We start from the raw sequence: 115343 nt of genomic DNA, 5'->3' as shown, positions 1-115343 counted from the left end.
GGTTGCCGTGCTTGGCCACCTTGCAGCCGTGACCCGCGGCGATCAGCGCCGCGGTCGTGGAGACGTTGAACGTCGGGCGCCCGCCGCCGGTGCCCGCGGTGTCGATCAGCTCGGACGTGTTCTGCGCCTTCACCGGCGTGGCGAACGCGCGCATCGTCGTCGCCAGGCCGACCAGCTCGTCGACCGTCTCGCCCTTGGTCCGCAGCGCGACGAGCACGCCGGCCGTCTCGACCTCGGAGGCGTTGCCGCCCATGATCTCGGCCAGCACCGCGGCGGTCTGCTCGGACCCGAGATCCTGGCCCGACATCAGGGCGTCGAGCGCCTTGGTCAAGACCGGATTAGGCAAGGAAGTTCCGCAGCAGTTGCTTGCCGTCGGGCGTGAGCACGGACTCGGGATGGAACTGGACGCCGATCGCGGGCAGCGTCTTGTGGCGCATCGCCATCAGCACGCCGCCGCCGTGGGCGGTCGCCTCGAGTGAGTCCGGGAGGTCCTCGTGCACCACCAGCGAGTGATAGCGCGCCACGGGCAGCGGGTCGGGCAGTCCGGCGAAGATGTCCTTCCCGTCATGCGTGATCTCCGTGGTCTTTCCGTGGACCGGCTTGTGCCGGATGACCTTGCCGCCGAACGCCTGGCCCATCGACTGGTGACCGAGGCAGACGCCGAGCGTCTTGACCCCCGCCTCGGGGAACCGGCGCATGATCTCGACGGAGATCCCCGCCTCGTTGGGCGTGCACGGCCCGGGCGAGACGACCACGCGGTCGTAGTCGCGGGTGAGCAACTCGTCGACCGTCGTGACGTCGTTGCGGACGACTTCCAGCTCCGCCCCCAGCTCGCCCAGGTACTGGACGAGGTTGTAGGTGAACGAGTCGTAGTTGTCGATCATCAGGACTCTCATGGCCACGCCGCCTGCTTGACCGCCAGCTCGATCGCCTTCACGACGCCCGCCGCCTTGGCGCGCGACTCCTCGTACTCGTAGTCGGGCTTGGCGTCGGCCACCGTGCCGCCGCCGGCCTGGATGTGGGCCATGCCCTCCTTGACCACGACGGTGCGGATGCAGATGCAGGTGTCCAGCTCGCCCCCGTAGGACAGCCAGCCGACCGCCCCGCCGTAGGCGCCGCGCTTGACCGACTCGAGCTCGTCGATGATCTCCATCGCGCGGATCTTCGGGGCGCCGCTCAGAGTGCCCGCGGGGAGCACGCTGCGCAGCGCGTCGATCGCCTTGACCTCCGGCCGCAGCGTGCCCGCGACCTGGGAGACGATGTGGATCACGTGCGAGTAGGTCTCGACCTCCATCAGGCGCTCGACGTGCACGCTGCCGTTCTCGCACACCCGCCCGAGGTCGTTGCGGCCGAGGTCGACGAGCATCACGTGCTCGGAGCGCTCCTTCTCGTCGGCCAGCAGCTCGGCGGCGATCGCGGCGTCGTCCTCGCCGCGCGGGCGCGTGCCGGCGATCGGGCGCGTGGACACGTGCCGGCCGTTGACCGTCAGCAGCGGCTCCGGGGAGGCGCCGACTATCTGGAAGTCCTCGAAGTCGAGGAAGTACATGTACGGCGACGGGTTCACCGCGCGCAAGCCGCGATAGATGCTGAACGGCTCGACCGGGGTGGGCGCGCTCCAGCGCTGCGACGGAACCACCTGATAGGCGTCGCCGGCGTAGATGTACTCGATGATCCGGGCCACGTTGGCCTCGAAGGTCTCCCGGCTCATGTTGGACTCGAAGGACGGGGCCTCGCGGGCCGGATGCGTCTCCAGGGCGGGGAGCGGGCCGGCGAGGCGGGTGCGGACCTGGCGGATCGCCTCGACCGCGCGGGCGTGGGCGGTGTCGACGTCGGTCTCGTCGTCGAGGTAGGCGTTGGCGAGGATCGTCACCGTGTGGCGCAGGTGGTCGAAGGCGACGATCACGTCGGAGAGCATCAGCGCCATGTCCGGCAGCCCGAGGACGTCCGGGTTGGGCTCGGGCAGGCGCTCGACGGCGCGCACGCAGTCGAAGCCGAAGAAGCCGACGGCACCGCCCGCGAACGGCGGGAGCCCGGCGATCTCGGCCTGGCGGACCTCGGAGACGGCCTCGTGCGCGAGCGTGTACGGATCTCCCCCGTCGGCCAGGCTCCAGCGCACGACGCGCTTCGGGCGCCAGCCGATGAAGCTGTAGCGACCGACCTGCTGCCCCTGCTCGGCGGACTCCAGCAGGAACGCGGGTCCGTCGCCGCGCAGCTTCAGGAAGGCCGAGACGGGCGTCTCGCAGTCCTCGATGAAGCTGTGGGTGACCGGGATCAGGTTGTGATCGCCCTTCAGCGCGCGCGCCTCCTCGAGGCTCGGCGTGACCTCGAGGTGCTCAGCGACGGCGGCCAAGGAGCACCTCCTCGGCGTCCGCGAGGCTCAGGCCGCGGCTCTTGAGCAGCACCGTGAGGTGGTAGAGGACGTCGGCGGCCTCGTTGGCGACGCGCTCGTCGGACTCCTCGCGCGCGGCGCGAGCCACCTCCTCGGCCTCCTCCTGGACCTTCTCGCCGATGAACGGCGGGTCGGCGAGGAGCTTGGCCGTGTAGGAGCCCTCGGTGGGGTGCTCGGCGCGGTCTTTGAGCGTGCGCTCCAGCCCGGGCAGGGCCTCGTACGGGAGTGGCTGCATGTCGCCGGAGAAGAAGCACGTGCGCTCGCCGGTGTGGCAGGCCGGGCCTGCGGGCTCGACGAGGGCGAGGACGGCGTCGCTGTCGCAGTCGAAGCGCAATGCCTTGACCGCCTGCGTGTTGCCGGAGGTCGCGCCCTTGTGCCAGAGCTCGTTGCGCGAGCGGCTGAACAGGTGCAGCTCGCCGGTCTCCCGGCTCAGGCGCAAGGCCTCTTCATTCATGTAGGCGAGGGTCAACACCTCGCCCGAGCGCCAATCCTGGATAACGCACGGCACGAGGCCGCTTTGATCAAACTTCGGACTGGGGGGCTCCATCAGGAGCGGGGAGTTTAGGAGTTCGCTTCTGCCCAGGGAGAGCGACGACCCAGCGGGGAGGCGCGACCGACCAGCGGCCGGCGGTTCCAATCCCGCTCGGAATCGCGGTGCAGGCGGTAAACCGCCCACATGAAGTAGATCGACGCGGGCACGCCGACGTTGTCGAAGATCACGCCGGCCGGGTTCGAACCGGTCACCACTCCCGCGACCAGGTGCGAGATCGAGCACGTGAAGAACACGCCGCTCATCGCGACGCCCGAGAGCGACCAGCCGTCGAGCAGCGGACGGCGGGCGAGTTGCGTGCGGGCCGTGAAGTAGCCGACCAGCGCGTAGTTGACGAACAGCACGATGTTCGGGACGAGCGAGCGCAGGTCGACGTCCATCCTCGCGGCGTGGCTGAACGCCTCCCACAGGGTCGCCCCCGCGACCGCGAGCTCAGCGGCGGCACCGTGGCGAAGACCGGGTTGTTGCGGATCAGGCGATCGCCGCGGCCGCCGAACGTCGCCTCCAGGCGCAGCGCGATGAAGACCACCGCCGGCGCCGCTCCGAGCGCCATCGCCGCCAGCATCGGTCCGTGCCCCGGCTCATGCAGGACCAGGTGGCGGTACGCGTGGACCAGGTGGTGCGGGCCGCAGGTGAACGCCATCACGGCGAAGGAGAGGCCGAAGTGCGAGAAGCCGCGGTCGCGGCGGTAGCGGATCAGCTCGTAGACGGTGATCACGCCGAGCGCGGTGTACGCGAGCCCGGTCGCGAGCGCGAGGAGCCCGATCACGAGCGCGCCTCTTTGACGATCCCGATCTGGTGCATCATCTCCAGCACCAGGCTGCGCTCGCCTCGGTGGCGGTTCATCCGCGGGCGCGCGCCGGTGCCGATCTCCGCCTGCGCGGGAATCTGGTCGGCGGGCACGGCGGGGGACCACAGGAAGCCCTGCGCGACGCCGCAGCCGAGCGCGGCGAGCTGGTGCGCCTGCAGCGGGGTCTCGACGCCTTCGGCGATCACGTGCAGGCCGAGGGCGTGCGCGAGCGAGAGGATCGCGTGGACGATCGCCGAGTCCTCGGGCTCGGTGCCGAGGCCGTCGATGAACGAGCGGTCGACCTTCAGGACCTCCACCGGCAGCGACTTCAGGCGGGCGAGCGAGGAGTGGCCCGTGCCGAAGTCGTCGATCCCGACGTAGATCCCGAGGTCCTTGAGCATTCGCAGGCAGTGCAGCGACGCGTCGCCCGCGCCCATCAGCGCCGACTCGGTCAGCTCGAGGCACAGGCACTCGGGCGCGAGGTCGGCGGTCGCGAGCGCGGTGGCGACGACGATCGGGAAGTCGGGATCCTCGAGCTGGCGGGTCGAGACGTTGACGGTGACCGTGAGCGGCGTCAGGCCCCGGGCGTGCCAGCCGGCCAGGTCGCGGGTGGCGGTGGCGAGCACCCACGCGCCGAGCGGGCCGATCAGTCCGGTCTCCTCCGCCACCGGGATGAACTCGGCGGGCGAGGCCTCGCTCCAGCGCGCGAGCGCCTCGACGCCCACGAGGCGACCGGTCGAGACGTCGACCTGCGGCTGGTAATGGACCTCGAGCAGCCCTTCCTCGAGCGCGGCCCTGAGCAGCTGCTCGACCTCGATCCGGCGCAGCAGGCGGGCGCGGGTGGCGTCGCTGAAGAGCTCGACGCGGTCCTTCCCGCTCTCCTTGGCCTGGTACATGGCGGAGTCGGCGTCGCGCAGCAGCGCTTCGGCGTCGGCCTCCCCGGGCGCCGCGAGACGGCAGCCGATACTCACCCGCACGTGGCGGCGCTGGCCGGCGACGTCGAACGGCGCCGAGAGGGCGGCGCGGATGCGGCCGGCGGTGATCGTGGCCTGCGACTGGTCCTCGAGGCCGACGCACAGCACGGTGAACTCGTCGCCGCCGAGGCGGGCGACGAGGTCGGTCTCGCGGACCGCGGTCTGGAGCCGCTGGGCGACCTGGATCAGCAGCCGGTCGCCTGCCTCATGCCCGAACCCGTCGTTGACGACCTTGAAGTCGTCCAGGTCCAGGAAGAGGACCGCGATCGCCTCGCCGGAGTCGGCGGCGGCCCGCAGCGAAGCCAGAAACGCGGCGCGATCCGGGAGCCCGGTGAGGGCGTCGTACCCCGGTGCGGCGTTGAATACGAGCGTGGGCAAGACTTCTCCATTGATCGGCCGATTCTCCACCGACTGAAAGGTGGACCGTCAGCCGGCCGACGCTGCCGGGAGGAAGTACGGGGACTCAGCGAGGCGCGTCCGCGAAGGCGGGTGAGGCCACGCGCAGGTACCAGTCAAACGCCCGCCGGCACGGGCGTTCGCGGCCCATCAGGGCCAGCAGCGCGGTGAGCGCGCGGGGCGGGAGGCGGGGAATCGCTCGTTGCAGCGCGAGCGCGTAGGTGAAGGCGGGTTTGTGGGCGTGCGAGAAGGCGCCGTAGTCGTGCAGCGCCTCTTCCCTGGTCTTGGTCTCGTCGATGACCGCCCTGAGCTCGCGGCCCGCCGCGATGCCGAAGTAGAACGCGGTGCGGATGCCCTCGCCCGACAGCGGCAGGCAGTGGCCGGCGCTGTCGCCGGCGAAGAACACGCCGTCCTGCGCGGCGGGGCGCAGCTTGTGCGGGAACCAGTTGCCCTGGTAGCGGACGGCGTCGCGGGCCAGGCGGCGGGTGATGTCCTTCGTCGGCTCCTTGACGTGGTCGCGCGGCTGGTAGGAGCCGACGCCGATCCGCTGCTCCCCGTCGGCGGGCACCGACCAGGCGTACCCGTGGCGGATCAGGCTGCGATCGATCCAGATGTCGAGGTCGGTCGAGGCGCCATGCGGGTGGACCTCGAGGCCGCGGCTGATCGCGGCAGCGGGCGGCTGCACGTTGGCGCCGGGGCCGAGGACGCGCCTCCAGCCGAGGGCGTCGACAATCAGCGGGCTGCTCAGGTTCCCACGGTCCGTGATGACCGTGTCGCCGTCTCTCGCTTCGACCTTCGCGATCTCGAAGCGGGCGTCGGTCTGCTCGTAGAGGGCGTGACAGAGTTGCTTGTAGTCGAAGCTCGACCAACTCCACGGCAGACGGAAGCGGGCGGAGCCGTGGGGCGTGTGGAAGGCCATGCAGGGGATCTCCTGCCGGATCGCGCTCTGCACGCCCATCGCGTGCAGCCACGGCGTGGGCGCCGCGCAGGCCGAGGTGGCGCGCTCGCCGATCTCGTAGCGGTCGACGACGAGCACGTCGGCGCCGGAGCCCTTGAGCTCCCGCGCGACCGCGAGGCCGGCGAAGCTCGCGCCGCAGATCAGGACGTCGGCGCGCTGGGAGATGTCGGTGCGCGCGGCGCCGCGGAGAGTCGCGCGCTGGGTCACGTGAGCGTCGACTTTCGCGAGTACAGCGCGAGAAACTCGACGCTCGCGGTCATCGGAGCGCCTCGAGCGCCGCGCCCGGGATGTGCCACACGCGCACGCCGGTCTCGCGGCCGAGGACGTCGAAGCCTGTCGCCTCGACGCGGTCGAGCATGCGGCTGTAGAGCCCCGTCGCCAGCTTCATGCCCGGACGCACCGAGGCGGGAGCCGACGCGATCGCCGGTCGCGCTCCCGCGAACAGCCCGCGCGCCCGCTCGACCTCGTGCGCCACCAGCGCGCGCACGGCCGGCGTCGCGTGCTCGGCGCGCAAGTCCTGCTCGGTGACGCCGAAGCGGTCGCGATCCTCGGCGGGCAGGTAGACGCGGTCCAGCGTCGCGTCCTCGCGCACGTCGCGGATGAAGTTGGCCAGCTGGAAGGCGAGCCCGAGCCGGCCGAGGTCGGAGTGATGACGCGCGGGCACGCCGAGCAGCGAGGCCATGATCCGCCCGACCGAGCCCGCGGAGCCGTCCATGTAGGCGACGAGGTCGTCCCAGCTGGCGATCCGCACCGGCGCGCAGTCGATCCGCATCGAGCGCATGTAGGTGCGCAGCTCGCCCAGCGGGAGGCGGTGGCGGGCGGCGGCGTCGGTGAGGGCGCGCACGATCGGCTGGCAGGACGTCTCGCCCGCCTCCAGCTCGGCCTCCCAGGCGTCAAGCGCCGCACGACGGCCGTCCGGCGTGGCCGGGCGGCGCGGGCCGTCGACGATCTGATCGGCCGTGCGCACGTAGCCGTAGAGCGCGTGTGTGGCAGGACGGATCTCGGCGGGGAGGCGGCGCGTCGCGAAGTAGTACGTGGGATCGTGGCGGCGTTGCATCCGCCGCGACGTCTCGTACCCCTCTCTCAGCGCCGCGTCCATGATCCGCATTGTGTCCTAGGGTGACTGCAATGGACGCACTGCTCCGCGATCGCGCGGTGCTCTACGTGACGGGCAAGGGCGGAGTCGGCAAGACGACGGTCGCCGCGGCGCTGGGGCTGGCGGCCGCGCGGACCGGACGCCGGACGATCGTCTGCGAGGTCTCCGAGCAGGACCGGATGTCGCGCGCGTTCGCGCGCCAAGGGGTGCGCCCGGAGCAGGAGGTCGAGCTCGCCAAGGACCTGTGGGCGATCACCATCGACCCGCAGCGCGCGCTCGAGGAGTGGCTGGGCAAACAGCTCGGCGGCGGCCCTGCAGGGCGGATCCTGGGTCATTCGCACGCGTTTCAGTACTTCGTCGCGGCCGCGCCGGGCGCCAAGGAGCTGATCACGATCGCCAAGGTCTGGGAGCTCGCGCAGCCGCAGCGCTGGGACAAGCACAACCGCCGCTACGACCTCGTGGTGGTCGACGCGCCCGCCTCCGGCCACGGCATCGGGATGCTCACCACGCCGCGCACGTTCGGGGAAATTGCGCGCGTCGGCCCGATCCGCCGGCAGGCGACCAAGGTGTCCGAGATGCTCGCGGACCCGGCGCGTACGGGCTATGTCGCCGTCGCGCTTCCGGAGGAGATGCCGGTCAACGAGACGATCGACCTCGAGCGCCGGCTTCGCGACGCGGTCGGGCTCGGCCTGGACGCGATCGTCATGAACGCGATGTGGCCCGAGCGCTTCTCCTCCTCCGACGTGACCAAGTTGCGCGCTGCGACCCGCGACGGGCACTCGGTCGGCGACCTCGGCGCGGTGCGAGCGGCGCTGGCAGCGCACGAGCGCGTCAAGGCCCAGCGCGCCCACGTCCGGCGCCTGGAGGCGGCGACCGACGCCCCGATCACGCCGCTGCCGTTCGTCTTCGAGTCCGAGCTCGAGCTCACCCACTACGAGCACCTCGCCGCCGAGCTGGCATGAGCGCCCCATCACGCCGCCTCTCCCCCGTCGCCCGCCGGGTCTGGCTCCTGCAGCAGGTGCTGTTCTGGGGCGCGCTGACGATCGCCGGCATCGTCGTGACGATCACCGCCGGCGTCGGTCCCTGGTTCCTGATCCCGCTGGTGGTCGGGATCGCGGCGGGGATCGGCGTGCCGCGGCTGCGCTGGGCGCGCTGGCGCTGGGACATCGGGGACGAGGGCATCGACATCCAGCACGGGACGGTCGCGATCCGGCGCACGCTGGTGCCGTGGATCCGCGTCCAGCACGTCGACACGCGGCGCGGGATCTTCGAGCAGGTCTTCTCGCTCTCGACGGTCGTCGTCCACACCGCCGCGGGGAGCCACACGATCCCGCTGCTGCCCGCCCAGCAGGCCGACGAGCTGCGCACGCGGATCGCCGGCCTCGCCCGCACCGAGGACGCCGAGCCGGCGGTCGAAGATGAGCAAGTCGACGTCGAGACCTGACGAGCGGCGGCTGCACCCGTCGGCGCTGGTCATCTACGCCGCCGACGCGCTGAAGAACGCCTTCTTCCCGGTGCTCATCATCGTCGCCGTGACGGTCTTCGGCCGCTCGCTCGACACCCGCGCGCTGCTTCAGGCGGCGATCTACGGCGCCATCGGCCTGGCGATCGCGGTCACGGTCGGCGCGATCAAGTACCAGACGACGAGCTACTACATCGGGCCGGAGGCGATCCACCACCTGACCGGCGCGCTGTCGAAGAAGGTCACCGACATCCGGCTGGACCGGATCGAGGCGATCGACATCCACCAGGGCCCGCTGCAGCGGCTGTTCAACGTCTACGCGGTCGACGTCCAGACGGGCGCGGGTACGAAGGGCGGCGAGATCTCGCTGCCGGCGCTCACGCCCGCGGCGGTCGAGGAGCTGCGGGCCGCGCGGCCTCAGGCCGCGCACACGGATGCGCCGGCCGAGGACGAGCCGGAGCGGCCGACGCGCCGGCTCGCCGGGCGCGAGCTCGCGATCGCGGCGTTGACGGCGGGACAGCTGGGGATCGTCGTGCCGGTGCTGGCGGGGGCGAGCCAGGTCGTCCAGCAGCTGTTCAGCAACGAGCGCCAGGGCGAAGAGGCGGTGCGCGCGCTCCCGCACTCGACGATGGTCATCGTCCTCGCCGTGATCGGCATCGTGCTGCTCGCGTGGCTGCTGTCGACGCTCGGCGCGGTCGTCGCGTTCGGCGGCTTCACCGTGATGCGAGACGGCGATCGACTGCGGATCCGGCGGGGTGTGGTCGAGCGCACCGAGGCGACCGTGCCGGTGGGGCGGGTGCGGGCGGTGCGGGTGGTCGAGGGCGTCTTTCGCCGGCCGTTCGGGCTGGCGACCTTGACCGTCGAGATCACCGGCTACGCCGACGAGGCGGCCGCCGCCCGCACGCTCTTCCCGCTCGTCCGGCTGCGCGACGTCGACGCGTTCCTGCAGGAGTTCCTGCCGGAACTGGCCGACGATCCGCGCGGGTTGAGCTCCCCGCCACGCCGTGCGGCGCGACGCTACATCCTCCTCCCCACCCTGCTCGGTGCGTTCATCACCTTCGCGGCCTGGTTCGAGGTCGGCCCGCCGGCGCTGGCGGGCGTGCTCTTCGGCTTCCTCTACGGCCACGAGCGCTGGCGCGCCGCGGCCTGGCGCCTGGCGGACGGCCGCCTCGCGATCCGCTCGATGCGCCTCGCCCGCACCACCGTCCTCGCCCCCGCCCACAACCGCGAGTCCCACACCCTCGTGCAGAACCTCCTCCAGCGCCGCGCCGACCTCGCCGACCTCGAGGTCGCCTTCGGCAAGCAGACCACGGCCCGCATCCGCCACCTCGACGCATCCGACGCCCACGCCGCCTGGTCTTCCCTCTAGTTAAACCCCACCTAAGGGGTCTGGCCCCTTATCTCGCGTTTAGGTTCCGAACGCCCGGCGCAGAGCCGTTTCAACCTAAAGGCAACCTAAGGGGTCTGGCCCCTTAGGTGGGGTTTAGGTGTCCTTGCGGGCGGGGGCGCGGTTGGGGCGGACCGTGTAGCGGGTGATGACGGTCGTGTTGCCGGGGTGCTGGATGCGGACCTCGAAGCGGGTGCCGACGCGGAGCTTGGCCTTGCCGAGCGGGCGCTTGAGCGTGAGCTTGGCCGCGTCGCGGGCGATGGTGATCGGCTTGATGGACTTCGGGCAGCCCTTGCCGGTGCAGCGCAGGAGGATGGTCGAGCCGGCGCGGGCGTTGCGGATCGTGATGTCGTTGAAGAGCGTGTACCTGCGGGCGAAGCTGAAGGTCGCGGTGACGATCGAGTCGAGCGGGGTGGGCGCGGCGGTGGTGGTGGGCGCAGGGGTCGGCGTCGCGTCCGCAAACGCGGTGTGGGGCGTGGGGACGGGTGTGGCGGTCGCCGCGGGCGACGCGGTGGCGACGGGCGTCGCGGTCGCGGTGGGCGTCGGCGTGGCGGTGGCCTCGGGCTTGGGGGTGTCCGCGCCCGAGCAGTCCTCGTCGACGCCGTTGCCCGGGAGGTCGATCGCGCCCGGGTGGATCGCCGGGTTCGCGTCGTCGCAGTCGACGTTGGCCGCGAACGTGTCGCCGTCGGCGTCCGCGTAGGCCACCGTCTCGCAGCCGCTCAGAACGTCCTGGACGTCGGCGACAACACTGTCGGCACCGTCGCCGCAGTCGATCGTGTCCGCGATCCCGTCACGGGCGTTGATGGTGTCGTTCCCGCCGTCGCCGAAGAGCTGGTCGGCGCCGCCCTTGCCGTCGAGTGTGTCGTTGCCGCCTCCGCCCCTGAGCACGTTCGCCGCGGCGCTGCCGGTGAGCGTGTCGCCGAACTGGTCGCCGGTGATGTTCTCGACGTCGGAGTGGACGTTGGCGACCGGCGAGACGCCGTCGTTGGCGACGTCGTCGAGCGACACGGTCCACGTCCCGCCCGCGACGAGGAAGGTGTCGTTCCCCGGCCCGCCGTTGATCACGTCGGCGCCCGCGCCACCCCTGAGCTGATCGTCGCCGGCGTCGCCGTTGAGGGTGTCCACGAGCGGCCCGACCGCCTCGAGATAGTCATTGTCGGGCCCGCCGTTGAGCGTGGCGGCGGCGGTGTCGCGCACGACCAGCGTGTCGGCCCCGCTCTCGCCGTTGATGATCGCGCCGTGACCGTTCGCGGTCTTGGTCACCCGGTCGTCGCCGTCACCGAGCGAGAGGCTCGCGATGCCGGTGATCTCGCAGCGAACCTGCGCGTTCGTGGTCACCTGCGTACACGAGGAGCCCGCGTTGACCGGAGCGGCGCCGGTGTTCTCCCGCGTGACGACCCAGAAGGTGTCGGCACCGGACGTCGTCAGCCCCAGGATCAACTGGTTGGACTCGCCGGCGAACGGCGTCATCGTCAGGTTGAGGCCGGAAGCGAAGGTGGCCGCGCCGGCGGGAGCCGCCGCGGCGAGAAGGGTCAGGGCGCTGAGCGCGAGCGTGCGGCGGAGCATGTCGCGCCATGGTCGCCGCCGTGCCCGCGCGCCACATCGGGGAAACCCCTAGCGCGGCGAGCTGTGGCTGGGCGTGGCCGCGAGGCGGCGTGGGCGTGGCTGCGCGCCGGTGTCGCGTGGGGTGCCCCGTCTAAGTGTCGCTGGGCGAGAGTTAGATGGGGCACCCCCACCCGCGGGCGGGGAGAAAAACGCGCCGACGGATGGACGCGGACGTGGCGAGACGCGGGCGGGCGCCGGCTGGACGCGGCGGGAGGCGGCGCCGCCGAGGCCGGCGCCGCCCGAGCGCGAGGCGCTTAGGTGATGCCGAGCCGGTCCAGCAGTGCGTCGTCGGCGCGCCACGAGCGGCGCACCCGCACCGAGAGGTCCAGGTGGACGTGATCGGCCAGCTCGCGCTCGATCTCCTTGCGGGCGGCCGTGCCGATCGCCTTGATCATGCGGCCGTGGTGGCCGATCAGGATGCCCTTCTGGGATTCGGTCTCCACCCACATGATCGCGCGCACGACCACCGCGGACTCGGCCTGCTCGATCTCCTCGATCTGGACCTCGACCGCGTGCGGGACCTCCTGGCGGGTGCGCAGCAGCACCTGCTCGCGCACGAGCTCGGCGAGCATCACGTCCTCGGACTGGTCGGAGAAGTCCTCAGGCGGGAAGTAGAACGGGCCCTCCGGCAGCAGCCCGGCCAGGTAGTCGACCAGCGCCGGGACACCCTTGCCGGTGCGGGCGGAGATCGGGAAGACCTCCGCGTCGGGCAGCCCGAGGTCGCTGGCGGTCACCAGGCCCTGCACCGTGCGGGCATGGTTGAGCCGGTCGATCTTGTTGAGGGCGATCACGATCGGGATCCGCGCGGAGGCGAGCGCCTCGGCGATGAAGCGATCGCCCGCGCCGCCCACGCCCTGGTCGCCGTTGACCACGAACAGCGCGGCGTCGGCCTCGCCCAGCTCCTGCTCGACGCGCTGCTGCATCCGCGACGTCAGGGCGTCGCGCGGGCGCTGCACGCCCGGAAGGTCGGTGAGCACGAGCTGGTAGCGGTCCGGGACGGTGAGGACGCCGCGGATCGCGCGGCGGGTGGTCTGCGGCTTGTCGGAGACGATCGCGACCTTGTGGCCGACCATGTAGTTGACGAGCGTCGACTTGCCGACGTTGGGGCGCCCGGCGAGCGCGACGAAGCCGGAGCGGGGGCTCATCGCAGCCACCCCATGATCTCGGCCTGTACCGCGAGCATCTCGCCCTCGTCCTCTTCGTGGTCCATCCCAGTCAGGTGCAGGACCCCATGCACGACCGCTTCGACCAGATCTGACGTGTACTCGGGGCATATGAAGACGTCCCCCAATTCGCGCTCGCCAAGAGGATCCTCGTCGTCCTCGTCGACCGGGAACGAGAGCACGTCGGTCGGACCGACCTTTCCGCGCCACGTCTCGTTGAGCTCCGCGATCCGTTCCGCATTGACGAACTCGATCGCCACGTGGCCCTCCTCGATTCCCGCCGAGGCGGCCGCATAGGCGACCGCCTCCTCCACGCGGCCTGGCGGCAGCGCGTTGCCGATCACGTCTATTTCCAACAACTCAGGCCGAACGTCTGCGGTGATCCGCCTGGGCGGCCGGGCGCAGGTTGCTGGCCTGACCGGTGTCATGCGCGTCGTACGCCTCCACGATCCGTTGCACGAGCTTGTGCCGGACCACGTCGTCGCCGCCGAAGCGGACGAATTCGACGCCTTCGATCTCCTTCAAAATGTCTCCGACCACGAGCAGGCCGGACTTCTGTTCGCGCGGGAGGTCGACCTGCGTGACGTCGCCGGTGACGACCATCCGCGAGCCGAACCCGAGCCGCGTCAGGAACATCTTCATCTGCTCGGGCGTCGTGTTCTGCGCCTCGTCGAGGATCACGAACGAGTCGTTCAACGTGCGGCCGCGCATGAACGCGAGCGGCGCGACCTCGATCACGCCCTTCTCCAGGTGCGCGGCGACCCGCTCGGGATCCATCATGTCGTTCAAGGCGTCAAACAGGGGGCGCAGGTAGGGATCGACCTTCGCCATCAGGTCGCCCGGGAGGAAGCCCAGCCGCTCACCCGCCTCGACCGCCGGCCGCGTCAGGATGATCCGATTGACCTCGCGCCGCGACAGCGCGGCGGTCGCCATCGCCATCGCCAGGAACGTCTTGCCGGTACCGGCCGGGCCGATGCCGAACGTCACCGTCTGGCGGCGGATCGCGTCCACGTAGCGCTTCTGATTGACGGACTTCGGCGCGACGCGCAGGTTGCGGTGGCGCCACACGACGTCCTCGAGCACCTGCGATGGTGACTCCGAGGACTCGAGCACGCGCGCGACCGACTCGATCGTCGCCGGCCCGATGTCGTGCCCGCGCTCGACCAGGGCCGACAGCTCGCGCACAACCGTCGCGCCCGCCTGCACCGCCTCCGCCTCGCCGTCGAGGGTGACGATGTTGCCTCTCAAGAAGACCTCGCAGTCCAGATGCTCCTCGAGCGTGCGCAACGCTGCGTCGCGCGACCCGGCGAGCTCCGCCGCCACCTCGTTGGATACCTCCAGCTGCCTTCTTGCCATCTAGTTGAGCGCTTCCTTCACCTTGGTCGAGACCCGCTTCCCGTCGGCGCGACCGCCGGCGGCCTCCATCACGTGCTTGATCACCCGGCCCATGTCACGCGGAGATGACGCCCCGGTCTCCGCGACCGCGGCCGACACCAACACGTCGAGCTCTGAATCACCGAGCTCACTGGGCAGATAGGCGTCGATCGTCGCCGCCTCGTACGCCTCCGCATCAGCCTGCTCGACGCGCCCGCCCGCCCGGTAGGCCTCCTCGGCCTCCCGGCGCTTCTTGCGCTCGCGCCGCAGGACGGCCAGCTCGTCGCCGGCGCCCTCCTTCGCATCCTTCTGGAGCTCGGACAGCACCAGCCGCAACGCCGAGACACGATCACGTTCCCCCGCCTTCATGGCGGCGGTGACGTCGGCCTTGATGCGCTCGGTGATCTGCAACTCATTCCATTGTACGGCGCGCCCCGGCGGCCTCGCTGCACTTTTGGAGGAGTTCGAACCCGGTCAGCGACGGCGCCGCCTGCGGGCGATCCCGGCGACCACGCCGATCAGGATCCCGCCGACCCCGAACACGGCCGCGACCGAGGGCGGCGGACCGTCCGCGTCAGCGGCGCTCTCACGCGCCACCGGTGTCGCGGTCGCCGAAGGCGTCGCGGTGGGCGTCGGCGTGTCGGTCGTGCTCGGCTCGGCCTGCCCGTCGATCGTGGCGGTGAACGTGAACGGGATCTCCGAGCGCGGCGGCGGGAAGCGATCGCCCGTGTAGGTCGTGTGCACGGCCAGGTAGTACACGCCCGCTCCCGGCCAGGTCCCTCTCGCGGCGTTGTCCTGATCCGGGCGGACGACCTCGCTCGAGATCGCGAGCTGGCCGTTGTCGCCGCCCGTCTGCAGGACGGACGTGTTGTCGCCCGGCTGGTGGGCGTTGGGGTCGCTCACCCGCGTCGGCGTGTGGATGTTCAGTGAGACGTACAGCACCCCCATCGCGTTGATCGCGGCGTGGTCGATGTCCGTCTGGGCCTTGATGTGCAACTGCTGCCCGGCTTCGAGCTTGAAGCCGTAGTAGAGGTACTCGGCGGGCAGGATCGTGTCCCGGAAGGTCCCGGGTCCGAGGATCGGCGCGTTGTTGAACGAGCCGCCGCCGACGACCGGCGTCCCGACGGTGCTCTGCGCCTGCGCCGGGCCGGCGATCGCCAGCGCGAGCCCCACCGCGGCCAGGGCGAGGCGCCTCACGCGGCGGCCTTGCGCGCCAGCACGGCGGCGGCCAGCATCCCGACGGCGACGCCCGCCACGCCGAGGCCGATGACGAGCAGCCACGCGCTCAGCGTGCCCGACCCACCGTCCTCCGACGCGGCGACGGTCGCCGTGGCGCCCGGCTTCGCGGCCATGGCCGTGGCGGTCGGGGTCGGGGTCGGCGTCGCGAGCTTGCCCGGCGCGACCACCCCCAGCGGGTCGCCGCGCATGATCGTCGACACGGCGAGCTCGACGGGGATGTCGGCGCTGAACGTGTCCCGGCCCGCGGGTTCCATCTGCGTCATGAACACGTAGCGACCGGCGGGATCGCCGGGCCGCATGCGGATGCTCTCGGTCAGCGTCGACCCGAAGATCCCCGGGGTGTTGTCCATGTGGTTGGACTCGAAGGCGGTGAAGTCGCCGGTCTCGCCGGGGGCCCACATCCAGAGCTGGAACCCGCCGGCGCCGCCGGCGTCCAGCGGCGGGATCGCGGTCCCGGAGATCACGAGCCGCCGCCCTTCGGGCACGTCGACCGAGAACCAGCGCTTGGTCCCATCGTTGGGCAGCACGTCCTGGAAGAGGCCGGTGCCGATCGGGACCGCCTGCTCGCGGGTCGCCCCGCCGGTGACCTTGGTCCCCGCGGGCTCATAGGACCGGAACGCGCGCGAGAGCAGCGCCAGCAGCTCGTCACCGAGCTTGTCGGCGTCGTCGACGCCCACGTAGGACCCGCCGCCGGCCGCGGCGATGCAGCGCAGCTGCTTCTGGACGCGGTCGTTGACCTGGAAGCCGACGACCGAGATCGAGAGGTCGACGCCGCGCTTGGCGACCTGCTCGGCCGCCTTGCAGGGGTCGGGCGGCGCGCAGTTGTCCCCGCCGTCGGTGATCAGGACCACGCTGCGCCGGCCTTCCGCCGCGCCGAGATCGTCCGGGACGGCCAGCAGTGAGCGGCCGATCGGCGTCCTGCCCTTGCCCTGCAGCGCGTTGACGGTGCTCGTCAGCGCGCTCTTGTCCAGCGGGCCGACCGGGACGGTCAGCTCGGTGTCCCGGCAGCCCTCGGCGCGCGAGACCTCGCTGACCTTCGAGCCGTAGACCCGCAGCCCGAGCGGCACGCCCTCCGGCAGCCGGTCGACCAGCGTCCCGACGGCCTGCTTGGCGGCGTCCAGGCGGGTCCCGCCGTTGCCGGCGTCCTCGTTCATCGACTTCGAGGCGTCGAGCACGATGACCGCCCGGTTGCGCTGATCCGTCGTCTGGGCTCTCGCCGCCGGCGCGAACACGCACAGCAACGCGAGCACCAGCAAGAGCCGCCCCGTCATCGCGCTCACGCTAGCGATCCCCGGCGATGTCCCGCACGATCTCCGACAACTTGTCGCTGATCGCCTGGCCCGGGTCGGTCCAGGCGATCGCGGTGACGATCGCGGCGACGACCAGCAGCACGCCGAGGTATTCGGCGGCCGTCTGGGCGCTCGTGTCGCGCGCGAAGAACCGTGCCTTGACGAAGAGTTCCAGGACGCGCTCGCGCACGAATCCAAGCTACGGGCGGGCCGTCACGCCCGCCAGGGTCGCGAGACCCAATGCGGTGTGGGCCAAAGGTCCCAGACACGCGTAGGACCCGCCGGTGTTCCGGCGGGTCCCGATGCCGCGATCTCGGAGCGCCTTCCGGCGCGATGAACTCAGCCGCCGCTGGTCGGAGCGGCCGGCGCCGACTTGCCGTTGCTGATGATGTCGTCGATCGCGCCCTTGACCGCCAGCTTGATCTGGTTGTCGAGCTTCAGCGTGAAGATCGCGACGAGGATCGCCGAGATGAGCAGCAGGATGCCCATGTACTCAGCGGCGGTCTGGCCGGTCGGATCATTGACGCGCTTGGCGACGGCGTGACCCGCGCGCTGGACGGCGCCGAGCGTCTGGATGCAGGCCTCGCGGAAGGTGTCCTGCACGGTGCTGGTGGTGAGATCGGACATTGTGTGCCCCCTGGCAAATCGGTTGACGAACGCTGGGGTCAATCTACGTTCGCTCCCGAGGTCCGGCGAGAGGCCCAGGACTCAATCTCAAGGGGGGCCAAGGTCCCAAATTCGCTTGGGACCTTTGGGCCTCTACAGGGTCAGCGTTCCCTTACGCCGAGCCAGAGTGCGATGGCCTCGGCCCGCGAGTGGACGCCGATCTTCTCGTAGATCCGCGACAGGTGGTTCTTCACTGTCTTGTTGGTGATGAAGAGCTCCTCGGCGATGGCGGCGTTGGACATCCCGCGCGCCAGCAGGTTGAGCACCTCGCGCTCGCGCGAGGTGAGCGAGCCCATGCCGAGCTCCTCGCTCTCGTTCTCGGTCCCGGGAGCACGGCGCAGCGCCTCGAAGACCGCGGGCGTGATCGCGGGCGAGAGCACCATCTCCCCCGCCGCGACGGCCTTGATCCGGGCCTCCAGGTCATCCGGCTCGAAACGGCCATGCACGAGGTACCCGGCCGCGCCGTTGCGGATCGCACCGGTGACGAGCTGCTCGTCCTCGGAGTAGGAGAGCATCAGGACCTTGGCCTTCTCCGACAGCGGGCCCGCCGCCGCGACGCCGTCCATGACGGGCATCCGCACGTCCAGGCACACGACGTCGGGCAGGACCTCGCGAGCGAGCTCGATCGCCTGCTTGCCGTCACCCGCCTCGCCGACGACCTCGATGCCCTGGGCATCGGACAGCAGCGAGGCGATACCCCGCCGCACGATTGCGTTGTCGTCCACGAGCAGTACGCGGATCACTGCCAAGTAAATCCCTCCACGGCGCCTTCGGGCACCGTACCGGACCCTGCGGTCGCAGGCGGCGGTGGCTCCGGCCCTTCGACCTGGCGTGGCGGCGCGCCGGCGGGGACCCAGACGGAGATCACGGTCCCGTCGCCGGGCTCGGACTCGACGCTGAGGTCGCCGCCCGCCAGCCGCGCGCGCTCGCGCATGCCGCGCAGGCCGAAGGAGCCGCCGGCGAGCTGGTCGAGGTCGTCGGGCACCTCGAAGCCGGCGCCGTCGTCGGCGACGGTCAGCACCACGCGGGCGCCCAGGCGGCGCAGGTGGATGTCGACGCGGGTGGCGTGGGCATAGCGCTCGACGTTGGCCAGCGCCTCCTTGAGGATCCAGCGCAGCTCGCGCAGGGCGAGCGAGGGAAGCGGCCCGACGTCGTCGAGCGAGCCACCCACCCGCGTCCCGGTCCGCTCGCCCCAGCGCGCCGCCTCGGAGCGGATCGCGGTCGGCAGCGGCAGTTCGGCGTCGTCGCGCCCGCGCAGGCCGGAGAGCAGCTCGCGCGCCTCCTGCGCGGCGGTGCGCGCGTCCTCGGCCAGCTTGCGGGCGTCCTCGACGGCGCCCGGCGGGTCGACCTGGATCCGGCGCGAGAGCGCCAGCGCGGCGAACCCGATCCCGTGCACGGTCTTGGCCAGCGAGTCGTGCATGTCGCGGGCGAGGCGCTCGCGCTCGGCCTGCACGGCCATCGTGCGCTCCTGCGTGGCGAGCGTCTCCTCGGCCGCGGCCTGGCGGTCCAGCAGCCGCCGCGCGCCCGCGCCGGCCACGGCGACGATCGGGTACAGCGACGGCAGCACGACCACCGTGCGGAAGTCGTTGACCGCGGCGTCGAACGGTGCCCGCAGGTGGATCGCGTACGCGTAGACGAGCACGAGCATGATCGAGAACAGGGCCGCGCCCGGGTACCCGTAGACCAGCCCGCCGAGCAGCGCCGTGCCGAGGGTGAAGAAGAAGAACGGGCTGTCGACGCCGGTCAGGATCAGGATCAGCGCCGCGAGCACGAGCTCGCCCGCGAGGTACGACGGGTGCCGGACGATGATCGGCCCGATCTGCTCCCAGCGCAGCACCGGCACCAGCGACGCGACGCCCGCCACGAGGATCGCCGCGACCACCAGCCCGCGGTGCTCCTCCTCGCGCAGCGAGACGAGCGTGACGAGCAGGATGCCCGCGCGGACGTTGAGGATCAGGCGGCACGCGCTCGCCAGCCAGCCGCCGGCACCACCGGCGCCGCGCCCTTCGAGGCGCAGTGGCTTATCCGCCAAAGAGGCCGGCCCCTCCACTGGACCCGCGCATGGCGAAGTACATCGACAAGACGATAAGGATCATCGAGCCGGGGACGATCAAGGTCGTCACCAGCAGGCTCACGCGCGGGCTCGCCCGCTGCGCTTCGCGGCGCGCGTTCTGACCCGCCATCCGGCGCATGTCGGCCGCGATGTCGTTGAGCGCCTCCGAGAGCGGCACGCCGAGCTCCTCGGCCTGAAGCTGCGCCGCGACGAACGACTTCAGGCTGTCGGACGCGTTGCGCTCGCGCAGGGCGAGGAACGCGTCGCGCCGGTCCTGGCCGAGGTCGATCTGGCGCAGCACGGTCAGCATCTCCTCCCCCACCGGCCCGCCCAGCGATTCGGCCACCCGGCGCAGCGCGTAGCGGTAGCCGAGCCCCGCACGGACGCTCACGGCGAGGATGTCGAGGAAGTCCGGAAGCGTGCGCTCGATCGCGCTCTGGCGCACGCGAGCGGCGCGGGAGAGGTAGATATCGGGCGCGAACCAGCCGCCGACGGCGAGGATCGGGATGAGGATCGGGCTCGCCCCCAGCAGCAGGAAGAACCCGCCGACGCCCACGCCGAGCAGCAGCGTCAGCGCCGCCTTGCGGCCGACGAAGCGCTGGACGGTCATCCCCGCCGGTCGACCCGCGTAGTCGAGCTTGTGCTCCAGGGAAGCGCGGCGGCTCGCCCGCAGGCTCGGCGCGAGCACCGGGCCGAGCCGCGCGGCGAGCGTCTCGACGAGCTTGGCGGTGACCGACGAGCGCTCGGTCGCCTCGCTCGCGCCGCCGGCGCGCCCGCCGAGGCGCTCGACCGGCCCGACGTCTCGCAGCATCGGGATGGCCAGGAGCCCGACGGCGAGGCAGAGCACCGTCAGGGCGCCGAACACGATCGGCATCGGCACGCGCTAGACCTCCACCTTCGTCGTCTTGCGGATCAGCACGAACGCGACGGTCCACAGCCCGGCGGCGACGAGCACGCCGACGATGCCGAGCGCCGAACCGGTCATCTCGCGCGTGACCCCCGGCTGCATGAAGTTCAAGAGCAGGATCGTCCCCGCGCCGATCCCCGCGACGACGTAGGAGGTGAAGATCACACCGGAGAGCAGCGTGGTGATCTCGCGGCGGAGGTCCTTGCGCGCTTCGAGCGTCTGGGCGAGTTCGCCGAGCGCCCGCACCGTGTCGCCGCCGGCGCGCTGCTGGATGACGATCGTCGTCATCAGGACCGCGACCTCGCGCGAGGGGAGCCGGTCCTGAAGGTGGCCGAGCGCGGCGTCGAGCGACTGGCCGAGCTTGAGCTCTTCGACCACCCGGCGCAGCTCCGCGCCGCCCGGGTCGGCCAGCTCGCGGCTGGCCATCGCCAGCGCCTGCGGGATCGAGAGGCCGGCCGAGGCGCCGTTGGCCAGCATCCGCCCGATCTCCGGCAGCTGCTCGATGAAGGCCTCGCTGCGCTGGCCGCGCCGGCGTTCGATCAGCGCCCGCGCGATCAGCACCGACGCCGCCACCGCGCCGACGAGCGCCAGGCCGCGGGCGACGATCAGGCTCAGGATCAGCCAGCCGACGAAGGATGAGAGGACGACGAGCCCGACCAGCTCGATCGGCGTCAGCGTCGCACCCGCGCCGGCCAGCGAGGCGCCGAGCTTCCGTCCCGGCCCGGTGCGGCGGAAGCGCGCGTCCAGCCTCAGGATCAGGTTGCGGCCGGTCGAGTCACGCACCCCGGCGCGCCCGCGCTCCTCCAGCTCGGCCTTCCGGCTCGTGCCCGCGATCAGCTGCAGCAGCCCGAGCACGCCGATCGTGCCGGACACCACGAGCAAGACCAGGGCCCACGACGCCGAGGTCATTCGCCGGCCTCGCGCACGACCGCGGCCGCGTCGCTTTCGACGGTGAACTCCGGCGGCACCTGCACGCCCGCCAGCATCAGGCGGCGCAGCACGGCCTCGGGGAGCTGGCGATGCTCGTGCGCGCCGACCACGCGCCGGTCCACCCCGATCGGCTCGCTCACGAACTCCATCACCGACGCCAGCCGGAACGTCTCGCGCCGGTGCGAGGACACGACCGCCAGCTCGCTCACCCGCCGCTTGCCGTCCGCGAAGCGGTCCACCTGGACGATCACGTCGATCGCCGAGTTGATCTGATCGCGCAGCGCCTCGAACGGGATCTGCAGCTCGCTCATCGAGGCGAGCGTCGCGAGCCGGTGGATCGCGTCGTCGCAGGAGTTGGAGTGCAGCGTCACCAGCGAGCCCTCGTGGCCGGTGTTGAGCGCCTGCAGCATGTCGACGGTCTCGGCGCCGCGGACCTCGCCGACGATGATCCGGTCCGGCCGCATGCGCAGCGAGTTGCGCACGAGATCGCGGATCGTGACCTCGCCCTTGCCCTCGACGTTGGCGGGGCGCGCCTCGAGCGTGACCACGTGGGGCTGCTGCAGGCGCAGCTCGGCGTTGTCCTCGACCGTGATGATGCGGTCGCCGTCGGGCACGGCGGCGGAGAGCGCGTTCAGCAGCGTCGTCTTGCCGGCGCCGGTGCCGCCGGAGATGACGATGTTCAGCTTCGCGCGCACGAGCGCCCGCATCAGGTCCGCGGTCGGCGCGTCGAGCGAGCCGATCGCGACCAGCTCGTCGAGCGTGAACAGCCGCGGGAAGCGCCGGATCGTCATCGTCGGCCCGCGCAGGGCGAGCGGCGGGATGATCACGTTGACGCGCTCGCCGGTGGGCAGGCGGGCGTCGACCATCGGGCTGGACTCGTCGACGCGGCGGTTGACCTGCGAGACGATGCGGTCGATCGTCTGAAACAGCTGCGCCTCGTCGGAGAAGGAGATGTCGGCGCGCTCGATCCGGCCGGCCCGCTCGACGTAGATCTCGTCGGTGCCGTTGACCATGATCTCGGTCACGGTGTCGTCGGCCAGCAGCGGCTCCAGGACGCCGAGACCGACCGCCTCGTCGACGACGCGGCGGATGAGCCGCGAGCGCTCGGCGGTGGTGAGCACCGGCCCCTCGCGCGACACCATGCGGCCGACGACCCGCTCCAGCCGCGCGCGCCGCTGCTCCTCGGAGAGGACCGCGATCTCGTTGAGGTCGATCTCCTCCAGCAGCCGCCGCCGGTAGTAGCCGACGCCGTCGGAGTTGTCGTCCCCGCGGACGCGGTCGGCGACGATGCGATCGCGGAGGCCCATCAGCTCGGAAGGGTCGCGCTGCGGCCGATGCGCAGCTTGTCGTCGCCCAGGCCCGGGAAGATGATCGGGATCCGGACGCTCACGGTCGCCTTGTCGCCGCTGACGTCGACCTTCATGCCGTCGCGCAGACCGCTTGAGACCGCCCAGTGCGCGGCCTTCTCGGCGTTGCCGCTGCGCGCCTGGACGCGCGTCGCGACCCGCGCCGCATTGGCCGCCTGATCGGCCGACCAGGCGATCAGCATGATCTGCCAGACGGCGACGGCCGCGAGCAGCAACAGCCAGAGCATGCCCATGAACTCCGTGGCGACCTGTCCACGTTCCTCGCTGAGCAAGCGCCGGAACATCTAATTCCAGTTCCCGTCCACGCCGTAGTCGCCCTTGTGGGGCGTGTCGTCCTGGCGATCGGAGAGCGAGCCGTCCTCGAGCACGGCGTCCGCGGTCGAGCCGACGGTCAGCGGCGAGCGCAGGCCCGGGACGATGATCGGCACCCGCAGGCGGACCGAGACCGTGACGTCACCGCGCAGTTCGACCTCCGCGTGCTCGCGCCAGGCGCCCGTGAGGTCCTGGCGCGCGGCCTTGTTGTAGGGCTCCTTCAGCCGGTCCTTGTCGGACAGCTTCGCGTCCTTGCCGCCGTCGGTCGGGTCGACCGCGAGCTCGCGGGCGCCTTCCCGCGCCGCGTGGCCGGCGGCGACGTACGTGTACCCCGTCAGGGCGATCTGCCAGAGCAGGATCACGGTCACGAGCACGAGCGGGAAGATGCCCATGAACTCGACCGTGGTCTGGCCGCGCTCGCCGCCGAGGCGGGCGAGCAGCCCGCGCGGCTCGTCGTCGCGCGGCGCCACCTCGTCCGCCCGCGGGACGATCTCGAGCTCGTTGGCGAGCGCCTCGAACGCGCCGCGCAGCTTGTTGTCCTCCAGGCGGCTGGGCGAGCCGGTGTTGACCGCGGCCTCGAGCGCGTTGAAGTCGGCCGGGATCGTGGTCGAGACCATGCCCTCGCCGACGACCTTGCGCGCCAGGTCGGGCTGGATCTCGCGCCGGCGCGAGGTCTGGTTGAGCACGATCCGGATGTCGTCGTCCTCGCGCACGCTCAGCCGCTTCCAGAGGTCGCGCATGCGCCGCACGCCGCGCAGGGCGAGCACGTCGGGCGTCGTCACCACGAGCACCTGGGTCGCCATCTCGGCGGCGATCGCGGTCGCCTCCGTGGCGACGGCGCCGATGTCGACGACGGTCAGCGCGTGGCGCGCCTTGACGGCGCTGAGGACGTTGCGGGCCACGGTGGCGTCGACGTCCTCGGCCTTCTCGCCCTCCTCGGGCGCGAGCAGCAGCCGGAAGCCGTCCTTGTGCGTGTACAGCGTCTCCTGCAGGTGACGCACGGAGATCTCGTTGGAGACGACGATCAGGTCGGCGACGCTGCGGCGGTGCGGCGTGTCCAGCAGCGCGCGGAAATCGCCCTTCTGCAGGTCGAAGTCGACGAGGCAGACGGGCCGCCCGGGGGCCATCCGAGCCGCGGCGAGCCCGAGATGCAGCGCGATGGTGGTCGTGCCGACGCCGCCCTTGGCGCCCGCGATCGCGATCAGCTGCCCGCCGAGCGAGGCCTGGGCGGACTCCTCGCCGGTGACGCGGTCGCGCATCGTCCGCGACCACTGCGAGGCCGCGCGGACCGAGGCCTCGAAGGACTCCAGCGCCAGCGGGAGCGCGAGGACGTCGCGGAAGCCGGCCTGCATCGCCGCGCGCATCAGCCCGGGCGAGTCCTCCGCGGCGAGCAGGATCAGCCCGATCTCGGGGAACGTCGCCGACAGATCGCGCGCGAGGTCGAGCACCGGAGTGCCGCCGAGCGCGTCGTAGAGCAGGACGACGTCGACGTCGAGCCGGCGCAGTCCGCGCTGCAGCTCGTCCGGGTCGGTGACCATGTCGGCGACCGCGAACTCGGCCTCGCGGGCCTGGGCGGCCGCGCGGCGGGCGGTCTCGTCGTCGGCGACGGCGATCAGCAGGCGGGCGCTCATGGGGTGATGACGCCCTCGTCGCCCTTCTTCGGGTCCTGGCCCTTGAAGATCGTCTCCTTCAGCGTGCGCCCCGCCGGGTCGCCGCGGCGCAGCAGCGCGAGGCGGACGTCGGCGGCGAAGACCTGCGCGTGCGCGACCCGCAGCTCCTGCTCCTTGCTGAGCGCGAACGTGACCGGCACCACCTGGCCCGGGTCCTGCTGGGCGTCCTGGGCGTTGTTGGCCGCCTTCGGGCGCGGCGAGCCGACCGCGATCACCCGCGCGCCCGGCACGATCACGATCGAGCGGTTGGGCTTGGCCTTCTTCTTGGTCGCCGCGTCGCCGTCCTCGGCGCCGTAGGAGGCGATCACGTCGACCTGGCGGCCGGGCTCGATCTTGCCGGCCACGCCCGTCGCGGCGTCGACCAGGATCGCGACCTCGCGCTCGCCCTGGTTGATCTCCGGCGGCGTGGTCAGCATGCCCTCCTGCAGGATCGAGTTGCGTTGGAGATCGGCGGCCGCGACGACCCCCACGAGCTGCGTCCGGTCCTGCAGTGCGGCGCCGGGAGCCCAGCGCTTCGGCACCTGCTTGAGCGTGACCATGTCGTCGGAGATCGCCTCGTTGGCGGTCGCCGGCTTGGTGAGCTCGAGCACGAAGACCTTGTCTCCGACCTCGGTCTCGACATCGGAGACGTAATTGGCCACGAGCGCGAAGACGCCGACGAGCCCCGCCACCGCAAGGGCAAGCAACAACACCGCACGCCGCTGTCGAGGATTCATCCGCCTCCCTGCTGATCAGTCGTAGGCACTTCCCGGGTTCCGTCCCGAAAGATAGGCGTTGCGCACCCGTTCAGAGAAGGTCCCAGAGGCAAGATGAGCCCGGGTCCCGCCTACAAGATGGGTCTTCGGACCCACGAGTACCCCGGACTCCGGAGTTACATTCTGCGCCGTGCTTCTGCGGCGCCAGGACGGCCAGATGATCCCCGCGTTGATGGTGCTGATGCTCGCATTGCTGGCCGTGGGGCTGGCCTTCTTCCAGGTCGGGCGGGCCGCGATCTTCTCCACCGAGGCACAGACCGGTGCCGACGCGGCGGCGCTCGGCGCCGTCCAGGAGATCAAGGCCCAGTTGGAGGCGCAGGTCGCCGCCACCGGGACCTCCAACGTCGAGGCGATCGACCCGATCCGCGTGCGGCTCCAGGCCGAGTTGTGGGCGCAGAAGAACAAGGGGCACGTGATCAAGCTCGAGCGGCGCGGCGTGGACGTGAAGGTGTGGGTCTCGACCAACGCGGACCTCGGGCGCGAGGCCGATCGCGTGGAGTCGGGCGACGAGAAGGGCATCGGCCGCGCCCGGGCGCGGATCGACGTGCTCGCCCTGCCGAGCGTGGGCGCGATCGGGAACATCGGCTCAAGCGGCGGCAACGCGATCTCCACGATCAAGGACAAGGACTGGGACAAGGTCAAGGACGAGATCTCGGATCCGCCGACCTGCGGCAACAGCGCCAAGTCCAACGACCTGGTGACGCTCGGCAAGATGCTCCAGGCGCACGGCTTCAACGTCGCCGAGAACGCCGAGATCGGCTCGCCTCCTGGGCCGAAGGCGCATTCGGCCGGGGGCTTTCACTACAAGTGCCGCGACTCGGGCGCGCTGGACGTCAACGCCGACAATGGCCCGGGGAGCGAGAAGTCGATCATCGACGGGATCGTCGGCGACGTGCAGAAGCTGGGCTTTCGCACGATCTGGCAGGCCGCGGGGCACTTCGACCACATCCACATCGACGTCGCCAACTCGGGCCCGATCGGGGTGGGCGGCGGTGACGGCGGGGCCGTGGGCGCGCTCGAGGAGACCGGGCTCGACGTCAAGCTGATCGACTGGGACGCGGCGTACACGCCCTTCAGCGGCTTCGGCGGCCTCGGCTCCGGCGGCTTCTACGGCGGGCCGCCCGACCCCGACGTGGCGAACACGCTCTGCCGCGTGCTGGACGACACCAACGCGTCCCCGAAGATCCGGCTGGCGACGTTCGAGACCGCGATCGTCGAGTCCGGCGTGCACAACCTCAACTACGGGGACCGGGACTCGGTGGGCGTGTTCCAGCAGCGGGTCCTGATGGGCTGGGGCGTCGGCTACTCGGTCATGGACCCCTACGGTGCGGCGAACGAGTTCATCCGCCGCGCGAAGGCGTCGCACATGTCCGGGCCTGGCTATACGGCGGGCCAGCTCTCGCAGGACGTCCAGCGCTCGGGCTTCCCGCTGCGCTACGACCAGGTCCAGGGCCAGGCGCTGGCGATGCTGTCGAAGTTCTGCGGGGACAAGACGTGATGGCGCGCTGGCTGATCCTGTGCGCGATCGCGCTGAGCGGGTGTGGCGTGCTCGACGAAGCGGGTCCCGCGGCGCCCAAGCCGCCCGATCCGGCCGTCTACGGCCCGTCGAAGGCGGTCAAGCCGGCCGATCCGACGCTCACTGCGACGCGCATGGTCGAGCCGCCGCCCGCGGTCGGCCGCGCTCTGGACGACGGGGCGATCGGCGTCGTCGATCTCTCGGGGACGGTCGGCATCGAGCCGCCCTCGCTCGACACCGCCGAGGATCTCACGCTCTCAGGCGTGCACTGGACGTCGTGGGGCGCCGGCGGTGCCGCCGGCGCGGGGACGCTGCGGATCCTGACGTGCCAGCCGACGTGCGCGTCGAGCGGCACGAAGGACGTGCCGGCGCGGATCGAGCTCTCCGGCGTGAAGTCCTGCTCGGGGCGGCGCTACTTCTCGCGCGGGCGGGTCCTGATCGATCCCGCGGACGCCGCTTCTGAGCCCGTGACCTACTTGCGAGCGCCCTGTTGAGGCGGCGCGGGACGTCTCCGGGGACGCGCGCGGTGGCCGCAGAGCGGGCACGGCGAGCGGGCGATCAGCTCGCCGCACCAGCGGCAGGCCCACGCCTCGACGGACTGCAGCAACTCGCGGGCGAGGCCATCGGGATCGGCCGGGACGACGATCGCCTCGACGAGCTTGCTCGTCCCCCAGTACTCCGGGCCGCCGGGCGTCGGCTCGACGCGGACGACCGGGAGGTTGCCGAGCGCCGCGTTCACCGGGCCGGTGATCCACTGCTCGTCGCCGTTGCGGGCGCTCACCGCGAGCCGGCTGGGGCGGACGAGCGCCGGCAGCGGGACGGACGGCTGCCCGGACTGGATCTTGTGGACCGCCGGCTTGGGGAAGGACGAGACGCCGAACGCGCTGCCGGGGGTCAGGCTCGTGACGTGCTGGCCGAGACTTGGCGCGGGATGCTTCAGGCCCGTCACGCTGCCGAGCCAGGTGATCTGATGCAGCTGCTCGGAGAGGCCGGGCAGCGCGCTGGCGAGCATGCCGGCGCTCGGGAGCCTCGGCCCGAGACTGCTCGCGACGCTGGCGAGCGCGGTCGCGGCCAGCGGCGGCAGGCTGGTCACGTGGATCGCCACGCGGGCGGTGTCCAGGAGCGCGCGCGCCATCTCCAGGCGCCGCAGCCCCTCGGGCGCGAACCAGTCCGGGACGATCGCGATCACGGCCCCGCCGGCCTTGATCCCCGACGCCAGCGCCTCGATGAGCAGCCCCGCCTGCTCAGCGGTCGGGGGTTCCGGAACGGCGTCGATGCGCCCTTCCGCGCCGACCAGGCGCTCCGGCTTCAGGCCGAAGGCCACCACGACCGGCGCCGGCCGCGGAGGCGGAGGTGCGTGCAGCCCGTCCGTTTCCGGGCTGGACACAAAATCAGCGGAATGCTCTTCCTCCCGAGCGGGCACGAGGCCACAATAGACAGAGGGAATCCTGTAGGAGCAAGACGGACGCCAGTTGAACTGGCACTATGTGGGAAGACGAAATGGAAGTCGTAGTTCTGCTTTTTGCCATTGCCGGGGCCGCTTTGATCGTCGTCCCGCGCCTGCAGCGCCGTAAGGCGGCGGCGCATCGCCCCGCGTCGAAGCGCTTCAAGGCGGGCAAGCCTTCGCAGGCCCGGAAGGCCAGTGTGGCCGCCGCGTCCGGGACTGCCGTTGCCTCGTGGACGCCGCCCGCCGCGGACGCCGACGTCTGGGAGGACGACCTGGGCTGGGAGGGCGAAGACGCCGTCGAGCCGTCCGTGGACGCGCGCGAGGCATGGGAGCAGTGGCGCGCGACGCAATCCCCGCTCGCCGCCGCCGCTTCTGAGGCGCCGGACGTTGAGCCGGTCGAGCCTGCGGCTCCCGAGCTGCCCAGCGTCGAGCGCTGGCGTGCCCAGGCCGCCGAGCAGGACGAGTGGGTCGAGGACGACGACGACGGCCTCGGCTGGGAAGGCGACGACGAGCCGCCGGCGCCGCGCGCGCTGTGGAACGCCGAGACGCCCGCGCCGGTCGCGCCCGAGTGGTCGCCCACGCCGATTTCGCCGTCCTCGTCCGAGGGCTGGAACAGCGGCCGTGACTGGTCGCGCACCGAGGAGTCCGCCCCGGCGGCGCCCGTGTTCGCCACCGCGTCGGCGACGGACGTGGCCGCGCCGGCTCCCGCTGCCGACGCCGCGTCGGAGCCCGAGCGTGGGCGCACGATCGCACTCGACGAGGACGACGAGTGGGCCGCGCCGGTCGGGCGCTCGTGGGGCGCCCCGTCTGGCGCGCCGGAGTCTTCCCCGCGCCGCGCGAACGCTTCGAGCTCGTCTCGCCGCTCGCGGGTGCATCCCGTCCTGCTGGTGGCGATCTATGCCGCGATCGGGATCGGGGCCGTCGTCCTGGCGAGCACGTTCCTCCTGGGCGGGTCGGAGCCGTCGCCCGCGTCCTTGAAGCAGCCTGTGGCCTCCGCTACGCCGTCGTCGGCGCCCACGCCTGTGGCGACGCCGGTGGCGAGCGCGACGCCGGACCCCGCGGCGCAGGCCGCCGCGGCAAGTGACTTCAGGCTCGAGCGCACCGCGGCCGTGCGGGCGCATGACGCCGCGGTGGCGCGGGTGCAGCGCGCGGCCAAGAGGGAGCGTGCGCGTGCGCATGCGAGGGCCGTCGCGCGTCAGAAGGCAGCGAAGAAGGCGAAGGCCAACAAGAACGCCCGAACGCCGGTCGCCACCCCGACGCCGACGCAGTCCTACACGCCGCCCACGAACAACTACACGCCGCCCAGCACGACCGCGCCGACCCGTAAGTCGTCGCCGAAGAGCAGTGGCTGCGAATTCTGCATCGGCTGAGCCGATGAGCGCCGCGGGCGCCTGCCCGCGGCTGGACGGTCTGCCCGGACGCGAGTTGGCGGGCGGGCTGCGGATCGCCGAGGCCCACACGCGCGCTTCGCGGATGAAGGGCCTCGCGAAGCTCGACGACATGCCGGAGACGACCGGCCTCCACATCCCGCGCTGCCGCTCCGTGCACACGTTCACGATGCGCTTCCCGCTCGACCTGATCTGGCTCGACAAGGCGGGTCAGGTGGTGCGGGTGGACCCGAACGTCCCCCCGCGGCGGGTGAAGAACTGCCTCCGCGCACGCTCGGTCATCGAAACCCGCGGCGGAACCGCCGACCGGTTTCTGGCCGCGGGCCTCACCGACCCGCACTAACCGCGCCGTCCCGGGGGGTGCCCCGGATAACTCCCGCCGGCCGATACCTAGCCGGGGCACCCCCCACGCCCGGCCGCGCGCCCTCCTCCCCGCGGCGCGCCCCACCCGCCGTGCGCCCTCGCCCCGCGGCGCGCCCCACCCGCCGTGCGCCCTCGCCCCACGGGGCGCCCTCGCCCCACGGGGCGCCCTCGCCCCACGGGGCGCCCTCGCCCCACCGGGCGCCCTCGCCCCACCGCGCGCCCCGCCCGCCGCGCGCCCTCCTCCCCGCCGCGCGCTTTCCCCGCGCCTTCGCAGGGCCCACGCGCGATTTGGGCCTTTCGCCTCATGCCGCCGGACGCGTGCGGGGCTACGGTCACGCCATGGTTCGGGTCGCCCTGGTGATCGGCGTGCTCGCGGTCGCGATCGTGCTTCTCAAGCAGCGATCCGATGATGCCGGGGCGGGTGCGGCGCCCGCGGTGCCGACGGTCAATACGGCCGGGATGCCGAAGGAGATCCGCGCGCTCGTCGCCGATCGTCCGGACCCGGTGGAAATGCTGCGCCGGCGCGGAGCGCTCCCAGGCATGGGCGCCATCCGCAAGCTCGCCGACAAGCTCGCCGGCGACGGCTCCGCCGCGCAGACGCAGATGGCCCCGTTCGCCGACGTCGGGTCGCGCCGCGAGCTCCGCGAGGTCCGCGCCGACATCCGCCGCGACTTCGCCGCGCTGAACCGCCTCTCGGCCGTCGAGGGCGGAGCGTCGATCGCCGACATCACCAAGACCCTCGCCGAGGTCTACTCGGCACCGGTCCTCAACGCGCTCGGCACCGACGGCGTCCGCGACTTCGCCTCCCGCTACGCCGGCCGCACCGAGGTCGCCCAGAAGGTCAAGATCCTCGACTTCGAAGGCGTCTTCGTCTCCGGCGCCCGGGCCCTCGCCCAGGTCGTCTACCGCCTCTCCCTCCGAGCGCCCTCGGGCCGCTACGTCGCCCGCGCACCCGCCACCTGGACCGTCACCCTCGCCCGCGAGGACGGCCGCTGGCGCTTCGTCCAGGGCCTAGAAACTTAAAGGGACAGTCCCTTTATCTTCGGCGGACCCGTCGGGCCGCGTTCCTCAGCCGCGCACCACAGCGGCGACGCGGCGGGGCGAACCTAAAGGGACAGTCCCTTTAGGTTCAGCCGAGGGCGACGGCCGCGACGCCGAACATGACGAGAACGGCGCCGATGAGGCGGGCGGCCGGGACTTTCTCCCGCCCCGCGATCGCCGCGCCGGCCGCGGCCATCACGACGCTGGTTTCCCTCAGGGCCGCGACCGGGGCGGCTTCGGCGCGTTCGAGCGCGGCGAGCACGAGCAGGTAGGCGGTGACCATCCCGACGCCGGCCGCGGCGGAGCGGAGATTGGCCGCCTCGCGGATGGCGTCGGTCCCTCTCGTCGCGGCGATCGTGACGGCGTAGGGGATCGCGCAGGCGACGAGGATGACCTCGAAGTACGGGACGGTGCCCGCGTGGCGGATGCCGTGATCGTCGACGAGCGTGTAGCCGGCGATGCAGGCGCCGACGCCGAGGGCGAGGGCGAGGGAGCCGAGATCCGCGGCCGCCCGTCCCACGCCGCGCACCAGCAGGACGCCCGCCGTCACCGCCAGCACTCCCGCGGCGGCGATCAGGCTGACCTTCGCGCCGAGCGCGACCACGCTGATCAGCAGGACGAGGACGGGCGCGGAGCCACGCGCGATCGGGTAGGCGAACGACAGGTCCGCCCGCGAGTAGACCGCGGCCAGCAGGGCGAAATACGCGAGCTCGAGCGCCGCCGACGCGGCGATGTACGGCCACGCGTCGGCGTCGACGCGCCAGGTGAGCGCCGCCGGGAGCGCGAAGACCGCGGCCCCGACGAGGAGCGCGACCGCGGACGTGGCGTGCGTGTCCGCGGCGTTGGCGACGAGCGCGTTCCACCCCGCGTGCAGCGCCGCGGCGGCGAGAACGAGCGCGAGCGCCGCGAGGGTCAGGGGCCGACCAGTTCCGCGAAGCGGGCCGCGGTGATGTTGCCGCCCGAGAGCGTCACGCCGACGCGCAGGCCTGTCGGATCGATGCGACCTGCGAGCAGCGCGGCGAACGCGCACGCACCACTCGGCTCCGTCACGGTCTTGGCGCGTTCGAAGAGCAGGCGCATCGCGTCGACGATCTCCGCGTCCGACACCGTCACGACCTCGTCGACCAGCTCGCGGATCACCGGGAACGTGAGCTCGCCGGGGATCGGCAGCTGCTGGCCGTCGGCGATCGTGCGCGGGACGTCGATCCGGACGCGCTCGCCCGCCGCGAGCGAGCGGACGAAGTCGTCGCCTTCCTCCGGCTCGACGCCGATCACGCGGGTCTCGGGCGAGAGCGCCTTGATCGCGGTCGCGCAGCCCGACAGCAGCCCGCCCCCGCCGAGGCAGACGAGCAGGACGTCGAGCGGGCCCGCGTCCTCGAGCAGCTCGAGCGCCGCGGTGCCCTGGCCGGCCATCACGCGGAGGTTGTCGTAGGGGTGGATCGGCACGAGCCCGCGCTCCTCGACGAGCGCCGCCAGGAGCTCCTCACGATCCTGCGCGTAGCGGTCGAAGGGGACGATCTCGGCGCCATAGCCGGCCGTCGCGGCGAGCTTGCCGGCCGGTGCGTCGTCGGGCATCAGGATCACGGCGGGGATCTCGTGCAGCCTCGCGGCCAGCGCGAGCGCTCCCGCGTGATTGCCGGAGGAGACGGTCGCGACGCCTCGCGCCCGCTCCGCAGGCGTCAACGCGGCGACCGCGTTGTAGGCGCCGCGGAACTTGAACGCGCCGGCGCGCTGGAGGTTCTCGGCCTTGAGCAGGACCCGCGCGGCGCCGGTGGCCTCGTCGAGCAGCCGGCCGGTGAGGACGGGGGTGCGATGGGCGACCCCCGCGAGGCGCCCCGCGGCCGCTTGGACGTCGTCGAGCGTGATCACAAGCGCGAGTTTATGAGCTCGATCGCCGACCAGTTGCTGCCCTGGCGGCGGCGGGTCTCCCGCAGGCCGAGGCGCTCGAACGCGGGGACGACCTCGTCCGGCTCGTCGCCTTCGAGCCCGGAGATGATCAGGCGATCCGGCAGCTCCGTCAGGTTCGCGGCGACCTCCAGCAGAAGCGGGCGGACCAGGTTCGCGAGCACGGTGGGCGCGTACGGGCCGCCTCGCCGGACGTCGCAGCGGGTGACCTCGACTGCGACGCCATTGACGGCCGCGCCCTCGCGGGTGGCCTCGACCGACTCGGGCTCGACGTCACAGGCGAGCACCGGCGCCCAGCCGAGCTTCGCGGCCGCAATGGCCAGCACCCCGCTTCCGCAGCCCCAGTCGGCCAGCGCGCCGCGCGGCGTGAGATCGGCGAGCAGCTCGAGCGTGAGGCGGGTCGTGGCGTGCGAGCCGGTGCCGAACGCCTGGCCGGGGTCGATGACGACGTCGAGGGCGCCCGGCAGCGGGTCCTCCCACGGTGGCCGCACCCGCAGCCCGGGCACGTCCACCGGCTTGTGGAAGCTGCGCCAGTCCTGGCCCCAGTCATCGGGCAGGACGGTGGTCGAGACGTCGATCAGCCGCCCACCGACCGCGGCGCGGACGTCGCCGACGTCGGGCAGTTCGCCCGCCGCTCCGTAGAGCACGTACTCGATCGCATCCCCGGCCTCGCGCTCCTCCAGGCCGCCGGGCGCGAACGGCATCAGGTCGGCGAGGACGAGGTCGGCTTGCTCGCGATCGACGCGAATCGTGAGCTGGATCACGCGTCGCGCTCCAGCACGAGCGCCGCCCAGCCGTCGAGCACGCGCCGCTCGCGCTCGGAGAAACCCAGTGGCGCCCAGGCGGCCACGGCCTCGTGGGCGGCGGACGCGAGGACGCCGGAGGCGATGAGGCGGGTGGCGCCGGCGGGACTCGACGCGGCGGCGTCCGACGGTGCAGCGGGGCGAGTCGGCGCGGTGGCGTCCGACGGTGCAGCGGGGCGAGTCGGCGCGGCGGCGTCCGCCGAAGACGCGGCTCGCGCGGCCAAACCGCCGGCCGCGGCGACGAGCAGCGGCAGCGTCAGGTTCGCGACGATCGTCGGCGCCCACGGCGCGGCCGCCGTCACGTCGCCCTCGATCACCTCGACCGTCACCCCGTTGCGCCCGGCGTTGCGGCGCGCGACGTGCGCGGCCAGGAGGTCCAGCTCGATCGCGACGACCGGGGCGAAGCCCAGCCGCGCACCCGCGATCGCGAGCACGCCGCTTCCCGCCCCCCAGTCGGCCAAAGCGGTCGGCGGCGTCTCCTGGAGCAGTTCCAGGCAGAGGCGGGTCGTCGGGTGCGAGGCCGCCCCGAACGACGGCCCCGGATCGATCACGAGGTCGTCCACCCCACCCTCGATCCACGGCGGCCGGATCGTCAGCGCGCCGACCGTCACCGGCGTCAAGTGGTCCTGCCAGGCCAAGGCCCAGCCGGAGTCCATCCGCGAGCGGACCACGTCGACGACCGCGTCACCCGCGAGCGCCCGCACCTCGTCGTCCGTAGGCAGCGCATCTCCGTAGACGGCGAACTCGACCAGACCGTCGAGCTCGACCTCCTCCGCACCCGCCGCGAGCACCGGCTCCAGGCGGGCGAAGGCGATCTCTGCGTCCTCCGCCCGGACCCGGATGCCGAGCCTCGTCGTCACCCCACCAGCGCCCGTTTGAGCTTCGCGATCATGCCCTCGTCCTCGCGCAGGTTGTCCTCGGTCAGCGACTCCGAGAACTGGTTGAGCAGGTCCTTCTGCTTGCGCGAGAGCCGCCGCGGGATCACGACGTTGATCACCACGCGCAGATCGCCGGTGCGCCCGCGCCCCAACGGCGGCATGCCGCGCCCGTTCATCACGATGGTCTCGCCCGGCTGGGTGCCCGCCGGCACGTCCAGCGGCACGTCGCCATCCAAGGTCGGCACCGCGATCTTCGTGCCCAGAGCCGCCAGCGGCGCCGGAACGTCGACCACGGTCACCAGATCCTCACGATCGCGGATGAAGCGCTCGTCCTCCGCCACCCGCACGACCACGTACAGGTCGCCGGCGGGCCCGCCGCGCTCACCCGCGTGCCCGCGGCCGGTGACCCGCATCCGCTGGCCGTCCTCGATCCCGGCCGGGATGTCGACCTTCACGTGGCGCTGCGCGACCGTCATGCCGCGCCCGTCGCAGGTGTGGCACGGCTGCTCGGCGATCCGGCCGTCGCCGCCGCACTTGTCGCACAGCGCGGTGCGGACCATCTGGCCGAAGCGGGTGCGCTGCACGGCCTGGATCTGCCCTGCGCCGCGGCACTTGTCGCAGGTGACGATCGGCGTGCCCGGCTCCGCTCCGTTGCCGTGGCAGGTCTCGCACAGCGCGGTCGCGTCGTAGGTCACCTCGACCGAGGTGCCGCGCGCGGCGTCGCCCAGAGAGATCGAGACCGCCAGCGCGACGTCCCCACCCTGCACGGCCCCACCCCGCGCGCGGGTGCCGCCGAATGCGGCGTCGAATCCGCCGCCCTGGCCGAAGAACGCGCTGAACAGATCCGAGATCGACCCGAAGCCTTCGAAGTTGGGCGAGAACCCGCCGGATTTGAGCCCGTCGTGGCCGTAGGCGTCGTAGGTCTGACGTCGCGTCGCGTCCGACAGGACCTCGTAGGCCTCGGCGGCCTCCTTGAACTTGTCCTCGGCGTCGGGGTCGTGGGCGTTCACGTCCGGGTGCAGCTCGCGCGCCAGACGACGGAAGGACTTCTTGATCGTCGCCTCGTCCGCGTCGCGCGGAACCCCCAGCACCTCGTAGTAATCCCGCGGCATAACGCTTTAGTACAGCTCCTCGATGAAGCGCGACAGCTCATAGGCCGCCTCGCGCACGGACCGGATCGCCCGCGCATAGTCCATTCGCGTCGGTCCGATCACCGACACGGTGCCAAGATTGCGCTGGGGCAAGCCGTAGTTGGCGGCCACCAGCGACAAGGATTGCAGCGCGGGCTCGGGGTTCTCGACCCCGATCCGCACGTACGAGGTGCGGGAGTCCAGGGCGGCGGTCAGCACGCCCAGCATCGACACCCGCCGCTCGAGCATCTCCATCAGCGCGTTGAGCTGGGAGACGTCCTGAAAGCGGTACTCCGAGACCAGCCGGTGCGCGCCGTCGACGTACAGCGTGTCCTCGGCGGTCTCCGCCAGCTCGCTGAACACCGGCGCCAGCTCGACGATGAACGCCCGCTCGCCCGCGTTCAAGGACGGGTCCGCGAGCTTGGACTGCAACATCCGCGCGCCCAGGCCCATGCCCACCAGGCGCTCGTTCAGGTACGACCCCGCCCAATCGGTCAAACCGCTATCCAGCGGGGAATCGAACGTAAAAACCTTCTTGGAGACGCCGCCCGTGGACGTGATCACGACCACCATCAACACCTGCGGCTGCAGCAGCAGGACCTCGATGTGGCGGATCGTCGTCGTGCCGATCGGGGGCGCCGAGACGATCGCGAGGAGGTTCGTCACCTGCGAGAGCGTCTCGGTCGTGACCCGCATCGCCTCGTCGACCTGTCGCCGGACGAGCGACAGCCGCAGCTCAGCGGCGGGCGCCTCCGGCAGCAGCCAATCGACGTAGTAGCGATAGCCGGCATCGGTCGGAATCCGGCCCGCCGAGGTGTGCGGGTGCGCGAGCAACCCGTTCTCCTCGAGCACGGCGAGCTCGTTGCGGACCGTCGACGGACCCGCGGGAACGTCGGGATCGGCGGCGAGCGTCTTGGAGCCGACCGGAAGCCCGGTCTGCGCGAAGCCGTCCACCACCTTGCCGAGCAACAGGGCCTGGCGGGGAGTCAGCACTCCTTAGATTCTAAGAACCGCTCGGCCGCGGCGAACGAGCTTGTTGCCGTCCTGCACCGCTTCGCAGTCGAAGACGGCCTCCCCGTCCCCCGAGGATTTCAACTTCGAGGTGACGGCGATCTCCTTCTCCGGCACGCCCAGGCCGCGGAACTGGACCGACAGGGATTTCAGCGCGACCGGGTCCTCGCCGGAGGCCGCGCGCGCAACCTGCGCCATCGTCCACAGCCCGTGCAGGATGTGGCCGGGAAGGTCGACGGAGCGCGCGAACTCGTCGTCGAGGTGGATCGGGTTGAAGTCCCCCGACGCGCCCGCGTACCGGTACGTCACGTACCGATCGGGCGTGACCTTCATCTCACGAAGTTCGTCCATGTCCCCTCGCAGACGAGCTCACCGCGCTGATTGACCGAGCGCGAGGTGAACGTGTAGACCATGATGTCGGCGCGTTTGGCGACGTCGCCGAACGCCGCCTCGGTGGTGATCTCGTCGCCGGCGACCACCGGGGCGTGCCAGGTGAAGTCCTGCGCGCCGTGGACCAGGCGGGAGAAGTCGATGCCGACCTCGGGGTCCAGCACGGCGGGACCCATCGCGCGCCACGAGTAGACCGCGGCGAACATCGGCGGCGCCACGACGTCGGCGTAGCCCGCGGCGCGCGCGGCCTCCACGTCGTGGCAGATGGCGGCCGTCTCACCGATCGACGAGGCGTACTCGCGGATCTTCTCGCGGCCGACGACGTACGTGTCGGTCGTGGACGCGGCCATCAGTCGTCCGCTAGCTCCAAAACCGCGAGGAACGCCTCTTGAGGCACCTCGATCCGACCCACCTGCTTCATCCGCTTCTTGCCCTCCTTCTGGCGCTCGAGGAGCTTGCGCTTACGGGAGATGTCCCCGCCGTAGCACTTCGCGGTGACGTCCTTGCGATAGGCCTTGACCGTCTCGCGGGCGATGATCTTCGCGCCGACGGCGGCCTGGATCGGCACGTCGTACTGCTGGCGCGGGATCCGCTTGCGCAGCCGCTCGGTCATCTGCTTGCCCTGCTCGTAGGCCTTGTCGCGGTGCACGACCATGCTCAGCGCGTCCACGGTGTCGCCGCCGAGCAGCACGTCGAGCTTGACGAGGTTCGACGGGCGCAGGCCCACCGGCTCGTAGTCCAGCGACGCGTAGCCCTTCGTGCGCGTCTTGAGCTGGTCGAAGAAGTCGAGCACGATCTCCGCCAGCGGCAGGTCGTAGGTCAGCTGAACGCGCTCGGAGGACAGGTAGTGCATGCCCGAGTGGTTGCCGCGCTTCTCCTGGCAGAGCTCCATGATCTGCCCGATGTACTCCTTGGGCGTCAGGATGCTGGCCCGGATGTAAGGCTCGCGGACCTCGGCGATGCGCGCCGGGTCGGGCATGTCGGTCGGGTTGTGGACCGGGATCACCGACCCGTCGGTGAGCGTGATCTCGAACTCGACGCTCGGCATCGTCGCCATCAGCTCGAGGTCGTACTCGCGCTCCAGGCGCTCGCGCACGATGTCCATGTGCAGCAGGCCGAGGAAGCCGCAGCGGAAGCCGAAGCCGAGCGCGTCCGACGTCTCGGGCTCCCAGCTCAGCGCCGCGTCGTTCAAGGTCAGCTTCTCGAGCGCGTCGCGCAGTTCCGGATAGTCGTCGTTGTTCATCGGGAACAGTCCGCAGAACACCATCGGCTTGACTTCGCGGTAGCCCGGCAGCGGCTCGGTCGCCTGATGGTTCTTGGTCGTCAGCGTGTCGCCGACGGCGAGCTGCGTGACGTCCTTGATCCCGGTGATCAGGTAGCCCACCTCGCCCGCTGAGAGCGTCTCGGACGGCAGCTGGGCGGGAGTGAAGAAGCCGATGTCGTCGATCTCGGCCTGCGTGCCCGTCTGCATGCCGATGATCGTCTCGCCCTTGCGGAACGTCCCGTCGACTACGCGGATGTAGGCGATCACGCCGCGGTACTGGTCGTACTCGGAGTCGAAGATCAGCGCCCGCGGGGAGGCCATCGGATCACCCGACGGCGGCGGCACGCGCTGGACCAGCTGCTCGAGCAGGTCGTTGACGCCCTCGCCGGTCTTGGCCGAGATCCGGCGCACCTCTTCCGGGTCCTCGCCGATCAGCTCGGCGATCTCCTCCCCCACGCGGTCGGGCTCGGCGCCGGGCAGGTCGACCTTGTTCATGGTCGGGATCAGCTCGAGGCCGGCGTCGATCGCCAGGTAGGTGTTGGCGACCGTCTGCGCCTCGACGCCCTGGCTCGCGTCCACGACCAGCAGCGCGCCCTCGCACGCGGCGAGCGAACGCGAGACCTCGTACGTGAAGTCCACGTGGCCGGGCGTGTCGATCAGATGCAGCTGGTAGACCTCGCCGTTCTGGGCGGTGTAGAACACGCGCACGGCCTGGGCCTTGATCGTGATCCCCCGCTCGCGCTCGAGGTCCATGGAATCGAGCAGCTGGGCCCGCATCGCCCGGGGGTCGACGGTGTGCGTCAACTCCAGGATGCGGTCGGCCAGCGTCGACTTTCCATGGTCGATGTGGGCGATGATGGAGAAGTTGCGGATGTGCGCCTGGTCGGCCAAAGCACACTTAGGTTACGAGCCGCGCCGGAGCCTTCCGGCGAAAAGTTCGACGATCTGCCGTGCCTCCGGGATTTTCAGCCCCAGAACGACCGCCGCGTACGCCGCTGAGCCCGCTATGAGAGCCAAACCGACGCTGAGGACCTGCCCGATCAGCGAGCGCCCGAGAACATCGTCGACCGCCCACCAGACGCCGTAGGCGACGAGCGCGAGGAGGGCCGCCCCGACGAGGACTTGCGCGATCGTAGTGAGCGTCTCCCCCGTCTGGAACCCGCCGAGCGCCCGGCGCAGCATCACCGCCTCGGCCAGCACGAGCGCGACGTTGGAGATCGTCGTGCCGAGCACGATGCCCCCGATCCCCATCGGCCCGGACAGCAGATACGAGCCGATCGCGTTGATCGCCAGCGAGCCGACCGCCAGCGTCGTCGGCACCCACGGGCGCTGGAGCGCGAAGAATCCGCGGGTGAGCATCAGGACGAACCCGCTGAACGGGAGGCTGAAGCTGAACCAGAACAGCGCCTCGGCGGTCAGCCTCGTCGACTCGGCGTCGAACTCCCCGCGCTGGTAGACGAGGCGCACCATCGGATCGCTGAGCACGAGCATCGCCGCGCCGGCCGGAATCAGCAGCAGCGCGATCTGCCGCAGGCCGACCCCGATCGTCGCCTGCATCCCGACGTAGTCCTTGCGCGTGGCGAGGCGGGAGAGCTGCGGGAAGAGCACGGTCGCCACCGCGACGCTGAACATCCCCTGCGGGAGCATGTAGATGCGGAAGGCGGCGTCGACCGCGCGCGGCACCTGCGGGGACACGAGCAGGCCGATCGTCGAATTCAGCAGCAGGTTGATGTTGATCAGCCCGAGCCCGACCGAGACCGGCAGCATCAGCAGCAGCACGCGCTTGACCCGCACGTCGTCGCGTCTGGGCAGCCGGATCGTGCCGATCGGGAACCCGATCCGGCGCAGCGCCGGAAGCATCATCAGCAGCTGGACGAGCGTGCCCGCGACCACCCCGAGCGCGTAGGCGTAGAGCTGATTGTCACCCTCGAAGAGCGGCGCCAGCCCGACCAGCCCGGCGATGATCACGATGTTCCAGACCAGTGGCGCGATCGCGGGGATCGTGAAGTGGTCGTGCACGTTGAGGATGCCGACCGCGAGCCCCGTGAGCCCGAGCAGGATCACGATCGGGAAGAGCACCTGGCTGAGGCCGACGCACAGGTCTTCGAGCGCCGGGGTGAACTCGTCGCCCGTGAAGGGCGGGATGATCACCGGCGCGAGAAGGATGAACGCGATCGTGATCAGGGTCAGCCCGACCAGCAGCAGGCCCGCGAGGGCCGCCGCCAGCTGATAGGCCTCGCGTTTCTTCTTCTCTTCCAGCAGCTCGCTGAAGACCGGGACGAAGGCGCTTGAGAGCGCCGCGTCGGCGACCAGCGCGCGGATCAGGTTCGGGATCTGGAACGCGAGCGTGAACGCGGAGGCCGCGCCACTGGTGCCGAAGTAGCTGGCGGCCACGATCTCCCGGATCAGGCCCGCGACACGCGAGAGGCCCGTCCCGACTGAGAAGATCAGGGTGTTGACCGCGGTGCGGCGGCGAGGTGCGACGTCTGGTTTGGCCAAGCAGCGCGCTATAGTACGCCGCCGTTGCGGACCTTCCGTGACCTTCTCACTATGGCCAACATCAAGTCACAAATTAAGCGGAACAGTCGCTCGCAGCGTGAGCGCTTCGAGAACCGCCACTACACGTCGCAGATCAAGACGTACTTCCGGCGCCTCGAAACCGCCGTGACCGCCGGCGATGTCGATGTCATCGACGCCGAGCACAAGAAGCTCGTGTCGCTGATCGACAAGGCCGTGAAGCGCGGCGCGCTGCACGCCAACACCGGCGCCCGCAAGAAGTCCCGCGCCGAGCGCATTCGCCGCGCCGTCCCGGTCGCCTAGCTCGACCCGGGCATTCGCCTTCACAACGCCGGCGTCCTGTGACGCCGGCGTTGTTCGTTAAGGGGTCCTAGATGGCAGGCGGGACGACGTCCGTCGTCGGGTCCTGCGCCGAGAGCGGCTGGATGCCCTTGGCGAGCTTCTCGTCGGCGCGGATGACGTGCATGACGGCGTTGATCAGCGCCAGGTGGGTGAACGCCTGCGGGAAGTTGCCGAGGTGGCGGCCGCTGCGCGGATCGATCTCCTCCGCGTACAGATGCAGCGGTGACGCGTAGCCCAACAGCTTCTGGCACAGGTCGCGGGCCAGCGAATGCTCGCCGATCTCGCTGAGGGCGCTCACGAGCCAGAACGAGCAGATCGTGAACGTGCCCTCCTCGCCCTGCAGGCCGTCGTCGGTCTCCTCGACCTTGTAGCGCAGCACGAGGCCGTCGACCGTCAGGTTGTCGGCGATCGCGAGCACGGTCTTGCGCACCCGGACGTCGTCGGCCGGCAGGAACCGCGTGAGCGGGATCAGCAGCGCGCTCGCGTCCAAGCTGTCGGTCTCGTAGTGCTGCGTGAAGACGCCGTTCTTGCAGCCGTGCTCGATGATGTCAGCCTTGATCTCGTCCGCGTGCGCCTGCCAGCGCGTGGCGTGCTCATGCGCCTCGCGCAGCCGCGCCAGGCGGGCGCCGCGATCGCACGCGACCCAGCACATGACCTTGGAGGACACGAAGTGCTTGTCCTCACCCCGCACCTCCCAGATGCCGCGGTCGGGGAGCTTCCAGTTCTCGATCGCGGCCTCGACGAGCCGCTCGATCAGCGGCCAGCGGCGCTCCGGCAGGTGGTCGCGGGACTTCGCGTGCAGGAAGATCGAGTCCAGCATCGTGCCCCACACGTCGTGCTGGCGCTGGTTGTAGGCGCCGTTGCCGATGCGGACCGGGCGGGCGTTGTCGTAGCCGGAGAGGTGGTCGAGCGTGTCCTCGATCAGCTCCCGCTCGCCCTGGATGCCGTACATCACCTGCAGGTCGTCGGACTGCGCGACCTCCTGCATGAAATAGAAGTAGTCGTTGGCCTCCCACTCGAAGCCGAGCGAGTGCAGGCCCCAGAGCATGAACGTGCTGTCGCGGACCCACGAGTAGCGGTAGTCCCAGTTGCGCTCGCCGCCCGGCGTCTCGGGCAGCGAGGTGGTCGCGGCGGCGATCATCGCGCCCGTGGGCGAGTAGGTCAGGCCCTTCAGCGTGAGCGCCGAGCGCTGCAGGTACTGGCGCCATGGATGGTCCGGGAACGTGCCGTGGGCGAGCCACTGATGCCAGTAGTCGGCGGTGTTGACCAGGCGGCTGTAGGCGTCGCTGTAGGTCTTCGGGCCGGGGTGATCGGAGAACGCGAGCGCGACGAACGCCGTGTCACCGTCGTGCAGCGTCGTGAGCGCGCGGACGCGCGAGCCTTCGAAGCCGACCCGCAGGTCGGTCGTGAGCGTGAGCTTCGTCGGCCAGCCGTCGGACGTCGCGACCGCCTCGTTATAGCCCTCGCCGACGTACTCCCAGTGCGCGTAGCGGCGGCCGTAGTCGAAGATCGGGTCGCACTCGAGCTGGACCTCGACGCTGCCGTTGACGCAGCGCACCGTGCGCAGCAGGACGTGGTCGGCGTCGTAGTCCGTGGGCGCGCGGCGGTGCGTCGTCGAGCGCTCCTCGGTGTCGTGCCACGGACCGACCAGCAGGACGTCGCGCACGATCACCCAGCCCCGGCTCGTCCCCCACGAGGTCTCGAGGATCATCGTGCCGGGCAGGTACCGCCGCGCCGCGGGAACCATCGTGTCGGCGGGGCCGAGCCGGAACGTCCCGGCGTCGCGGTCCAGGATCGCGCCGAACACGCTCGGCCCGTCGTAGCGTGGCAGGCACATCCACTCGATCGCCCCACTGGGAGCGACGAGCGCGCAGGTCTCGCAGTCCGACAGAAAGCCGTAGTCGGCGATCGGCGGGAAGGGCGAGACGAGCGGTGGATCCGGGTTCTCGAGCGACATTGGAGCGGGATCCTCTCAAACTGCGCTCCGGCGCGGGTCACGCGCAATCCGCGTCCCGCCCTTTCGTGGCAAGCGGACGCACGGGCCTGGCGCCGCGCCGTTCTCATCGCGCCCGCCGGCTGGCACCGCGCCGCTCTCGCGCGGTCTCGCCGCACACGCGCTCGCGCCCGCCGGCCGGCACCTCGCCGCGCTCGCTCGGTCTCCCCACCCGCGAGTACACCCGCCCGCCGGCTGTCGGCCCTACCGGGTCGCGATCAGCACGGCGCGGATCGCCTCGGTGTCCTCGCTGAGCTCGCCGCCGCGGGTCTCGACCTCGAGGTCGGCGATCGCCGCCACCGCGCGGCGCAGCGACTCGGCGTCGCGCTTCTCGATCGCCGCGAGCGTCTTGTCCGCGGCCCAGGGCGCGCCGCGCAGCAGCTTCTTGGCCTGCGCGCGCGATTGCCCGGCGGCGAGCGCGTCGGCGACCATCGCCGCCTCCCGCAGCTTGCCGGCCATCCGGTAGGTGAGGCCGGTGATGCGCTCGCCCTGCTGGCGCAGCTCGAGCAGCGTCGCGACCGCGGTCTTGCGGTCGCCGTCGACGAGCGCGTCGGCCAGCGTCCAGACCTTGCGCTCCGCCGACGTGGCGCAGGACTCCTCGACCTCTTCCGCGCCGATCGTCGCGCCCTTGCCGTGCTCGAGCGCGAGCTTCTCCAGCTCGCGCACGAGGCGCTGCTGGCGGTCGCCGACCTGGGCGATCAGCGCGCGGGCCGCGTTGCGGTCGAGTTTGACGCCGGCCTCCTTGGCCTGCTCGATCACCCAGCTCGGCAGGTCCTTGGGCTTGACGTTCATCTCGGCCGCGATCTTGCCGCCCGCCTTCTTGACCGCGTCGTGGAGCTTCGGCGGCGCCTTGTAGCGCCCCTCCTCGCGGGCGAAGAAGGCGACCGTGAGCGTCTCGGGATCGGCGCTTGCGAGCGCTGACGCGACCGGCGCGACGTCCGAGTCCTTCCAGCGCTCGACGCCGTCGGCGATCACGAACCGCCGCCCCATCGCGAAGGTCATCGCGCTCAGCGCGCCGGCGACCGCCTCCGGCGTGCACTGGTCGGCCTCGTAGACCTCGACCCCCGCCGTTCCCGCCGCCGATTCGGCCAGCTGGCGCAGGCTGGCGCGCCGCTCGGCGATCCGGCCGTGGTCGTCTCCGTGGATCAGATAGGCGGGATGGAAAGGCACCCGATTGACCCTAGCGGGACGACCAGCGGTACCGGTGCTCCGGACGGCCGCTGCCGCCGTAGCGCAGCTCCAGCTCGGCCTGATCGGCCGAGACCAGGTGCTCGAGATAGCGGCGGGCGGTGACGCGACTGAGACCCGCGATCTCGGCCGTCTCGACCGCGCCGAGCGGCGTGTCGGCCGCTTTGAGCGTGCGGGCCACGAGCTCCAGCGTCTCCTTGCTCAGGCCCTTGGGGAGCGGCAGCGCGCCGGGGGTGCGCAGCTCGCCGAGTATCGCGTCGATCTCCTCCTGCTCGGCCTCGCCGCCCTTGTCCGTGCGCAGCTTATAGGCGGCGTAGCGCTCGAGCTTGTCGCGGAAGGTCGCGAACGCGAAGGGCTTGACGAGGTACTGCGCTACGCCCAGCCCGACCGCACCCTTGACCGTGTCGACGTCGCGCGCCGCGGTGACCGCGATCACGTCCACGAGGTTCCCCGCGGCCCGCAGCCGGCGACAGACCTCGAGACCCCCGAGGTCGGGCAGGTAGATGTCGAGCAGTACGAGGTCGGGCTGGTCCTCGAGCACCCGCCTGAGCGCCTCGGTCCCGCGGTTGGCGACGCCCGCGACCGTGAAGCCCTCGATGCGCTCCACGTAGCTCCTGTGGATCTCGGCGACGCGAACGTCGTCGTCGACGATGAGCGTGCGGACGGTCATCGCGTGAGCGCCGGCAGCTGCGCGTGCGGGAGCCGGACGGTGAACACCGCGCCGTCCTCCGTTCGAGCCTCCACCGTGCCGCCGAGCTTCGTCGCCGCCCGTTTGACGAGCGCGAGGCCGAGGCCGCGCCCGACCGGGCCGGCGGGCTTGGTCGTCACGCCCGGCTCGAAGATGTCGGTGTCCGGCGGGAGGCCGGGGCCGTCGTCGCGCACCTCGATCGTCGCGTGGTCGCCGTCGTCGGCGAGCGTGACGGTCACCGTTCCCTCGCGGTCAGGTCCGAGCGCTTCGAGCGCGTTGTCGACGAGGTTGCCGACGATCGTCGCGAGCTCGGTGGGTGGGAAGCCGGAACAGAGGCGGGCGCCGGGTCGCACGCGCAGCGTGACGCCGCGCTCCCGCGCCGTGGCCGTCTTGCCGAGCAGCAGGGCCACGAGCACGGGTTCCTCGATGCCTTCGCCGAGATGCCCGAGCAGGTCCTGGGCGGACGCGGCCTCCGAACCGGCGAGCTCGATCGCCTCCTCGGTGCGGCCGAGCTCGACGAGGCCAGCGATCACGTGCAGGCGATTCGCGGCCTCGTGGGTCTGGGCGCGCAGCGCGTCGGCGAGCGCCGTCACCGCGCCCAGTTCGCGCGCGAGCGTCTCCACCTCGGTCCGGTCGCGCAGGGTGACGACGGTGCCGACGCGGCGGCCGTCGCGCTCGACGGCACGGCTGGACGCCAGCAGGACGCGATCGCCCGCGATCAGCGGGGCGTCGTCCTTGAGCTCGCCGGGCTCGAGCGTCGCGAGGTCAGGGCCGAGCAACCGCTGGGCGTGGTCGTTGACGAGCGCCGGGCGGCCGCTCTCGTCGAACACGACGACGCCCTCGCGCAGGGCGTGCAGGGTCGCGTCGTGGTGGGCGTAGAGGGTCGTGATCTCCTGCGGCTCGAGGCCCAGCGTCTGCCGCTTCACGCGGCGGGCGAGCAGGAGGCTGAGCAGGGATCCGATCAGCAGGATCACCGCGGCGAGGCTGAGCAGCCCGGGTAGCAGCGCGGCGACTTCCTCGCCGATCGCGTCGGTGAGGACGCCGACGGCGACCAACGCAACGACCCGCCCGCCGTCGCGGACCGGCACCACCGCTCGCACCGACTGGCCGAGCGTGCCCTTCGTCGTCTCGGTGATCGTGCGGCCTTGCGCGGCGGGCGCGTAGGTGCCGACGAAGTGCTGCCCGATCAGACGCGGGTTCGGGTGGGTGTAGCGGACGCCGTCCGGGCGCATGATCGTGATGAAGTCGACGCGGGCGACCTTGCGCACCCGCTCGGTGAGCGGCTGCAGCGTGCGCGACGGGTCGTCGCTCTTGAGCGCGGGTGGGAGGTCGGGGAGCGCCGCCACGGTGCGCGCGATCGTCAGCGAGCGGTCGCGGGCCGCGGTCTCCGTGCGTTCGCGGGCCACGAGCACGGTGATCAGCGCGCCCGCCGCGACGGTCACGGCGACCACCGTGAGCTGAAGGAGCAGCAGGCGCCCGGCAAGGCTTTTCACCCGCATCGGTCGCATGTTCTCACGCGACCACAACGACGCCTTCGACCAATATGACCACAACCGCGACACGGCCCGGCGCCGCTCGTAGTTTCGCCCTCCTCGCGGCAAGAGGGTCGCGGGGTGGAGAGAGACGAGAGGAGAGGCCCTTCCCATGAAGCGGCAGCTGTGGTTCTGGGTGCTCGTGGCGATCGCCGCCGGCATCGCCTTCGGTCTGGTGGCGCCAGGCCCCGCGACCGACGCGAAGTGGCTGGCGGACGCGTTCCTGCAGCTCATCAAGACCGTCACGGCACCGGTGATCTTCGTCACCGTCGTGATCGGCATCGCCTCGCTGGGCGACATGGCCCGCGCGGGTGGGCTCGCGCTGCGCGCGCTCGGCTACTTCCTGGTGGCGACGGTCTGCGCGTTGGCGCTCGGCCTCGTCGCCGGCAACCTGATCCAGCCCGGCTCCGGCTTCTCGGGCGCGGCCAGCGCGTCCGGTACCGAGTCGGCGAAGGAGAAGATCGCCGAAGCCGCAGGCTCCGGCACCGGGTTCACCGGCTTCATCACCGACGACCTGCTGCCGACGTCGTTCGTGCAGCCGTTCGTCGAGAACGAGATCCTGCGCGTGCTGATCATCGCGATCCTGGTCGCGGCGGGCGTCTCCGTGCTGGCGCGCCGTCAGCGCGAGCAGGTGCTCGCGGTGTTCGATGTCGTCTCGAAGATCCTGTTCGCGATCATCCGCATGATCATGTGGGCGGCGCCGCTGGGCGCGTTCGGCGGCATGGCGTACACCGTCGCCCAGTTCGGCGGCGGCGCGCTCTCGAACCTCGCGCTGCTGATGGCGACGTTCTGGGGCACGTGCGCGATCTTCGTCTTCGGCGTGCTCGGCCTGGTCGCCCGCTGGAGCGGCTTCAGCATCTTCAAGTTCGTGCGGCTGCTCAAGGACGAGCTGCTGATCATCGTCGGCACGTCCTCGTCGGAGACCGTCTTGCCCCGGCTGCTGTCCAAGCTGCAGAAGGCGGGCGCCTCGAAGCAGACGGTCGGCGTCGTGCTGCCGACGGGCTACTCGTTCAATCTGGACGGCACGTGCATCTACCTGACGCTCGGGGCGCTGTTCATCACGCAGGCGGCCGGGCAGTCGATGAGCATCGGCGAGCAGATCGCGCTCTGTGCCCTGATGGTGCTGACGTCCAAGGGCGCCGCCGGCATCACGGGCGCCGGCCTGGTCACGCTGACCGCCTCATTGCAGGCGTTCGGCGGCACGTTCTTCTCACCCGAGTCGATCGCGGTCGGCATCGCGCTGGTCGTCGGCATCGACCGGATCATGAGTGAAGGCCGCGCGCTGACGAACTGCATCGGCAACGGCGTGGCCACGATGGTGATCGCCAAGTGGCAGGGCGAGCGCGACGAGGCACGCTTCCAAGCGGTGCTCGACGACCCGTCGCTCGCCGACCCCGACGTCCTCGACGACGACGATCTCGAGCCCGACGCGCCGGCCGCGGACGGCGGGCGCTTCGAGCGGCCCGAGAGCGCGACGGTTCCGGCGCTGGCCTGAAACGCCGGAGGGGCGCCGTGTGGCGCCCCTCCGAAGGTTCCGTCGTCGCCCCACCCCGCGAGGGCGCGCCCATCAGGCGCGTCCTCGCGCAGGCGCCGCGGCTACGGCGCCGTCGTCGACAGCGTGAACGTCAGCGTCTTCGAGTAGCTGCCGGTGCGCAGCCCCTCGGTGGCGCCGATGTGCTGCTTGAAGCCCAGCGCGACGTTCGTGCCGCTGATCGGGATGTTCCAGGTCATCAGCGTCAGCGGGCCGTTGTCGGTCCGCAGCGGAGCGAACGCGCCGTTGTTCGCGTTGACCTGCACCGGGTCGTTGAGGGCGAACGTGCCGTTCACCAGCCGACCGGTCGCGGTCGCGCTCGAGTCCAACACGCTCAGGGCCGCATCCGCACCAGTCGAGGTCGCGGTCGCGACCGTCGAGGCGGTGTAGTCGGCCCCGACCGCCGGGACGAAGTTCCCGAAGGCGGCGGGCACACCGAGCGTCAGCGCCAGCGTGCTCGGCACATTGCCCGAGACCGGGCTGGTCGTGCTCGTACTCGCGCCCTGGGCCAGCGTGAACGTGGCCAGCGGCGGGTCGTGGTCGGAGAGGCCGGTGCCGTCGGTCGGCACCCGCTCGTACACGTCGTTGTCGAGATGGATGTACCGCACGTCGGCCAGGCGCGACTTCATGCCCGCCGTGACGAGCATGTGGTCCAGCGTCTGCAGGTGACCGTTGAACTTGTACGAGTAGGCCTGGCCTGCGGGGACGTCGTTCCACAGGTTGGCCAGGATGCCGCTCCCGGTGAGGGTCGACAGCGGCGTGGAGAACTCGAAGTCGTTGAGATCGCCCGCCACCAGCACGTTCTTGCCGTCCTGCTGCAGGGCCGCCGCGGCGTCGCGCACGTACGCGGCCTCGTCGATCCGGCATTGCGTCTGGTGCGACTGGGACGCGAAGTGGTTGCTCAGCGCCGTGAAGGACAGGTCGCCCTTCTTGAGGTCGAGCGCGTACGGCGCCCGGTCGAACAGCTTGCCCGGGTAGAGGTCGCACACGCTCGCGCTCGCCCACGGCCCGTTGACGGTGTTGCCGAGCAGGCGGCCGTTGGTGGCCGTCGTGCCGTCCTTGACCAGGAAGCCGGTCGCGATCCCGCGGCCGTCGTTGTTGGTCGTGATGTACCCGGTGTAGTTGCCGAGCGCCTGCGCCAGGCCCGTGAGGGCGTTGGCGCCGTCGGCGAACACCGCGACCTCCTGCATCGCGACGACGTCAGGCGCGCCGAGGCGGTCCTTGATCGCGTGCACGATGGCGTCCACCCGCGCGTTGTACTCGGGCTGCGTGATCACGTGGCCGTCGTTCTCCTTCCCGACCGGGAAGAAGTTCTCGACGTTGAAGCTCGCCACACGGAGGGTGTTGGCGGGCTGCGCGGGCGCCGTCGGCGGCGCGGCCGCGTTGATCGGCCCGCGCTCGATCGTCGGCGTCGGGCCGCCGAGCTGCGGCATGATCTCGTAGTAGCTGAACGTGTAGCTCAGCGGACCCACGACGTTGCGGGCGATGTCGAACAGGTCGAGGTTGACCTGCGTCGTGCTCTTCCACGGCAGGCGCGGATCGGCCGGGTTGCCCGCGCCGCCGTCGGGCGCGATGCCGATCTCCGCCGGCTTGTCGTACCAGGGCGTCTCGTCCGCGGCCACGGTGTTCTTGCGGAACAGGCGCTGGGCCGTCGTGCCCGGCTCGAGGAAGACGTCATTGAACTTGGTGGTGCCGCCGCCGGTCGCGATGCCCTCCGGCAGCTGGACCCGCATGCCCTGCAGCGAGCGGTAGTACGCGCGGCTGAGGCCCTGCGCCTCGGACTTGGTCCGGTCGAGAGTGACGGGCGCGGGCAGCGCGTTGCCGGTCGAGTTGATCGTGGCGACGCTGGTGAGATCGACCTCCTGCGCCGCGGGGCTGCTCGTGTTGCCCACGCCGGCCGGGACGATGCCGACCTGACCGAACTTGGTCTCGACGCGGCCCGTGATCGTGATGTCGGACCCGATCACGCCCGCCGGGTTGGCCGCGTTGCGGCGGATGCCCGAGACGAAGAGCGCGTCGGACGTCGTGGCGTTCGGGTCGATCGTCGGCTCCTGGATCCAGATCCCCGAGTCGGCCTTGTAGATCGCGTCGTACGTCGACCCGTAGAGGTCGTCGATGCCCGTCACGACGCCGCGGATCTTCACCGTGGTGCCGTTGCAGGCGGCGTTGTCGCCGAGTGTCTGGATGCTGGTGATCGGCACGATGCCGTCAGGGCCGGCGGCGCAGGGCGCCGGGCCGACCGTGCCCGAGCACGTCGTGCCGCACTTGGTCGGGGTCGGCGTCAGCGGGCCGTTGAAGTCGGCGACGTTGTCGTCGGTGTCCTGCGTCCCGTTGTTCTTGCGCGCGAACCCACCCGCGCCGGACGACGGCTGGGCGAGCCCGGCACCCTCGCGGTACGCGGCGGGCGCGGTCGGAGACCCGAACGCGTCGACCACCGTCGCGCCGTTGCGAATCTGGATGCCGCCGGTGTTCGTGATGCCCGTCCCGTAAAGCACGTCGCCGGCCGCGGTGAAGGAGCCGGCGGAGTTGGCGAACACGAACGTCTGGCCGGCGGGCAGCGTGGTGCTCGCCGGGACGGTCGCGCGGGCGCTGGCGGTGCCGGCGCTGTTGGACCCCCAGAGCGTCCAGCCGCTGATGTCGACCGCTGCGGCGGAGACGTTGCGAATCTCCACCACCTCGTCATTGCCGCCAGCGGGGCCGCCGAACGCGGACTGCGAGATGACGACGTTGCTCGCCGCTTGAGCGGCCGGTACACCCAGCGCTCCGACGGCCAAGAGAGCGACGGCCGTTGCTAGGTGGATACGCAATTTCACGGTTCAGGAGTCCTTTCCGCGAGGAAATCCGAGAGAGACGGCGGCAAACGTATCGCCGCTGCGGGCGCGTGCGTGACGGTTCGGTTATCGAGGTGTGAAACCGGACGCGCGTCTCGCTTCGGCGGCTGAAACGTGCCCCGGAGCGGCAGGTTCGCGCCGGTGTCCGTGCTCGGACTCATCGCTGGACCCACATCCGGTCGCCTGCCACCCGGAGCCGAATCGTTCCCTCTTCGTCGGTGCGCACGACGGTCGGCACCGCGTGTGCGAGCGCCATCAAGGTGGTCTTCGTCGGATGGCCATAGGTGTTGTGCCGGCCGACTTCGATCGCCGCCAGCCGCGGCCTCAAGCGCTTCAGCAGCGCAGGGAGGCCGGGATCGGCGCTGCCGTGATGAGCGACCTTGAGAACGTCGACGGGCGCCAGCTCGAGCGGGAGCGTGACGTTGCTCTCGGCGTCGGCCGTCAGCAGCATCGAGAACGCGCCGACGTCCAGCCGGGAGACGATCGCGTGGTCGTTGGGATTGCCCTCGTGCCGGTCGTCGGGCGGAGGCCACAGCACGCTGAAGTGCAGCCCACCGACGTCGATCGCCTGGCCGGTCGCCGGCGTCAGCGAGCGTCCGCGATGCGCCGCGAGCGCTACCGGAAGGGCCCGCTGAACCGCCGTTTTCCAGCCCGCGCCGCCGTCGACAACCAAGCGCGGGCTGTACCTGGCGATGACCGCCGGCGCCGCGCCCTCGTGGTCGGCCTCGGCGTGCGTGAGAAACAGCGCGTCCAGCCGCTTGATCCGCGCCTCGGCGAGCCGCTTGAGGATCGGGCCGTCGGGCGGGCCCGTGTCAACCAGCACTGCCGTGGTGCCGAACTGGACGAGCGTCGCGTCGCCCTGGCCGACGTCCAGGAACGAGACGACGAGCTCGCCCGGCTTCAGCGGCGCGGCCGAGGCCCCGCGAAGGGGGAGCGCGACGATCAGGACTGTCGTCGCGGTCGCGGCGCCGGCGACGGCCAACCAGGTCCGCCGTCTTCGCCCGAGCGCGGTGCCGTGGCCCAGGCCTTGCCAGCGGGTTGCGGCGCGACGTCCTTCCCGCCAAGCGACGGCTGCAGCGACCAGCGCTGCCGCCCACGCCGCGAAGATCACGCCGGGAGGCGCGTGGAGCTCGACCGACGAGAACGGCGCGGCCGCGCACACGTGGGCGACCGCTTGGATGTAGACCAGCAACGGAGCGGTCAATGCCGAGAACGGCAGAGCGAGCGGTGCGGCAAGCTGGCCGGCCACGCCGGCGAGAACCCCGAGCCACATGACGGGAGCGATGGCCGGGGCCGCAAGCAGGTTGGCGGGCAGCGCCGCGATCGAGAGCTGCCCGAAGTGCAGCGCCATCAGCGGCGCGGTGCCGATGGTCGCGGCGAGGGTGATCGCCAGCGCGTCCGCGATGGGCTCCGGCATGCGTCGCGCGAGCGCCGCCTGCAGCGGCTTCGCGCCCACCAGCAGCGCGATCACCGCGGCGAACGACAGCTGCCAGCCGGGCTCCCCCACCGCTCGCGGATTGAGCATGAGCGTTGCGGCAGCCGCGAGGAGGAGGGCGTACCAACGCCGCGCCGGGCGCCCTGCGAGAGCGGCGATCAGGCCGGCGACGCCCATGATCCCCGCGCGCTGGATCGACGGCCCGCCGCCGGCCAACGGCACATACAGGACGACGATCGCCGAAGCGAGCACGAGCCGTGCGCGGAGCGGGACACCGAGCAGTGCGCAAGCGCCCAGGACCAACACGATCAGCAGCACGACGTTCTGGCCGCTGACGGCGAGAATGTGCGCAAGACCCGACTTCTGGAAGTCGTCCCGCACACCATCGGTGAGGCGTTCGTCCTCGCCGAGCACCATCCCCCGCAGCAGCGCCGCCTCAGACGGCTTCAGCCCCTGCGCAAGCCCGTCCTCGGCGTGCCGGCGCACTCCGTCAAGCAGCCCGGCGACGCCGCTCCTGCGCGCACCGGTGGCGAGCACCCGCTGGGCGGCGATCGCGGCGTGGGCGTTGCGTCGTCGCTGGTAGGCATCGGCGAACCCCAGCCGCGCCACCGTCCCGGAGATCGAGACGATGTCCCCCACCTCGGGCCACACGGCGCTGGCCCCGGCCTCGGCCCCGTCCCAAACGCCAGGGCCCGCTCCGCCTCCGGTGCGATACACGCCCTTGCGCATGCGCAGGACGGCCTGTTCCCCGGCCCCGACGCCGTCCATGAGCCGGACGCGCGCGACCGCCGGCCCGACGGCGCGCTCATGTACCGGTTCGAGCACAGTCGCTCGCGAGTGGACCTCCTGGCCGTACGAGACGGTGAGAACGCCCGTGTCGAGGCCGCGCAGGCGGGCGTCGGCAAACATCGACCCGCCGACGAGCGCGGCGACCGCGAGAACGGCGACGAACGGACGACCGGCGAGAGCAACGGCACCGACGGCCAGGCCCAGGACCACGACGTGTGGTGCCGCGACCGCGAGCAGCCCCGCGACCAGGGCGGCCAGAACGACATGACGCGGATGCGCGCGCGTGCCGGCGATCGCTCGCCGCACTTGGCCGCGCACGTCAGACCCGCACGCTCTCGCGGAAGGCGGCCAGGCGTTTCTCGCCGATGCCCGGGATCTGATCCAGCTCGTCGACCGAGCCGAAGCCACCGTGCTCGATGCGGAAGTCGATGATCTTCTGCGCCGTGGTCGGCCCGACGCCGTCGAGCGTGTCGAGCTGCTCGAGGGTCGCAGTGTTCAGATTCAGCGGCTGGCTCGGGGTGGTGGGACTCGGCGCGCTCGACGTCGATCTCGACGCCTTGACCGGGACGAGGACCTGGCGCCCGTCCTCGAGCTTGGCCGCGCGGTTGATCTGGCTCAGGTCCGCCCTGCGGGTGGGCCCGCCGGCGCGCTTGAGGGCGTCCTCGATGCGCTGGCTCGACGTCAGCCGATAGACGCCCGGGTGCTTGACCGCGCCCGCGACGTCGACGGTCACGCGCGCGTCGTCGGCGCCGTCGCTCTTGACGTCTATCGACGCCGCGACCGGAGGCGGAGTGGGGTCGCTCGCGAATCGCGAGCGGGCCAGATACAGCGCCGAGAGGAGGACGATGAGGACGGCGGCCGCCGCCCAGGCGGCCAGTCGACGGGGGTCGCGATCGAGCATGTCGATGACCCTAGGCAGGACCGAGTCACATTTCTGTACCGATCTGTGTCAACTCTGCAACAGAAGTGCAACAAATCTGCGCACTCAGCCGCGATGCGTTCCAGCCGGGGCATGATCCCGGCTGTGACCGCTCCCTCAGCGCACGACGAAGTTGACCAGCTTGGATGGCACCACGACGACCTTCACGATCTGCTTCCCGTCGATGTGCGCGACGACGTTGGGGCGCAGGCGCGCCATCGCCTCGAGCTCCTCACGCGTCGAGGCCGCCGCCGCCTGCACGCGATCGCGAACCTTGCCGTTGACCTGCACGACGATCTCGACCACGTCGCGCTCGAGGAGACTCAGGTCGGCGTCCGGCCAGTGGGTCTCCCAGACGCGGTCGCCGGTCAGTGCCTCATAGACCTCGGCGGCCGTGTGCGGGGCGAACGGGAAGATCAGGGACGCGGCCGTCGCCGTGGCGAAGTGCAACGTCGCGGCGTTGACCGTGTCGCGGCGACGGTAGGCCTCGTTGACCAGCTCCATCACCGCGGCGATCGCCGTGTTGAACGCGAAGCGGCCGGCCATGTCGTTGGTGACCTTGTCGATCGCCCAGTGCGCCTTGCGCATCAGCTCCAGGTCGTCGCCCTCGGGCGGCTCCAGTGGGCCCAGCAGCGGTTGCCGGCCATTCTGCTCGGCCACGTCGGTACCGAGGCGCCACAGGCGCGCCAGGAAGCGGTGCACGCCCTCGACGCCCTCGTCGCTCCAGTCGGCGTCCTGATCGGGCGGGCCGATGAACAGCACGTAGGAGCGGGCGGTGTCGGCGCCGTAGCGCTCGACGTAGCCGATCGGGCTGATGACGTTGCCCTTGTTCTTGGACATCTTCGCGCCGTCGCGCGTGATCATGCCCTGGGTGAAGAGCGCCTTGAAGGGCTCCTGCGCCTCCATGAGGTCGAGGTCCGCGAGCGCCTTCACGAAGAAGCGCGCGTACATCAGGTGCAGGATCGCGTGCTCGACGCCGCCGATGTACTGGTCGACCGGCATCCAGCTGTCGAGGATCTTCGCGTCCCACGCCGCGTCGTCGTTACCGGCGTCCGTGTAGCGCAGGTAGTACCAGGAGGAGTCGACGAACGTGTCCATCGTGTCCGTCTCGCGCCGGGCCGGGCCGCCGCAGATCGGGCACGTGGTATTGACCCAGTCCTCGGCCGACGCCAGCGGCGAGCGGCCCTGCGGCGCGAAGTCCTCGATGTCGGGCAGCTCCACCGGCAGGTCGGCCTCGGGCACCGGGACGATCCCGTGCTCGTCGCAGTAGACGATCGGGATCGGCGCGCCCCAGTAGCGCTGGCGGGACAGCAGCCAGTCACGCAGGCGGTAGTTGATCGAGCGGTGGCCCTTGCCCTCGCGGTCGAGCCAGTCGACGATCTGCTCCAGCGCGTCGCGGTTGTTGAGGCCGTCGAACTCGGGCGAGGAGTTGACCAGCGGTCCGTCGCCCGGGTAGGGCAGTTCCTCGCCGCCGCCGACGACCCGGCGGATCTCCAGGCCGAACTGGGTGGCGAAGTCGAAGTCGCGCTCGTCGTGGCCGGGGACCGCCATGATCGCCCCGGTGCCGTACTCCATCAGCACGTAGTCGGCGACGTACATCGGGATCGCCTCGCCGTTGACCGGGTTGATCACCGTGCGGCCCAGCGGAACGCCGGTCTTGGTGCGCTCGGTGTCCGCGCGGTCCTCGCGGTTCTCGTTGAGCACGCCGTTGACGTAGTCGCGAACCGCCTGCTCGTGCTCGGTCCCGGCGGCCAGGCGCAGCACGTCGGGGTGCTCGGGCGCCATCACGAAGAACGTCGCGCCGAACAGCGTGTCCGGCCGGGTGGTGAAGACGGAGTAGTCGACGCCGGTCTCGGGGGAGGAGAACGTGACCTCGGCGCCCTCGGAGCGGCCGATCCAGTTGCGCTGCATCGTTACCACGTGCTGGGGCCAGTCGATCGTCGCCAGGTCGTCGAGCAGGCGGTCGGCGTAGTCGGTGATGCGGAAGAACCACTGCTCCAACTGGCGCAGCTCGACGGCGGTGCCGCAGCGCTCGCAGTGGCCGTCGATGACCTGCTCGTTGGCCAGCACGGTGGCGTCCTTGGGACACCAGTTGACCGCGGCCTCCTTGCGATACGCCAGGCCGCGCTCGAACAGCTTCAGGAAGATCCACTGCGTCCAGCGGTAGTAGCGGGGTTCGTGCGTGCCGAACTCGCGCGACCAGTCGATCGAGATGCCCCACGAGCGGAACTGCCGCTGGAACGAGGCGATCGAGTCCTCGGTGGCCTTGCGCGGGTGGACGCCGGTCTTGATCGCGTTGTTCTCGGCGGGCAGGCCGAACGCGTCGTAGCCCATCGGGTGCAGCACGCGCATGCCGTTGCGCCGGCGGAAGTGCGCGACCGCGTCACCGACCGAGTAGTTCTTCAGGTGCCCCATGTGAGGCTCGCCCGAGGGGTACGGAAGCATCTCGAGCACATACGAGCGGGGCGTTCCGTCGTCCTCGTTCGGAACTTCCCAGGTGCGCTCGCTCTCCCAGATCGCCTGCCATTTGCGTTCGATCTCGTGAGGCTCGTAACGATGCTCGGCCATTGGGCGCGGAGGTTAGCGCTCGCCGCGAACGATCCGTTGCAGGGCGCGGCTCGTTTGCAGGTCTCCGAGAAACGACGAACGGATCGCGATACTCTATGCGCACCGCTTGGGGCTATAGCTCAGCTGGGAGAGCGCGTGACTGGCAGTCACGAGGTCGACGGTTCGAGCCCGTCTAGCTCCACTAAGAGAAAGGGTCGCCCACCGGGCGGCCCTTTCTCGTTTCGGCGGGCGCCTTCGAAGGGTCGCGTTCGCGGCTGCTCGGGAGCGCGCGCGTGACCGGTGGGGTCGATGAGCGTCCTGTGCGGCAGCTTTTCGACCTCACCCGTCACGGCGCCGGTCGTCGTCGCGACGCGGGCGCGCGAAACGGGGCCGCCGGCGCGGCGCGAGAGGGGCACCTTCGTGCGGCGCGGCGATGATCGGCGCGGCCGACCGCGGCGCGGCGATGATCGGCGCGGCCGACTGCGGCGCGGCGATGATCGGCGCGGCCGACTGCGGCGCGGCGATGATCGGCGCGACAGACCGCGGGGCGGCGATGATCGGCGCGGCCGACTACGGCGCCGGCGAGGGCGGCGGCAAACCGCGCCGCGGCGCTGGGGGCGGGCGTGCGGCCCGCCGGGCCGCGCGGCCTACTCGGCGTCGTCGGTGATGATGCGCTTCGGGGCTTCGCCCCAGAGCTGCTCGAGGCGGTAGAACTCGCGCGCCTCGGGGGTGAAGATGTGGACGATCACGTCGAAGTAGTCCATGAGGATCCAGCGGGCCTCGCTCGCGCCCTCGACGCGACGGGGAAGGAGGCCGTGCTCCTTCTTCATGCCTTCGTGGATGCGGTCGTGGATCGCCTTGGCCTGGCGGTCGGTGCCGCCGGAGGCGATGACGAAGTAGTCGGTGTAGCCGAGGACGCCGCGGAGGTCGAGCTCGACGATCTCCTGGGCTTTGACGTCGGAGGCGTAGCCGGCGACGAGCTCCGCGAGCTTGGCGGGCTCGAGGGGCGCGGCCTGGTTGGCGGTGTTGGGGGCGCTCATCGGTACAGCCCTTCGGAGTCGATGTAGGCGGCCACGGCGTCCGGTACGAGGTAGCGGAGTGGTTGGCCGGCCGCCACGCGGCGGCGGATCAGTGAGGAGGAGATATCGAGTCGGGGCATGTCGAAGAAGCGGATTCGGTCAGCGCCAGCGAGCCCGGCGAGATGTTCGGTGATGTCGGTGCGGCCGACACCTTCACGCTCGGCGACGCCGAGGGTGGCGAGTGAGAGAACGGCTTCCGGCTCATACCAGGTCGGCAGGGCGTAGGCCATGTCGCCTCCCACGATGAACGTCAGGTCGTCGTCGGGATTGGACTCATTCAGCCTCTTGAGGGTATCGACCGTGAAGGATCGACCGGGCGTGCCGGCTTCCAGACGCGAAACGGCGAAGCGCGGGTCGTCCGCGACGGCGAGCTCGCAGAGGGCGACGCGGTGCGCGACGCCCGGGTCGCTCTCGACCTCCTTGTGCGGCGGTTGGAACACGGGCATGAAGACCACGCGATCCAGACCGAGCTGAGAGTGCGCCTCCTGGGCGCAGACGAGGTGGCCGAGGTGCGGAGGGTTGAAGGTGCCTCCCAGGAGGCCGACCCTCATCCGCGGATCTGACCGTCGCCGTCGACCAGGTAGCGCGTGGAGCAGAGCTCGCGCACGCCGATCGGGCCGCGCGCGTGCAGCTTCTGTGTGGAGTTGCCGATCTCCGCGCCCATGCCGAACTCGCCGCCGTCGGTGAACCGGGTCGAGGCGTTGACGTAGATGCAGGCCGAGTCGATGCCGAGCTGGAAGGCGCGAGCGGACGAGCGGTCGTTGGTGACGATCGCCTCCGAGTGGCCGGAGCCGTACTGGTTGACGTGGTCGATCGCCTCCTCGACGGAGTCGACCACCCGCACGGCGAGGATCAGGGCAAGGAACTCCTCGGCCCAGTCGGACTCCACGGCCTCTGTGACCGACGGGTCGACCGACCGCACCCGCCCGTCGCCGCGCAACTCGACGCCCCGCTCGCGCAGCGCGGCCAGGGCGGTCGGCAGGAACGCCAAGGCAACCGAGGAGTGCACGAGCAACGTTTCAGCGGCGTTGCACACGCCGGGCCGCTGCACCTTGGCGTTCAAAATGATCCGCGTCGCCATCTCCAGGTCGGCGGTCGCGTCGACGTAGACGTGGCAGTTGCCCGCCGCCGCATAGATGACCGGAACGCGCGCGACGGCGCTGATCGCCTTCTTGAGCCCCTCGCCACCACGCGGGATGATCAGGTCGACGATGCCTTCGAGCTGGGCCAGCTCGGTCAACTCCTCGCGGCCGCCGCCGGCCACCAAAGCCAGGGCGCCGTCGGGGAGCCCGGCGCCGATGGCCGCCTCCCCCGCGATCCGCGCCAAGACCTCGTTGGAGTGCGCGGCCGAGGAGGAGCCACGCAGGAGCACCGCGTTGCCCGACTTCAGGCACAGCGCCGCCGCGTCGATCGTCACGTTCGGGCGCGCCTCGTACACCACCGCGATCACGCCCAACGGGACTCGAACCTTGCGGAAATCGAGGCCGTTGGCCAGGCGGCCTCCGTCGACGACCTCGCCCACCGGGTCGGGCAGCGCGGCGATCGCCCGCGCGCCGTCGGCGATCCCGCGAACGCGCGCCTCATCCAGTGCCAACCGGTCCATCAACGCGGTCGAGAGACCCGCGGCGCGACCCGCTTCGAGATCGTGCGCGTTCGCGGCCAGGATCTCCGGCAGCCGCGCCTCCAAAGCGTCCGCGATGGCCAGCAGCGCTGCGTGCTTGGTCGCCGAATCCACCGCGGCCAGGCGCCGTGCGGCCGACTTCGCGGCAAGCGCGAGCGAGGTGACCGAGGACGGTTGAGCGATCGTGGCGGCCATGGGGGAAGTCTAGTGTCGCGATCCGAGTTCGCACGCGGATGACGACCCGCGGCGCCGCGGCCGGCGACGGCGAGTTTGGGTTGGTACAGGCCGTACTGGCGAGCTCGTCGCCGCGTCGAGGCGCCTGCGAGTTCCGAATCGGGACGCCAGAGAGGGACGAAAGTCAACTGGGCCGGGTGGAGAGGGGGCCGCTTCGTGGTGCCACCCGTCCCTGGCTGCCGTGACCCGCGAGGTGCGTGAGACGTGGGATGGTGAGCGAGCGTCGACTTTCGTGAGCAGAGCGCGAGAAACTCGACGCTCGCGTCGCGACAGCGAACCTGATCGAACACACGTCTGACTCGTAAACGGGCACGGTCGGTCACGGCGACCGGGAGACGGCGAGTGTGGGACACACTTTCAATGCCACGCACGGCAGGCAGCGACGAAGGGCGCGCCACTCCCCTCCCCCACCCGGCGCAGCTGACGTTCGTCCCTATTTCATAGGCTGTCCCGGGAGCATGACGACGATCCTTCGGGCCAGGGTGGCCCACACGCCGCGCGACCCGTTCGCCGGCTCCGGCGCCCTCGAGACGTTCGACGACGGCGCGATCGCGTTCGACGACGCGGGCGTGATCGTCGCCATCGGCCCATACGCGACCGTGGCCCAGCAGCACCCCGGCGCCAGGATCGAGGACCGGAGCGAGTGCATCGCGGTGCCGGGCCTCGTCGACACCCACGTGCACTTCCCGCAGATCGCGGTCATCGGCGCGATGGGCCTGCAATTGCTCGACTGGCTCGACCAGCGGACGCTGCCGGAGGAGGCCAAGATGGCCGACCCGCTCCACGCGCGCAAGACCGCGAAGCGCTTCGTCAACGCGCTCAAGGCCAACGGGACGACCTCCGCACTGGTCTTCGGCGCCCACTTCCCGCAAGCCCAGCAGGCGCTGTTCGAGGCCGCCGACGCCGCCGGGCTGCGGATCTCGAGCGGGCTGATCGTCTCCGACCGCAACCTGCGGCCGGACCTGCACACGACGCCGGACGCCGCGTACGAGGCCAGCCACGAGCTCAAAGCCCGCTGGCACGGCCACAACCGCCTGCGCTACGCGGTCACGCCCCGCTTCAGCGTCTCCTGCACCGAAGCGATGCTCGACGTCTGCCACACGCTCCTGCAAGAGACCCCCGACGCCCTCTTCACGAGCCACGTCAACGAATCGCCCGGCGAGATCGCGTTCGTCAAGGCGCTCTTCCCGGACGCCCGCGACTACGTCGACACCTACGAACGGGCGGGCCTGCTCGGCCGACGCTCGGTCCTCGCCCACAACGTCCACGTCTCCGACGAAGAGCTCAGGCAACTCAAACAGACCGACACCGCCATCGCCCACTGCCCGAGCTCGAATGCCTTCCTGGCGTCCGGGATCTTCCCGATGGTGCGGCATGTCGAGGCCGGCGTCCGGTTCGGGATGGGCACGGATGTCGGCGCGGGCACCGGCCTGAGCATGCTCAAGGAAGGCCTGGTCGCCTACCACGTCCAGATGATCCGCGAGGAGGGCCACCTGCTCGGCCCCGCCCATCTCCTCTACCTCGCCACCGCGGCCGGCGCGAACGCGATCGGCCTCCAGGACACCTGCGGGGATTTCACACCGGGCAAGCAGGCCGACATCGCGCTGATCAAGGCCCCGGAGGGATCGACGCTCGAGATGGTGCTCGAAACCGCGCCGGACTGGGAAGCCACGCTCGGGGCGCTCTTCACGCTCGCCCGCGAGGAATGTGTCATAGAGACCCGCGTCGGCGGCGAGATCGTGTTCGCGCGGGTCTAAACCAGGACGAAGTAGTCCCGGTGGACCGCTTCCTCGGTCGCGCGCGGCAGCACCTCGCGCACCTCGCCCGACTTCATCCCCATCACCCGCCGCAGCTCCGACGCGGAGTAGTTGGAGATGCCCTTGCCGACCGCGGAGCCGTCCACGCAGACGTCGACCGCGTCACCCGCCTCGAATGCGCCGTCCACGTCCACGATGCCCACCGGCAGCAGTGACGTCCCGCCGTCGCGCAGCGCCCGCGCCGCGCCCGCGTCGATCGCCACGACCCCCAAGGACGGCTTGGCGTAACGCAGCCAGAGCTTGAAGGACGGCTGGCGCACGGGGTGCGGCGCGAACCGCGTGCCCACGGTCTCCCCCGCCCACGCCCGCCCCAAAAGGCCCGGCTCGAACCCCGAGCCGATCACCGTCGGGATGCCCGCCGCGGTCGCCATCTCCGCCGCTGCCACCTTCGAGCGCATCCCGCCCGACCCCAGCGGCGACGTCGCCGAGCCGATCGAGAGCGCCTCGAGCTCGGACGGGTCGGCAACCGAAGACACCAGCTGCGCCGTCGGGTCCACCCGCGGATCGGCCGTCAAGAGCCCAGGCGTCGAGGTCAGCAACAGCAGCAACGATGCATCGACCAAGACCGCTACCTGCGCGGCCAGGAAATCGTTGTCGCCGAAGGAGATCTCGTCCGTGGTCGTCGTGTCGTTCTCGTTGATCACCGGGACGATCCGCCACTCGACGAGCTTGCGCAGCGTCCGGCGCGCGTTCAGATAGTGCGTCCGCGCGCTCATGTCGAAGAACGTCAGCAGCACCTGGGCGGACTGGATGCCGCGCTCGCGCAGGTTCTCGTCGTAGGTCCGGTAGAGCCGCCCCTGACCCACGGCCGACGCCGCCTGCAGCTCCTCGACCACCCGCGGGCGACCGTCCAGCCCCAGAAGATGGATGCCCCGGGCGATCGCCCCCGACGTGACGACCACCACGTCGATGCCGGAAGCGTGCAGCGCCGCGACTTCCTCGCAGATCCGCGCGACGACCGCGAGGCGCAACGCGCCCGTGTCCTCGGCGACGATCGACGAGCCGAGCTTTACGACGGCGACTGGCACACGACGAACCCTACGAGGGATCGAGCTCGACGACGACGCCGCCGATCTCGACCTCGTCACCGGGTTCGAAGCCGGCCCGCTCCAGCGCGCCGATCACGCCCATGCGCCGCAGCCGCGCCTCGACGAGCGCCGCCGCCTCCTCGTTCTCGAGGTCCCAGCGCATGATCAGGCGATCCACCGAGTCGCCCGTGACGATCCACCCGCCGTCCGGACCGCGGGTGATCTCGAAATCCTGCGACTTCGCCGGACGGAAGACCTGGAACTCGGCCACCTCGTCCTCGCCCGACCCCGCCGGCTCAGGGTCGGCCACCGGCACCCGCTCGAGCAACACGCCACGCAGTTCGTCGAGCCCCAGCCGCGTCGCGCTCGAAGTCACCAAAACGGGGAACGCGACCCGCGAACGCCACTCGACCGCGGCGGCCTCGGCCACCTCCGGCGTGACCAGATCGGCCTTCGACAGGGCCAGAATCCGCGGAAGTCCGGCCAAGCGCGGGTCATGCTCGGCCAGCTCGCGCTCGATCACCTCGAAGTTGCGCTCCGGATCGGACCCGTCCAGCGGCGCGAGGTCGAGCACGTGCACGAGCAGGCGGGTGCGCTCCACGTGCGCGAGGAAGTCGTGGCCGAGGCCGGCCCCGCCCGAGGCGCCCTCGATCAGGCCCGGGATGTCGGCAAGGATCAGCTGGCGGTCGTCGGCCTCGATCGTTCCCAGCACCGGCTGCAGGGTGGTGAACGGATAGGACGCGATCTTCGGCTGCGCGCGCGTCATCACCGACAGCAGCGACGACTTGCCCGCGTTGGGGAGCCCGACCAGGCCGACGTCGGCCAGGAGCTTGAGGTGCAGCTCGATGAAGCCCTCCTCGCCCGGGAGGCCGCGCTCAGCCAGCCGCGGCGCCTGCCGCGTCGCCGTCGCGAAGGTCTTGTTGCCGCGCCCACCGGACCCGCCCGTGGCGATCGTGGCCTCCTGGCCCGGCCGGACGAGGTCGTAGCGGCGGCCGTCCCAGCGCTCGATCGTGGTTCCCGGCGGGACCGGGATCACCAGGCGGTCGCCGTCGGCCCCGGACATCAGCTTGCCCATCCCGTGGCCGCCCCGCCCCGCCTTGAACTGGCCGCGGCGGCGGAAGGACTGCAGGTCGCGGAGGGAGTCGTCGCAGCGCAGCGTCACGTCTCCGCCGCGACCGCCGTCGCCACCGTCGGGGCCGCCCTTGGGCACCCGGGACTCGCGCCGGAAGGACATCGACCCATCGCCGCCCCTCCCGGCCTGGATCTCGATTCGTGCGCGATCGGCAAGCATTCGTGTGCGATAACGATAGGAGCCATGGATCGCGTCTTCCTGATCGCCGGCGCCTCGAGCGGAATCGGCGCCGCCACCGCCCGCCTCGCCGCCGAGGCCGGCTACCGCCTCGTGCTCGGCGCTCGCTCGGAGGACAAGCTCACCGAGCTGACCGACGAGCTCGGCGGCATCGCCGTCCGCTGCGACGTCACCCACTACCCCGACCTGGAGGCGATGGTCGAGCGCGCGCGGACCACCTTCGGCCGGATCGACGTCGTGTTCGCCAACGCCGGAGTCGGCCACCCGCGCGGCTTTGAGGCCGGTGACCCCGAAGCCGCCAAGGCGATGGTGCTGACCAACGTCTACGGCGTCTACGCGACGATCCGCGCGACGGCGGCCGCGCTGCGCGCCACGAAGGGTCACCTGGTGATCACGTCGAGCATCGCCGGCCGGAGAGCGCTGAAGGGCTCGCTGTACTCCGCGACCAAGTTCGCCGTGACCGGGATGGCCGAGGCCGCCCGCCAGGACTTCAACGGCACCGGCGTCCGGACGACGCTGATCTCCCCCGGAATGGTCGAGACCGACGGCTTCAGCCACGACCTCGAGGACACCTTGACGGCGCAGGACATCGCGCGCACCGTGATGTTCGCCGTCGCGCAGCCGCCCCACATGGACATCAACGAGATCCTGATCCGGCCGACGGCGCAGGATTCGTAAACAGATCATCCCTTTGGTGGATGGCACCGTGACGCTCACTCCATAGCGTCGCCCATGTGCTCGAGGACGTCTTCGCCGCCGCCCATGCCGCTTGTCTGGACGAAGCGATCGCCGCGGAGGCGACCCGCCGCGTCCTGGTCGCGCATCGCGACGGCGAGCGCGAGGACCTCAAGGCGCGCGGCGCCCTGCTCGCCGCCCACCGGGCACCCCACTACGCCACGATGGCCCCGCAGGACCGCGACGCGGTCGTGCTCGCCCGCGCGCTCGGCTGGAAGGCGGACCGGATCGCACGACAGCTGGGCACGACGCCCGCCGATGTCAGGGCGCGGATCGGCCGCGGGCTGCGAACGCTGCTGCCTCAGCCCGGTTGCGTAGGCGCAGCTTCTCCAGCACGTGACGCACGTGCGTCTTGACCGTCGCCTCGCTCACGACGAGCCGCTCGGCGATCTCGCGGTTGCGCAACCCGCGCCCGAGCAGCTCGAGCACCTCGCGCTCGCGCACCGACAGCTCGTCGACCGGTGCATCGGCGGACGCCATCACCACCGGCGGCCCCGACCCCGCGCCCAGCACCGCCGCGACGAGCTCTCCGGGCGGCATGTCCTTGAGCAGGTATCCCGCCGCACCCACGCGCAGGGCGCCGCGGACGTCCAAAGCGTCCTCGGAGACCGTGAGCATCAGCACCTCGACGCCGGGCACCCGCGCGCGGATCGCCGCGCACGCCTCGACCCCGCCGATGTCCGGCATCCCGACATCGAGCAACGCGACGTCGGGCACCAGGCGCGCCGCCAGCTCGACCGCCTCCCGCCCGCCGGAGGCGAGCCCGACCACGTCGATCCGCGGGTCCGCGGCCAGCAGGGCCGCCGTTCCCTCGCGCATCAACCGGTGATCGTCGGCGATGATCACGCGCACCGGCGTAGTATCGCGCCGTGATCGCCCCGGAGGTCCTGAGCGGGCTCGCCGCGGTCTCCCGCGTGTCGCGGGCGCTCGTCGGCACCGACGAGCTGCCGGTGCTGGCCGCGGCCGCGCTGGAGGAGATGCGCGAGGCGCTGCGCCTGCACAACGCCGCGCTCTACCTCCCCGACGCCGACGGCGCGCCGGTGCTGCGCCGCTACGTCGGCGAGGACGTCGCCGAGGAGCTCTCCTTCAGCGAGGAGGCGTGGCAGCTGGCGATCGCCTCCGGCGCGCCGATCGTCCTGCGCGAGGCCGCGTCGTGGCTGGTGGAGAACCCGTTCGCGCCGCCCGCGGCCAACTGGATGATCCTGCCGCTGGTCACGGGCGAGCGGGAGATGGTCGGCGCCGTGATCGCCAGCTCCGCCGAGACGATCCGGATCGACTCGCTCAGCGGGACGGTGCTCACCCTGCTCGGGCTGCAGCTCTCGGCCGGGATCACCACCGCCCGCCTGCGGCGTGAGCTGCTGGTCGCGGCGATGGAGCGCGAGCGTCGCCAGCTCGCCGCCGAGGTCCACGACGGCCTCGCGCAGTACCTGGCGGTCGCGCGCCGTGAGCTCGCGCTCGAAACGCCCGACAAGGAACGCCTGACCGAAGCCGTCGAAGCCGCCCACCGGCTCGTCCGCGCCCGCCTCAGCGACCTCTCCCGCGACGCCCCCGCCGACCTGCGCCAGGCGATCGAGGCCGCCGCCCGGCGCGCCCGCGCGACCGTCCACGTCAGCGGCCACGGCGAGGCCGGACCGGAGGCCGTGACGCTCGCCGCCCGCATCGTCTCGGAGGCCCTGGCGAACGCCGACGCGCACGCGCACGCCCACCGCGTCAAGATCGTCTACGCCGCCACCGACGAGCGGCTCGAGCTGACCGTCCAGGACGACGGCGAGGGCTTCGACCCCGCCAGCGCCCCAGGCGTCGAGGACGGCCACCTCGGCCTGACCGTGATGCGCGAGCGCGCCCGCGGGCACGGCGGCGCCTGCGACATCACCTCCACCCCCGGCCACGGAACACTCGTCACCCTATGGATTCCGCTCTAGAAAGCGCTTTTCCCGGCGCTGCCTGCCCGCATGTCGCGGTCCTGTTGCCGACGCCCGCGGAGGTCGCGCCGACGCTCGCGTCCTTCTACGCGCTCGGCGCCAAGCGCAACGGCTGGCTCTTTCACCGCTCGCTCGCGGGCCACGCCGACACCGACCGCGCCAGCCTGACCGCGGCGGGGCTGGATGTCGCACAACTCGAGGCCGACGGGCGGATGGTGTTCTCAGAGATCGAGCTGACCATCAGCGTCGAGGACTACGTGCACGCGTGGGAGCCGGAGTTCGAGGCGGCGCTGGCCCGTGGCTTCGACGCGGCCTGGTGGGCGCGGTTCCCGATCGGCCCCGATGCCGAGATCATCGAGCGCTCGGTCGACTACGACCGCGCCTGGGACGACCACTTCCACGATCGTCCCTGCGTCTCACTGTGCCTGTTCATCGTCGGCGACCTCGAGCGCGACCACCGCGCCGCGCAACTCGCCCTCACCCACGACACAGTGCTGTCAGGGTGAGGAACTCGTAGGCGATGTTGGCCGCCAGCAGCGCCGTCGTCTGCGCGTTGGTGTCGTAGGCGGGCGCGACCTCGACGAGGTCGTAGCCGGTGAACGCCATCCCGCGCAGCGCCCGCACGAAGCCGATCGCCTCGTGCGGCAGCAGCCCGCACACCTCGGGCGTGCCGGTCGCGGGCGCGAACGCGGGGTCGATGCAGTCGATGTCGAACGAGAGGAACGCGGGACCGTCGCCGACCCGCGCGGCGACCCGTGACGCGTACTCCGCCGGCGTCCACGTCCGCAGCTCGTCGCACGGCACGATCTCAAAGCCCCAGGACCGCGGCTCGTCCAGGTCCGTGGACGCGTACAGCGACCCGCGCATCCCCGCCAACAGCGACCTTGCCGGGTCGATCAGCCCCTCCTCGAGCGCCCGCTTGAACGGCGTCCCGTGGAAGTAGCGCTCGCCGTAGTACTGCTCCCAGGTGTCCGCGTGGGCGTCCAGCAAGACCACGGCGACGGGCCCGTGGACCGCCGCGTGGGCGCGCAGCTCGCCGAGCACGATCGAGTGGTCCCCGCCCAGCGTCAGCGGCACGGCGCCCGCCCGCAGCACCGGCTCCAGCTGCGCCGCGATCTGGTCCGCGGTCCGTGACGCGTTACCGGGCGTCGTCTCCAGGTCGCCGAGGTCGGCGATCGACAAGGACCCGAACACGTCGACGCCCTGCGCGGGGTTCCAGGGGCGCAGGAGCAGCGACGCGTCGCGGATGCCGGCGGGCCCGAAGCGCGCGCCCGGGCGCATCGACGTCGCGGTGTCGAAGGGGACGCCGACGACCGCGACGTCGGCGCCCTCCGCCGAGGTCACGTGCGGCGCCCGCGCGAACGTGCGGATGCCGGTGTAACGCGGGGCCGAGCCCGCGTCGGGGATCTTGAAGCTCAATTGACCTCATTTCTCGGGTCCGGCAGCCCGGGCGCGAGGATCCAGAGGATCCGCGCCGCCCCGGCGGCGCGCCACGTGTGCGGAACCGCGGCGCCGAACGTCAGTGCGTCACCCGGGCCGAGCGCGAACGTCTCGTCCTCGAGCACGACTTCGATGTCGCCCTCGAGCACGAAGCAGACCTCGCACTCGCTGGGCATGGTGTACAGCTCCTCCCCGCCGGAGCCGCCGGCGGTCACGACCGTCTCGAGGACGGTCACGTGGCGCTCCTGCTCGGGGGTGATCAGGGTGTCGCGGACCGCGCTGGCCTTCGGCAGCCCCTCGAGCGAGGGCCGGTCGGCGTGCCGGACGACCGTCGTGCGCGGCATCGCGAACAGGTCCGCCATCGGGAGGCCGATCGCGTCGCAGATCGACACGAGATTCGCCACCGACGGCGAGGACGCGTCCCGTTCCACCTTGGACAGGAAGCCCTTCGAGAGCCCCGTGCGGGTCTCGACGTCGGCGAGCGAGAGCCGGCCGGCCTCGCGCGCGTGCCGCAGTCGCGCGCCGATGCGCACCGTGCCGTTCACGACACCGCCACGAGCTCGCGCCGGCTGGAGACCTCGGCCTGCTTCTCGCGCTCGACGTCGAGCGAGCGGGAGAGGTACCAGTAGACGCCGCCGGAGACGATCAGGCCGACGATCCACGCGATGTCGACGCCGTCCAGCGCCTTGGCCATGAAGCCGGTGTACGACCAACCGCCAAGGTCCGGCAGGACCATGAACGGGATCTCGGCGAGGAAGCCGACGCCGTACGCGATCAGCCCGCGACGGCCCCACGCGCCGTAGATCCCGTCGACCCTGAACAGATCGGTGATCGCGTAGTGCCCGCGGCGGACGAAGAAGAAGTCGACGAGGTTCGTCGCGGTCCACGGCACCAGCAGGTAGAGCATCAGGGTCAGCGAGGTGAAGACGGTGCTGACGGCGCTCGCAGAGATCGACTTGGCGATCACGAACCAGAACACCGCCAGGCCGAGGATCGTGATCACCCGCAGGCGCCGCGTCGGGTTGATCGGGCGCACCGAGTCGACCGCGGTCAGCACCGTGAGCGCGCCGCCGTAGGCGTTCATGCCCATCGTCGCCGCCAGCGCCGCGGCGGAGAAGAACGCCGCCAGGTCCCCGAGGCCGTCGATGACGTTGTTGCCGGCCGTCATGAGGCCCACCAGGCCGTCGTCGGCGCCCAGCGAGACCGCCAGCCAGGCGCCCAGCGCGATCAGCCAGATGGCGGAGGCGCTCGCCCCGAAGAACACCGAGGCGATGATCGAGCGGTTGGTCGTGCTGCGCGGCAGGTAGCGCGAGTAGTCGCTCACATAGGGCGCGTAGGTGATGTTGTACGCGGCGGCCGCGGAGAACTGGGCCATGAAGGCGACCAGGACGAAGCTGCCGTGGTCGGGCTTCCCGCCCCCGCCCGCGCCGAAGAGGATCCCCAGGGTCACCACCGTCATCAGCGGGAACGAGATGTAGAGCAGGATCCGGAAGATCTTGTGGACCCAGTCGTGGCCGTAGATCGCCAGCAGCGCGGCGCCGGCGGTGCAGACGATCGCGACCAGGTTGGCGTTCCAGCCGAACGCGCCGTTGAGCCCCTCGCCGAGCAGCACCTGGTCGGCGACGTTGAACGCCAGGTACGTGAACGCGGTGGCGAAGAGCGGGACGATCACGCCGCGATAACCGAACTGCGCGCGCGACTGGATCATCTGCGGCAGGCCGAGCGTCGGGCCCTGCGCCGCGTGGAAGGCCATGAAGACCGTGCCGGTCAGGATGCCGAGGATGCCGGCGAGGATCGTCCAGCCCAGCGAGAGGCCGAGCGACGGCCCGACGAACCCGATCGGGATCGAGAAGTACTGGAAGTTGCCGAGGAACCAGAGTGGAGCCTGGTGCCAGATCCGTCCGTGGCGTTCGGTCTCAGGGACCCAGTCGATCGAGCGCGCCTCGATGGCCATGCGTGATCTCTCCTATGCACCGTGTGGGGTGCATAGGAGTACACGATCGTTTCCTCTACGTCAAATCAGGCCTTCGCGCGTTTCCGCTTCGGCATCAGGTCCGTGATCGTCCCTTCGGCCTGCTCGGCGGAGAACCCGACGGTTTCGGAGAGCGTCGGGTGCGGGTGGATCGTCAGCGCGATGTCCTCGGCGTCGAGGCCCGCCTCGATCGCCAGGACCGCCTCGGCGAGCAGTTCGCCCGCGTTGACGCCGACGATGCCGGCGCCGAGGATCCGGTTCGTCCCGGGCTCGAGGATCAGCTTCGTCAGGCCGTCGGAGCGGCCCATCGAAAGGGCGCGGCCGGACGCCGCCCACGGGAACCCGGCGACCTCGACCTCCTTGCCCTCGGCCTTGGCCTGGGTCTCGGTGAGCCCGGTCCACGCGACCTCGGGGTCGGTGTAGGCGACGCTCGGGATCGAGCGCACGTCCCACGAGACGTTCTCGCCCGAGATGACCTCGGCCGCCAGCGAGCCCTCGTGCGTGGCCTTGTGGGCGAGCATCGGCTCGCCACGGACGTCGCCGATCGAGTAGATGTGCGCGACGTTGGTCTTCATCTGCAGGTCGGATTCGATGAAGCCGCGGTCGGTGACGTTCACGCCGGCCTTCTCGGCGGCGATGACCTTGCCGTTCGGCTTGCGGCCGACGGCGACCAGGATCCGGTCGAAGACCTCGGTGTGCTCGCCGAATTTCACCTTCAGTCCCTCGTCGCTCGCCTCGACGGACTCGACGCCGGTCGCCAGGTGGATGGCTTCGTAGCGCCCCTTGACGCGCTTCTCGAGCACGCGGATCAGGTCCTTGTCGGCGCCCGGGATCAGCTGGTCGAGCAGCTCGACGACGGTGACCTTGGAGCCGAGCGCGTCGTAGACCGTCGCCATCTCGAGGCCGATGATGCCGCCGCCGATGACCAGCAGCCGCCCCGGGATGCCGTCGACCTCGAGCGCGCCTGTGGAATCGACGATCCGTGAATCCTCGGGGAGGAACGGCAGCGACGCCGCCTCCGAGCCCGACGCGATGATGCAATTCTCGAAGCCGACGACGGTGTCTCCGACCTGGATCGTGTTCGGGGACGTGAACTCGCCGGTCCCGCGCACAACCTGCACCTTGCGCTGCTTGGCGAGCTGCTCCAGGCCGCCGGTCAAGCGCCCGACGACCTTGTTCTTGAACGCGCGGACCTGATCGACGTCGATCTTCGGCGCCTCGAAGGTGATGCCGGCCTCGCCGAGCTCGGCGGCCTCGGTCATGACCTTCGCGACGTGCAGCAGCGCCTTGGACGGGATGCAGCCGACGTTCAGGCAGACGCCGCCGAGCTGCTCGCCGCGGTCGATCAGGGCGACGCTCAGCCCGAGATCGGCGGCGCGGAACGCGGCCGTGTAGCCGCCCGGGCCGCCGCCCAGCACCGCGACCTGGACCTTGACGTCGGCGTCCGGGATGTCGGCCGCGGGCGCCTCGGGCGCCTTCGGTTCCGCCGGCGCGTCGGCGGGCGGCTTGGCGCCGTCCTGCGTCGCGGCGCCCTCGAGCGTGAGGATCACGGAGCCCTCGGCGACCTTGTCGCCGACCGCGACGGTGATGTCGGTGATCTTGCCCGCCGACGGCGACGGCACTTCCATCGTCGCCTTGTCGGACTCGAGCACGACCAGCGGATCCTCGACCGCGACCTCGTCGCCCACGGCGACGAGGATCTCGATGACGGGTACCGCGTCGAAATCCCCGATGTCCGGGACCTTGACTTCCATTACAGGAGCACCCTTCGCAGGTCGGACAGCTGGTTGACCAGGTGCGCGACGAAGCGCGCGGCGAGCGCGCCGTCGATCACGCGATGGTCGTAGGACAGCGAGAGCGGGACCATCAGCCGCGGCACGAACTCGGAGCCGTTCCAGACGGGCTTCATCGCCGACCGCGTGACGCCGAGGATCGCGACCTCCGGAGCGTTGACGATCGGCGTGAAGCTCGTTCCGCCGATGCCGCCCAGCGAGGAGATCGTGAACGTCGCGCCCTGCATGTCGCCGCCGGCCAGCTTGCCGTCGCGCGCCTTCTTGGACAGCGTCGTCAGGTCGGTGGCGATCTCGAGGATGCCCTTCTTGTCCGCATCCTTGATCACCGGGACGACGAGGCCGTTCGGCGTGTCGGCGGCGAAGCCGATGTTGTAGTAGCGCTTGAGCACCAGGTCGTCGCCGTCGAGCGAGCTGTTGACCACCGGGAACGCCTTCAGCGACGCCACGACGGCCTTCGCCAGCAGCGCCACCATCGTCACCTTGGCCTCGGACTGCTCCGTGTTGGTGCGCTTGCGGAACGCCTCCAGCTCGGTGATGTCCGCCTCGTCGTTGTGGGTGACGTGCGGGATCATCACCCAGTTGCGGGCCAGGTTCGGGCCGCTGATCTTCTGGATGCGGGTGAGCGGCAGGCGCTCGATCTCGCCGTAGCGCTCGAAGTTGACCTTCGGCCACGGGGCGAGGTTCAGGCCGGCGACCTCGGTCGAGCCGCCGGACGGCGCCGCCGCGGCGGCGGCAGGCGGGGCGGCCTCCTTCGGCTGCGGCTTCTGCACGTCCTCCTTGGTGATCCGGCCCTTGCGGCCGGTCCCGCGGATGGTCGAGAGGTCGACGCCGAGCTCACGCGCCAGGCGGCGCACGCCGGGCGAGGCGTACGCGGGCTCGACCCCGGTGCCGGCCTGCGGCGAGGCGGGAACCGGCGGTGCGGGCGGGGCGACCTCGGGGGCGTCCTGCTCCTCCTCCTGGATCGCGACCTCGACGTCCCGGGACGCCTCGGCGTTCTGGTCCTCCACGACGACGCCCTCGGGCGCGGGCGCGGCGCCGTTGCCGTTGCGGATCTCGAGCTTGAGGATCGGCGAGCCCTCTTTGACGTTGTCGCCGACGGAGACGTCGATCGCGGCGACCTTGCCCGCCGACGGCGATGGAACCTCCATCGTCGCCTTGTCGGATTCCAGTACCACCAAGGGATCTTCGGCCGCGACGGTGTCCCCCACCGCCACGAGCACCTCGATCACCGGTACTGCGTCGAAGTCCCCGATGTCCGGGACCAGGACCTGCTCGGTGCCAGCCACCGTCGCCTCCCTCAGATCTTCCACGGCGCGGGCCGCTCGGGGTCGATGCCGTACTTGTCGATCGCCTGCTTCGGGGCCGAGGCGTCGACCTCGCCCGTCTTGGCCAGCTCGGTCAGCGCCGCGAGCGCGACGTGGTGGCGGTCCACCTCGAAGAACGAGCGCAGCGTCTTGCGGTAGTCGGAGCGGCCGTAGCCGTCCGTGCCGAGCACGCGGTAGGGCGCGTCGACCCACGGGCGGATCTGGTCCGCGTAGGACCGCATGTAGTCGGTCGCCGCGATGACGGGACCGGGGCGGCCGGCCAGCTGCGTCTCGATCCAGGTCGGCTTGGCTTCCTCGCCCGGGTGCAGCGTGTTCCAGCGGTCGGCCTCCATGCCCTCACGCCGCAGCTCGGTGAAGGACGGCACGCTCCAGACGTCGGCCGCGACGCCGAAGTCGTCGCGCAGCAGCTGCGCGCCCGCGAGCACCTCGCGCAGGATCGTGCCCGAGCCCAGCAGCTGGAGCTTGGCGCTTTCGGCCGCCTGCAGCAGGTACATCCCGCGCAGGATGCCCTCCTCGGCGCCCTCGGGCATCGCCGGGTGCTGATAGTTCTCGTTCATCAGCGTGAGGTAGTAGAAGACGTCCTCCTGCTCGCTGATCATCCGGCGCAGGCCTTCGCGGATGATCACGGCGAGCTCGAACCCGTAGGTCGGGTCGTAGGAGACGCAGTTCGGGATCGTCGCGCTCACCAGGTGCGAGTGACCGTCCTCGTGCTGCAGCCCCTCGCCGTTGAGCGTCGTCCGGCCCGCGGTGCCGCCGAGCATGAACCCACGCGTGCGGCTGTCGCCGGCGGCCCAGGCGAGGTCGCCGATCCGCTGGAAGCCGAACATCGAGTAGTAGATGTAGAACGGGATCGTGGGGACGCCGTGGTTGGAATACGACGTGCCCGCGGCGATGAAGCTCGACATCGCGCCCGGCTCGTTGATGCCCTCCTGCAGGACCTGGCCGTGCTTGTCCTCGCGGTAGAACATCAGCTGGTCGCGGTCCTCGGGCGTGTACAGCTGGCCGAGCTGGCTGAAGATGCCCAGCTGGCGGAACATGCCCTCCATGCCGAAGGTGCGCGACTCGTCGGGCACGATCGGGACGACGTGCTTGCCGAGCTGCTTGTCGCGCAGGATCGTGCTCAGGATCCGGACGAAGCTCATCGTCGTGGAGACCTCGCGGTCCCCGGTGCCGTCGAGCTGGCTCTTGAAAACGCTCAGGTCCGGCGTCGGCAGCGGCTCGGCCTTGCGGCGGCGGGTGGGGAGCGAGCCGCCCAGCGCCGCGCGGCGCTCACGGATGAACTCCGCCTCCGGCGAGTGCTCCGGCGGCTTGTAGAAGCTGAGGTTCTTGACCTGGTCGTCGGTCAGCTCGAGCTCGAAGCGATCCCGGAACGCCAGCAGCGCCTGCTCGTTCATCTTCTTCTGCTGGTGGGTGATGTTCTGGCCCTCGCCGGCCTCGCCCATCCCGTAGCCCTTGATGGTCTTGGCGAGGATCACCGTCGGCGCGCCGTGGTGCTCGGACGCCGACTTGTAGGCCGTGTAGACCTTGCGCTGATCGAGACCGCCGCGGTTCAGGGCCCAGATCTGGTCGTCGGTCATGTCGGCGACCATCGCGCGCAGCTCCGGCTTGACGCCGAAGAAGTGCTCGCGGACGTAGGCGCCGTTGCGCGACTTGTACGTCTGGTAGTCGCCGTCCAGCGCCTCGTTCATGCGCGAGAGCAGGTGACCCTCGTGGTCGTTGGCCAGCAGCGAGTCCCAGCGGCTGCCCCAGATGACCTTGATGACGTTCCAGCCGGCGCCGCGGAAGTTGGTCTCGAGCTCCTGGATGATCTTGCCGTTGCCTCGCACTGGGCCGTCGAGGCGCTGCAGGTTGCAGTTGATGACGAAGATCAGGTTGTCGAGGCGCTCGCGGCCGGCCATCGAGATCGCGCCCAGGGATTCGGGCTCGTCCATCTCGCCGTCGCCCATGAAGGCCCAGACCTTGCGGCCGGAGGTCTCGGCCAGGCCGCGGCCCTGCAGGTACTTCATGAAGCGGGCCTGGTAGATCGCCATCAGCGGGCCGAGGCCCATAGACACCGTGGGGAACTGCCAGAAGTCCGGCATCAGCCACGGGTGCGGGTAGCTCGAGAGGCCGTTCCCGCCCACTTCCATGCGGAACTTGCGCATCTGCTCCTCGGGGATGCGGCCCTCGAGGAACGCGCGCGCGTAGACGCCCGGGCTGGAATGACCCTGCATGAAGACGAGGTCGCCGCCGTGCTTCTCGCCGGGCGCGTTCCAGAAGTGGTTGAAGCCGGTCTCGTAGAGGACCGCGGCCGACTGGTAGCTCGCGATGTGGCCGCCGAGCTCCGAGGAGGTCTTGTTCGCGTTGAGGATCGTCGCGATCGCGTTCCAGCGCACGATGCTGCGTACTCGCCGCTCGAGCGCCTCGTCCACGGGGTGAGCAGGCTCGTCCTGGGGCGGGATCGTGTTCAGGTAGGGCGTGGTGCCCGCGGGCGCCGGAGCGGCGCCGGTGAGCTGCGCGTGACCGACGACGCGTTCCAACAGGAACTGCGCCCGCTGGGGGCCGTCACTCGCGACGACGGCGTCGAGCGCTTCCAGCCATTCGCGTGTCTCCTGGGGATCTACCTCGACCTGCGATGCCATGTGCTGCTCCTGATCTCCTCGGTGCGGCCATTGTGGCTCATCAACCCTGCCGGGCGTTGTGGAAAACCCGTTCCATGATACGAAATGACATCGTACGGCATCATCCCGGCATGCTCGGGGTGAATCAGTACGGCAAGGCGGAGACCCATCTTGTCCGCGTGGTGCGTGACGGCGACGTGCACGAACTGCGGGATCTACTTGTCTCGGTGGCGCTGTCGGGGAACCTGGACGACGTCCACCTGCGCGGGGACAACTCCGCCGTGCTGGCCACGGACACGCAGAAGAACACGGTCTACGCGTTCGCGAAGGAGCATGGCGTGGGGACGCCAGAGGAGTTCGCACTGCTGCTGGCGCGGCACTTCCTGGATGGTGCGATCACCCGGGCGCGGGTGCAGGTGGTCGAGGTCGGGTGGGCACGTTTGGGCGATCACGCGTTCGTGCAATCTTCGCGCGAGCAGCGGGTCGCGACGGTGATCGCCTCGGGCGCGGACGCCTGGTTCGTGTCGGGCGTGTCCGAGCTCGTCCTTCTGAAGACCACCGATTCGGAGTTCCACGGCTTCCCGCGCGACCGCTACACCACGTTGACCGAGACGACCGACCGCGTGCTGGCCACGGCGGTCTCCGCGCGCTGGCGCCATGACGGGAGCGCGTCGTTCGAGGACGCGCGGGGCGCGCTGCTCGACACGTTCGCGGCGCATCACTCGCTCTCGCTGCAGCAGACGCTCTATGCGATGGGCTCGGCGCTGCTGTCGGCGTGCGGGTCGGTGCACGAGGTGCGTCTGTCGATGCCCAACAAGCACCACTTCGTCGTCGACCTGTCGCCCTTCGGTCTGGAGAACCCCAACGAGGTCTTCCACGCCGACGATCGCCCCTACGGGCTGATCGAAGGCGCCGTCGTCCGCGACGGCGCCCCCGATCCGGGTCCGGTCTGGGACCCCTACCCGCTGGTCTGAATCACCAGCCGCCGCTGCGGTTGGCGGACTGCGGCCCCAGGCCGAGCCAGTTCGCGACCGTCTCGAACGCCGAGTTCGGGATCGCGATCGTCACGGTCTGGGTCGTGGCCAGTCCGACCTGCATGCCGTAGCTCATGCCCTCCGTCCGCGCGGTCGTGACGGTGAAGTCCGGGTTCAGCTTGGCCGAGTAGGAATCGACGGTCTGGTTGATCCCCGGGTTGATCGGCATGTTGAGGTTGGCCTTGCCGGTGATGCCGGTCTGGTCGACCCTCAGCTCGCCGCTGACGAACCCGAGCCCGCCCTTGACGCTGGCGCCGGGCGTGGTCTGCTGCGCAGCCTTGCCCTGCCCCGCTGAGCCGAAAAACCCGGTCCCCTCGGCGGTGCCGAGCGTGATCGACGTGTACTGGCTGTCGTGCGCGAAGCCCACGGTCGCGCCGAGGCCAAGCGTCGCCGTCAGGCTCGTCGTGAAACCGTCGGGCTCGCTCGCGGGCGTGGTCGCCTCGGGCTGCGCCGCGGGCACGGTGCTCTCGGCGCCGGGCGAGGCGACGTCGCCCATCGGTGTGTAGGTCGGCCCGTCGTCGGCGACGGTCGTGGTCGCCGGCTCGGTGGTCGTGTCGGACGTCTCGGCGGGCGCGCTCGCGGGCCCGGCGTAGTCGCCCATCGCAGTCACGGCGGGCGGGTCGGCGGTCGTCGTGTCCGTGTCGGCCGACGGCGTCGACGTGTCCGCGGCCGGGCCGCCAACGTCGCCCATGGCGGTGACGGCCGGACCCGAGTCGCTGCACGCGGCGGGAGCCGCGTCGGCGGCGTCCTGCGGCGAGGCGATCGCCGGCTCGGCGGCCGGGGTCGACGTGTCCGCGGCCGGGCCGCCGACGTCGCCCATGGCCGTGACGGCCGGGCCTGAGTCGGTGGCCGTGTCCGAGGCGGACGTCGTCGTGGCCGGTGCCGCGTCCGCGGCGTCCGACGGCGACGAGATCGACGAGGACTCCTGCGAGGACGGCGAGCTGAAGCCGATCGACGTGTCCGTCGAGCTGCCGGTGCCCGACAGCTCGCCCGACGACCCGGACGAGCTCGCGGGACCGGCGGCGTCGGCGGCGTCGCTCGGCGAGGAGATCGACGAGGACTCCTGCGAGCTCGGCGAGCTGGACCCGATCGAGTCGCTCGTCGAGCTCCCGTAGCCCGACGTCTCGCCGGAGCTCGCCGTGTCGCTGGACGACGACACGGACGAGCTCTCCGACGGACCCCACCCGCCGGGTTCGGCGATGCTGATCGCCGGGGCGATCGTGCTTGCGGCCAGGGCCGCGGTGGCGATCGCCGCGATCGAGCGGCGTCGCCACGAATGCAGCCGCAACTCCCGAACGCGAGCGTCGAGCTCGTCTCGGGTCGGGCCGCGCTGAATGGCCTTCACTACTACCTCCCGTCTCGGGCCGCTGCACCCCTGCATGCGGCGCCTCGGGGTTCAGAGTGCCCGCTCTGAACCCCGCGAAACGGGCCGTGCGCTTACTCGTACTGCAGTGCGGTCAACACATTCAGCCGCGAGGCCCGGCGGGCGGGCATGACGGCGGCCGCGACACCCGCGAGCACCGCGACCAGCGTGAAGCCGATCAGCGACGTGAACGGGATCGCGAACGCGAGGTGCCACTTGAACATCACCAGGGCGGCGAGAGCCGTGCCGAGGCCGAGGCCGAGCGCCGCGCCGATCAGCGCGGTGATGATGCTCTCGTGGCGGATCATGCGGCGGGCCTGCTTCGGCGACATGCCGATGGCCCGCAGCATCCCGATCTCGCGGGTGCGTTCGAAGACGGACAACACGAGCGTGTTGACCATCCCGAACAGGCTGACGAGCACCGAGAAGCCGAGCAGCACGTAGAGCATCGCCAGCATGCTGGCCATCCCCGCCGCCGAGTCCTTGGCGAACGCGCTACCGACGTGGAACTTCGCTCCGCCGATGTCCGCGGTCGCGCGCTTGATCGCGCCGCCGGCGCTCTTCGGCGCGGCCAGGAACGTGAGGCTGTTCTTCGGCGTCGTGAAGCCGCTGTCGAACGCCGCGACGGTCATGGTGACGTCGCCGATGAGCTCGGTCTTCGCCTTGTGGATGCCGCGCACCACGAGGGTGCGCTTCTCGCCCGTCGGCAGCGTCAGCGCCAGCGACTTGCCGAGCACGAGGTGCTGCTCGTCCGCGTAGCCGTTCGACACGATCGCGCCGTCGTCGCCGAGCTTGGCGAGCGACCCCGCCTGCCACTTGAAGCGGTAGAAGCGCCCGATCGTCGCCGGGTCGACGCCCGTCACGGTGCGTTCCTTGCCGTTCACCAGAGCGCGGTCGGAGCGCACATGCGACGCACCCGTCACACCCGCCACGGCGGCGACCTTGTCCGCCCCGTCGGCGCGGAACGGCAGCCCCTCGGGCGTGTCGAGCACGTAGTCCGCGTGGACCTCGTCCTTGATCGCCGCCGTGGTGGACTTGCCGAAGCTCCCGCCCACCGTCGCCACGAGCGTGACGAGCGTGATGCCGATCATCAGCGCGGCCGCGGTCGAGGCGGTGCGCCCCGGGTTGCGGACCGCGTTGGCGCCGGCGAGTTCACCCGCGGCGCCGCGGGCACGCGCCGGGCCACCGACGAATCGCGCCAGCGGGACCACGAGCCGCGGCGCGAGCAGCGCCATGCCGGCGAACAGCAGCAGCACGCCGCCGCCCAGCAGGCCCGCACCGGCACCCACGCTCAACCCGCCGAACAGACCGCCCGCCACCGCGGCGGTGGCCAGGGCGACGACGCCGAGACCCGCCTTGAACGCGTGCGGGGCGAACTTCGACTGCGGGAGCGTCGCTCCCTCGCGGACCGCCGCGATCGGCGGCACGCGGGTCGCCCGCCGCGCCGGCAGGATGCTGGCCACGACGGTGACCACCGTGCCGAGCACGATCGAGAGGATGATCGTGCGCGGAGCGATGACCGTCGCCGCTTCGGGCAACTCGACGCCCAGCGCGGCGAACAGCGCGACCAGGCCCTTGGCGAGCCCGATCCCGGCCAGCAGGCCGAGCACCGAGGCCAGCAGGCCGATGACGAAGCCCTCGGCGATCACCGAGCGCATGACCTGCTTGCGCGACCCGCCGAGCGTGCGCAGCGTGGCGAACTCACGCGTCCGCTGGGCGACCGTGATCGAGAGGGTGTTGAAGATCACGAACGCGCCCACGAGCAGCGACAGCGCGCCGAAGCCGAGCAGGAAGTACTTCAGGATCGACATCGAGCTGTTGAGCTCGTCGGCGTCGTCGGCCGCCTGCTTCTCCGAGTCCTTGACCTCCAGGGTCGCGGGGACGAGCGGCTTGACGGCGCGCACGAGCTCAGCCGCGGTGACGCCCTTGGCGGCCGCGAGCGAGATCGAGTCGAAGCCGTCTTCGCGCCGCAGCACCTTCTGGGCGGTCTCCAGGTCCCAGGCGGCGATGCTGGCGAAGCCGAGCGAGTCGACGTCGCCGTAGGACACGACGCCGGTCAGCCGGTAGGTGTGCTTGACGCCGAACGACGACACGGTGATCGGATCGCCGAGCTTGTAGTGCTGCTTGGAGACCGTCCCGGCGTCGACGACGACCTGGTCCGGGCCCTGCGCCCACTTGCCGGACTTCAGCCGCAGCGGGCTGAACTCGGGGTGGTCGAGGTCGACGCTGCCACCCACGCTTTCACGGGCGACCTTCTTGCCGTTGCCGCCGATGATGTCGGCCGCGTCGGTCTCGTCCGGAGTCACGCTGCCGGACGCGGCCTTGACCTCGGGCAGGTCGCGCACCTTGCCCAGGAGGGCGGCGGGGATCGTGACGTGTCCAGAGGTGGAGTCCTTGACGATCTCCTTGGTCGAGATGACGGCGTCGGTCTTGTCGTAGGTGGCAGTGAAGAGTCCGTCGAAGGACTTCTGCATCGTGTCGGTGAGGATGTAGGTGCCGCTGACCATCGAGATGCCGATGACCACGGCGAGCGCCGTGAGCAGCGCGCGGACCTTGCGGCCCGCCAGACCCTTGAGGGCGACGGCGATCATCGTCCGCTGACCTCTTCCAGCGTCGCGAGGATCTCGTGGGCCGAGGACGGGCCGAGGTCGCGCACGATGTCGCCGTCGGCGAGGAACAGCACGCGATCGGCGATCGCCGCGGCGTGCGCGTCATGGGTGACCATGACGGTCGTCTGGCCGAGCATGTCGACGGCATCGCGCAGGAGGGCGAGGATCTCGCCGCTGGTGCGGGAATCGAGGTTGCCGGTCGGTTCGTCGGCGAACATCACGCTCGGCCGCGAGACGAGGGCGCGGGCCACGGCGACGCGCTGCTGCTGGCCGCCGGAGAGCTCGCTCGGGCGATGGTTCAGGCGGGCGGTGAGACCGACGCTGTCGACCACCCGCTGCACCCACGCCGCGTCGGGCTTGGAGCCCGCCAGCTTGAGCGGCAGCACGATGTTCTCCTCCGCGGTGAGCATCGGGAGCAGGTTGAAGAACTGGAAGATGAAGCCGATGTGGTCGCGTCGCAACTGCGTGAGCGCGGTGTCGTCGAGACCGCCGATGTCCACGCCGGCGACCGAGACCTCGCCGCTGGTGGGCGAGTCGAGGCCGGCGAGGATGTGCATGAGCGTCGACTTGCCGGAGCCCGACGGACCCATGACGGCGGTCAGGCGGCCGCGCGCGATGTCGACGGACACGCCGCGCAGGGCGTGCACGGCGGTGTCGCCGTCGCCGTAGCGGCGGACGAGGTCGCGGGCGCTGACGACGGCTTCGGGGGGAGCGATGATGGCGGTCATGGGGAGTTCTCTCCTGGTTCGGGTGACCAGGTGAAGGTCTCATCCAGCCCGTCGCGCGGTGAGGGTGCTCGCTGGCGTCCAGGGGTTCCTGAAACGCCCCCGGCTTAGGCCGGTTTAGGCCGCAGGTACGTCAGCACCGCGAGGATCCGGCGGTTGTCGCTCTCGCCCGCCGGCAGCCCGAGCTTGTCGAAGATCGACGTCACGTGCTTCTGCACGGCGCGCTCGCTGACGCCGAGCGACTCCCCCACGCCCTTGTTCGAGCGGCCCTCGGCGACGAGCGCGAGCACCTCGCGCTCGCGGTCGGTCAGCGCGGCCAGCGGGCCGGTGTCGGTGCGCGCGCCGAGCAGCTGCGTGACGACCCGCGGATCCAGCGCACACCCGCCCTCGGCCACCCGGCGCAGGGTCGACGCGAAGTCCTCGAGGTCCGTCACCCGGTCCTTGAGGAGGTAGCCGAGGCCCTCGGGGCGCTCGGCGAGGATCTTCAGCGCGGTGCCCGCCTCGACGGACTGCGAGAGGATCACGATCCCCATCCGCGGGTGGCGCTCGCGGATCTCGTTGGCCGCGCGCAGGCCCTCGTCGGTGTGGGTGGGCGGCATCCGGACGTCGACGATCGCCACCTCGGGCACGTGCTCGTCCACCACCGTGAGCAGCTCCTCGGCGTCGCCCGCCTCCCCCACGACCTCGATGTCCGCGCGCCGTAGCAGCGACGCGATGCCTTCGCGCATCAGCAGGTTGTCATCGGCGATCACGACGCGCATGCGGCCGACTCTACGCGACCCCGGCGGCGATCAGCTGCTCCCAGATCACGGCCTGATCGACCACCTCGACCTCGAACTTCTCCGCCTTGGTCAGTTTGCTCGCGCCGACGTCGGCGCCGGTGATCAGCATGTCGGTGCTGGCCGAGACCGAGGACGCGCTGGTCGCGCCGGCCTTCTCGACGAGGCGCGTGAACGTGGGGCGCGGGACCTTCTCGCCGGAGCGCGGGTCGCTGATCGAGCCGGTGATGACCACGGTCTTGCCGGCCAGCGGCGCGTCGGTGGCGACGACCGGCGGGAGGTCCTCGTCGCGCACGTCGAGCGACACGCCGCGCTCGCGCAGGCGCTCCAGCTCGGGCCGCAGGCGGGTGAGGTGCTCGGTCAGCGAGGCGGCGACCTTCGGCCCGATGTCCTCGACGGCGACGAGCTTCTCCTCGCCCGCGTCGGCGACGTCCTCCAGCGAGTTGAAACCGGAGCGGCACAGGCGCGCGGCCGTGCCTTCGCTGGCCATCGGGATCGCCAGCCCGATCAGCGCCCGCCGCAGCCCGACGTTCTTGGACGCCTCGATCGACTCGACCATGCGCTCGGCCGAGACCTCGCCGATGCGCTCGAACTCGAGCAGGCGCTCCTTGGTCAGGTCGTAGAAGTCCGACGGACGCTCCAGGTCCCCCGACTCCGCCAGCCGCTCGATCCAGACGGGGCCGACGGCCTCGATGTCGGCGGCTGCGCGGCTGGCCCAGTGGATCAGCCGCCGCACCGTCTGGGCGGGGCAGGCGACGTTGGTGCAGAACAGCTCGCGGCTGTTGCCCTGCTCGGTCAGCGGCTGACCGCACGACGGGCACTCGCTCGGCGGGACGATCTCCCGCTCCTCCCCGGTGCGCTTGGACGCGTCGAGCACGCCCGCGACGAACGGGATCACGTCGCCGGCGCGGCGCACCAGCACGGTGTCGCCGATCTTGATGCCGCGGGCGCGGATGACCTCCTGGTTGGCGAGCGTCGCGCGCGTGACCGTGGTCCCGCCCACGAAGACCGGCTCGAGCCACGCCACCGGCGCGATCTTCCCCGTCTTGCCGACGTCCCAGACGACGTCGGCCAGCACGGTCGTCTTCTCCTCCGCGGCGAACTTGAACGCGAGCGCGCCGCGGGGCGAGTTCGCGCGGGTGCCGGCGGCGGCGAAGGCGCCTCGGTCGGCGAGCCGGAGCACCGCGCCGTCGAGGTCGTAGTCGAGCTCGTTGCGTTCGGCCTCAATCGTGGAGATGACCTCCTGGGCCGCCGCGGCGTCATCGGTGTGGCGCATGTCGGCGGCGTCGAAGCCGAGCGTCTTCAGGCCGGCTTCGAGGTCCGCGTGGGCGCCCTCGGAGGCGTCGAGGTCGAAGGCGAAGAAGTGCAGCCGGCGCTCCTTGACCGCCTCCGGGTCCTTGGCCCGGACGGTGCCCGCGGCGGCGTTGCGCGGGTTGATCAGCGGCTTGTCGGGGTGCGCCTCGTTGTACTTGAGGAAGGTCGAGCGCAGCATCACGGCCTCGCCGCGCACCTCGATCCGTCCGGGAGCGTCGACCTGCTCCGGCACGCCGTCGGCGAGCGCGCGGACGAGCATCGTCACGTCGTCGCCGGTCGTCCCGTCCCCGCGGGTGATCGCCCGCGCCAGCCGCCCGCCCTCGTAGACGAGCGCCAGCGACAGCCCGTCGAGCTTGGGCATCACCACCACCGGCTGGCCGGGGAAGCGGTCGAAGAAGGCCTCGACCTGCTCGGGCTTGGTCGCCTTCTCGAGCGAGAGCATCGGCCGCGAGTGCCGGATCGGCGCGTGCAGCACCGACGGCGCGCCGACCTGCTCGAGCGGGTTGGGATCGGGCGCGAGCTCCGGGTTGGCGTCGATCAGCGCGCGCAGCTCGTCCTCGATCGCGTCGTACTCGGCGTCCGCCACCGAGGGCGAGCCGCGGTAGTAGGAGTCGCGCAGTGCGGTGATCTGGTCGGCGAGGTCTTGAATCCGGTCCTTGGCGCTCACGCCCCTAACGCTACGCACACCACCGGTCATCCAGCGCCCACGCGAACAGCTGGGGCAGCGGCGAGACGCGCCGCCCCTTGTCGAAATCGCGGTCGCGCAGCGGCGAGTTCGCCCGGTGCGAGTCCGCGGCGAGCACGATCGGCCCGCAGCGGTCCGCGGCCAGCGCCTGGTGATCGCCGAGGAGGTCGCCCGTGGGCGAGCGCGGCGCGCCGATCGCGGGGTCCCACGAGTCATGCGACAACCGTCGCTGCTCCCAGGTGTCTCCGCCGTCGTCCGAGGACGCCAGCCATTCGTCGGCGAACGTGCCGGACGGATCGAGCCGGCGATCGAGGAAGAAGACGTGGACGCGACGTCCGTCGACCGCCACGCTCGGCTGGAACTGGTCGGCGCCGCCCGGCTCGGCGCCGACGCTGACGGGTTCGCCCCAGTCGCCGGCGGACGATCGCACGAGCTGGATGTCCGCCTGACCGCCGACGTCGGCGGCGTAGGCCAGGTAGAGCCCGGAGCCCCCGTTGGCGAGCGAGAGCAGCTCGACGTTGCGGAACCCATCGCCGCGGAAGTGCTCCGGGAGCGGCTTGAAACGCGCCACGCGCACCGGCGGTTGGGCACCGCTCGCCACCCACGCCGCGTCGAGGCCTGAGCCGTCGAGCGTCCCGGCGAGCGTGTCCACCCACGCGACGCTGAACACGCCGCGGCGCGCCGCGACCGCCACGCCGCCGACGTACGGTCCGTAGGGGACGCCGGGGGCCGTCGCGGGCGTCACCGGCTGCGCCTCGTCCCACGTCACGCCGCGGTCGTCAGAGCGCCGGCACAGCACCGCTTGGCGGGTGTAGGCGCCGAGGTCGGCCGTCCGCACCCAACACGCGATCACGCGGCGGCCTGTGGCGGCGAGCACCGGTCGCTCGTCGACGGAGCCCGGCGGCGGCGCGGAGAGCGCGACCGGCGGCGCCCACGTACGGCCGCGCGCGGCGTCCTGCGCGGTGGGACGTGCCCAGCGGCGCAGCACGACCGCGGCTGCCTCGTCAGTGACGAGGAGCGCGTCGCGCCTGGAGAACGCGAGCGAGGGATTCGCGCCCGTCGACAGCGCACCGAGGCGCTGCCAGCGCTCGCCGCGATCGAAGGACACGGCGGTGGCGACGCGACTGGAATACACCGCGGGATCGCCGAACACGCGGTAGGCGGCGACGACCGTCTCGCCCCGCAGCGCCACCGCCGGCTGCGACGCCGCACCGGCGTTCGTCTCGCTCACCACGCTCTCCTGGCTCCCGCGCGGGCGGTCGACGTCGGGCACGACGCCGGCGCGCGGCGCCAGCGTCGCGGTGCCCGCGAACCCGCTCGCGCCGGTGGCGAAGGAGACCGCGGCCACGAGGTAGCTGCCAGTCGCGGCCGGGAGATCGACGGTCTCGTCGGCGCCCACGCCGGTGGACACCGCGGCGAGCTGCCCTGCCACCCCGAACGCGTCGCTGCGATAGACGTAGAGATCGACGTCCGGCGTGCCCGCGTCGACGCTCGCCGTCCTCAGCGAGAGCGTCCCGGAGCCGTCCACGTGCACGAGCGTCGTGTCGCACACGTCGGCGTCGGTCGCGCCGCACGGTGCCAGCGTGGCGGGATCGAACAGCGCCGACGCGAGCGCGGCCCGCCCTTGCCAGGCCGCGGTGGCCGCGGCGCTGACGGTCAGCTCGCGATCGGCGGCCGGTGCCGAAGGCGTGAGCGTGAGGGCGACCAGCGCGGACGTGGAAACGCCCGCGGCAAGCCGCCAGACCAGGCCCCGCGGGGCCCGAGCCGGTGACGCTGGCATGACGCGGTCCTTTCTCTTCGACGGCCGCTCGGCGACCGCGATCGCACGGTAACCCCGCTCCGAGCCGCCCCGCAAGGGCTGCCGCCAAAGATCAGGGGCGACCTCTGATGCGAATCGTGTTCGCCGCGTGAACACTCCGCAGCGTGCCTGGTTCCCTCACCCGCCGGCAGCTGCTGATCCGCACCGGCGGCGCGTCCGTGGCGCTCGCCTGTTTCGGCGTGCTGCCCGGGGGTGCCGTCGCGGACTCGGTCGCGCTGACGCCGGCCCGCGCCGCGACCTACGCCGCGCTGCTGGACGCCATCGACGCCGACCCGGCCTATGCGCTCGGGCAGCGCGAGCACCTCGTCGCGGGCTTCGCCGACGCATACGTCACCGATGAGTCGGTGCGCCGCTACGCGGATCCCGTCCTCGACGCCCTGGCACCGCTGTCGTCGCTGCCTCCGCACGAGGCCCACGCGGCGTTGGCGGATCTCGACGGACGCGTCAAACCCGATGCCCTCTCCCTCGCGGCGCTCGCGTTCGACCTGCCCGAGGACACCCACACCATCGTCTTCACGGTCTGAGCTGATGAGCACGTATCTGCGCAAGTGCATCGACATCGCCCCGACGGCGGTCATCACCCCCGTCCCGATGGTCGCCAACGACTACCGCAGCCTCCGGCAGGCGGCCTGGTGGCCGGCGTTGCGGGCCACGACAAGCCACCTCCGGCTCTGGGCCGACTGGCCGTCGCTGCAGCGGGTCGCCGGCGAGGCTCCGGGATTCGGGATTCAGGCCGCCGACTCGCTCGCGTCGCTCGACGCGCAGGTCGACGCCGCGGTCGCGGACGGCCTGAAGCTGATCATGCTGCCGTATCGCTATCCGCGCTGGGCGAACGGGACGGAGGGCATTCCGCCCGGGCCGAGCGACTACGACTTCGAGCCGTGGGACCGGCACGCCCGGTATGCGCAATACCTCGCCTTCCTCGCGGGCGACCGTCCGAATCAGACATGGAAGGACTTCAAGTACCGGATGCCGTCCGACGGTTTCGGGCCGGACAGTCAGTGGGGCCGCTTCGTCGCGTGGCTGTGGGAACGCTATGCCGACCAGCTGGCCGCGTTCGAGGTGGTCAACGAGCCGAACCTGCAGATCTGGCCGCAGCGCAGCCCGGTCGAGACCGACGAGCTCGGCGCCAGATGGGGCACGGCGGGTACGCATCTCGTGATCACGCCCGCGGTCGCGGAGATGATGCTCACGGTCGACTCGATCGCGCGCGCACATCCCGGCCCGCTGCTCCTCGCCCCGTCGACGTCCGACAGCGACACCGCCGACGTCCCGCGGAGCACGACGATCTCCCACAGGAACCCGTACGCCGCCTCCTCCGACCCGTTCGTCGAGTCGCTGCTGGGGCAGCTCGACCAGCGCGGGTTCGTCGCCGATGACCGCTGGATCTGGTCGTTCCACAACTATGCCGACATCGAGCGCAAGCAGCAGCACGTCGTCTATCTGCGGCGCGTCCTGGCGGAGCGCGGGTGGGCCGGTCGCCGGCTCGACGGCGGCCCTGAGCTCTGGTCCACCGAGGGCGGCTGCAGGATCAACGCGATGATCACGCGCTTCCGGCCTGCTCTCGGCGGGCGTGACGCGACGGCCGACGAGCAGCGGGTCTACCAGGGCCAGGTGCTCGCGGAAGCCATCGCGCGCCACCACTATGCGAAGGGTGCCGGCGCGGGCATCGGGATGCTCACGCAATACACGACCTACGCCGACCTCAACTTCAACAGCGGCCTGCTGGAGGCGGCGGGCCAAGGCGGGGCGGGCCGGCCCGCGCTGACCGCATGGAGCGCGGTGCCGGAGTACATCGCGGCGCCCATGCAACGCGCCGCCTGGCGCCCGCAGCCCTAGCCCGGCTGGAGCACGCCCGCGAGCTCGCGGCGTGAGCGGATCCCGAGCTTGGCGTAGGTGTGGCTGAGCTCGGTCTCGACGGTCTTGACGGTCACGACGAGCGTCCGGGCGATCTCGCGGTTGGCGAGCCCGCGGGCCGCCAGCAGCGCGACGCGCAGCTCAGCCGGCGTCAGCGCGTCGCGGCCGGATTGCGCGAGCCGGCGCGGGCGTGCGCCGCTGGCGAGGAGTTCCTCGCGGGCGCGCCGTACGAGCGCGACGGCCCCGCAGCGCACCGCCAGGTCGAGCGCCTCGCGCAGCGGCTCGCGGGCCGCACGGCGTGCGCGTTCGCGCCGCAGGCTCGCGCCCAGGTCACACAGCGCGTGCGCGTACTCGAGCCGGGCTTCGCTCGGCGCGAGCACCTGGACGGCCGCCAGGCAGCGGTCGGTGCGCTCGCCGACCGGACCGACCGTGGCGAGCGCTCGCAGTGCGCGCCCGATCGCGCGCGGCGCGCCGAAGCGCGTGGCGAGTGCGTGCTCGCAGCGGGCGAGCTCCTCGGCATCCGGCGCTTGGGCGAGGGCGGCAGCCGAGCGCCAGGGGATCAACGCAGGGCCCGCGATGACGTCGCGTGCCAGCTCGCGGCCGACCTCGAGCAGGTCGTCGAGCGCACCGTGGGCCTCGTGACGGGCGATCCGCAGCCGTCCGCGGGCGTAACGCAGCTCGGGCGTGCTCGCGTCGCAGAGCGCCGCCGCTTCGTCGAGCCGGTCGAGCTCGAGCATGGTGAGGGCCAGGACCGCACGCGCCGGGAAGCCGACGGCGGTCTCGCCGCCGGAACCGAGCGCGGTCGTCGCGTGCTCGACCGCGGCCTCCAACTCGCCGGCCCGCAGCGCGACGGTCGCGAGCCCGGCCTCCGCCCGCGCGAGTCCGCACAGCGACCCGAGTCGTCGCGCGTGAGCCAGCGCCCGGTCGAGGTGCCGGCGGGCGAGCGCGAGCTCGTCGGACCACGTCAGCGCCGCGCAGGCCGAGAAGTAGGCGGGGGATTCGGGGTCGAGCGCGTCGCCTGCCAGTGCGCGGGTGGCGAGTGCGACCGCGGTCTGCGCACTCGCGGCCGTGCACGCCGCCTCCGCGGCCCAGCACGCCATCAGCGCGCGGCCCTCGCTCGCGCGAGGCGACGGGTCTTCTCGTGCGGAGGCGTCCGCCAGCCGTGCCGCCGCCGACCTGCCGTGGCCCGGGATCAAGCGCGCGCCGGCGTGCAGCTCGGCGGGGTCGGCGTCGCGGAGCGCGAGCGCTTCAGCCGCACGCCCATGCGTCAGGAGCGCGCGGGCGAGCGCGCTCGTCGTCGCGGCCCGCGGGGCGCCGTGCTCCAGCGCGGCTTCCAGCTGCTCGATCTCGTCGTCGCTCGCGAGCCTCCGCTGGGCCTCGGCAAGCGCCGTCAGCAGCGCTCCGCGGTCACCCGCGCCTTCACGGTCGGCACGACGTAAGAGCGCTGCCGCTTCGTCTGGCCGGCCCCGCTCGAGAGCGCGGCGCGCCGCGGACGCGAGCGTCTCGGCCACCCATGCGTCGGCCGAGGGCTCACTGCGCAGCAGGTGGTGGATCACTCGGGCCGGACGCACCGCTCCACGCGCCGCGCGGGAGTGCCAGAGGGCGCGGCGGGCGGGCGGGATGTCGTCATAGAGCGCTCGCGCGAGCAGCGGCGGCGCGATCGCCAGCGCATCCTCGCCCACGAGCAGCCCGGCGACGCGCAGACGATCGGCGGCCGCCGCGGCGTGGTCCGGGCCGAGGCCGGCGAGCGTCGCCGCCTCGTGCAGCGTCGCCGCGGGCCCGAGCAAGGCGATCGCGCGGGCCAACCTGCGCGCGCCGCGCGGGAGCGACCTCAGCCGTCGCTGCAGGAAGCGAGCGACGCCGGGAGGCACCGCCTCCGCACCGTGTCGTCCGTTGGCGGTCGCCGCGGCGACCTCGCACACCAGCAGCGGGTGGCCGCCGGTGGCGAGATGGCAGGCACGCGCGGCGGCCGCGTCGACGACCTGCCCGAGCGCGACGTGCAACAGCGCGGCGACGGCACGCTCGCTGAACGGCCGCAGGGGCAGCACGACGGCGTCCTCGAATCGCGTCGCCGCACCGGCGAGCACGATCGCGACTCCGACGCGGCCGAACCGCCGTGCCGCGAACGCGAGCCAGTCGAGTGACTCGGCGTCGCAGAACTCGATGTCGTCGACCGCGACCAGGACCGGCGCCCGGCGCGCGAGCGCGCGGTTGAGCTCGAGCGACGTCTCGTAGCCGGTGGCCGCCGACGCGTCGGACGGGAGCAGCCGGCGAGCGAGCGCGAAGGCGAAGCGACGCTCACGCTCCTCCCCACGCGCTGAGAGGACCGTCAGGCCCTCGGCGCGGGCGCGCGCTCGGGTACGGTCCATCAGCGTGGTCCGCCCGCTGCCGGGCGGTCCGGAGATCAGCAGCCGGCGCGAGCAGCCGGCACGCGCCATGCGGATGGCCCTCTCGATCGCGGCCAGCTCCCCGGCGCGCTCCAGCAGCAGGTCAGCCATGAGGATCTGATGACCACAACGATCCTGCTCAGGAGAGGTTGCGCGATCAGGATGTGATCGGTCCGGTCGTGGCGGGACCACGACCGGACGCGACCGATCTGCCTACTTCCGGCGGATCTCGTAGACCGTGCCCTGCGTGTTGGACACGACGTAGAGCGTGCCGTCTGGGCTCTCGCGCAGATCCGGCGTGACGCCGAAGTTCTCGCCGAAGAGCAGCGACTCGCTCTCGGTGATCTCGTACTTGCCCAGGTTGTCGGCGACGCGGTCCTTCAGGCGCTTGTCGTCGACCTCGACCTTCTTGCGGTTGTCGGAGATCTTCAGGCGGAAGAGGTTGCCGTTGCGCAGCGCGCCGCGGGCGGAGCCGACGAACAGGTCACCCTTGTAGTCCTTGCCCAGCTCCTTGGTGGAGAGGAAGTCGATGCCGCCGGGGGCGACCTCGTACTTCCAGGCCATCTCGGGATCGGAGAACTCCGAGCCGGGGAGCTTGTACAGGCGCTGGTAGGCCTCCCAGGGCGTGTCGGCGATGTTGATCGGGTCCCAGCGGATCTGCTGGAGGCCGTAGTAGCCGGCGGGCGCGTTCGGATCGGGCGGGTTGGGCACGCGGGTCGTCTCGATCGCCTTGAACTCGGCGACGCGCTCCAGTGGGCCCATCACCTGCACCCATCCGGAGTTGAAGCCCGGCTCGGCGCGGTTGATCTCGCTGAACGAGTCGTCGCCGTTCTCCTGCTCCCACAGGTCCCCGCTGAACGGGTCGAACGCCATGCCGAACGAGTTGCGAATCCCGTAGGCGTAGATCTTCTTGAGGTTCGCGCCGACCTGGCCGCCGCGCTCGGCGCCGACCCGGTAGAACGGGTTGTCGCGCGGCGCCGTGCCATCCGGATTCAGGCGCAGGATCACGCCGGTGAGGTGGTCGTTGACCGGGTCCGGCCCGCCGAACTGATCGTCCGGGATGCCCTCGCCGAACGGGCCGTCGAACAGGTTCTGCAGCTGGCCGCGGCGGCCGCGGTCGCCCGCGATCAGGTAGATCTTGCCGTCGGGACCGACGCGCAGGACACCGCCGTTGTGGTTGGCGCGCAGCGGCTGGCCCTCGTCGGCCTGGTAGGCGCGCTGGCGGTGCAGCGTCTTGTCGTAGGTCAGCGTGCTGCCGTTCCAGATGAAGCGGTCCAGGCGATTGCCGAGCAACGGCACGGTGTCCAGCGCGGTGCTGTCGGCGCCCGTCGTGCTCTCGCTCCAGAACAGGTAGACGAAGCCGTTGACCTTGAAGCTCTGGTCCAGTGCGATCCCGAGCAGCCCGCGCTCGGACGCGGAGTTGACCGCGAGGTCGAGCACGACCTCAGGCGCCGCGCCGTTCTTGATGCGTTTGACCTGGCCGGTCGACTTCTCCAGCACCAGGAAGTCGTGGTCCTTGAGGAACTCCAGCTGGACGGGTTGCGTGAGCCCCGACACGACCGTCCGCACTTCGAGCTTCGGATCGACCACCGAAGCCGGCGGCGTCTGCGCCACCGCTTGCCCCGCGAACACCAGCGCCCCGGCTACTGCCGTGGCTGAGACCACTGCTCTCATCCCTACCTCCCGAGTTGTTCAGAGACCCCCCATGTGTGCCTACGCAAGACCTTGCGCCGCGGTTCGATGCAAAACTCAGGCGCATGCTCGAGCGCCGGACGAAGATCGTGGCCACCCTTGGCCCAGCCACCGATGCCGATGGCGTGCTCGACCGGTTGGTGGCCGCCGGTCTGGACTGCGCGCGCCTGAACTGCTCGCACGGTGGGCCTGAGGATCTGCGCCGCCGCGCGGCCGAGGTGCGCGCGGTGGGTGAGCGAGCGGGGCGGGCGATCGGGCTGCTGTTCGATCTCCAGGGGCCGAAGCTGCGCCTGTCCGCGGCGACCGAGCCGCGCGCCGTGAAGGCCGGCGAGGAGGTCGTCTTCGGCCCGGACGGCGTCGTCGTCGATTTCGACAAGTTCCCCGCGCTGGTCACCGAGCGCTCGCAGGTGGTGATCGGCGACGGCGTGCCGCGGTTCGCCGTCGTGCGGGTCGACGGTCCCAACGTCGTCACGACGTGCGTCTCCCCCGGCCCGCTGTCCGCCCGCAAGGGCATCAACGTGACCTACGCGCGGCCCGAGCTGCCCGCGATCACCGAGAAGGACGTCGCCGACCTCGGGCTGGCGGCCGAGCTCGGCGCGGACTTCATCGCGCTCTCGTTCGTGCGCTCCGCCGGGGACATCGAGCAGCTGCGCTCGCTCGCGCTCGAGCTGGGCAGCGCGGCCAAGCTGATCGCCAAGATCGAGAAGATCGAGGCCTACGAGGCGCTCGACGACATCATCGCCGTCTCCGACGGCCTGATGGTCGCGCGCGGCGACTACGGCGTCGAGGCGGGCGTGGCGCGGGTGCCGCTGATGCAGAAGGACACGATCCGCCGCGCCACCCAGGCCGGCAAGTTCGTGATCACCGCGACCCAGATGCTCGAGTCGATGATCCAGAACTCCGAGCCGACGCGCGCCGAGGCGACCGACGTCGCCAACGCCGTGATCGACGGCACGTCGGCCGTGATGCTCTCGGCCGAGACGAGCGTCGGCACCTACCCGGTCGAGTCGGTGATGGCGATGGCGGAGATCGCGTCGGCCGCGGAGGAGGCGCCGGCGATCCATGGCCGCGCCCGCAAGACCGTGCCGGACACCGTCGGCGAGGCGATCATGCGCTCGGCGGTCGAGCTGGCCGAGCAGCTCAGCGCGGCGGCGCTGATCGTGCCGTCCTCCACCGGCGGGGCGGCGCGGGCGTGCGCGAAGTACCGCAAGCGCTGCCCGATCATCGCCCTCGCCCACCAGCCGGGCGTCGCGAACCAGCTCACGCTCGAGTGGGGCGTCTACCCGACCGACATGCCCACGGCGGTCACCGTGGACGAGATGATCGACCTCGCGCTGGTCACGGCGCGGGACTTCGCGGGGCTCGAGACGGGCGCGCGGGTGGTCCTGACCGCGGGCCGCCGCACCGGCACACCCGGCGCGACCAACCTCGTGATGGTGCGGGAGATTCCCTAACGAAGCTTGACGGTCTTGGTCACGGTGCGGCCGGCTTGCGTCACCTTGATCGTCAGCTTCTTGCCCTTGCGGGCCAGCTTGCGCCCGGCCTTGGTGAGCTTGACCTTGACCGTGACCTGACCGGCGCGCGTCGCGGTGGCGGAGCCGCCGCCGACCTTCTTGCCGCCGACGGTCATGACCACGGTGACCTTGCCCGCCGCGCCCACGGTGACCTTCAGCGGCAGACCCGCCTTCAGGGCCTTCGCGGTCACCTTCGCCGGTAGCGCGAGCGCCGGCTGGGAGATCGTCATCGGGGGCGCCATGCCGCCCTGCGCCGGCGCGGATGCCGGGGCGGTCACCGGCGGGGCCGGCGCGGGCGGGAGGAACGGGGTCACATCGCCGCCGCCGATCGAGGCGCTCGTCCCGCCCGCGGCGATCACGACCGGCGGTGACGTCAGGTCGCACGGGTCGTTCGCCGACGTGGGGGTGCCGGCGACCTTCAGGCCCCCGCCGTCGGTCCACGCGACAGAGCGCCCGTCCTGGGAGAGCGAGACGTCTTTGGCGAGGCCCGTCGACGGCAGGAAGCAGTCCACCGCCCCGGTGGGCCCCTGGTCGAAGCCGTTGATCGAGAGCACGGCGATCTTGCCGACCGTCTGCGTCCCGCCCTGCCACCGCTCGCCCTCGAGCGCGGCGACGTTGCCGCTGGCGGCGATGTCCGTCCGGCGCACCTCGAGCCCCGTCGCGGAGACGTCCAGCCACGGCTCGAAGTCGTCGCCGTACGTCGTCGCGGGATCCTGGACGGTGATCGTCGTGCTGTCGGAGCGGGCGATCACGCGGGTGCCGAACAGGCTCGGCTCCTCCTGACCGGAGATGCTGATCGGCGGCAGCGGGCTGCTGCTCACCGGGCGCACGTACGTTCCGCGGCCATAGCTGATCGGGCAGCAGAAGCCGCTGTTGGAGTACCCGTAGACCATGTGCGCCCCGTCGGGGGTGACGTCGAAGCCGAGCGGATAGACGACGACCGCCCAGCCGCCGGGATAGTTCAGCGGGCCCTCGACCGTCGACGTCCCGTCCGGCTCCCAGACCTTGAACCACGAGAACCCCGCGTTGCGACCCGGGAAGTTGCGGACGGCGACGATCCGCCCGCGGTCGGAGGCGGCCACGGCCAGCCACTTCTCGGTCTCGCCGGCCGAGTTGACCACGGGCGCGGCCAGTCGCGCCTTCGCGGCCCCGTCCAACGACGACACCCAGACCTCTCCGTTCTCGATGTAGGCCACCGAGGAGGCTTCCGCGGCCGCGGGCACGGCGAGCAGAAAGGAGAGCAGAATGAGCACGATCCGCATCCGTGGAGCTAACACGGTTCAGCCGTCCGGTGTCCTACTCGTTGGCTCAGGCTCATAGGCTGTCGGCCGTGCCGTCCTCCTTCGAGCAAGCCGCACGACGTGTCCTGGCGCGCGCCGACGAGCTCGCGACCTACACGGAGGAGCCCGGCCAGATCACGCGCCCGCTCGCCACGCGGGCGATGGCCGGCGCGCGGGCGCGGGTGCGCGAGTGGATGCAGGCCGCGGGCCTGGAGACCCGCGTCGACGCGATCGGGAACCTCGCGGGGCGCCGCGGGAATGCGCGGTTGGTCATCGGCTCGCACCTGGACTCGGTGGCCGACGCCGGACGCTACGACGGCATCCTCGGCATCCTGATCGGTCTCGAGGTCGCCGCGGCGACGGACCTCCCGATCGAGGTGGTCGCCTTCGCCGACGAGGACGGGCTGCGCTTCCAGAGCATCTACCTCGGCAGCCGCAGCTTCGTGGGGGAGCTGACGCCGCAGGAACTGGCGCTGCGTGACACCAACGGCATCACCCTGCGCGAAGCCATCACTGACGAGCCCGGTCCGCCGCTGTATGACCCGCGCACCGAGGCGTACTTCGAGGTCCACATCGAACAGGGTCCGGTGCTCGAGGCCGAAGGCCTGGCGCTCGGCGTCGTGACCGCAATCGCGGGGCAGAGCCGCTTCAACCTCGCGTTCAACGGTCACGCCGGCCACGCCGGGACGACGCCGATGCACCTGCGCCGCGACGCCGCCGCCGCGGCCGCCGAGTTCGTGCTCGCCGCCGAGCGGATCGCGCTCGACGAACCCGGTCTGGTCGCGACCGTCGGCGAGTTCAAGGTCCCCCGCGGCGCGGTCAACGTGATCCCGGGCCGCGCGGACGTCACGCTCGACATCCGCCATCAGGACGACGGCGTGCGCGAGGACGCCGTCGCCCGCCTGCGCGCGGAGACCGAGGAGATCACCCAGCGCCGCGCCGTCCCGGTCACCTGGTCGACGATCTCCCACCAGCCGGCGACCCTGTGCACGCCCGCGCTCGTCGAGCAGGTCGCGGCGGCCGTCGAGGCGACGGGTCTGCGCGCGCGCCGCCTGCCGAGCGGCGCCGGGCATGACACGGTCACGATGGCGCGCGTCACCGACACCGCGATGCTCTTCGTGCGCTGCGCCGGCGGGATCAGCCATCACCCCGACGAGTCGGTCTCCGTGGACGATGTGGCGATGGCGATCGAAGCGGCAACCCACTTCGTCAGGGCGTCATGTTCGACCTGATCGTGCGGGGCGGGACGGTCGTGACGCCGTCGGGAGTGACGACCGCCGACGTGGGCGTGCTCGACGGCGCGATCGCGGCGGTCGAGCGAGAACTGGCGGGCGGCGCGCGTGAGGAACTGGACGCCGCTGGGCTGCACGTGTTCCCCGGCGGCCTGGACCCGCACGTGCACTTCAACGAACCCGGCCGCACCCACTGGGAAGGGCTCCAGACCGGCACGGCCGCGCTCGCGGCGGGCGGGTTCACGGCGTTCTTCGACATGCCGCTGAACTCGTCGCCGCCCGTGATCGACGGTGCGGCGTTCGACGCCAAGCTGCAGGCCGCCCGCGCGAGCGCCCGTGTGGACTACGGCTTCTGGGGCGGCCTCGTGCCCGGCAACGTCGAGCACCTCGCGGACCTCGCCGAGCGCGGCGCCGTCGGCTTCAAGGCCTTCATGTCCAACAGCGGGATCGACGAGTTCGCGCGCGCCGACGACGTCACGCTCTACGAGGGCATGGCCGAGTGCGCGCGGCTGGGCAAGCTCGTCGCCGTGCACGCCGAGAACGAGGCGCTGACGGCGCGGCCGAGCGGTTCAAGCGCCAGGGCGTTCATGGCGTCGCGGCCGATCGTCGCCGAGGTCGAGGCGATCGGCCGCGCGATCGCCTTCGCCGAGGACACCGGCTGCGCGTTGCACATCGTCCACGTCTCCAGCGCGCGCGGCGTCGCGCTGGTGGCTGAGGCGCGCACGCGGGGCGTCGACGTGACCTGCGAGACCTGCCCGCACTACCTGTGGCTCAGCCAGGACGACGTGGAGACGCTCGGCGCGGTCGCCAAGTGCGCGCCGCCGGTGCGGCCGGACGCCGAGCGCTCGAAGCTGTGGCAGCTCGTGAAGTCCGGCGCGGTGGACATGCTCACCTCCGACCACTCGCCCTCGTCCCCAGAGCTGAAGGCCGGCGACTTCGCCGGCGCCTGGGGCGGGATCGCCGGCTGCCAGACCACGCTCACGCTGCTGCTCAGCGAGCGCGATGGCCTCGCATTGGAGCAGGTGGCGCGGCTGGTCTCCGGCGGCGCCGCGCGCCGCTTCGGCATGCCGCGCAAGGGCCGGATCGAGGTGGGTGCGGACGCCGACCTGGCGCTGGTCGACCTCGGCGCCAAGTTCCGGTTGAGCGCCGACGACCTCCAGTACCGCCACAAGCTCTCCCCCTGGCTCGGGCGCCGCCTGCGCGCCCGCGTCACCCGCACGCTGCTGCGCGGCGCCGAGGCCTGGCCGGAGCCGAAGGCCGCGCCGCGCCTGCTGACGCCCTCGCTCTGAAAGGATCGCCGCCATGCTGACCGTCACCGCCGGCCCGTTCTCGTTCAAGGGCGTGCTGGAGACCGAGAAGGCGCCGAAGACCGTCGCGGCGTTCGAGCGCCTGCTGCCGTTTCACTCCAAGATCATCCACGTCCGCTGGAGCGGCGAGTCGGCGTGGATCCCGCTCGGCGACTTCGACATCGGCCTGGATGGCAAGCCGGAGAACGCGACGAGTCACCCCGCCCCCGGCCAGGTGCTCTGGTATCCCGGCGGGCTGAGCGAGACCGAGATCCTCTTCCCCTACGGCGGGACGCTGTTCGCGTCGATCGTCGGCCAACTCGCCGGTAACCACTTCTTGACCATCGTCGAGGGCGTTGACCAGTTGCGGCCCCTGGGTGAGCACGTACTGTGGAAGGGCGCGTTGGACATCGTGTTCGACCGGGAGTCCACATAGTGGAATCGGTGTTCTAGGCTGCGGGATATGCCGCAGCCTCGCGTCCAGTCGCTCGAGCGAGCGCTCGACCTGCTCGAGGCGCTCGCGGGCGCTGACGATCTGGGCGTCTCCGAGATCGCGGCGCAGACCGGGCTCGTGCCGAGTACCGCGCACCGCCTGCTCGGCACCCTCGTGGCCCGCGGGTACGCGTCGCAGAGCCCGACGACCGGCCGCTACCTGCTCGGCTACAAGCTGCTCGAGCTGACCAGCGGCGTCCAAGACCGGCTCGGCCGGCTCCGCAACGCCGCGCGGCCGCACCTGGAGGCGATCCAGGCCGAGACCGGCGAGACGACCAACCTCGTCGTGCTCGAAGGCCGGGACGTCGTCTACATCGAGTCGGTCTCCGGGACGCGCAGCGTGCGCCTGCACACCGAGGTCGGCCGCTCGATCCCCGCCCACACGTCAGGGGCCGGCAAGGCGCTGCTGGCCTGGCGCGACCCCGCCGACGTCGCGAGCCTGCTCGACGGCGCGCCGCTCGCGCCGTCCACGCCGCACACGCTGACGACGCTCGCCGCCCTGCAGGAGGACCTCGCGAAGATCCGCCGCCGCGGCTACTCGACCGACAACGAGGAGCACGAGCTGGGCGTCGCCTGCGTGGCGACGCCGGTGCTGGACCGCGCGGGCCGCCCGCTCGCCGCGATCAGCGTGTCCGGCCCGATCTCGCGCATCCTGCACGAGGAGACCCCGGACCTGGCGGGCCTCCTGCGCGAGCACGCCGAGGCGGTCAGCGCCGCGCTCGGCCAAGCCGCCTGACGGCGCGAGCGTCGAGTTTCGCCAGTACAACGCGAGAAAGTCGACGCTCGGCGCGCGAGCTCGACCGGCGCGACTCCGCGAGCGCGCGGCCCTGAACGCAGAAACGCGGCCCGAGGGCCGCGTCGAAGTCCTGCGTGGCGCGGGCGCGAAGCGCCCGCGCGCGAAGCCGTGCTACTCGGCCGGAGCCGGGATGACGCTGATGACGCGTCCCTTGCGGCCTTCGGTGAAGTCCACCTTGCCCGCGCTGCGGGCGTAGATCGTGTCGTCGCGGCCGATGCCGACGCCGTCGCCCGGCTTGAAGCGGGTGCCGCGCTGGCGCACGATGATCTCGCCGCCGGTCACGGTCTCGCCGGCGAACACCTTCACGCCGAGGCGCTTGGCGTTGGAGTCGCGGCCGTTGCGGGAGGAGCCGAGGCCCTTCTTATGTGCCATGAGAAGCCGTTACCCCTTCTACTCGGACCCGATGGAGGTCACGCGGATGCGCGTGAGCTCCTGACGGTGGCCGGTGCGGCGCTTGTAGCCGCGCTTGGGCTTGAACTTGAAGACGCGAAGCTTCGGCCCGCGCAGGTGCTCGACGATCTCGACCTTCACGAGGCCGGCCGCAAGGCCGTCACCCTCGAAGATGGGGTCGCCATCGCCGGCCAGCAGCAGCGGCTTGAGCTCCACGGTGGCGCCGACGTCGTCAGGCAGACGCTCGATCAGGAGGGTCTGGCCCTCGATGACGGAGTACTGCTTACCGCCGGTCTTGATGACTGCGTAGGACATAGTCGTAAGGAAAATTTTCAGTCGGAGACTTCGGCGTCGGCCTGAGCTTTCGCGCGCGAACGGCGCCGTCCACCTCTACGGCCACGGCGCCGAGGCCGAGAGGATAGCGCGTCGTCGTCGCCGTCCTCCTCGTCATCGCCGTCGATGTCCTCGTCGTCCTCGACCTCGGGAGCCTCGGCCTCGGGTTCCTCCTCCACGACCTTCCGCCGCGAGCGGCGCTTGGCGGCGGGCTTGGGCGTCTCGTCCTCTTCGGCCTCCGCGGCCACGGCCTCGTCGGCCGCGACCTCGGCCTCCGCCGGGCGCTTGCGCGCCCGGCCCTTGCGGGCGGGCGGAACCGGCGCGGGCTCCGGCGTCTCCTCGACCACGGCCTCGGGCGCCTCGGCGCCGTCGTCGGCGTCGACCGTCCGGCGGCGCGAGCGCCCACGCGGCTTCGGCACCGGCGCGTCCTCGGCTGCGGGCGCAACCGGCTCCTCCGCGACGACGACATCGATGTCGCGCGCCTCGACCGCGGCCGCGGCGTCCGGGTCACCCGAGCGGCGGCGACGACGGGAGCGCTTGCGCGGCGTCGCCACGGCCTCGTCGGCGTCGTCGAGACCCGCCGGAGCGGTCCCGGCCTCGATCGGCGAGTCGTCGGTCAGCGCGGCTGCGACCTCGGCGTCCGCGTCGCGCTCGCGGCGGCGCGCCGCGCCCTTCTTGGCCGCGGCCGAGCGCCGCGAGGCCTGCAGCGCCTTCTCGCGCGCCCCGGCCCGCTCCCGGGCGGCCTCCTCGGCGGCCTCGGCGTCCACGCCCACGAGCACCGCGCGGGCGATCGTGCGCCCCGCCTCCTCGATCCGGACGAGCTTCTTCTCGCCCACGAACGCGATGCCGTTGACGACGTCGATCAGGTAGCCGTCCACCTTGGCCACGGCGTCGTCGTCGTTGTACATGTGCGGTTCGACGAGGTGCACGTGCACTTCCTCGCCCGCCCGGAAGGGAACCGCGTGCTCCTCGATCTCCGCCCGCGTGCCCTCCATGGTCACCGCGAAGTAGTCCAGCGGCAGGCCGTCGGAGCCTTCGAAGTGGAAGTAGCGGCCGGTCTCGCCCTCGATCGCGTGCAGCTCGCGCGCACCGTCGGCGATGAACCACGCCGTGACCTTCGGATTGATCCGCAGCAGGTACGCCTCGGGTCCGCCGTCGCCGGCCTCGATGACCATGTGGCGCAGGTGCCGGGCGAACTCGATCGCGATCGTCTCCTCGGACTTGACCACGCCTTCGCCGCTGCACACCGGGCAGGGCTTGGTCATGATCTCGCGCACGCCGTCGGTGACGTTCTGGCGCGTCATCTCGACCAGGCCGAGCGGCGAGATCTCGACCACGAACGTCTTCGTGCGGTCCTCGTCAAGCGCCTTGCGCAGGACCTTCAGGACCGCGTCGCGGTTGCGCGAGCGGGCCATGTCGATGAAGTCGATGACGATGATGCCGCCGATGTCGCGCAGGCGCAGCTGGCGGACGACCTCCTCGGCGGCCTCGAGGTTGGTCTTGGTGATCGTGTCCTCGAGGCGCGCCGACTTGCCCTTGCCGGTGAACGAGCCGGTGTTGACGTCGATGACCGTCAGCGCCTCGGCGTAGTCGATCACGAGGTAGCCGCCCGAGGGCAGGTCCACGCGGCGCTCGAGCATCCCGTTGATGACGGGGTCGACGCCGTAGGCCTCAAAGAGCGGGCCGTCCTCGCCGTCGTAGAGCTCGACGCGGTCGACCAGCTCCGGCGCGGTGCGCGTGAAGAAGGACACCAGCCGGTGGTGGGCGAGCTCGTCGTCGACGATCGCCCGCTCGAAATGCTCGGAGAAGATGTCGCGTACGACGCGCACCGAGAGGTCCGCCTCCTGGAAGACGAGCGCCGGCGCCGCCGTGTCCTTGACCCGCTGCTCGAGGACGCCGTTGAGCTTGAACAGGTACTGCAGCTCGCGCTCGAAATCCGCTCGCGTGGCGCCGTGGGCTGCCGTACGGATGATCGCGCCGCCGCCGCCCAGATCGAGCTGCTTGGCCTCCTTGCGGAGCCGGTCGCGCTCCTTGTCCTCCAAGCGCCGCGAGACACCGACGCCCTCGCCGGTGGGCGCGTAGACCATGTAGCGCCCGGCGATCGTGAGCTCCATCGACAGGCGCGCGCCCTTGGTCTTCAAGGGGTCCTTGACGACTTGGACGACGATCTCCTGCCCGGGCTTGAGCAGATCGGTGATGCGCGGCCCGTTGCCGCGGCCGCGGCGGGCCTGCTCGACACCGGGGAGCACGATCTCGTCGACGTGCAGGAAGCCGTTCTTGTCGAGCCCGATGTCGACGAAGGCGGCCTCGAGGCCGGCCAGGACGTTGTCGACGCGCCCTTTGTAGATGTTTCCGACGATCGACCGCCCGCCACGGCGCTCGAAGTAGACCTCTGCTACGCGGTAACCGTCCGGGACGGTGTTGACCCGGCGGCGACCCCGCGAGCGTGAACGGGATTTGGTCGGGGCGGCCGGATCACCCGACGCCTCCAGCATGGCGACGCGGGTCTCGCCGCGGTCGACCGTCACGAGCACTTGCTTTCTCAACTGACAACCTCATTGGAAGATCGTGGTCCTTCCCTTGCGATCCGCCGTCTCGCGCGCCTGCGCGTTGATGGAGTGCAATAGGCCAAGGGCCAAGAACGTGGAGAGCATCGACGAGCCGCCGAAGCTCAGGAGCGGGGCGGTCACACCTGTGATGGGCATGATCCCCACATTCATCCCGATGTTCACGAAAAGCTGGAACAGCAGCATCACAGCGACGCCGCCGGCGATCAGCGCTCCGAAGAGGTTCTTCGCGATCGTAAGGATGTGAAGCGCGCGCCAGATCAACAGCGCGTAGAGCGACAAAACGAGCGCGCAACCGGCGAAACCGTAGGTCTCGCCGATCACGGCGTAGATGAAATCGGTGTGGTGCTCGGGCAGGAACCCGAGCGCCGTCTGGCTGGCGTTCTTGACGCCGCGGCCGGTCTTCTCCCCCGCACCGATGGCGACCAGCGACTGCGCCTGCTGATAGCCGGCGTCGCCGGGGTCGGCCGAGGGATGAAGGAACGCCGTGAGTCGTGACACCTGGTAGGGGTGCAGGACTTCGACGCCCAGCTTCGGCGCGGCCACCAACACGAACGTGACGCTGACCGCGAACAGCGCGGTCAGCGCGGCGAAATGGCGCCATGGCGCCCCGGCGACGAACAGGATCGCGAGCGTCGCGGAGACGTACACGGTGGCCGACCCGAGGTCGGGCTCGGCCATCACGATCAACGTCGGCAATAGCCCGAGCAACATCACCCGGGCGGTGGTCTGACGGCCCATCTCGCGCATCCGCTCGACCACGAACCCCGCAAGGGCCACGACCAGCAGGACCTTGCCGAGCTCGGAAGGCTGCAGGTGGAAGCCGGGCAGCGGGATCCACGACTTGGCGCCGCGGGTGGCCGCGGCCAGCCCGAGCACGCCGATGATCGAGACCATCAGCACGCCGTAGATCGGATAGCGCAACTCGCGCAGGCGCGAGTAGTCCAGCCGCGAGACGCCGTACATCAGGATGAGCCCGACGACGGCGTAGATCGCTTGACGCTTGACGTAGTACAGCGGTTGGCCATGGATGTCGTCCGCCGTCGCGCCCTTGATGGCGATCAACGAGCAGGCGACCAGGCCGAGCGTCGCGAGCAGCAGCAGCGGATCCAGGCGCAGACGCCATTCCCGCGGCACCAGCGGGGGCGGCGGTTCAGAAGCGGGTTGGATGGACTGGGCGCTCAATTGCTCTGGTCGGAGCCGGTTTTGAACTCGCGGTTCTTCACATCGAACCACTGCGAGAGGATCAGACGCGCTGCGGGTGCCGCAGTTTCCGCACCGAAGCCGCCGCGCTCGACCGTCACGACGACCACGATCGGCTTGCTGCCGTCCTTGACGAAGCAGGCGTACCACGCCTGATCCGGGTTCGGCTGGCGCTCCACCGTGCCGGTCTTGCCGTACAGGTTGTCGGTATAGGTCTTCGGGAAGCCCTTGAAGACGTCGGCGGACGTGCCGCCGTCCTCGGTGGCGGCGCGGTGCAGCCCGTCGAGCACGGTCGCGCGGTCCTGCGGGTCGAGCTTGATCTTCTTGCCCTTCTTGACCGGCAGTTCCTGGACCGTCACGCCGTTGCCGTCCTCGATCGCCTGGCCGAGATGCGGCTTGACGATCGTGCCGCCGTTGGCCAGCGCGGAGTACGCGACCGCGACCTGCAGCGGCGTCGCCTGCAGATCGCCCTGGCCGACGGCGAGGTTGACGTTGTCGCCGGTCGTCCAGGTGCGCTCGACGCCGCCGCACTTATACAGCGCGTCGCCGGTGCGCTCCTCAACGTGGTTCTTCTTGGCGCAGTCGCTGTATTTGGCGTACGCCTTGTTGCGCCACGTGCTGTCGGGCACCAGGCCCGGCGCCTCGCCGCCGGTGTCGATCCCCGTGGTGCGACCGAAGCCGAGCCGCTTCGCCATCTTCTGGATGATCGGCCCCTTGCTGTCGGCCTGCTCGCCGAGCTTGTAGAAGAAGACGTCCGAGGAGACCTTCAGCGCATCCGACATGGTGATCGGGCCGAAGCTCGCGCCCTTGGCGTTCTGGTACTTCTGCGGGCCGAGCTCGTAGTGGCCGTCGTCGAAGACCTTGTCGTTGGCCTTGATCAGGCCGCTGCCGAGCGCCGCGAGGGCGGTGATCGGCTTGAACACGGAGCCGATCGGATACAGCGAGTCGGTCGCGCGGTTGACCAGCGGCTCGCCGGTCGCCTTCGACGTCAGCGACGTCCACGTCTTCTCGGTGAACGGGCGCGCGAAGACGGTGGCGTCGAAGCTGGGCTGCGAGCCCATCGCGAGGATCGCGCCGTTGCGCGGGTCCATCGCCACATAGGCGCCGGCGCGGGCGCCGTACTGCGAGGCCGCGATCGCCTTCTGCAGCGCCTCGTCTCCCGCCTTCTGGAGGTTGAAGTCGAGCGTCAGCTTCAGCCGCTGGCCCTGCTGGGGATCCTTGACCGAGGCGACCTTCTGGTCGTCGCGGCGGCCGAGCGCGTCGACGACGACCTTCTGGTAGCCGTCGGTGCCGAGCAGGTATTTGTCGTAGGTCTTCTCGAGCCCGCTCTGGCCGACCCGCGTGCCTTGGGCGACGCCCGAGTACTTGTCGAGCTTGAGCTGCTCCGGGCCGATCTCGAAGACGCGCCCGAAGATCTGCGCGGCGTGCTGCTCCTGCGGATAGTCGCGCAGGAAGCGCTCCTCGACGACGACGCCCTTGAACCGCTCGGCGTATTCGCGCATGTAGTTGAACTCCGGGCGCGGCACGTCGGTGCGGATCGTGACGTTCGAGTACGGCGCGTCGGCGATGCCGCGGATCACGCGCTGGTGAATCGTCTTCGGCGTGATCCCCAGGACCTTGCCCATGCGTTTGTAGAGCGCGATCAGATCGGTCTCTTCCGGGCGGACCGCCGGGACGTCGACCGCACGCGCCTTCGCGGCCTGCTTCTTGAGCGTCGCGCGTTCCTTGGTCTCGGCCTTCGTGTTCCTGCGCCCGTCGTCCTTAAGCCTGCGGACGAATGCGTCGTAGCTGTCCTGCGCCTTCAGGCGATCGTTCTCGGCGGCCGAGAGGTTCTTGCGGTACGTGTCGGCGTCCTCGCGCACGCTGTCGGGCAGCTGGCTCGGGACCATCTGGACGACCGCGGCGGCCTTCGTCCGCACGAGCGGCACGTTGTAGCGGTCGACGATGTTCCCCCGCGGCGCCTCGATGCGCACCTTCCGGACGCGGTTGTCGCGCGCCTGGGTGACCGCCTCCTGGCCCGTCAGGACCTGCAGGTACCAGAGGCGGAAGAAGACGATCCCGAAGAGCACGAAGGCGACGCCGCCGAGGACGGCGACGCGCCACGCGAGCTGTGGCGTGATCGGGCGGATGCGTTCTTCTACGCGTTGCGGCACTAGGCGCGGGAGATCGGGCTGAGCCCGCCGGTCGTGTAGGCCCGGCGCCGGCGGCGGCGCGGGTCCTCGGGCAGGAAGGGCAACAGCGCGCGGCGGATGATCGCGTAGACGGGCAGCGCGAGCAGCGTATTGAGCACGACGGTCAGCAGCAGCTCTCGCAGCAGCAGCAGCGAGACCGGCGCGTCCACGCCGAGCAGGAACTGCAGCAGCGTGAAGCCGACGGCGGCGATCGCCGTGGCGGCCGCGCCGATCGCGACCGGCGCGAGGCCGTGCGCGGGGTCGCGCAGCTCGCGGATGCGCCCGGCTCCGTAGCCGATCGCGGTGAACACGAGCGAGCTCACGCCGAGCGTCTGGTAGAGCGAGACGTCGATGAACAGGCCGAGGCAGAAGCCGAAGACCGCGCCGGTCATCGATCCCGCGATGAAGCCCACGGAGGCCACCAACAGCGGCGTGAGGTCCGCGGGGACGCCGAAGACGGTCACCTGCGACACGACGCTGAGCTGGATGAGGCCGCCGATCAGCCCGAGCAGGGCGAGGCGGACCACGGATGGGGTGGAGATCGTCACTTGCTCTGGAGGTCGGCGTGGGGCTCGGTCAGGACCTGCACCATGTCCACGCGGGTCAGGTCGGCCGTGGGCGTGATGTGGATGCGCTTATCCAACTCGCCGTCGCCGATGTCGATGCGGTCGATGATGCCGATCGGGATCGCGGGCGGGTAGCGCGACTCCAGCCGGCTCGAGATCGTGCCGGCGGTGTAGACGATCTCGCCCTTGCGCACCTTGTTGGCGTTGTCGACGAACTTGAACAGCAGGTCGCCGGGCGCGCCCACGGCGGGGACGACGCTGCCGGGCTCCTGACTGGTTCCGGTGATCCCGCCGGTGGCGAACTCGGGATCGGTGATCAGCGTGACCACCGCGCCGCCGCCCCAGGCGGTCTCGATCTTGCCGACCAGGCCGGCGCCGTTGATCACCGGGTCGCCGACCTTGACGCCGTCGTTGGTGCCCTTGTTGATCTGCAGGCTCTGGTACCAGCTGTTGGGCGAGTGCAGGTAGACGCGGGCGTCGACCGGGCCGTACTGGCTCATGCCGCCCTGCGTGTCGATCCCGTTGAGCTTGCCCTGCTGCTCGGCCATCCGCAGGCGGTTGCGCAGCTCGGTGTTCTCGACCAGCAACTTGCCGCGCGCGGCCTCGGCCTTGTCGCGCTGGTCCTTGGCGTCGATCGTGTCGCCGAACCAGCCGAAGAGGTCGCGGAACGGCTTCAGGACCCGGCTCGCGCCCTCCTGGATCGGCGACAGTGCGCCGAGCGCGCCGCGCTGCGCGGAATGCAGGCGGCCGTTCTGGGACTCTCCGTAATAGGCGGTGAGCAGGATCAGCGAGGCCGTGACGAGCAGGGCCAGCACTGCGCGACGGCGTCTAACCGCTCTGTCGTGCATAGGCGAATGAAGGCGTGGAAGGGAAGATCGGTCAAGCTCAAGCTAGCGCCGAGGCCGCCGATTGCGGTTATTGGAGCGATTGGACTTGTGGATCGCCTCGAACTCCTCGAGGCTGCGTCCACTTCCCACCGCGACGCAGGTGAGCGGGGATTCGGCCCGGTGGGCCGGCATCTGGGTCTCTTCGCGCAGACGCTCGTCGAGCCCCTGGAGCAGGCTACCGCCGCCCGCGAGCATGATGCCGCGGTCCATGATGTCGGAGGCGAGCTCCGGCGGCGTGCGGTCCAGCGTCTCCTTGATGGCGTCGATGATCTGCACGAGCGGCTCCTCGAGCGCCGCACGGACCTCCTCGGAGGTCAGCACCACGGTCTTCGGGAGCCCGGAGACGAGGTCGCGGCCACGGATCTCGGCCTGCACCTCCTCCTCGAGCGGGTACGCCGAGCCGATCTCGAGCTTGACCTCCTCGGCCGTCTGCTGGCCGATCAGGAGCTTGTACTCCTTCTTGACGTAATTGATGATCGACTCGTCGAGCTCGTCGCCGCCGACGCGGATGGACTGGGCGACGACGATGCCGCCGAGGCTGATCACCGCGACCTCGGAGGTGCCGCCGCCGATGTCGACGACCATGTTGCCCGTCGGCTCGCCGACCGGCAGCCCGGCGCCGATCGCGGCCGCCATCGGCTCCTCGATCAGGTAGGCCTGTCTCGCGCCGGCCGAGAGGCAGGCCTCCTCGACCGCGCGCTTCTCGACCCCGGTCACACCTGAGGGAACGCAGACCACGACCCGCGGGTGCGCCCAGCGATTCTGGTGCACCTTCTGGATGAAGTGGCGCAGCATCTGCTCGGTGACGTCGAAGTCGGCGATCACGCCGTCCTTCAGCGGCCGGATGGCGCTGATCGTGCCGGGGGTCCGGCCGAGCATTCGCTTGGCCTCGATCCCCACGGCATGGACCTCGCCGGTGCGACTGTCGATCGCAACCACCGAAGGTTCGCTGAGGACGATGCCGCGACCACGAACGTAGACGAGCGTGTTGGCGGTGCCCAGATCAACCGCCATGTCACGGCCACCGAAGCCGGTGAGGTAAGAGAAGAATCCCATGCGTTATCGGACCGAACCTCCGCTAGGAAAAGGGAGACCGAGCCGATGCGGAGTCTACCGAAGCCCTGTTACTCCGAAATCGCTGCAAAGCGACCGTCAAAGCTCCTGCTCCACCTCGTCCAGCCACTGCCGGTGGGCGTCGACGATGCGCTGCGCAAGCCGCCGGTTGAGCCGAAGTGCGGTCGCGCGGTGCGGCAGCCCCGCCTCCCGTTGCGCCGCCGCAGCGAGCTCTCCGTCGAGCTCGTCGAGGTCATCGCGGAGTGCGTTAAGGCTCTTGAGCAATTCCCCCCGATCGGCGTACGGCGCGCCGAGGAGGCGGACGATGGCCTCGTTCTGGATGCGCGGGAAGCGGGTGGGCGTGGCCAGCCACTCCCTCAGCGCGTCCTTGCCCTGGTGCGTGAGCGTGTAGTGGGTGCGCTCGTGGGTGCGGCCGGGCATCTTGGTCGCCTCGAGGTAGCCGGCGGCCGCCAGGCGCTTCGGCTCGGCGTAGAACTGGCTCTCGGGCGCCGCCCAGTACACGCGGCCCTGGCGCATCATCCGCACCAGGTCGTGCGGGCCCGCACCGTTCTCACCCACGAGCACGAGCACGGCACAGGAGAACGGCGACAGCTTCTTGGGACTTGACATTAGCTCCGTTTCAGAGGTATAAAGCTCCGTATCAGAGCTTACTCGACCCTGGAGCCTCCCCGCCATGGAACAGTTGTGGTTCATCGCCAACCTCGCCGAAGTGCTCGTCGATCGCGACGACTTCTCGCTGGTGCGCATGCACTCCCCCGCCGCCGACCAGCCGCCGCTGCACGTCCACGCGGCCGACGACGAGGGCTTCTACCTGCTCTCGGGCTCGCTGACGCTGTGGGTGGGCGAGGAGGAGCCGGTGACCCTCGTCCCGGGCCAGTTCGCGCTCGCGCCCCACGGCATCCCGCACACCTACCGCGCCGGCGCTGACGGCGCCGTCACGCTCGTCACCTCCACCCCGGGCGGCTTCGTCGCGTTCCTGCGCGAGGCCGGTCGCCCCGCCTCGCGCCCCGAGCTGCCGGTCCTGGACGGGCCGCCCGACGTCGACCGCCTCGCCCGCATCGCCGCGTCCCACGGCATCACGCTCCTCGGCCCGCCCGGCATGCTCCCGCGCGACCTCACGGCCGCCGTCACGTACCGCTAGATAAAGGGGACAGTCCCCTTTAGGTTCCGGCCACGGCCCAGCGCCGTGCCGCGCGGCGCCGCGAAGGTAAAGGGGACAGTCCCCTTTAGGTTGGGAGCAGTGCGGGCTCGAGGTCGAGCAGGCGGGTGAGCGGGAGGCCGACGACGTTGAGGTAGTCGCCTTCGATGCCCGCGACGAGGATGGCGCCGACGCCCTGGATGGCGTAGCCGCCGGCGCGGCCTTGCCATTCGCCGGTCTTGACGTAGAAATCGAGCTGGCCGGGTGTGGCGGGGCGGAAGTGGACCTGGGTGATCTCGGTTGCGATCCGCGGGGGGCCGCCGTCGCGGGCGAGCGCGATCGCACCCACCACCTGGTGGGTGCGGCCGGCCAGGCGCGCGACGTACTCGCGCGCCTGAGCCGCGTCGCGCGGCTTGCCGAGGATGTCGCCGTCGATGGCGACCAGCGTGTCGGCGCCGAGCGTGAGCGCGGACGGCACCGCGGTCGCCTTGCGGCGCGCGTTCTCCTCCGCGACGGCGACCGGGTCGCCGTGGGTCTCCTCCTCGACGCCCGAGACCTGGACGTCGAACGCAATGCCGACCTGCTCGAGGATCGCGCGCCGCTGCGGCGAGGCGGACGCCAGGGTGAGCGTCCGCGTCAACGGGGCCCTAGAGCTCCGGGAAGAAGAGGCCGGCCTCACGGATGCCGGACTCGGGCGAGTCGGAGCCGTGGACCATGTTCGTGCCGACCGCGATGGCGAAGTCGCCGCGGATCGAGCCCGTGGTCGCCTCGAGCGGGTTGGTGGCGCCGATCACCTGGCGGGCAGCCTTGATCGCGTTGTCGCCCTCGAAGACGAGCGCGATGATCGGACCGGAGGTGATGAAGCTCACGAGCTCGCCGAAGAACGGGCGCTCGGTGTGCTCGGCGTAGTGCTGCTTGGCGAGGTCCTCGGTCACGGTCATGTGCTTCGCCGCGATGATCTTCAGGCCTTTGCGCTCGAAGCGCGCGATGATCTCACCCGACAGGCCGCGCGCGAACGCGTCCGGCTTGACCAGGATCAGTGTCTTTTCCATGGCGAGCAGTGTGTCAGCGTCGTCTGCGGCGCGACGTCTCGCCGGTTCCGGCGGTCTCCGCCTCGGGCTCGGTGAGCTCGGCGGGCTTGGCCGCCTCGGCGGCGACCGTCGACTGGTCGGTCGTCTGGCGGCGACGACGACGCGTGGACGACGGGGTGGGTGCGCTCGTCTCGGCCTCGCAGAACGGGCAGATGCGCCACGCGGGGTCGATCGGCTTCGAGCACGAGTAGCAGCGCTCCTTGAGCTTGCGCATGCAACTCGGGCAGCGCAAGTAGTCCGACTGGACCTCGTAGTCGCAGTGCGGGCAGAGGGAGTAGTCCAGGCTCGCCAGGCGCGCCTCGGCGGCGGTCATCTCCAGCTCGCGCAGGCGGACGTCGTCCAGGAACTCAGGCGGGCGCACGATCAGATAGACGATCGTCCCGACGAACGGGAAGAAGGACGCCAGCGTCGCGCAGACGACCAGCAGAGGGTCGTCGATGCGGCGGCGCGCGTCCGCGAAGGTCCAGAAGATCAGCGACAGATACAGCACGCCGAGTACCAGCAGCGCGACGCTGGCTGCGGTATCCAGCGCGTTGTTCTTGATCCCGAAGATCGCGAGCGTTTCCATTTGTGATCCGAAAGCGTAGTAGGCGGGGCGGCGGGCTCTTACAGGAACGCGCGGCCGAACGCGTATCCGATGCCGAAGAACACCAGGATGACGAGCGCCACGACGAACGCGACCAGCGCGATCATCGCGATGACACTGGGGCCTCGCTGATCGCTCACAGCGCGCTCGCCCTTCGTTGGCCGGGTGCACTGAGCAATTCGGCAACCAGGTAGATGGATCCTGTCGCGAGGACCGTTCCGTTCTCACCTGCAAGCTCGCGTGCGCGCTCGACGGCGCGGCGCGGGTCCGGCTCGATCTCCGAATGGACGCCGCCGACCTTGCTCGCGAGGTCGGCGAGCGTGGCAGGCGACAGCGCCCGCGGGTTGGGCGCGCGGGTGAAGACGGCGGCGCTGAGCCGGGGCAGCAGCGCGCGCAGCATCTCGGCCGCGTCCTTGTCGTCGAGGATTGACAACACGGCGACGGTGCCCTCGGGCACGGAGGCGGCGAGCGCCGCGATCCCCGGCGCGTTGTGCGCGCCGTCGTAGACCGTGAGCGGGCGCTGCGCGACGACCTGCAGGCGGCCGGGCACCCGCGCGCCCGCCGCGACGCGGGCCACGGCCTCGACGTCGAGCGGGTGGCCGAGCAGCGCCTCGGCGGCGGCCAGGGCGGCGGCGAAGTTCCCGCGCTGATAGCCCGGCAGCTCGCCGGCGAGCGCGGCGGCGAGCGCGGGCGAGGTCTCGGCGGGCGGGGTCGCGGCCGCGGCTGCCGGCGCTTCGGCGCCTGGCGTCTCGGCTCCGGCGCCCGTCACGTCGGCGCGCGGCCTCTCGCCCCCGGCGCCCGGCACGTCGGCGCGCGCGCTCGCGGTCGCGCCGGCGAGCACGGGACGCACGATCTTCGCGCCGGTCGCCTGCGCGAGCGCCAGCACCTCCGGCGACTCGTCGCCGAGCACCAACGTGGCGCCTTCGCGCACCACCGCGAGCTTCTCGCCCGCGATGTCGGCGATCGTCGGACCGAGCCAGCGGGTGTGCTCCAGACCCACGTTGGTGAGCACCACGACCTCGGCGCCGAGCACGTTCGTGGCGTCCCAGCGCCCACCCAGCCCCGCCTCGACGACGGCGACCTCCACCTCGCGCCGCGCGAGCTCGGAGAAGGCGGCCGCGGTCAGCAGCTCGAACTGGGTGACGCGCTCGCCGCCGGTGAGCGTCCGGTCGACCTTGGCGGCCGCCGCCGCCGTCCGCTGGATCGCGGCGGCGAAGTCCTGCGCCGGGATGTCGGCGTCACCGACACGCACCCGCTCCGCGTAGGACGTCAGGTGCGGCGAGAGGTAGGAGCCGGTCCGCAGACCGTGCCCCTCCAGCAGCGCCGCGGTGAAGCGCACCGTCGACGACTTGCCGTTGGTCCCGACGACGTGCACGGCACGGAACCGCTCCTGCGGGGAGCCGAGCACCGTCAGCAGGCGGCGCATGCGCTCCAACCCGAAGCGCATGCCGAACAACTCCAGCGAGAGGAGGTGCTCCTCGGCGCGGGCGAGGTCCCACGCGGCCGTCATGAAAGCTCTTCCAGCTCCTTCTGGAGCTTGGCGAGCTTGTCGCGCTCCGCCTGGACGACCTCCGCGGGTGCTTTGGCCACGAACTTCTCGTTGGCGAGCTTGCCCTCGACGCGCTTGATGTCCGCCCGCAGGCGCTCCGCACGCTCGGCCGCGCGCTTCTTCTCCGCCTCCATGTCGACGGCGTCGGACGCCATCACGAGCACCGTGCCGCCGGGCACGCCGACCGTGGCGACCGGCTCGTCGCCGTTCGCGCTGAACTCGAAGCGCGCCAGCCGCGCGACATGCTCGACCACGCGCTCGTACCCGGTCGCGTCCAGCCGCGCCGGAACCCGCGCGCCCGGTGCCGCCCGCACGCCGTCGCGCCACGTCCGCAGCGCCTGCGTGGCCTCGATCGCCCGCGCGACCTCCGCCTCGGTCTCAATGTCTCGCAGCGCCGCGTCCGGCTCCGGCCAACGATGGCTCATCAGCAGGTCGCCGGTGCCGGGGATCAGCGACCACAGCTCCTCGGTCACGAACGGGATCACCGGGTGCGCCATCGCCAGCGTCTCGCCGAGGATCGAGAGCGCGAACTCGGCGGTCTCGGTGTTCTCCTCCTCGTAGAGGCGCGGCTTGAGCATCTCGAGGTACCAGTCGCAGAGCTCGGCGTAGATGAAGCGGTACAGCACGCGGCTGGCGCGGTGGAACTCGAACGCGCCGATCGCCTCGGCGAACTCCGCCTCCGCGGCCTGCAGGCGCGAGAGGATCCACGTGTCCTCGACGGTCGTCGGCGCCGGCACGGTGTCCGGCAGCGTGACGCCCTCGGGCACCCGCAGCAGCACGAGCCGGGTCGCGTTGAAGAGCTTGTTGGCGAGCTGGCGGCCCTCGGCGATCGTGCCCTCGTTGAAGCGCACGTCCTGGGTCGAGGACATCGCGAGCAACCCGTAGCGGACGGCGTCGGCGCCGTAGGCGGGGAAGTCCCCACCCTCGGTGAACACGGGCGGGCGCGGGCCGCCGTCGATCAGCGCCAGCGGGTCGATGCCGGTTCCGAGCGACTTCGACATCCGGCGCCCGTCCGGGGCCTGGACGACCGAGTGCACGTAGACGTCGTCGAACGGGATGTCGCCCGCGAACTCCAGGCCCATGAAGACCATCCGGGCGACCCAGAGGAAGAGGATGTCGCGCGCCGTCGAGAGGACGTCGGTGGGGTAGAACGCCTTCAGCTCGTCGGTCTGATCGGGCCAGCCGAGGGTCGCGAACGGCCACAGGCCGCTCGAGAACCACGTGTCGAGCACGTCGGGATCGCGCTCCCAGCCCGGGCCCTCGGGCGGGTCCATGCCGACGTAGGTCTCCGCGTCGCGGTACCAGACCGGGATCTGATGGCCCCACCACAGCTGGCGCGAGATGCACCACGGGCGGATGTTCTTGAGCCACTCGAGGTAGCGCCGGCGCTGGCCCTCCGGGTGGATGCGCACCCGCCCGTCCTCGACGGCGGCGATCGCCGGCCCGGCCAGCTCGTCCATCTTCATGAACCACTGCAGCGAGATCAGCGGCTCGATCCGCTCGCCGGAGCGCTGCGAGAACGGGACCTCGTGCGTGTAGGGCTCGGTGCGGTTGATCCGGCCTTCCTCGCGCAGTGCGGCGACGACCTCCTCGCGCGCCTCGAGCGCCGTGAGCCCGGCGAACCGCTCGCCCGCGGCCTCGGTCATGCGGCCGTCCTCGCCGATCACCGTCAGCTCGTCGAGGCCGTGCTTGCGGCCGATCTCGAAGTCGTTGGGGTCGTGGCCGGGCGTGATCTTCAGCGCGCCGGTGCCGAACTCGGGCTTGACGTAGTCGTCGGCGATGATCCGCAGGCGGCGGCCGGCGATCGGCAGGATCGCGGTCTCCCCCACCAGGCGCGTGTAGCGGTCGTCGTCCGGGTGGACGGCGATCGCGGTGTCGCCGAGCATCGTCTCGGGGCGGACGGTGGCGACCGTGATCGAGCCGTGGCCCGAGGCCAACGGGTAGTCGACGTAGTAGAGGGTGTCGGTGACCTCGCGGTCCTCGACCTCGAGGTCCGAGATGGCCGACTGCGAGCCCGGGTCCCAATTGACCAGGTAGTTGTCGCGGTAGATCAGGCCCTTGTCGTAGAGCGTGACGAAGACCTTCAGCACCGCGCGGGCGTAGGACTCGTCCAGCGTGAAGCGCTCTTCCTCGTAGTCGCACGAGGCGCCGAGGCGCTTGAACTGGTCGAGGATCGTGTCTCCGTACTGCTCGCGCCAGCGCCAGACGCGCTCGATGAACGCTTCGCGGCCGATCTCCTCGCGGCTCGTGCCCTCGGTCTTGAGCAGCCGCTCCACCTGCGTCTGCGTCGCGATCCCCGCGTGGTCGGTGCCGAGGATCCACTTGGCCCGCTTCCCGCGCATGCGGGCGAAGCGGATCAGCGTGTCCTGGATCGATCCGTTGAGGGCATGGCCCATGTGCAGCGCGCCGGTGACGTTCGGCGGCGGGATCGCGATGGAGTAGTTCTCGGCCGCGGTGCCCTCGGGCTCCGGGTGGAAGCGGCCGGATTCGAACCAGCGGGCGAAGACGCGCGCTTCGCTGGAGTCCGGGTCATAGCGTGTTCGATCCTCGAGGCCCATCGGGCGGGGAGTCTAGGACGAGACGGAAACCGGTACGCCCGATGTGAGCGTGCGCGCGAGGATGCGGACGGCCACGTTGTCGACCCGGACGCACCCGTGAGACCGCGCGGAGCCCAGCGGATCGGCGAGACTCGAACCGCTGCGCCCGTGGATCGCGACCCGCCCGGGACCGCCGCCGTAGTCGTCGAGGACGTCGCTGTGCGCGGTCAGGTGCAGGGCGAACGGGCCGAGGAAGCCGTGCGGGTCGGGTTGGCGGGCGGTCTCGTAGATCGCGAAGCGGCCTTTTGGCGTGGGCGTGCCGGGGGCGCCGACCACCGCTTTGAAGGTGCGGCGGGGCCGGCCGTCACGGAGCAGGGTCAGCGTCCGCGCGGCGAGCCGGATCTCGACGCGCCAGCGGGTGCGGACGAGCCGCACGCGCGCTCGCTTGACCCACGCGTCATGCCCGTTCGGGCGATCGGGGAGGAGCACCCGCAGCCACGCGCCGCGGGTCTGGAGGACGAGCAACCCGACAGGGCCGCCGGTCCAGCGGCCGACCGGGCCGAGCATGTGGGGCTCGCCGCGTGCGGCGGGTTGGTCCCAGGCTGGGGTGCGGGCGACGAGACGCGCGATCCAGGCGGACGCGCGGGTGGGTGCGGAGGGGCGCGCGTGGGGCGCCGGCGGGCGGGTGGGGAGCGAGGCCGCGCCGGCGGCGCGCGCGACGAGCGAGGCCGC

Annotated in this window: 106 protein-coding genes, 1 tRNA gene and 1 pseudogene (1 of these 108 running past the window's edge); 27 read left to right on the top strand and 81 right to left on the bottom strand. The window is 71.2% G+C overall.

What is annotated here, in order from left to right:
• The 8 genes from trpD to OM076_RS24785 form a co-directional block, all read right to left on the bottom strand.
• A protein-coding gene (gene trpD / locus OM076_RS24820; RefSeq protein WP_270042786.1) for an anthranilate phosphoribosyltransferase crosses the window boundary here: on the bottom strand, positions 1-331 show its beginning. Its footprint begins 689 nt before the window's first position; 331 of the gene's 1020 nt are visible here — the first part of the coding sequence; it begins with the start codon at positions 329-331; its stop codon lies off the left edge, out of view.
• Positions 332-338: 7 nt separating this feature from the next.
• Entirely contained in the window at positions 339-896 is a 558-nt protein-coding gene (locus OM076_RS24815) for an anthranilate synthase component II (protein ID WP_270042785.1), read from the bottom strand.
• The gene (gene trpE, locus OM076_RS24810; protein ID WP_270042784.1) at positions 893-2350 is read right to left on the bottom strand and encodes an anthranilate synthase component I; all 1458 of its coding nucleotides are present in this window, start codon (positions 2348-2350) and stop codon (positions 893-895) included. Before trpE ends, OM076_RS24815 begins: the two co-directional genes overlap by 4 nt.
• Complete coding sequence (gene hisIE, locus OM076_RS24805; protein ID WP_270042783.1) at positions 2334-2936, bottom strand: bifunctional phosphoribosyl-AMP cyclohydrolase/phosphoribosyl-ATP diphosphatase HisIE; 603 nt, start codon at positions 2934-2936, stop codon at positions 2334-2336. Before hisIE ends, trpE begins: the two co-directional genes overlap by 17 nt.
• Positions 2937-2950: 14 nt before the next feature.
• On the bottom strand, positions 2951-3319 hold the full coding sequence (locus tag OM076_RS24800; RefSeq protein ID WP_270042782.1) for a hypothetical protein: 369 nt from the start codon (positions 3317-3319) through the stop codon (positions 2951-2953).
• A gap of 385 nt (positions 3320-3704) precedes the next feature.
• Positions 3705-5081 carry a putative bifunctional diguanylate cyclase/phosphodiesterase gene (locus OM076_RS24795; RefSeq protein ID WP_270042781.1) on the bottom strand — a complete coding sequence of 459 codons (1377 nt, stop codon included), beginning with the start codon at positions 5079-5081 and terminating at the stop codon, positions 3705-3707.
• An 85-nt stretch (positions 5082-5166) separates the two neighbouring features.
• Positions 5167-6264 (bottom strand): NAD(P)/FAD-dependent oxidoreductase, encoded by a 1098-nt coding sequence (locus OM076_RS24790; protein WP_270042780.1) that lies wholly within the window; start codon positions 6262-6264, stop codon positions 5167-5169.
• Positions 6265-6313: 49 nt separating this feature from the next.
• Complete coding sequence (locus OM076_RS24785) at positions 6314-7156, bottom strand: phytoene/squalene synthase family protein (RefSeq protein ID WP_270042779.1); 843 nt, start codon at positions 7154-7156, stop codon at positions 6314-6316.
• Between the two features lie 29 nt (positions 7157-7185).
• On the opposite strand from OM076_RS24785, the gene OM076_RS24780 reads away from it, so the two are divergent.
• From OM076_RS24780 to OM076_RS24770, 3 genes are read left to right on the top strand one after another with little or no spacing between them, the layout of a single operon-like run.
• A complete protein-coding gene (locus tag OM076_RS24780) occupies positions 7186-8115 on the top strand; it encodes an ArsA family ATPase (RefSeq protein ID WP_270042778.1) in 930 nt (309 codons plus the stop codon).
• Complete coding sequence (locus tag OM076_RS24775; RefSeq protein ID WP_270042777.1) at positions 8112-8597, top strand: PH domain-containing protein; 486 nt, start codon at positions 8112-8114, stop codon at positions 8595-8597. Before OM076_RS24780 ends, OM076_RS24775 begins: the two co-directional genes overlap by 4 nt.
• Entirely contained in the window at positions 8572-9984 is a 1413-nt protein-coding gene (locus OM076_RS24770) for a PH domain-containing protein (protein ID WP_270042776.1), read from the top strand. Before OM076_RS24775 ends, OM076_RS24770 begins: the two co-directional genes overlap by 26 nt.
• Before the next feature lie 114 nt (positions 9985-10098).
• On the opposite strand, the gene OM076_RS24765 is transcribed toward OM076_RS24770, so the two are convergent.
• The 17 genes from OM076_RS24765 to cpaB form a co-directional block, all read right to left on the bottom strand.
• Positions 10099-11568, bottom strand: a complete 1470-nt coding sequence (locus OM076_RS24765) for a MopE-related protein (protein ID WP_270042775.1) — start codon at positions 11566-11568, stop codon at positions 10099-10101.
• A gap of 293 nt (positions 11569-11861) precedes the next feature.
• Positions 11862-12752, bottom strand: a complete 891-nt coding sequence (era, locus tag OM076_RS24760; protein ID WP_270042774.1) for a GTPase Era — start codon at positions 12750-12752, stop codon at positions 11862-11864.
• The gene (gene ybeY / locus OM076_RS24755) at positions 12749-13129 is read right to left on the bottom strand and encodes an rRNA maturation RNase YbeY (RefSeq protein ID WP_270042773.1); all 381 of its coding nucleotides are present in this window, start codon (positions 13127-13129) and stop codon (positions 12749-12751) included. The genes era and ybeY overlap by 4 nt, the downstream gene beginning before the upstream one ends.
• 1 nt (position 13130) lies before the next feature.
• Positions 13131-14126 carry a PhoH family protein gene (locus tag OM076_RS24750; RefSeq protein ID WP_270042771.1) on the bottom strand — a complete coding sequence of 332 codons (996 nt, stop codon included), beginning with the start codon at positions 14124-14126 and terminating at the stop codon, positions 13131-13133.
• Positions 14127-14555 carry a GatB/YqeY domain-containing protein gene (locus tag OM076_RS24745; protein WP_270042770.1) on the bottom strand — a complete coding sequence of 143 codons (429 nt, stop codon included), beginning with the start codon at positions 14553-14555 and terminating at the stop codon, positions 14127-14129.
• Positions 14556-14618: 63 nt separating this feature from the next.
• The gene (locus tag OM076_RS24740; protein ID WP_270042769.1) at positions 14619-15341 is read right to left on the bottom strand and encodes a hypothetical protein; all 723 of its coding nucleotides are present in this window, start codon (positions 15339-15341) and stop codon (positions 14619-14621) included.
• Complete coding sequence (locus OM076_RS24735; protein WP_270042768.1) at positions 15338-16654, bottom strand: vWA domain-containing protein; 1317 nt, start codon at positions 16652-16654, stop codon at positions 15338-15340. Before OM076_RS24735 ends, OM076_RS24740 begins: the two co-directional genes overlap by 4 nt.
• Before the next feature lie 10 nt (positions 16655-16664).
• Entirely contained in the window at positions 16665-16862 is a 198-nt protein-coding gene (locus OM076_RS24730; protein WP_270042767.1) for a hypothetical protein, read from the bottom strand.
• A gap of 149 nt (positions 16863-17011) precedes the next feature.
• Positions 17012-17299 carry a hypothetical protein gene (locus OM076_RS24725; protein WP_270042766.1) on the bottom strand — a complete coding sequence of 96 codons (288 nt, stop codon included), beginning with the start codon at positions 17297-17299 and terminating at the stop codon, positions 17012-17014.
• A 140-nt stretch (positions 17300-17439) separates the two neighbouring features.
• Positions 17440-18081 carry a LuxR C-terminal-related transcriptional regulator gene (locus OM076_RS24720; protein ID WP_270042765.1) on the bottom strand — a complete coding sequence of 214 codons (642 nt, stop codon included), beginning with the start codon at positions 18079-18081 and terminating at the stop codon, positions 17440-17442.
• Positions 18078-19370, bottom strand: a complete 1293-nt coding sequence (locus tag OM076_RS24715) for a sensor histidine kinase (protein WP_270042764.1) — start codon at positions 19368-19370, stop codon at positions 18078-18080. Before OM076_RS24715 ends, OM076_RS24720 begins: the two co-directional genes overlap by 4 nt.
• Complete coding sequence (locus tag OM076_RS24710; protein ID WP_270042763.1) at positions 19360-20265, bottom strand: type II secretion system F family protein; 906 nt, start codon at positions 20263-20265, stop codon at positions 19360-19362. The genes OM076_RS24715 and OM076_RS24710 overlap by 11 nt, the downstream gene beginning before the upstream one ends.
• 9 nt (positions 20266-20274) lie before the next feature.
• Positions 20275-21207 carry a type II secretion system F family protein gene (locus OM076_RS24705; protein WP_270042762.1) on the bottom strand — a complete coding sequence of 311 codons (933 nt, stop codon included), beginning with the start codon at positions 21205-21207 and terminating at the stop codon, positions 20275-20277.
• Positions 21204-22535: a TadA family conjugal transfer-associated ATPase gene (locus tag OM076_RS24700; protein WP_270042761.1), complete on the bottom strand. Its 1332-nt coding sequence runs from the start codon at positions 22533-22535 to the stop codon at positions 21204-21206. Before OM076_RS24700 ends, OM076_RS24705 begins: the two co-directional genes overlap by 4 nt.
• Positions 22535-22879, bottom strand: coding sequence for a hypothetical protein (locus OM076_RS24695; protein ID WP_270042760.1), 345 nt, complete (start codon positions 22877-22879; stop codon positions 22535-22537). Before OM076_RS24695 ends, OM076_RS24700 begins: the two co-directional genes overlap by 1 nt.
• Positions 22880-24538 (bottom strand): CpaE/TadZ family protein, encoded by a 1659-nt coding sequence (locus tag OM076_RS24690; RefSeq protein WP_270042759.1) that lies wholly within the window; start codon positions 24536-24538, stop codon positions 22880-22882.
• Positions 24535-25269, bottom strand: a complete 735-nt coding sequence (cpaB, locus tag OM076_RS24685) for a Flp pilus assembly protein CpaB (RefSeq protein WP_270042758.1) — start codon at positions 25267-25269, stop codon at positions 24535-24537. Before cpaB ends, OM076_RS24690 begins: the two co-directional genes overlap by 4 nt.
• A gap of 193 nt (positions 25270-25462) precedes the next feature.
• Between cpaB and OM076_RS24680 the strand changes: the two genes are divergently transcribed.
• Positions 25463-26830, top strand: coding sequence for a hypothetical protein (locus OM076_RS24680; RefSeq protein WP_270042757.1), 1368 nt, complete (start codon positions 25463-25465; stop codon positions 26828-26830).
• Positions 26830-27342 (top strand): hypothetical protein, encoded by a 513-nt coding sequence (locus OM076_RS24675; RefSeq protein ID WP_270042756.1) that lies wholly within the window; start codon positions 26830-26832, stop codon positions 27340-27342. The genes OM076_RS24680 and OM076_RS24675 overlap by 1 nt, the downstream gene beginning before the upstream one ends.
• On the opposite strand, the gene OM076_RS24670 is transcribed toward OM076_RS24675, so the two are convergent.
• Positions 27321-28235, bottom strand: a complete 915-nt coding sequence (locus tag OM076_RS24670; protein WP_270042755.1) for a hypothetical protein — start codon at positions 28233-28235, stop codon at positions 27321-27323. The two genes, OM076_RS24675 and OM076_RS24670, sit on opposite strands and share 22 nt — an antisense overlap.
• Before the next feature lie 113 nt (positions 28236-28348).
• Here OM076_RS24670 and OM076_RS24665 point away from each other — a divergent pair, with 113 nt between their 5' ends.
• The 3 genes from OM076_RS24665 (at position 28349) to OM076_RS24655 (ending at position 31069) form a co-directional block, all read left to right on the top strand.
• On the top strand, positions 28349-29665 hold the full coding sequence (locus tag OM076_RS24665; protein ID WP_270042754.1) for a hypothetical protein: 1317 nt from the start codon (positions 28349-28351) through the stop codon (positions 29663-29665).
• A gap of 4 nt (positions 29666-29669) precedes the next feature.
• Complete coding sequence (locus tag OM076_RS24660) at positions 29670-30026, top strand: DUF192 domain-containing protein (RefSeq protein WP_270042753.1); 357 nt, start codon at positions 29670-29672, stop codon at positions 30024-30026.
• Between the two features lie 359 nt (positions 30027-30385).
• Positions 30386-31069: a hypothetical protein gene (locus OM076_RS24655; protein ID WP_270042752.1), complete on the top strand. Its 684-nt coding sequence runs from the start codon at positions 30386-30388 to the stop codon at positions 31067-31069.
• Between the two features lie 106 nt (positions 31070-31175).
• Here OM076_RS24655 and OM076_RS46305 read toward each other — a convergent pair whose 3' ends face one another.
• From OM076_RS46305 to murJ, 10 genes are read right to left on the bottom strand one after another with little or no spacing between them, the layout of a single operon-like run.
• Complete coding sequence (locus OM076_RS46305) at positions 31176-32117, bottom strand: EamA family transporter (protein ID WP_270042751.1); 942 nt, start codon at positions 32115-32117, stop codon at positions 31176-31178.
• The gene (locus OM076_RS24645) at positions 32000-32956 is read right to left on the bottom strand and encodes a pyridoxal-phosphate dependent enzyme (RefSeq protein ID WP_270042750.1); all 957 of its coding nucleotides are present in this window, start codon (positions 32954-32956) and stop codon (positions 32000-32002) included. Before OM076_RS24645 ends, OM076_RS46305 begins: the two co-directional genes overlap by 118 nt.
• Positions 32953-33756: a 50S ribosomal protein L11 methyltransferase gene (locus OM076_RS24640; RefSeq protein ID WP_270042749.1), complete on the bottom strand. Its 804-nt coding sequence runs from the start codon at positions 33754-33756 to the stop codon at positions 32953-32955. The genes OM076_RS24645 and OM076_RS24640 overlap by 4 nt, the downstream gene beginning before the upstream one ends.
• Complete coding sequence (locus OM076_RS24635; RefSeq protein ID WP_270042748.1) at positions 33753-34655, bottom strand: 50S ribosomal protein L11 methyltransferase; 903 nt, start codon at positions 34653-34655, stop codon at positions 33753-33755. Before OM076_RS24635 ends, OM076_RS24640 begins: the two co-directional genes overlap by 4 nt.
• Positions 34652-35785: a molecular chaperone DnaJ gene (gene dnaJ, locus OM076_RS24630; protein ID WP_270042747.1), complete on the bottom strand. Its 1134-nt coding sequence runs from the start codon at positions 35783-35785 to the stop codon at positions 34652-34654. The genes OM076_RS24635 and dnaJ overlap by 4 nt, the downstream gene beginning before the upstream one ends.
• A 6-nt stretch (positions 35786-35791) precedes the next feature.
• Entirely contained in the window at positions 35792-36796 is a 1005-nt protein-coding gene (gene hrcA / locus OM076_RS24625; RefSeq protein ID WP_270042746.1) for a heat-inducible transcriptional repressor HrcA, read from the bottom strand.
• A gap of 3 nt (positions 36797-36799) precedes the next feature.
• The gene (locus OM076_RS24620; protein WP_270042745.1) at positions 36800-37165 is read right to left on the bottom strand and encodes a MaoC/PaaZ C-terminal domain-containing protein; all 366 of its coding nucleotides are present in this window, start codon (positions 37163-37165) and stop codon (positions 36800-36802) included.
• Positions 37144-37554, bottom strand: a complete 411-nt coding sequence (locus OM076_RS24615) for an FAS1-like dehydratase domain-containing protein (RefSeq protein ID WP_270042744.1) — start codon at positions 37552-37554, stop codon at positions 37144-37146. The genes OM076_RS24620 and OM076_RS24615 overlap by 22 nt, the downstream gene beginning before the upstream one ends.
• The gene (gene lepA / locus OM076_RS24610) at positions 37554-39359 is read right to left on the bottom strand and encodes a translation elongation factor 4 (protein WP_270042743.1); all 1806 of its coding nucleotides are present in this window, start codon (positions 39357-39359) and stop codon (positions 37554-37556) included. The genes OM076_RS24615 and lepA overlap by 1 nt, the downstream gene beginning before the upstream one ends.
• Before the next feature lie 12 nt (positions 39360-39371).
• On the bottom strand, positions 39372-40967 hold the full coding sequence (gene murJ, locus OM076_RS24605; RefSeq protein WP_270042742.1) for a murein biosynthesis integral membrane protein MurJ: 1596 nt from the start codon (positions 40965-40967) through the stop codon (positions 39372-39374).
• Positions 40968-41018: 51 nt separating this feature from the next.
• On the opposite strand from murJ, the gene rpsT reads away from it, so the two are divergent.
• The gene (gene rpsT / locus OM076_RS24600) at positions 41019-41288 is read left to right on the top strand and encodes a 30S ribosomal protein S20 (protein ID WP_270042741.1); all 270 of its coding nucleotides are present in this window, start codon (positions 41019-41021) and stop codon (positions 41286-41288) included.
• 67 nt (positions 41289-41355) lie between these two features.
• On the opposite strand, the gene OM076_RS24595 is transcribed toward rpsT, so the two are convergent.
• The 4 genes from OM076_RS24595 to OM076_RS24580 form a co-directional block, all read right to left on the bottom strand.
• The gene (locus tag OM076_RS24595) at positions 41356-43284 is read right to left on the bottom strand and encodes a glycoside hydrolase family 15 protein (protein ID WP_270042740.1); all 1929 of its coding nucleotides are present in this window, start codon (positions 43282-43284) and stop codon (positions 41356-41358) included.
• Between the two features lie 240 nt (positions 43285-43524).
• Positions 43525-44490 carry a DNA polymerase III subunit delta gene (gene holA / locus OM076_RS24590; RefSeq protein WP_270042739.1) on the bottom strand — a complete coding sequence of 322 codons (966 nt, stop codon included), beginning with the start codon at positions 44488-44490 and terminating at the stop codon, positions 43525-43527.
• Between the two features lie 10 nt (positions 44491-44500).
• Complete coding sequence (locus OM076_RS24585) at positions 44501-45178, bottom strand: response regulator (RefSeq protein ID WP_270042738.1); 678 nt, start codon at positions 45176-45178, stop codon at positions 44501-44503.
• On the bottom strand, positions 45175-46695 hold the full coding sequence (locus OM076_RS24580; RefSeq protein WP_270042737.1) for a sensor histidine kinase: 1521 nt from the start codon (positions 46693-46695) through the stop codon (positions 45175-45177). Before OM076_RS24580 ends, OM076_RS24585 begins: the two co-directional genes overlap by 4 nt.
• A 145-nt stretch (positions 46696-46840) precedes the next feature.
• On the opposite strand from OM076_RS24580, the gene OM076_RS24575 reads away from it, so the two are divergent.
• Positions 46841-48223 (top strand): cation:dicarboxylate symporter family transporter, encoded by a 1383-nt coding sequence (locus OM076_RS24575; protein WP_270042736.1) that lies wholly within the window; start codon positions 46841-46843, stop codon positions 48221-48223.
• Between the two features lie 101 nt (positions 48224-48324).
• Here OM076_RS24575 and OM076_RS24570 read toward each other — a convergent pair whose 3' ends face one another.
• The 4 genes from OM076_RS24570 to leuS form a co-directional block, all read right to left on the bottom strand.
• Entirely contained in the window at positions 48325-51033 is a 2709-nt protein-coding gene (locus tag OM076_RS24570; protein WP_270042735.1) for a lamin tail domain-containing protein, read from the bottom strand.
• Between the two features lie 214 nt (positions 51034-51247).
• Positions 51248-53632: a ComEC/Rec2 family competence protein gene (locus OM076_RS24565; RefSeq protein WP_270042734.1), complete on the bottom strand. Its 2385-nt coding sequence runs from the start codon at positions 53630-53632 to the stop codon at positions 51248-51250.
• A gap of 1 nt (position 53633) precedes the next feature.
• Positions 53634-54215, bottom strand: coding sequence for a helix-hairpin-helix domain-containing protein (locus OM076_RS24560; protein WP_270042733.1), 582 nt, complete (start codon positions 54213-54215; stop codon positions 53634-53636).
• Between the two features lie 135 nt (positions 54216-54350).
• Complete coding sequence (leuS, locus tag OM076_RS24555) at positions 54351-56801, bottom strand: leucine--tRNA ligase (RefSeq protein ID WP_270042732.1); 2451 nt, start codon at positions 56799-56801, stop codon at positions 54351-54353.
• 108 nt (positions 56802-56909) lie between these two features.
• Between leuS and OM076_RS24550 the strand changes: the two genes are divergently transcribed.
• Both OM076_RS24550 and OM076_RS24545 read left to right on the top strand, forming a co-directional pair.
• Positions 56910-56982, top strand: a tRNA-Ala gene (locus OM076_RS24550).
• 231 nt (positions 56983-57213) lie between these two features.
• On the top strand, positions 57214-57447 hold the full coding sequence (locus OM076_RS24545) for a hypothetical protein (RefSeq protein ID WP_270042731.1): 234 nt from the start codon (positions 57214-57216) through the stop codon (positions 57445-57447).
• On the opposite strand, the gene rsfS is transcribed toward OM076_RS24545, so the two are convergent.
• Genes rsfS through OM076_RS24530 form a run of 3 tightly spaced genes read right to left on the bottom strand, consistent with a single transcriptional unit; the run spans position 57428 to position 59675 of the window.
• Positions 57428-57820 carry a ribosome silencing factor gene (gene rsfS, locus OM076_RS24540; RefSeq protein WP_270042730.1) on the bottom strand — a complete coding sequence of 131 codons (393 nt, stop codon included), beginning with the start codon at positions 57818-57820 and terminating at the stop codon, positions 57428-57430. The two genes, OM076_RS24545 and rsfS, sit on opposite strands and share 20 nt — an antisense overlap.
• Complete coding sequence (nadD, locus tag OM076_RS24535; RefSeq protein ID WP_270042729.1) at positions 57817-58410, bottom strand: nicotinate-nucleotide adenylyltransferase; 594 nt, start codon at positions 58408-58410, stop codon at positions 57817-57819. The genes rsfS and nadD overlap by 4 nt, the downstream gene beginning before the upstream one ends.
• Positions 58407-59675 (bottom strand): glutamate-5-semialdehyde dehydrogenase, encoded by a 1269-nt coding sequence (locus OM076_RS24530; RefSeq protein WP_270042728.1) that lies wholly within the window; start codon positions 59673-59675, stop codon positions 58407-58409. Before OM076_RS24530 ends, nadD begins: the two co-directional genes overlap by 4 nt.
• Before the next feature lie 497 nt (positions 59676-60172).
• On the opposite strand from OM076_RS24530, the gene guaD reads away from it, so the two are divergent.
• Positions 60173-61471: a guanine deaminase gene (gene guaD, locus OM076_RS24525; RefSeq protein ID WP_270042727.1), complete on the top strand. Its 1299-nt coding sequence runs from the start codon at positions 60173-60175 to the stop codon at positions 61469-61471.
• On the opposite strand, the gene proB is transcribed toward guaD, so the two are convergent.
• Entirely contained in the window at positions 61468-62559 is a 1092-nt protein-coding gene (gene proB, locus OM076_RS24520; protein ID WP_270042726.1) for a glutamate 5-kinase, read from the bottom strand. The genes guaD and proB overlap by 4 nt on opposite strands.
• A 10-nt stretch (positions 62560-62569) precedes the next feature.
• The gene (gene obgE / locus OM076_RS24515) at positions 62570-63850 is read right to left on the bottom strand and encodes a GTPase ObgE (RefSeq protein ID WP_270042725.1); all 1281 of its coding nucleotides are present in this window, start codon (positions 63848-63850) and stop codon (positions 62570-62572) included.
• Positions 63851-63874: 24 nt separating this feature from the next.
• Here obgE and OM076_RS24510 point away from each other — a divergent pair, with 24 nt between their 5' ends.
• A complete protein-coding gene (locus OM076_RS24510) occupies positions 63875-64546 on the top strand; it encodes an SDR family oxidoreductase (RefSeq protein ID WP_270042724.1) in 672 nt (223 codons plus the stop codon).
• Between the two features lie 35 nt (positions 64547-64581).
• On the opposite strand, the gene OM076_RS24505 is transcribed toward OM076_RS24510, so the two are convergent.
• A complete protein-coding gene (locus tag OM076_RS24505; protein ID WP_270042723.1) occupies positions 64582-64758 on the bottom strand; it encodes a hypothetical protein in 177 nt (58 codons plus the stop codon).
• A 9-nt stretch (positions 64759-64767) separates the two neighbouring features.
• On the opposite strand from OM076_RS24505, the pseudogene OM076_RS46920 reads away from it, so the two are divergent.
• Positions 64768-64839 (top strand): annotated as a pseudogene (locus OM076_RS46920) (hypothetical protein); the annotation flags it as partial.
• Between the two features lie 25 nt (positions 64840-64864).
• Here the strand turns inward: OM076_RS46920 and OM076_RS46300 are convergent.
• Positions 64865-65455: a response regulator gene (locus OM076_RS46300; protein WP_270042722.1), complete on the bottom strand. Its 591-nt coding sequence runs from the start codon at positions 65453-65455 to the stop codon at positions 64865-64867.
• A 17-nt stretch (positions 65456-65472) separates the two neighbouring features.
• On the opposite strand from OM076_RS46300, the gene OM076_RS46295 reads away from it, so the two are divergent.
• Both OM076_RS46295 and OM076_RS24490 read left to right on the top strand, forming a co-directional pair.
• The gene (locus tag OM076_RS46295; protein ID WP_270042721.1) at positions 65473-66525 is read left to right on the top strand and encodes a sensor histidine kinase; all 1053 of its coding nucleotides are present in this window, start codon (positions 65473-65475) and stop codon (positions 66523-66525) included.
• A gap of 44 nt (positions 66526-66569) precedes the next feature.
• Positions 66570-67031 (top strand): MEDS domain-containing protein, encoded by a 462-nt coding sequence (locus OM076_RS24490; RefSeq protein ID WP_270042720.1) that lies wholly within the window; start codon positions 66570-66572, stop codon positions 67029-67031.
• On the opposite strand, the gene speB is transcribed toward OM076_RS24490, so the two are convergent.
• From speB to aceE, 6 genes are all read right to left on the bottom strand, one after another.
• Positions 67003-67944 carry an agmatinase gene (gene speB, locus OM076_RS24485; RefSeq protein ID WP_270042719.1) on the bottom strand — a complete coding sequence of 314 codons (942 nt, stop codon included), beginning with the start codon at positions 67942-67944 and terminating at the stop codon, positions 67003-67005. The genes OM076_RS24490 and speB overlap by 29 nt on opposite strands.
• On the bottom strand, positions 67941-68510 hold the full coding sequence (locus OM076_RS24480) for a helix-turn-helix domain-containing protein (protein ID WP_270042718.1): 570 nt from the start codon (positions 68508-68510) through the stop codon (positions 67941-67943). The genes speB and OM076_RS24480 overlap by 4 nt, the downstream gene beginning before the upstream one ends.
• Positions 68507-69919, bottom strand: coding sequence for a purine-cytosine permease family protein (locus OM076_RS24475; protein WP_270042717.1), 1413 nt, complete (start codon positions 69917-69919; stop codon positions 68507-68509). The genes OM076_RS24480 and OM076_RS24475 overlap by 4 nt, the downstream gene beginning before the upstream one ends.
• Before the next feature lie 65 nt (positions 69920-69984).
• Positions 69985-71691, bottom strand: a complete 1707-nt coding sequence (gene lpdA, locus OM076_RS24470) for a dihydrolipoyl dehydrogenase (RefSeq protein ID WP_270042716.1) — start codon at positions 71689-71691, stop codon at positions 69985-69987.
• Positions 71691-73040 (bottom strand): dihydrolipoyllysine-residue acetyltransferase, encoded by a 1350-nt coding sequence (aceF, locus tag OM076_RS24465; RefSeq protein ID WP_372518075.1) that lies wholly within the window; start codon positions 73038-73040, stop codon positions 71691-71693. The genes lpdA and aceF overlap by 1 nt, the downstream gene beginning before the upstream one ends.
• A complete protein-coding gene (gene aceE, locus OM076_RS24460; RefSeq protein WP_270042714.1) occupies positions 73028-75676 on the bottom strand; it encodes a pyruvate dehydrogenase (acetyl-transferring), homodimeric type in 2649 nt (882 codons plus the stop codon). Before aceE ends, aceF begins: the two co-directional genes overlap by 13 nt.
• 110 nt (positions 75677-75786) lie before the next feature.
• Between aceE and pucL the strand changes: the two genes are divergently transcribed.
• Positions 75787-76629, top strand: coding sequence for a factor-independent urate hydroxylase (pucL, locus tag OM076_RS24455; RefSeq protein ID WP_270042713.1), 843 nt, complete (start codon positions 75787-75789; stop codon positions 76627-76629).
• Position 76630: 1 nt separating this feature from the next.
• Here pucL and OM076_RS24450 read toward each other — a convergent pair whose 3' ends face one another.
• Entirely contained in the window at positions 76631-77509 is an 879-nt protein-coding gene (locus tag OM076_RS24450; RefSeq protein ID WP_270042712.1) for a hypothetical protein, read from the bottom strand.
• Here OM076_RS24450 and OM076_RS24445 point away from each other — a divergent pair.
• Positions 77508-77804 carry a hypothetical protein gene (locus tag OM076_RS24445; RefSeq protein ID WP_270042711.1) on the top strand — a complete coding sequence of 99 codons (297 nt, stop codon included), beginning with the start codon at positions 77508-77510 and terminating at the stop codon, positions 77802-77804. The two genes, OM076_RS24450 and OM076_RS24445, sit on opposite strands and share 2 nt — an antisense overlap.
• A gap of 322 nt (positions 77805-78126) precedes the next feature.
• Here the strand turns inward: OM076_RS24445 and OM076_RS24440 are convergent, their stop codons facing one another.
• The 5 genes from OM076_RS24440 to OM076_RS24420 form a co-directional block, all read right to left on the bottom strand.
• Positions 78127-80643, bottom strand: coding sequence for an ABC transporter permease (locus tag OM076_RS24440; RefSeq protein ID WP_270042710.1), 2517 nt, complete (start codon positions 80641-80643; stop codon positions 78127-78129).
• Positions 80640-81389, bottom strand: coding sequence for an ABC transporter ATP-binding protein (locus tag OM076_RS24435; RefSeq protein ID WP_270042709.1), 750 nt, complete (start codon positions 81387-81389; stop codon positions 80640-80642). The genes OM076_RS24440 and OM076_RS24435 overlap by 4 nt, the downstream gene beginning before the upstream one ends.
• Positions 81390-81493: 104 nt before the next feature.
• On the bottom strand, positions 81494-82147 hold the full coding sequence (locus OM076_RS24430; protein WP_270042708.1) for a response regulator transcription factor: 654 nt from the start codon (positions 82145-82147) through the stop codon (positions 81494-81496).
• A 10-nt stretch (positions 82148-82157) separates the two neighbouring features.
• Entirely contained in the window at positions 82158-84146 is a 1989-nt protein-coding gene (ligA, locus tag OM076_RS24425) for an NAD-dependent DNA ligase LigA (RefSeq protein WP_270042707.1), read from the bottom strand.
• Positions 84147-84156: 10 nt separating this feature from the next.
• Positions 84157-85944, bottom strand: coding sequence for a sialidase family protein (locus OM076_RS24420; RefSeq protein WP_270042706.1), 1788 nt, complete (start codon positions 85942-85944; stop codon positions 84157-84159).
• Between the two features lie 143 nt (positions 85945-86087).
• On the opposite strand from OM076_RS24420, the gene OM076_RS24415 reads away from it, so the two are divergent.
• A complete protein-coding gene (locus tag OM076_RS24415; RefSeq protein WP_270042705.1) occupies positions 86088-86507 on the top strand; it encodes a hypothetical protein in 420 nt (139 codons plus the stop codon).
• A gap of 4 nt (positions 86508-86511) precedes the next feature.
• Positions 86512-87822, top strand: coding sequence for a cellulase family glycosylhydrolase (locus OM076_RS24410; protein ID WP_270042704.1), 1311 nt, complete (start codon positions 86512-86514; stop codon positions 87820-87822).
• Here OM076_RS24410 and OM076_RS24405 read toward each other — a convergent pair.
• Both OM076_RS24405 and OM076_RS24400 read right to left on the bottom strand, forming a co-directional pair.
• On the bottom strand, positions 87819-90338 hold the full coding sequence (locus OM076_RS24405; RefSeq protein ID WP_270042703.1) for an ATP-binding protein: 2520 nt from the start codon (positions 90336-90338) through the stop codon (positions 87819-87821). The genes OM076_RS24410 and OM076_RS24405 overlap by 4 nt on opposite strands.
• 102 nt (positions 90339-90440) lie before the next feature.
• Positions 90441-91892, bottom strand: a complete 1452-nt coding sequence (locus tag OM076_RS24400) for a PQQ-dependent sugar dehydrogenase (RefSeq protein WP_270042702.1) — start codon at positions 91890-91892, stop codon at positions 90441-90443.
• A 92-nt stretch (positions 91893-91984) separates the two neighbouring features.
• Here OM076_RS24400 and pyk point away from each other — a divergent pair, with 92 nt between their 5' ends.
• Positions 91985-93373, top strand: coding sequence for a pyruvate kinase (pyk, locus tag OM076_RS24395; protein ID WP_270042701.1), 1389 nt, complete (start codon positions 91985-91987; stop codon positions 93371-93373).
• On the opposite strand, the gene OM076_RS24390 is transcribed toward pyk, so the two are convergent.
• Positions 93370-94686, bottom strand: a complete 1317-nt coding sequence (locus tag OM076_RS24390; protein WP_270042700.1) for a hypothetical protein — start codon at positions 94684-94686, stop codon at positions 93370-93372. The two genes, pyk and OM076_RS24390, sit on opposite strands and share 4 nt — an antisense overlap.
• 77 nt (positions 94687-94763) lie before the next feature.
• Here OM076_RS24390 and OM076_RS24385 point away from each other — a divergent pair, with 77 nt between their 5' ends.
• The 4 genes from OM076_RS24385 to OM076_RS24370 are packed head-to-tail and all read left to right on the top strand — an operon-like array spanning position 94764 to position 98459.
• The gene (locus OM076_RS24385) at positions 94764-95945 is read left to right on the top strand and encodes a M20 family metallo-hydrolase (RefSeq protein WP_270042699.1); all 1182 of its coding nucleotides are present in this window, start codon (positions 94764-94766) and stop codon (positions 95943-95945) included.
• Entirely contained in the window at positions 95933-97234 is a 1302-nt protein-coding gene (allB, locus tag OM076_RS24380; protein ID WP_270042698.1) for an allantoinase AllB, read from the top strand. The genes OM076_RS24385 and allB overlap by 13 nt, the downstream gene beginning before the upstream one ends.
• A 13-nt stretch (positions 97235-97247) precedes the next feature.
• Entirely contained in the window at positions 97248-97667 is a 420-nt protein-coding gene (locus OM076_RS24375) for a DUF3830 family protein (protein ID WP_270042697.1), read from the top strand.
• Positions 97668-97694: 27 nt separating this feature from the next.
• Positions 97695-98459, top strand: a complete 765-nt coding sequence (locus OM076_RS24370; protein WP_270042696.1) for an IclR family transcriptional regulator — start codon at positions 97695-97697, stop codon at positions 98457-98459.
• Between the two features lie 171 nt (positions 98460-98630).
• Here OM076_RS24370 and rpmA read toward each other — a convergent pair whose 3' ends face one another.
• The 9 genes from rpmA to OM076_RS24325 all read right to left on the bottom strand — a co-directional run bounded on the left by rpmA (position 98631) and on the right by OM076_RS24325 (position 108319).
• Positions 98631-98891, bottom strand: coding sequence for a 50S ribosomal protein L27 (gene rpmA, locus OM076_RS24365; protein ID WP_270042695.1), 261 nt, complete (start codon positions 98889-98891; stop codon positions 98631-98633).
• Between the two features lie 18 nt (positions 98892-98909).
• Positions 98910-99224, bottom strand: a complete 315-nt coding sequence (gene rplU, locus OM076_RS24360; RefSeq protein ID WP_270042694.1) for a 50S ribosomal protein L21 — start codon at positions 99222-99224, stop codon at positions 98910-98912.
• 17 nt (positions 99225-99241) lie between these two features.
• The gene (locus OM076_RS24355; protein ID WP_270042693.1) at positions 99242-101788 is read right to left on the bottom strand and encodes an Rne/Rng family ribonuclease; all 2547 of its coding nucleotides are present in this window, start codon (positions 101786-101788) and stop codon (positions 99242-99244) included.
• 9 nt (positions 101789-101797) lie between these two features.
• Entirely contained in the window at positions 101798-102994 is a 1197-nt protein-coding gene (rodA, locus tag OM076_RS24350) for a rod shape-determining protein RodA (protein ID WP_270042692.1), read from the bottom strand.
• The gene (locus tag OM076_RS24345; RefSeq protein ID WP_270042691.1) at positions 102991-105165 is read right to left on the bottom strand and encodes a penicillin-binding transpeptidase domain-containing protein; all 2175 of its coding nucleotides are present in this window, start codon (positions 105163-105165) and stop codon (positions 102991-102993) included. Before OM076_RS24345 ends, rodA begins: the two co-directional genes overlap by 4 nt.
• On the bottom strand, positions 105165-105710 hold the full coding sequence (gene mreD / locus OM076_RS24340; protein ID WP_270042690.1) for a rod shape-determining protein MreD: 546 nt from the start codon (positions 105708-105710) through the stop codon (positions 105165-105167). Before mreD ends, OM076_RS24345 begins: the two co-directional genes overlap by 1 nt.
• A 17-nt stretch (positions 105711-105727) precedes the next feature.
• On the bottom strand, positions 105728-106564 hold the full coding sequence (mreC, locus tag OM076_RS24335) for a rod shape-determining protein MreC (protein WP_270042689.1): 837 nt from the start codon (positions 106562-106564) through the stop codon (positions 105728-105730).
• Between the two features lie 75 nt (positions 106565-106639).
• Positions 106640-107692: a rod shape-determining protein gene (locus OM076_RS24330; protein ID WP_270042688.1), complete on the bottom strand. Its 1053-nt coding sequence runs from the start codon at positions 107690-107692 to the stop codon at positions 106640-106642.
• Positions 107693-107788: 96 nt separating this feature from the next.
• On the bottom strand, positions 107789-108319 hold the full coding sequence (locus OM076_RS24325) for a PadR family transcriptional regulator (RefSeq protein ID WP_270042687.1): 531 nt from the start codon (positions 108317-108319) through the stop codon (positions 107789-107791).
• 64 nt (positions 108320-108383) lie between these two features.
• Here OM076_RS24325 and OM076_RS24320 point away from each other — a divergent pair, with 64 nt between their 5' ends.
• The gene (locus OM076_RS24320; protein WP_270042686.1) at positions 108384-108851 is read left to right on the top strand and encodes a cupin domain-containing protein; all 468 of its coding nucleotides are present in this window, start codon (positions 108384-108386) and stop codon (positions 108849-108851) included.
• A gap of 85 nt (positions 108852-108936) precedes the next feature.
• Here OM076_RS24320 and OM076_RS24315 read toward each other — a convergent pair whose 3' ends face one another.
• The 6 genes from OM076_RS24315 to OM076_RS24290 form a co-directional block, all read right to left on the bottom strand.
• Positions 108937-109488, bottom strand: coding sequence for a Maf family protein (locus tag OM076_RS24315; protein WP_270042685.1), 552 nt, complete (start codon positions 109486-109488; stop codon positions 108937-108939).
• A 7-nt stretch (positions 109489-109495) separates the two neighbouring features.
• Positions 109496-109900: a nucleoside-diphosphate kinase gene (gene ndk, locus OM076_RS24310; protein WP_270042684.1), complete on the bottom strand. Its 405-nt coding sequence runs from the start codon at positions 109898-109900 to the stop codon at positions 109496-109498.
• Positions 109901-109913: 13 nt separating this feature from the next.
• Positions 109914-110507, bottom strand: coding sequence for a zinc ribbon domain-containing protein (locus OM076_RS24305; RefSeq protein WP_270042683.1), 594 nt, complete (start codon positions 110505-110507; stop codon positions 109914-109916).
• A 154-nt stretch (positions 110508-110661) separates the two neighbouring features.
• Positions 110662-112035 carry a bifunctional folylpolyglutamate synthase/dihydrofolate synthase gene (locus tag OM076_RS24300; protein ID WP_270042681.1) on the bottom strand — a complete coding sequence of 458 codons (1374 nt, stop codon included), beginning with the start codon at positions 112033-112035 and terminating at the stop codon, positions 110662-110664.
• Positions 112032-114632, bottom strand: a complete 2601-nt coding sequence (locus OM076_RS24295; protein ID WP_270042680.1) for a valine--tRNA ligase — start codon at positions 114630-114632, stop codon at positions 112032-112034. The genes OM076_RS24300 and OM076_RS24295 overlap by 4 nt, the downstream gene beginning before the upstream one ends.
• Positions 114633-114644: 12 nt before the next feature.
• Positions 114645-115343, bottom strand: a 699-nt coding sequence (locus tag OM076_RS24290; protein WP_270042679.1) for a L,D-transpeptidase, incomplete at its 5' end; no start/stop codon positions are given.

The organism is Solirubrobacter ginsenosidimutans (assembly GCF_027587205.1).
Note: the sequence above shows the minus strand (reverse complement) of the source record. Positions and strands in the feature narration are given on the sequence as shown.

Bases quoted from the DNA above. Each gene is read 5' to 3' on its own strand.
- OM076_RS24800 (WP_270042782.1), bottom strand. From the start codon at position 3,319: ATGGACGTCGACCTGCGCTCGCTCGTCCCGAACATCGTGCTGTTCGTC.
- OM076_RS24660 (WP_270042753.1), top strand. From the start codon at position 29,670: ATGAGCGCCGCGGGCGCCTGCCCGCGGCTGGACGGTCTGCCCGGACGC.
- OM076_RS24665 (WP_270042754.1), top strand. From the start codon at position 28,349: ATGGAAGTCGTAGTTCTGCTTTTTGCCATTGCCGGGGCCGCTTTGATC.
- hisIE (WP_270042783.1), bottom strand. From the start codon at position 2,936: ATGGAGCCCCCCAGTCCGAAGTTTGATCAAAGCGGCCTCGTGCCGTGC.
- rpsT (WP_270042741.1), top strand. From the start codon at position 41,019: ATGGCCAACATCAAGTCACAAATTAAGCGGAACAGTCGCTCGCAGCGT.
- pyk (WP_270042701.1), top strand. From the start codon at position 91,985: ATGCTCGAGCGCCGGACGAAGATCGTGGCCACCCTTGGCCCAGCCACC.
- OM076_RS24370 (WP_270042696.1), top strand. From the start codon at position 97,695: ATGCCGCAGCCTCGCGTCCAGTCGCTCGAGCGAGCGCTCGACCTGCTC.
- OM076_RS24530 (WP_270042728.1), bottom strand. From the start codon at position 59,675: ATGGCCGCCACGATCGCTCAACCGTCCTCGGTCACCTCGCTCGCGCTT.
- OM076_RS24410 (WP_270042704.1), top strand. From the start codon at position 86,512: ATGAGCACGTATCTGCGCAAGTGCATCGACATCGCCCCGACGGCGGTC.
- OM076_RS24595 (WP_270042740.1), bottom strand. From the start codon at position 43,284: ATGTCGCTCGAGAACCCGGATCCACCGCTCGTCTCGCCCTTCCCGCCG.
- OM076_RS24420 (WP_270042706.1), bottom strand. From the start codon at position 85,944: ATGCCAGCGTCACCGGCTCGGGCCCCGCGGGGCCTGGTCTGGCGGCTT.
- OM076_RS24750 (WP_270042771.1), bottom strand. From the start codon at position 14,126: ATGGCAAGAAGGCAGCTGGAGGTATCCAACGAGGTGGCGGCGGAGCTC.
- OM076_RS24475 (WP_270042717.1), bottom strand. From the start codon at position 69,919: ATGGCCATCGAGGCGCGCTCGATCGACTGGGTCCCTGAGACCGAACGC.
- OM076_RS24545 (WP_270042731.1), top strand. From the start codon at position 57,214: ATGATCGGCGCGGCCGACCGCGGCGCGGCGATGATCGGCGCGGCCGAC.
- OM076_RS24560 (WP_270042733.1), bottom strand. From the start codon at position 54,215: ATGCTCGATCGCGACCCCCGTCGACTGGCCGCCTGGGCGGCGGCCGCC.
- OM076_RS24580 (WP_270042737.1), bottom strand. From the start codon at position 46,695: ATGCGGGTGAAAAGCCTTGCCGGGCGCCTGCTGCTCCTTCAGCTCACG.
- OM076_RS24775 (WP_270042777.1), top strand. From the start codon at position 8,112: ATGAGCGCCCCATCACGCCGCCTCTCCCCCGTCGCCCGCCGGGTCTGG.
- rplU (WP_270042694.1), bottom strand. From the start codon at position 99,224: ATGTCCTACGCAGTCATCAAGACCGGCGGTAAGCAGTACTCCGTCATC.
- era (WP_270042774.1), bottom strand. From the start codon at position 12,752: ATGAGCCCCCGCTCCGGCTTCGTCGCGCTCGCCGGGCGCCCCAACGTC.
- OM076_RS24690 (WP_270042759.1), bottom strand. From the start codon at position 24,538: ATGAGCGCCCGCCTGCTGATCGCCGTCGCCGACGACGAGACCGCCCGC.
- OM076_RS24430 (WP_270042708.1), bottom strand. From the start codon at position 82,147: ATGCGCGTCGTGATCGCCGATGACAACCTGCTGATGCGCGAAGGCATC.
- lpdA (WP_270042716.1), bottom strand. From the start codon at position 71,691: ATGGAAGTCAAGGTCCCGGACATCGGGGATTTCGACGCGGTACCCGTC.
- OM076_RS24445 (WP_270042711.1), top strand. From the start codon at position 77,508: ATGGCCGTGACGGCCGGGCCTGAGTCGGTGGCCGTGTCCGAGGCGGAC.
- aceE (WP_270042714.1), bottom strand. From the start codon at position 75,676: ATGGCATCGCAGGTCGAGGTAGATCCCCAGGAGACACGCGAATGGCTG.
- OM076_RS24510 (WP_270042724.1), top strand. From the start codon at position 63,875: ATGGATCGCGTCTTCCTGATCGCCGGCGCCTCGAGCGGAATCGGCGCC.
- OM076_RS24675 (WP_270042756.1), top strand. From the start codon at position 26,830: ATGGCGCGCTGGCTGATCCTGTGCGCGATCGCGCTGAGCGGGTGTGGC.
- OM076_RS24440 (WP_270042710.1), bottom strand. From the start codon at position 80,643: ATGATCGCCGTCGCCCTCAAGGGTCTGGCGGGCCGCAAGGTCCGCGCG.
- OM076_RS24300 (WP_270042681.1), bottom strand. From the start codon at position 112,035: ATGACGGCCGCGTGGGACCTCGCCCGCGCCGAGGAGCACCTCCTCTCG.
- nadD (WP_270042729.1), bottom strand. From the start codon at position 58,410: ATGAGGGTCGGCCTCCTGGGAGGCACCTTCAACCCTCCGCACCTCGGC.
- guaD (WP_270042727.1), top strand. From the start codon at position 60,173: ATGACGACGATCCTTCGGGCCAGGGTGGCCCACACGCCGCGCGACCCG.
- OM076_RS24765 (WP_270042775.1), bottom strand. From the start codon at position 11,568: ATGCTCCGCCGCACGCTCGCGCTCAGCGCCCTGACCCTTCTCGCCGCG.
- obgE (WP_270042725.1), bottom strand. From the start codon at position 63,850: ATGCTTGCCGATCGCGCACGAATCGAGATCCAGGCCGGGAGGGGCGGC.
- OM076_RS24325 (WP_270042687.1), bottom strand. From the start codon at position 108,319: ATGTCAAGTCCCAAGAAGCTGTCGCCGTTCTCCTGTGCCGTGCTCGTG.
- OM076_RS24700 (WP_270042761.1), bottom strand. From the start codon at position 22,535: ATGGGCCTCCGCGATCGCATCGTCGCCGACCGCGTCCGCGGGGACGAC.
- OM076_RS24585 (WP_270042738.1), bottom strand. From the start codon at position 45,178: ATGACCGTCCGCACGCTCATCGTCGACGACGACGTTCGCGTCGCCGAG.
- leuS (WP_270042732.1), bottom strand. From the start codon at position 56,801: ATGGCCGAGCATCGTTACGAGCCTCACGAGATCGAACGCAAATGGCAG.
- dnaJ (WP_270042747.1), bottom strand. From the start codon at position 35,785: ATGCCGCGGGATTACTACGAGGTGCTGGGGGTTCCGCGCGACGCGGAC.
- OM076_RS24375 (WP_270042697.1), top strand. From the start codon at position 97,248: ATGCTGACCGTCACCGCCGGCCCGTTCTCGTTCAAGGGCGTGCTGGAG.
- pucL (WP_270042713.1), top strand. From the start codon at position 75,787: ATGCTCGGGGTGAATCAGTACGGCAAGGCGGAGACCCATCTTGTCCGC.
- OM076_RS24710 (WP_270042763.1), bottom strand. From the start codon at position 20,265: ATGCCGATCGTGTTCGGCGCCCTGACGGTGCTCTGCCTCGCCGTCGGG.
- OM076_RS24785 (WP_270042779.1), bottom strand. From the start codon at position 7,156: ATGGACGCGGCGCTGAGAGAGGGGTACGAGACGTCGCGGCGGATGCAA.
- OM076_RS24295 (WP_270042680.1), bottom strand. From the start codon at position 114,632: ATGGGCCTCGAGGATCGAACACGCTATGACCCGGACTCCAGCGAAGCG.
- OM076_RS24615 (WP_270042744.1), bottom strand. From the start codon at position 37,554: ATGGCCGCGTCCACGACCGACACGTACGTCGTCGGCCGCGAGAAGATC.
- OM076_RS24305 (WP_270042683.1), bottom strand. From the start codon at position 110,507: ATGGAAACGCTCGCGATCTTCGGGATCAAGAACAACGCGCTGGATACC.
- OM076_RS24780 (WP_270042778.1), top strand. From the start codon at position 7,186: ATGGACGCACTGCTCCGCGATCGCGCGGTGCTCTACGTGACGGGCAAG.
- OM076_RS24330 (WP_270042688.1), bottom strand. From the start codon at position 107,692: ATGGGATTCTTCTCTTACCTCACCGGCTTCGGTGGCCGTGACATGGCG.
- ndk (WP_270042684.1), bottom strand. From the start codon at position 109,900: ATGGAAAAGACACTGATCCTGGTCAAGCCGGACGCGTTCGCGCGCGGC.
- allB (WP_270042698.1), top strand. From the start codon at position 95,933: ATGTTCGACCTGATCGTGCGGGGCGGGACGGTCGTGACGCCGTCGGGA.
- OM076_RS24695 (WP_270042760.1), bottom strand. From the start codon at position 22,879: ATGTTCCGGCGCTTGCTCAGCGAGGAACGTGGACAGGTCGCCACGGAG.
- OM076_RS24725 (WP_270042766.1), bottom strand. From the start codon at position 17,299: ATGTCCGATCTCACCACCAGCACCGTGCAGGACACCTTCCGCGAGGCC.
- rsfS (WP_270042730.1), bottom strand. From the start codon at position 57,820: ATGAGCGCCCCCAACACCGCCAACCAGGCCGCGCCCCTCGAGCCCGCC.
- OM076_RS24705 (WP_270042762.1), bottom strand. From the start codon at position 21,207: ATGACCTCGGCGTCGTGGGCCCTGGTCTTGCTCGTGGTGTCCGGCACG.
- OM076_RS24655 (WP_270042752.1), top strand. From the start codon at position 30,386: ATGGTTCGGGTCGCCCTGGTGATCGGCGTGCTCGCGGTCGCGATCGTG.
- OM076_RS24405 (WP_270042703.1), bottom strand. From the start codon at position 90,338: ATGGCTGACCTGCTGCTGGAGCGCGCCGGGGAGCTGGCCGCGATCGAG.
- OM076_RS24435 (WP_270042709.1), bottom strand. From the start codon at position 81,389: ATGACCGCCATCATCGCTCCCCCCGAAGCCGTCGTCAGCGCCCGCGAC.
- OM076_RS24770 (WP_270042776.1), top strand. From the start codon at position 8,572: ATGAGCAAGTCGACGTCGAGACCTGACGAGCGGCGGCTGCACCCGTCG.
- OM076_RS24575 (WP_270042736.1), top strand. From the start codon at position 46,841: ATGAAGCGGCAGCTGTGGTTCTGGGTGCTCGTGGCGATCGCCGCCGGC.
- OM076_RS24320 (WP_270042686.1), top strand. From the start codon at position 108,384: ATGGAACAGTTGTGGTTCATCGCCAACCTCGCCGAAGTGCTCGTCGAT.
- OM076_RS24735 (WP_270042768.1), bottom strand. From the start codon at position 16,654: ATGACGGGGCGGCTCTTGCTGGTGCTCGCGTTGCTGTGCGTGTTCGCG.
- OM076_RS24620 (WP_270042745.1), bottom strand. From the start codon at position 37,165: ATGGACGAACTTCGTGAGATGAAGGTCACGCCCGATCGGTACGTGACG.
- OM076_RS24450 (WP_270042712.1), bottom strand. From the start codon at position 77,509: ATGGGCGACGTCGGCGGCCCGGCCGCGGACACGTCGACCCCGGCCGCC.
- OM076_RS24815 (WP_270042785.1), bottom strand. From the start codon at position 896: ATGAGAGTCCTGATGATCGACAACTACGACTCGTTCACCTACAACCTC.
- rpmA (WP_270042695.1), bottom strand. From the start codon at position 98,891: ATGGCACATAAGAAGGGCCTCGGCTCCTCCCGCAACGGCCGCGACTCC.